Origin of the sequence: Pseudolysinimonas sp., from assembly GCF_049651805.1 — a bacterium.
Lineage (GTDB): Bacteria > Actinomycetota > Actinomycetes > Actinomycetales > Microbacteriaceae > Pseudolysinimonas_A.
Map to the genome: position 1 here is coordinate 1 of NZ_JBASCU010000019.1, position 94,370 is coordinate 94,370.

Consider the following 94,370-nt stretch of genomic DNA (forward strand, 5'->3'; position numbering starts at 1 on the left):
CCGCGCGGCACTGCGGTGGTCTACGCGGTGCTGCCGCTGTTCCACGCCTACGGGCTCACCCTGTGCCTCACCTTCGCGATGAGCATGGGCGCACGCCTGGTGATGTTCCCGCGATTCGACCCCGACCTCGTGCTGCCCGTGGTCAAGAAGCGGCCTGCGACGTTCCTGCCCGCGGTGCCGCCGATCATCGAGCGCCTCACCATCGCAGCTAAGGAGAAGGGCGTCAGCCTCGACGGCATCCAGATCTCCATCTCGGGCGCGATGCCGCTCTCGGCGAAGGTCGTCGAGCCGTGGGAGGCCGAGACGCACGGCTATCTCGTCGAGGGCTACGGACTCTCGGAGACGAGCCCGGTGCTCATGGCCAACCCGGTCGCGCCGACCCGCAAGGCCGGCACCGTCGGGCTGCCGCTGCCGAACACTGAGGTGCGGGTCGTCGATCCCGAGACGGGGAAGGATGCCGCGACGGGCGAGCCGGGCGAGCTCTGGGTGCGCGGTCCGCAGGTGATGAGCGGCTACTGGAAGAAGCCCGACGAGACGGCGGACGTGTTCGACGGCGACTGGTTCAAGACGGGCGACATCGTGCAGATCGACGCCGACGGGTTCGTGAAGATCGTCGACCGCATCAAGGAGATGATCATCGTCGGCGGCTTCAAGGTCGCACCGAGCGAGGTCGAAGACATCCTGCGCGACTACGACGGTGTGGCGGATCTCGCGATCGTCGGCATCCCCGACGGCGACGGCGAGGAAGAGGTCGTCGCCGCGATCGTCGCCGACGCCGGGGTGACGATCGACGAGGCGGCGTTCCGTGCCTACGCGCGCGAGCGCCTCACGCCCTACAAGGTGCCGAAGCGCATCGTCACCCTCGACGAGCTGCCCAAGTCGCTGATCGGCAAGGTCCTCCGCAAGCGCGTTCGCGACGCCCTCATCGCGGGGCTATGACATCCCCGGTGGTTGAGCAGCGCCGAAGGCGCGTGTCGAAACCGCCTCCCGAATGAACCGCACCCTCTACGTCACCGACCTCGACGGCACTCTTCTCGGACCCGACGGATCGCTGAGCGAAACCTCCGCGGTCCTCCTCTCGGACGCCATCGGGCGCGGCATGCTCGTCACCTGTGCCACCGCCCGCTCATGGACGACGACGCAGCGGGTCCTCGGTGACTTCCGGTTCGAGCTGCCGTTGGTGCTCTACAACGGCACATTCACCTACGACGCCGCGCGCGATGTCATGCTCGACCGGAACGAGTTCGACGCCGGTACGACTGAAGCGATCCTGACCCTCCTCGAGGATGCTGGAGTGCCGCCCCTGGTCTACGGCCTCGATGGGCGGGACGAACGCGTGTCGTGGATCAGAGGGCTCCAGAACGAGGCGACCCAGCGGTTCTGGATGGATCGCCCGAACGACCCGCGGAACGCGCCGCGCGACGGTTGGCCGGAGCTCCCGAGCGAGGGCGTTTTCAACATCGCGGCCATCGGGACCCCCGAGGAGATGGAACCGCTGGCACTCGCCCTCCGCACCCTCATCGGGTCGGCGGGCGAGGTCAACGTGCAACGTGATACGTACCACCCCCAGGACGTCTGGATTGATGTAGCACCGGCAGGCGCTACCAAAGGATCCGCGGTTACCGCACTGGCCGAGCGGCTCGGCGCCGACCGGGTCGTCGCGTTCGGCGACAATTTCAATGACTTGCCGCTGTTCGAGGTCGCCCACGAGTCGTACGCGATGACCCACGCGCCGGCAGCGGTGCGCGCTCGCGCGACGGCGACGCTGGCTGACCAGTCCGACGCCGTCGCACGCTGGCTCACCGAGCGGGGTACCTCTATGGCCGCAGCAGCACCTTGATCGCGCGGCGCTCGTCCATCGCTGCGTAGGCCTCCGCGACCTCCGCGAGCGGTAGCTCCAGGTCGAACACCGCACCCGGCCGCAGTCGCCCGTCGAGCACCTCGGGCAGCAGCTCGGGGATGTAGTTGCGCACCGGCGCGACACCACCGCGCAGGCCGACGTTGGAGCTGAACACCGGCCGCAACTTGAGTTCCGGGTTGAGGTTGGGCACGCCGACGAAGCCGACCTGCCCGCCCGGACGGGTGCTGCCGAAAGCCTGCCGCATCGACTCCTCCGTGCCGACGCACTCCAGCACGCGGTCGGCGCCGACGCCGTCGAACAGCTCGCGGACCACGCGGATGCCGTCTTCCCCCCGCTCCTCGACGATGTCGGTCGCGCCGAACTCGCGGGCGAGCGCCTGCCGGGAGGGATGCCGCGACATCGCGACGATGCGGCCGGCGCCGAGTCGGGAGGCAGCGAGCACGGCGCACAGGCCGACGGCGCCGTCGCCGACGACCACGACGGTGTCGCCCGTCTGCACCCCTGCCGAGACCGCGGCGTGGTGACCGGTGCCCAGGACGTCGGACAGGGTCAGCAGGTGCGGCACGAGCGCGTCGTCCACCGGACCGGGAACGACCACGAGCGTGCCGTCCGCGAGCGGCACCCGGATCAGCTCGCCCTGCCCGCCGTCCGCGAGATGCCCGGCGCGATCTTCGCCGCCCCACCAGCTGCCCTGCAGGCACGACGTCGAGAACCCGTTGCGGCAGTTGACGCAGGTCATGTCGCAGACGTAGAACGGCGCGATCACGAAATCGCCGGGCTTGACCTGCGAGACGGCTGCGCCGACCTGCTCGACGATGCCGACGAACTCGTGCCCGATCCGGCCGCTCGTTCTGGTCACACCGCGGAAGGGCCAGAGGTCCGAGCCGCACACGCACGCCGCGACAACCCGCACGATCGCGTCGTCGCCGGTCAGCAGAACCGGGTCGGGTACCTCTTCGAAGCGGATGTCGTGGTCACCGTAGAGGAGCGTCGCGTGCATCTCTCGACGCTACTGCTGAAGGCTGACCCGCCCCGACGATTCGGCACCGGATGCCAGGCACGCGCGCCAGCTTCGCGTCGGCCGTCACGAGTCGACAGTTCAATTCCTCGGCGAGCGCGAGGTACGCCGCGTCGTAGCTCGTCGCGTTCGCCGCGAGCTGCACCACGCGGGGCAGGAGTGCGGCGGTCGGCCAGACATCGAACTCGAACTCGGCGAGAACGGTGACTGCTGACCCGAACTCCTCCTGGCTGAGATGCCCGCCCAGCCATCGGCCCCGAAGGCCGTTCACCGTCTCGAGCACAAAGTGCTCGGGAACGACCCAGTGCGGATCGCCTGCGATGCCTTCGACGACCGCGTCGCGCAGACGCGCGTCGGTCGGCACGAGGTACTCGATCGCAGCCGAAGCGTCTATGGCGATCGTCACGCGGTCGACCCGCTCACCGCGTCGAGGATCTGCTGCGTGCGCTCGTCGCGCTGCCGCCTGATGAGGTCGGCGGAACTCTCTTCAGCGGCGATGCGAGCGATCGGGTTGTCTCGCGTGCGCTTCAGCCAGGCACGGTTGCGGGCCAATCTCGCCTCCCGCTCCAGCACGTCAGAGAGGAAGACCTGCAACGACTGCCCGCGCGAGTCGGCCTCCGCCGCAAGCGCCTCGCGCACGGCATCCGGAACATCTCGAATCTGGATGGCCACCATGCGGTCATTTTAGCATGCACTTCTGCTTGCACGTCAGGCAAGTAACTTCGAGGCATGAGATTCGGCATCTTCGTTCCGCAGGGCTGGCGCTTCGACCTGGTGGGCATCCCGCCGGAGCAGCACTGGGCGACGATGAAGGGTCTCGCCCTCGCCGCCGAGGCCGGTCCGTGGGAGTCGCTGTGGGTCTACGACCACTTCCACACCACACCGGTGGCCAGCGAGGAGGCGACGCATGAGGCGTGGACGCTCATGGCGGCGTTCGCGGCGGTGACCGACCGCATCCGTCTCGGCCAGATGTGCACCTGCGTGGCGTACCGCAACCCCGCCTACCTCGCGAAGGTCGCGGCGACCGTCGACCACATCTCGGGCGGCCGGCTCGAGATGGGCATCGGCGCCGGCTGGTACGAGCACGAGTGGCGCGCCTACGGCTACGGGTTCCCCGAGGCGCCGGAGCGGTTGAGGATGCTCGACCAGGGTGTGCAGATCATGCGGCAGGCATGGGAGACCGGCACCGCGACCCACAAGGGCGAGCACTACGAGGTGTCGGGCGCGATCGTACGGCCGCTGCCGCTGCAGGAGGGCGGCATCCCGCTGTGGATCGCTGGCGGTGGCGAGAAGGTGACCCTGCGCATCGCGGCGCAGCACGCGAAGTACACGAACTTCAACGGTGGGGCCGAAGAGTTCGCCCGCAAGAGCGAGCTGCTGCGCGGCCACTGCGAGAAGCACGGCACCGACTTCGCCGCGATCACCCGGTCGAGCAACTTCAACACCATCGTCGGCGCGACCGAGGCCGAGGTGAGCGAGCGGATCGCCACCGTCGAGGCCCGCCTGGTGCCGCACCTCGGCGCGAAGCGTGCTGCCGACCTGGTCGCGCAGTACCGCGAGGAAGGTCCGGCCCAAGCCGTCGCGGGTACTCCGGAGCAAGTCGTCGACGTCCTACGCGAACGCCGCGAGCTGGGGCTCGGCTACTCCATCCACTACTTCCCGGAGTCGGCGTACGACCGCTCAGGCGTCGAGCTGTTCGAGCGCGAGGTCATCCCCGCCCTCTCGGTGGTCGAGTAGCGCCCGGAGGGCGCGTGTCGAGACCAGCTCACGAGGTCTCGACACGCCGCTCCGCGGCTACTCGACCACCGAACCCGCACGCCGCTCCGCGGCTACTCGACCACCGAGTCGATCTCCATCCGCGAGACGGTGAGTTCGTCGCCGTCGATGTCGACCTTCACGGTGTCGCCGTCACGGATCTCGCCGCCAAGCAGCGCCCGGGCGAGCCGGTCATCGATCTCGTGCTGCATGAGCCGACGCAGCGGGCGGGCACCGTAGATCGGATCGAAGCCGCGCTCGGCGAGCCACGACCGCGCTTCGGGGGTGACGGCGAGCTGCAGCCGCCGTTCCGCGAGTCGCTTCTCGAGCCGGTCGACGTTGAGCGACACGATCTGACCCAGGTCTTCGGTCGACAGTGGCGAGAACACGACGATGTCGTCGAGACGGTTCACGAACTCCGGCTTGAATGCCTGACGCACCAGCTCGTGCACCGCCTGCGCGCGCTGCTCCCACGGCAGCGTCGTGTCGACGAGGATCTGCGAGCCGAGGTTCGACGTCAGCACCAGGATCGTGTTGCGGAAGTCGACCGTGCGGCCCTGCCCGTCGGTCAGCCGCCCGTCGTCGAGCACCTGCAGCAGCACGTCGAACACTTCGGGATGCGCCTTCTCGACCTCGTCGAGCAGGATCACCGAGTAGGGGCGGCGGCGCACCGACTCCGTGAGTTGCCCGCCCTGTTCGTAGCCGACGTACCCGGGAGGAGCGCCGACGAGCCGGGACACCGCGAACTTCTCGCCGTACTCCGACATGTCGATGCGCACGAGCGCCTTCTCGTCGTCGAACAGGTACTCGGCGAGCGCCTTCGCGAGTTCGGTCTTGCCGACACCGGTCGGGCCGAGGAACAGGAACGATCCCGTCGGCCGGTCGGGGTCGGAGATCCCCGCGCGGGTACGCCGCACCGCCTCGGAGACCGCGCGGACGGCATCCTTCTGCCCGATCAGGCGCTTGCCCAGCTCGGCCTCGAGGTTCAGCAGCTTCTCGGTCTCGCCCTGCTTGAGCTTGTCGACCGGGATGCCGGTCCACGCCGCGACGACGGAGGCGATGTCTTCGTCGGTGACCTGGTCGTTGACCATCCGCGGCCCGGTCTGCTCGGCCTCCTCGGCCTGCTGCAAGCGCGACTCGATGCTCGGGATCGTCTCGTAGTTGAGTTTCGACGCCTTCTGGTAGTCGCCCTCGCGCATCGCGCGGTCGAGTTCGATGCGGGCGTCGTTGAGCTGCGTCTTCAGGTCGCCCACGGAGTGCAGCGACGCCTTCTCGGCGAGCCAACGCGTCTGCAGGTGCCCGAGCTGCGACTCGCGCTCCGCCATGTCGGCGCGCAGCTTCTCGAGCCGCGCCTTGGAGGCGGCATCCTTCTCCTTCTTCAGCGCCAGCTCTTCGATCTTGAGCCGGTCGACGGCGCGTTTGAGCTCGTCGATCTCGACCGGGTTGCTGTCGATCTCCATCTTCAAGCGCGACGCGGCCTCGTCGATCAGGTCGATCGCCTTGTCGGGAAGCTGGCGGCTGGTGATGTAGCGGTTGGAGAGGGATGCCGCGGCGACGAGAGCGCTGTCGGCGATGGTCACCTTGTGGTGGGCTTCGTACCGCTCCTTCAGTCCGCGCAGGATGGCGACGGTGTCTTCCACCGACGGCTCGCCCACGTAGACCTGCTGGAAGCGGCGCTCGAGCGCGGCATCCTTCTCGATGTACTCGCGGTACTCGTTGAGTGTCGTGGCGCCGATCATGCGCAGCTCGCCGCGGGCCAGCATCGGCTTGAGCATGTTCGCCGCCGCGACGGAGCCTTCGCCACCGCCCGCGCCCATGAGGGTGTGCAGCTCGTCGATGAAGGTGATGATCTGACCCTCGGAGTCGTTGATCTCCTTGAGCACGGCCTTCAGTCGTTCCTCGAACTCGCCGCGATACTTCGCGCCCGCCACGAGCGCCGCCAGGTCGAGCGACACGAGCTGCTTGTCTTTCAGCGAGTCGGCGACGTCGCCGGCGACGATGCGCTGGGCGAGCCCCTCCACGACGGCCGTCTTGCCGACGCCGGGCTCGCCGATCAGCACCGGGTTGTTCTTGGTGCGCCGGGTCAGCACCTGACTGATGCGGCGGATCTCGGCATCCCGCCCGATCACCGGGTCGAGCTTGCCGCTCTTGGCGATCTCGGTGAGGTTGATGCCGTACTGCTCGAGGGCGGTCTTCTGCTCCTCTTGCTGCCCCGAGGTCGGGGCACCCTGCATGTTGGCCAAGGGCCGTTCCTTTCAAACCTGAGTAGGACCGACTCAACTTTAGCGCGGAAGTGGCCACCGCGTCTGGTCAAGTTGGCGAGCCGCCTCCCTCACATGCCGGCCAGTCGGCGAGCTCTCCACCGACGAGGCGCTCGTCTCCCGGCATCTGACCGAAAAGACCAGAGTGGAATCCGAAACGACCAGAGTGGAATCCTATCGGGCCATATCAAAGGATTGCCGATACATGCTGATAAAGTCCGAGATCGTGTACCCGGAGATCAACCCCTACAGTCCGGGCTCCGGCTTGCGCCCACCTGAGCTAGCTGGCCGCCAGGCCGAGATCGACGCCTTCGATCTGACGATCGCGCGCACTCTGAAGTCGGCCCCCAGCCGATCAATGGTCCTTCACGGCCTCCGCGGGGTCGGCAAGACCGTGCTCCTCAATCGCTTTCGCGAGATGGCAACCCGCGCTGGGTGGTTCACGGTCGAACTCGAGGGCGCACCTACAGACGGTGGACGGGCCGCCAGTCGACAACGTCTCGCCCGCGGGTTGCTGGTCGCCGCGAGACGCCTGAACCGACTTGGTGCAGCTGGAGACGCCGTGAAGGCCGCGCTCGGCAGCATCGCCTCGTTCGGACTTTCGGTCGGTGGCGCCTCAATCAGTATCGGCGTCAACCCGACCGCTGGTCGCGCCGACTCGGGCGAGATCGACGTCGACCTGCTTGAACTTGTCGAAGACCTCGCCCCCGCGCTGCGCTCACAAAACATTGCTTTCGGGCTGTTCGTTGATGAAATGCAAGATCTCGACGACGAACTACTGACGGCACTCCTCGGGGCACAGCACCGATCCGGGCAGGAGGGTTTCCCGTTCTTTGTCGTGGGCGCTGGCCTTCCCTCGCTCCCGGCGCTGCTTAGCACTGCGCGCTCGTACGCCGAGCGACTATTCGACTATCGATCGATTGGCTCTCTCGACGAAGGGATGGCACGCGAGGCGCTTGTCACGCCCGCAACCCGCCTGGGGATGACCTACTCGCCGGGGGCGGCCCAGGCGATCCTCGACGCTTCAGAGGGCTATCCGTACTTCATCCAGACGTTCGGCGCGCGCACCTGGGACCTCGCTCAAGGAAAGGTGATCTCCCACGATGAGGCGCTCGCTGGACTCGACGTTGGTCGAGCTGCCCTCGACGCCGGCTTCTACCCGGCGCGGTGGGATCGCGCGACCCCCGCCGAGCGTCGCTATCTTCGCGCGATGGCCGAACTCGGCGGTGATTCCGTCTCGACGTCCGCGGTCGCCACGAGGCTCGGCGTAACACTGAATAGGCTCAGCGCATCCCGCCAGTCCCTCATCGAGAAGGGCGTCGTCTTCGCGCCGGAGCGTGGCCTTCTCGCTTTCACCGTTCCGGGAATGGGGGCGTTCCTGCTGCGCCAGAGCCGCGACGATTGATGAGCCTCAGCCCGTCGCCGGAGCGGTTGCCGGACGACGACTAACGTCAATCTCTTGATGCCCCTGTGCGCGCTCTCAGCCGAGAGAACGGGAACCCTCACGCCGTGGCGGCCTGCAAAATCTCGACGACTCGGTCCGCCGCTCCGGTGGGTGAATCAATCCGACAGTGGACCTCGCCGACGACCAGGTCGCGTGGCTCTCGTGAGATCTCGGGGGGACCGACCACGATCGCGTGAAGCTCCGCGAAGGCGGATCGCAGGTGGTGGGCGTAGTAGTGAGCTTGCGCGACACCGCCTGCTACATATGCCGGGTCACCCGAATCGTAAGGGAACTTGCACTCGAGAATGATCGCTGTAGAACCAGGTCGCGTTATGACGATGTCGGGCCGCTGAGCTCGGCGAGGGAACGGATCGCCGTGTTGACTCGTCAGCCCGCCTAGAAGTTCGCGGTGATCCGGACCGCCGAGGAACTGACCCCAAATCGAGCCGGATTCGCACCAGACTTCCCACGTCTCTCCCGACCCACGATCAATCTCAAACACGGGGCCGGCTCCCAACCGTTCCAACGGCCTAAGTGAGGTCACCGAGAACCCTGCATTCGCGCAAGCGCGGAGAATCTCGCCGAGCGACGCGAGATGGAAAACCCGATCGGGTAGGCCCTCCGGCTGGATGAGTGTCTTGGCGAGCCGATCTAGCCCGCTCGGCCTTTCGATCGCGGTCAAGAGTCGCGCGATGGCCGATACAGATCGCCACGGAGCCCCCATCCCGTCGAGATCGAGGAGGTCGTCGGGTGTCGGGTGTCGGGACGAGTCCCCCGCGAAGCCCCGAGCGAGAGCGATTGCGGAATAGACGGCCAGCGAGTCTTTGCTCTCTGATAGCCCGAGAGTCAATCGATTCGTCACCCAGGCAAGTACCGTGCGAGGAACGTCGACCTCGACTCGCGCCCTCCGGCTCGTCGCGACTTGCTGCGGTGGCCATCCGCGCATGGCGGTCTTCGCCCAGTCCACCCGCCCACTCACCGAACTCGACCATGCTCGTTGCCTTTCGCGAGTCACGGGAGTGTGCGACTCCCAAGCGCTCCTCGTCCTGGGCCAGCTCGAAATCTGCCGCCGGTATTCGAGTAGCACGACTCGCATCGCACGTGCGCGCACTTCGCGAACGGTCCACTCGAGTCCTAGTTCGACGTCCTCCATTGCCGCAATTGTGCGAACAAGGTCACCTGGCCCCGCCCAGATCGAACTCAGCCATTCCAGGCCCGCCCGCGAGTAGCTGAGGTCAGCCACGCATGGCGCCGAGCTGACGGATGACCCATAGCCAAGAGTCGGCCGGAATTCCTCCCTGATCGGCCATCGCGGCGCTCAACTCCGAGAGGACCTCCTCATCAACCCGCGCGAGTAGTGCTCCGATCGACACGACGTATCCCTCGGCAATCAGCTCCTCGAAGTCAGCGCTTTGGTTCTCCAGGCCCAAAACCACGTAATCCGGAATGTCAAGGAAAAGCGCTGGCCCCAGCGCGACGTCGGCTACGGACAGATGCGCACGGTAGATGCCATCGAGGCGGACGAGAATCTCGTCGCGTCGTGGCGCGTCCTCCGCCACACGGCCTCCCACAACGCTGTTGAACTCCTCCGCCGAGATCGGGGGCACCGGGACCTGCTTGAACCGTCGGCTCAACGCCTGACCCATGCGAAACACGCGCTGCGCATCAACGGCGTTGTATGTACCCAGCAGGCGCCAATCTGTGCCGGCCCGATATTCCACCCGGTTCGGGGTCTCGTCGACAACCTCTGACTCTGGCTGGTCGCCCCAACCGAGGTACACGGGCACGTCGATGCCCGCCGTCTCCGGGGATCTCCAGTTTCCGATCTGGACTCGCTGACCTGATAGCCACGTCAGGACACCACCCAGGACACGATCCATGTCGGCGCGGTTGGTTTCATCGAGGACGAGCCACTCGTCGTTCCGAATCGCCGCTAATAGCACGCCCTCGGCGCTCCGGATCTCCCCATCGACGACGGTCTCCCCGAGCACAACCCGGTCGAATGTCCATTCTTCTTCCGGGGTGGTCCAGCGCGCCCCAATCTCACGAGTAAACCCGAGCGCTTTCCCGTCTTTCGCCATCCGCTGAAGAATCTGGCGAAGGATGTGCGTCTTTCCAGTTCCCGGCGGACCGACTAGCAGGGTCGCCTTGGACGCTCGGATTGAGAGTTCGGCCATGCGGGTCAGGCGAGCAGACACCTCAATCTCCCCGAGACCTGCATCCTCGGCGACGAAAGCCAGGCGGCGAAGGTACGCCGCAAAGCGCTCCGCTCCCAGGAACGCGGCGGATCGCGCTTCCTGGAACGTGTCGAGTGACGAGAAGGGGTTCATGCGGTCGACCCCAACAGCCCGCGGGCTAGTCGGTGGAGTTCGCCCAGTGGTACCACTGAGTCGTCATCAGTCGGGCGGGTCGATGCGCCTCTGATGAAGAAGAAGCTGGACAGTTCCTTCTTCACCGTGGTGTTGCGCGCCATGCGTAGTTCGGCGCCGTCACCTTTGTCGTCTGCGAACCCAGAGACATCCAACGTGCCCACGGCGTTGTGGATGTCTGTCATCAACAACCTCCGATCCCAATGCTCCGCCGTGGCCGAGAGATACTGCGCTGCAATATCTACCGCATCAGCGTCGGCGTCAAGCACGTTGAGCGCCGCCGAGCGAAGGAGGGCAGAGACCTTGCTCACGTTTTTTTGGCTTTGCGAACCTGCGTAGCTGTGGCAGAGGCCAAACGCAATGAGGCTCAGGGCTGGGTAGCCGACAATGCGGATCCTCCACCCCTCGTTGGAGCGATACTTATCCGGAAAGAGCAGCCGTGGCCAGATCTCGACAGATTGATATTGCATGTCCGGAATCGCGGCGACGTATTGGTCCAGACCGACACCGGCGTCAGCGAGCCATCGTTTGAAGGCCCCGGAGATCTCGTTCTTGAACAAGCCAGCTTTGCTCTCGGCCGCAAACGGGTTCTCATCGAATCGAATGCCCCAGGCGGTTTCCGCGAACTCGAGCTGGAGGACCTGTTCGGCCGCAGTTAGGTCGCTAGCGCTCAACGCCTGGGGGGCAAGCAAGGCATCCAGTAGGGCGCGCGCCATCTAGTCGCCCGCTTCGGCCAGCGTCGCAGCCATCGCCATCCCAACGGCCTCGGCGAAATGTGGTGGCACCGCATTGCCGACCTGCGAGCACCGCGCGACGTCGAAGCGCCGTCGCGGTCCGTTGATCGTGTAGCGCCCCTTGAACTCGAAGTCATCGGGGAACGATTGAAGTCGTGCCATTTCGCGAACCGTCACGTTGCGAGCCTCCGCATAGTGGATGAATTCGTCAGGGTGAGTCGTGATCGTGGATACCGGCTGGGTTTCGTCGATCAGGACCTTCTTGTCCTTCTTCGTGCCGTTCGACAGGAGGAACTCCTTGCTCAGGCGACCCTTGGGCTGCGTGGCATGTGCCAGGTCGTAGAGCGCCTGGACCCGCTCCCCGTGCTTCGAGTAGCGGTGGGAGTCGGGGACCGAACGCGAACTACCCCGACGCATTAGGCGGGCGTAGGTGGAGCGCGGGGCCAGGTACGGCGAGGACTCGAACTTGGGCGAGTCCGGACTTGGCACTCTTTCGTCTGTGGTGAGGTCTGAAAGCGCCTCCCCAGCCGTGACGGGCCGCTCAGGGTCCAACCCAAGCTGTTCGAGCAGACGGGGTCGCGCGGCTTCGAGATTGTCAAAAAATCGATCGGCCGTGACTCCGAGGTCTCGACGGATGCCGACGATTAGCGCTCGTCGCCGCACCTGGGGAACTCCGAACCGCGACGTGTCCGCAACACCGAACTTTGCGTCATACCCGAGGCGATCAAGTTCTAAGACGACCTGATGGGCCACCGACTTGGCGCCCTCCTCACCGGGGCGGGAGCGGAAGGCGCGAGCGATGCCCTCGACGTTCTCGACAATCACCGCTCGCGGGCGCACCAGCTCGACGAACTCGAGTTGACGCTGAACCATCTCGTTTCGCTCGTCGAGGCCGTTCCGACTGCCGCCCACCGAAAAGCCTTGGCATGGCGGCCCACCAGCGATGAGGTCAACTTGGTCCCGAAGTCCCATCAGTCGCGCACGGATCTCCGGGTCGCCGAGCACCTCGTCGACGTCGAGCGGCTTCTGATCGAGCCACTCGGGCCAATGCTCGTAGGCGCGATACGGAGCCTCCGGGCCGACCAAGTTTGCCTTGAGCGTCTCGAAAGCCATCGGGTCGCGTTCGACCGCGAAGACGCCCCTCCACCCCGCCCGATGGAAACCCAGCGACAGACCTCCGCACCCGGCGAAGAGGTCAATGCTGGTGAGCGGAGCTGCGGAGTTATTACCCATGGGAGAGCCTTCGAGAACATAAGAGGAGCGCGGCTGTTGCCTCACGATATCGAGCGCATCCGACGGGCGGGGTATTCCGCGCCGGGGCGACTCGCGACTACTCTCTCGGCCCGAACGGTCGCCACACGACGACCGACGTCGACTTCTTGGTGCGGGTGCCCGCCCGCAGCGGGATGACATCGCCCTCCGAACCTGCGGCGAAGACGCGGCGGCCGGGACGGTTCAGCAACTCGTCGGCCAGCGCGCGCTCGAGTTCGCGCACGCGCCCGGTGAGCGCCGACACCTGATTCTCGAGTTCGAGGATGCGGCGGATGCCTTCGAGGTTGAGCCCCTCGGCCGAGAGCCGCGCGATCTCGCGCAGTTGCACGACATCCCGCATCGAGTACCGGCGTGACTGGCCGGCCGTGCGGCGCGGGCTGACCAGCCCGAGCTTGTCGTACTGGCGCAGCGTCTGCGGATGCATGCCGCTGAGTTCGGCGGCGACCGCGATCGCAAACAGCGGGCTGTTCTCGTCGAGCGCGCTCACCGTCGTCACCTCCCCGCGCGGGCCCGGGCGAGCAGCTCGTCCCGTGGATTCTCGGGCATCGCCTTCGCGAGCTCTTCGACAGCGGCGGCGGCCGGCGGCGACAGGTTGCTCGGCACGGCGATGACGACTTCGGCCAGCAGGTCACCGGTGCCCTTCGGGGTGGTGACCCCGCGGCCCTTGACCCGCAGCACGCGGCCCGACGGGGTGCCCGCACCGACCTTGAGCCGCACGGTGTCGCCTTCGAGCGTCGGTACCTCGATCGTGGCGCCGAGCGCTGCTTCGGCGAAGGTGACGGGAACGTCGACGCGCAGGTTGAGCCCGTCGCGCTCGAACACCGGATGCGGCCGCACCGCGACCGTGATGACGAGGTCGCCCGCCTCGCCGCCGTCGATGCTCGGCTGGCCCTTGCCCTTCAGGCGGATCTTCTGCCCATCGGCGACCCCCGCCGGGATCTTCACCTTGACCTCGCGGCCGTCCTGCATCTTCAGCCCGACGGTGTCGCCACGGATGGCGGTCAGAAAGTCGAGCGTCGTGTTGGCGGTGATGTCGCCGCCCTTGCTCGGCCCGCCGAAGCCCCCGAAACCGCCCGTCGGCTGACCGAACCGGCCCCCGCCGCCGAAGAGTCCGCCGAGGATGTCGTCGAAGTCGCTCTGGTTGCGTTGCGCCCCGCGACCGAAGCCGCGGAAGATGTCGTCGAAACCCTGCGCGCCGGCGCCCCCCGCGGTGAAGCGCGCTCCGGAACCCATCGCCCGCATCTGGTCGTACTCGGCGCGCAGGCTGGCATCCGAGAGCACCGAGTAGGCCTCGCTGATCTCCTTGAAGCGCGCCTCGGCCTGCGCGTCCCCGGCGTTCGAGTCGGGGTGATGCTGTCGCGCAAGCTTCCGGTAGGTCTTCTTCAGGTCGGCATCCGACACGTCTTTGCTCACGCCGAGAACGGCGTAGAAGTCCTTGTCGAACCAGTCTTGACTGGCCATGCGCTCTCCCTGCTACTCGGGCGAGGAGACGGCGACCTTGGCGGCGCGGATGAGGCGCTCGCCGAGCAGGTAGCCGGGCTCGATGACATCTGCGACGGTGTCGAATTCGACGTCCGCGCTCGGGAGGCGCACGAGGGCTTCGTGCCGCTTCGGGTCGAAGCGTTCGCCCTTCTCACCCACCCGCTCGAGGCCGTACTTGTCGAACGCGGCGCGGATCTTCTGCGCGACGATCGCCAGCGGGCTGCCCTCGACGAGGTCGCCATGCGCGTCCGCGCGGTCGAGATCGTCGATCGCGGGAAGCAGCGAGCGGATCACCTCGGCGATCACGATCTCGCGGTTCGCCTGCCGATCGCGCTCGACGCGGGTGCGGAAGTTCTTCAACTCCGCCTCCGCCCGTGCGGCCCGGTCGCGATACTCCGCGACCAGGTCGCGCTCCGCCTCGGCGAGCAGCTCGAGGTCTTCGTCGGTGAACTCGACGTCGGTGCCTTCGGTGTCGATCAGCTGGATGTCGTCGCCCCCGGGTTCCTCGTCAACCGCGGGCTCGTCGGAGTCGGCGGCGGCCTCCTCAGCCGGTTCGTCGCCGGGCTTCTTCCGGAATCCATCGCCGACCGCCTCCGTCACGCGCGGCTCGCCCGTTTCGGGGTCGATCTTGCGCTTGTCGTTGATCTTCGGCGCGTCGTCGTCGCCCTGGGGCGTCTTGTCTTTCGCGTCGTCGGTCATGCCTACTTCTTCGGCTCCTCGGCCGGTGCTTCGTCGGTCTTGGCGTCGTCGGCCTTCGGATCTTCGTCGTCGACGATCTCGGCATCCACGATGTCTTCGTCGGTGCCGGCCGCCGGCTCTTCGGCCGCCGCGTCGGGCTCGGTCACCGGCGACGAGTAGATCGCCTCGCCCAGCTTCGTCTGGCTGAGGACGAGCTTGTCGAACGCCGACTTCACGGCTTCGTCGTCTTCACCCTGCAACGCGGTCTTGAGCGCATCGAGATCGCCCTGCACCTCGGTCTTGACGTCGTCGGGAAGCTTGTCCTCGTTCTCCTTGATCAGCTTCTCGATCGAGTAGGCGAGCTGCTCGGCGCTGTTGCGGGTCTCGGCCGACTCGCGTCGCGCCTTGTCTTCGGCGGCGTGCTCTTCGGCTTCGCGCACCATGCGCTCGATGTCTTCCTTCGGCAGCGACGAGCCGCCGGTGATGGTCATCGACTGTTCCTTGCCGGTGCCCTTGTCCTTCGCCGAGACGTGCACGATGCCGTTGGCGTCGAGGTCGAAGGTGACCTCGATCTGCGGCACGCCGCGCGGCGCCGGCGCGATGCCGGTGAGCTCGAAGGTGCCCAGCGGCTTGTTGTCGCGGGTGAACTCGCGCTCGCCCTGGAAGACCTGGATGGCAACCGACGGCTGGTTGTCGTCGGCAGTCGTGAAGGTCTCACTGCGCTTGGTCGGGATGGCGGTGTTGCGCTCGATCAGCTTCGTCATGATGCCGCCCTTGGTCTCGATGCCGAGACTCAGGGGGGTGACGTCGATGAGCAGAACGTCTTTGCGCTCACCCTTCAGCACGCCGGCCTGGAGGGCGGCGCCGACGGCGACCACCTCATCCGGGTTGACGGTCTTGTTGGGCTCCTTGCCGCCGGTGAGCTTCTTCACCAGGTCGGTCACGGCCGGCATACGGGTCGATCCGCCGACGAGCACGACGTGGTCGATGTCGGCGACCTTGATGCCCGCCTCCTTGATGACGTCCTGGAACGGCTTCTTCGTGCGGTCGAGCAGGTCGGAAGTCATCTGCTCGAACTGCGCGCGGGTGATCGACTCGTCGAGGTTGGCCGGGCCGTTCTCGGTGAGCGACAGGTAGGGAAGCTGGATGCTGGCGCTCGTCGAGGAGGAGAGTTCCTTCTTCGCCTGCTCGGCAGCCTCCTTGAGGCGCTGGAGCGCGATCTTGTCTTTGCTGACGTCGACACCGGTGGTGTCCTTGAACTTCTTGATGAGGTGCTCGACGACCCGCTGGTCCCAGTCGTCACCACCGAGACGGTTGTCACCGGCGGTCGCCCGCACCTGAATGGTCGAGAAGTCGTCGTCCTTGCCCACCTCGAGCAGGCTCACGTCGAACGTTCCGCCGCCGAGGTCGAAGACGAGGATGAGCTCGTCTTCCTTGCCCTTGTCGAGGCCGTAGGCGAGCGCGGCCGCGGTGGGCTCGTTGATGATGCGCAACACGTTGAGGCCCGCGATCTCACCGGCCTCCTTGGTGGCCTGACGCTCGGCGTCGTTGAAGTACGCCGGAACGGTGATGACGGCATCCGTCACGTCTTCGCCGAGGTACTGCTCGGCGTCGCGCTTGAGCTTGCCGAGGATGCGCGCCGAGATCTCCTGCGGCGTGTACTTCTTGGCGTCGACGTCCGTCTTCCAGTCGGTGCCCATGTGGCGCTTGACCGAGGCGATGGTGCGATCGACGTTGGTGACGGCCTGGCGCTTGGCGGTCTCGCCGACCAGCACCTCCGAGTCTTTGGTGAAGGCCACGACCGACGGGGTCGTGCGGAAACCTTCGGCGTTCGCGATGACGGTGGGTTCTCCACCTTCGAGTACGGCGACCACCGAGTTGGTGGTTCCGAGGTCGATTCCGACTGCGCGGGCCATGTGCGTATGTACTCCTTGTTCGGTGGATGCGACCCGGTTGCTGAGTAGCCGGTGGAGCCGGCGTGTCGAAGCATGAGTCGCGCAGGCTCAAGTTTGCAACCTGTGGATAACTTTGTCAACCCGACTTGAGTCACTGCGGCTCAACTCCCAGATTCGGCCCGCGCTCGGCATGCAGGCGGTAGGTTGCACGTGACCCGGAATCAGTGCCGATACCGGGCGTTCACCTCACGGAAGTAGCGTGCCGCCATGACCGACCCTCGCCCCGACGTGCTCCCCGCCACCGCCAACACCGGCGCCATCGGCATCATGGGATTGGACCTCCAAGAGGGGAAGGTCGTTCCGCGCAAGCAGGTGTGGTCGTGGGCACTGTGGGATTGGGCCACACAGCCGTTCAACACCGTCATCCTCACCTTCGTCTTCTCGGTGTATCTCACGAGCGACCTCTTCCTTCCGGACGGAACGGCGGCGGATGCCAGCGGCGAGAACGCCGTACTGACGTCGGGCCTCGGGCTGGCGATCGGCGTGGCCGGCATCCTCATCGCGCTGCTCGCCCCCGTGCTCGGGCAGCGCGCCGATGCGAGCGGCCGCCGCAAGCTGACCCTCGGAATCGCCACCGGGCTGTTGGTTCTCACCACGGCGCTGCTGTTCTTCGTCGAAGCCGACTACGCGTTCTTCTGGGTCGGCGCCGGTCTCATCGCCATCGGGTCGGTGTTCAGCGAGATCGCCGGCGTCAACTACAACGCGATGCTCGTGCAGGTCTCCACCCCGAAGACCGTCGGGCGCATCAGCGGGCTCGGCTGGGGCTTCGGCTACCTCGGCGGCATCGTGGCGCTTGTCATCGTCGTCGTGATGCAGCAGAACGGATGGTTCGGCATCCCGACCGAGGGCGGGCTCAACATCCGCATCGTCGCGCTCGGGTGTGCCGTCTGGACGGTGCTGTTCTGCATCCCGATCTTCTTGAACGTGCCCGAGGCGCCCCCGGCGGCCGGGCGGGAGCGCGTGAGCTTCTTCCGCAGCTACGTCGTGCTGGTGAAGGACATCGCGCGCATCTTCCGCGAGACGCGGCCGACGTTCTGGTTCCTGCTGGCCAGCGCGGTCTTCCGCGACGGTCTCGCCGGCGTCTTCACCTTCGGCGCGATCATCGCCGCGACCGTCTTCGGGTTCAGCCAGATCGAGGTCATCCTGTTCGGAGTCGCCGCGAACATCGTCGCCGGCGTCAGCACGATCGTGGCGGGTCGCTTCGACGACCGGTTCGGGGCACGCGCCGTGATCATCACCGCGCTGACCGGTCTCGTGGTCGCCGGTCTCGTCGTGTTCTTCGCCCGGGATCTCGGCACGGTCGTGTTCTGGGTGTTCGGGCTGCTGCTGACGGTCTTCGTCGGACCGGCGCAAGCGGCCAGCCGATCCTTCCTGGCCCGGGTAACCCCCGCCGGGCGCGAGGGCGAGATCTTCGGCCTCTACGCGACCACCGGGCGCGCCGCGAGCTTCCTGTCGCCCCTGGCGTGGGCCGGCGCGATCGCCCTCTTCGGATCGACGGCGTGGGGGGTGCTCGGCATCGTGCTCATCCTGCTCGTCGGCCTGGTGCTGATGCTGTTCGTGCGGATCCCCGGCCCGCCGCGCGGTCAGGCGGCGCGCAGCGCGTAGGCGATCACCAGCATCGTGACGCCGAATCCGGTCGCGAAGTTGAGCCACAAGAAGCGGCGCCAACCGCGGTTCGCCGTCGGCGCCGTCTCATCGGTCACCCGCCACCATGGCAGCTGATTGACGGCGTACGGCAACGCGAACAGAGCGGCGATGGGCCCTGGCCACTCGGTGGCGAGCAACAGGATGCCGGCCAGCAGATAGAGCACCACCGAGAGTCGCACCGTGCGCCGCGCGCCGATCACTGTCGCGATCGAGCCGATGCCGCCCTCTCGGTCGGCCACGACATCCTGCACCGCCCCGAACGCGTGCGACGCCGCGCCCCAGAGGAAGAACGCCACGAGAAGCGCGAACAGCGCGGGGGTGAAGGTCGCACCGGCGAGTAGCAGGCCGTAGACCGCGGGGGAGACGAAGTGCGTGCTTGAGGTGAGCGAGTCGAGCACCGGGCGCTCCTTGAAGCGCAGGCCCGCGGCCGAGTACGCGACGACCGCGAAGAGGCTCACGGCGAGCGCCACCCAACTCGCCGGGTTGCCGACGACCACGAGGTAGGCGACGAACGGCAGCGCGAGGATGCCCGAGAGCCACAGCACCAGCCGGTGCCAGCGGGGGTCGAGCAGCGCCCCCTCGACGCCGCCCTTGCGCGGGTTGCGCAGATCGGACTGGTAGTCGAAGACGTCGTTGATGCCGTACATCGCGAAGTTGTACGGCACGAGAAAGAACAGGGTTCCCACGATCAGCGTCACATCGACCCGCTGCGTCGTCACGACGTACGCGGCGGCGAACGGGAACGCCGTGTTCACCCACGACAGCGGCCGACTCGTCAGGAACAGCGCCCGAATCACGGGGTTCCTTCGGTGGTCGAGTAGCCGCCGAAGGCGGCGTGTCGAGACCCTAGCAGCGACCACAGCGACGGCAGCAGCACGAGGGCGGCGACCGTGTACGCGAAGTCTTCGAGAGGGGCGAACCCGATCTTCGCGCCCGAGATCAGCGCTTCGTCGTACCCCACGATGCCGGTGCCGACGAGGATGTTGTCGAAGATCGCCGTGAGGATCAGCATCGGGATGGCGGCGAGGCCGATCGTCCGCCATGACGGGGAGCGGCGAGAGGCCAGCGCAGCGATGGCGACCAGTGCGACGACGCCGAGGAAGACGGCGTTCAGTGACCAGTAGGTCATGAGCCTGCGCTCCCGGTCTCGACACGCGTCCGGCTCCGCCGGGCGCTACTCGACCACCGAAAGAGGTTCATCGTCGTGTAGCAGAGGAGCACCAGGAAGAAGACCTCCTCAATCGGCAGCTCGGGTGCCAGGAGCACCCCGGTGAGCAGGTCGGGGTTGCCGCGGAAGAAGATGCCGAGGGTGATGCCGGCGACATCCCAGGCGAGGAAGAACGCCACCCCGACGACCAGCACGATCGCGGCGCGCAGCGGGGCGGCGGCGAAGAACAGCTTGAAGCGCAGGTCGAGCACGATCATCCCGGCGATCGAGACGATCAGAGCCGCCAGGTAGAGGTAGTTCACCCGAGCGCTCGCCCGGCGAGGGTGGTCGTGACGGTCTTGAGCGGCTCGGGCAGCGGGCCGGCTGTGGTGTCGCCGCGCAGCCGCTTGACGAGCACCTCGGCCGAGATCAGGCACATCGGCAGCCCGATACCCGGGATCGTCGACGACCCAACGTAGTAGAGCCCGGCCACCTTCTTCGACATGTTGCCCGGGCGGAAGAAGGCGCTCTGCTTGAGCACATGCGCGGGCCCGAGGGCGGTGCCCTTCCACGCGTTGAGGTCGTCGGCGAAGTCGGCGGGTCCGACCGTGCGACGCAGCACGATGCGCGTCGCGAGATCGGGGATGCCGGCCCACTCGGCCAGCAAGGCGATCACCTGGTCGGCGAGCGCCTCGATCAGCTCGTCACCCGCGCCGTCGAGACCGCCGTGGCCGAGGCCGGGGTCGGCGGGCAGCGGAACGAGCACGAAGACGTTCTCGGTGCCGTCGGGCGCCACCGACGGGTCGACGCCGCTCGGCTTGCAAACATAGAACGACGGCGTCTCGGGCACCCGCGGGGTCGAGCCGAAGATCGCCTCGAAGTTGTCGGCCCACGCCTGCGCGAAGAACAGGGTGTGGTGTTCCAGCGCGGGCAGCTCGCCCTCGACCCCCAGGTAGATCAGCAGCGCGCTCGGCCCGGCGACGGCATCCTGCCAGTACTCCTCGGGGTAGCTGCGCGACTCGGGCGCGGTGAGCAGCACCGTCTCGGTGTGGTGCAGGTCAGCCGCCGAGACGACGATGTCGGCTTCCAGCACCGACCCGTCGGCGAGCTCCACGCCCGTTGCTGTCCCATCGGTCACGACGATGCGACGTACTGCGGCTCCAGATCGCAGATCGGCACCGGCGGCGCGAGCCAGTCGCTCGATGCTGCCGATCACCTCGGTGAACCCACCCTCGGGATAGAACACTCCGTCGACGAGGTCGAGGTGGCTCATGAGCGAATACATGCTCGGGGCGAGCGCGGGCGCCGAGCCGAGGAACACCGCGGGGTAGCCGAGCACCTGGCGCAGCCGGATGTCGCGCACCGTGCGATTCACGAGCCGGTCGAGCGGCTCGAGCAGCAGACGCGCCAGCCGCGGCCCGCTCGCGAGCACCTCGCCCCGGAACACGGGGCCGAGCTTCACGAACGTCGAGTACAGGAAACGCTGCTTGGCGAGTTCGTAGATCTCACGAGCCCGATCGAGGTACTTGGCGACGCGCAGAGCCGATCCGCGTTCCAGGCGCTCGAAGGTCTCGAGGGTCTCGTGCACGTCGGCAGAGACATCCACCGGCTCCGTCTCGCCCTCGGCGTAGACGCGGTAGCCGGGATCGAGCTGCACGAGTTGCAGTTCGTGGTCGGCGCTCGTGCCGAGCAGCTTGTAGAAGTGGTCGAACACCTCGGGCATGAGGTACCACGACGGTCCGGTGTCGAAGCGGAAGCCATCCTTCTCCCACGAGCCGGCGCGGCCGCCGAACGCCGCCTGCTGTTCGAGCAGCACCACGTCGTGACCTTCGCGGGCGAGCAGCGCCGCTGAGGCGAGTCCGCCGATGCCGCCGCCGATGATGATGACGCGGCTCACGACCTGCCCCCGAACGTTGCGGCGGCGAGCGCGATGCGCAGCTTCACCGGGTCGGGAACGCGCACCCGGGTGCGCAACAGAGCGGATGCCGGAGTGCGCCGCAGCCGCCGCGACAGTTCGGCGAACAGCCGCTGGGCGAGTGCCACCGCCCTACGGGAGCTGGGGGGCAGCAGCGGCAGGGTCGCCGCCGCGCGGGCGAGGTCGGCGTCGATGTCGTCGAGCACAGTGTTCTTCTCGTCTTCGGTCAGTCGGGTCACGTCGATGCCCGGAAAGTAGCTGCGTCCCAGCTTGTCGTGGTCGGCGGCGAGGTCGCGCAGAAAGTTGACCTTCTGAAACGCGGCGCCCAGGGCGCGCGCTCCGGTCTCGAGGGTGTCGAGTTCGTCGGCGCGATAGGGGCGCGGCGCATCCTTCACGAACACCCGCAGGCACATCAGCCCGACCACCTCGGCCGAGCCGTAGACGTAGGCGGCGAAGCTCGCGGCGTCGTGCTCGGTCTCGTGTAGGTCGGCGCGCATCGACGCGAAGAACGGTTTCGTGAGCTCCGTGCCAAACCCGGCGCCTCGCGCGGTGCGGGCGAAGGCGTGCACGACGAGGTCGGCGCTGTACCCGTGCGCGAGTGCCCGCTCGGTCTCGGCTTCGTAAGCGTCCAGCATCCGCTCGGCCTGGATGCGATCGAGCCCGGCATCCTCGGCGCCGCCGTCGACGATCTCGTCGGCGACCCGCACGAGGGCGTAGATGTTCGCCACCGACTGCCGGATGCCGACCCCGAGAAGCCGCGACGCCATCCCGAACGACGTGGAGTAGCGGCGGATGACGAGGCTCGCGGTCTGATCGGCGAGCCTGTCGTAGAGGCTCGTCCCGGGTGCGGGAGTCACTTGGCGCGGCCGAGTACGGCGTCGGCGACGGGATGCAGTTCGCTCCGCAGCGCGGCCGGGATGTGCGGCTCGACCAGCCGCGCCAACGCTCGGTTCACGTAGTAGCGGGCGAGCCCCTCGGCGAACCCGCGGGCGCCCGACGCGACGAGGTGGGCACGCAGCGTCGCCGCCCCCTCATCGCTGAGCGCGGGGTCGCCGAAGAGGTCGGCGTACCCGTCCCAGCCGGGGGCGCTCGCGGCATAGGCGATGAGCACCGTGCGCTTGCCTTCGCGCAGGTCGCCGACCGTCGTCTTGCCGGTCTCGTCCTCGGTGCCGAACACCCCGAGCACGTCGTCGACGAGTTGGTAGGCGATGCCGATCTCGCGGCCGAACTCGCCGAGCGTCGCCACGGTCTCGTCCGAGGCTCCGGCGAGGATCGCCCCCGCCTGCAACGGTCCCTCGAAGGAGTACACGGCGGTCTTCAACCGCTCCATGCTGAGGATGTCATCGACATGCGGCACCGCGGGACGCAGGGTGAAGTCGATGTCGATGAGCTCGCCGGCGGCGCTCGCGAACAGCGCCTCGTCCATGACTTCGAGCAGCCTCGCCCGCACCTCACCCGTCACGCCGCTGCGGTCGATCAGCCGGTAGGCGTTGAACAGGGCGAGGTCACCGGCGATGACGGCGGCGCTCACCCCGTGGTGTTCGGCGGTCGTCGCGTCGGCCCCCGCGGCCAGCGCGCGGTCGCGGAAGGCTCCCGCGACGTTCGGGGCACCCCGTCGAGTGAAGTCACGGTCGATGACGTCGTCGTGCAGGCACAGCGAGGTGTGCAGCAGCTCGAAGGCGGCGCCCACATACGCGGCGGCGTCGAAGTCATCGCCGCCGAGCGCGGAGTACGCGGCGAACACCATCCGAGGCCGGAAGCGCTTGCCACCGGTGGTCGAGGCCTCGATGCGGTCCCACAGCTCGACGTATGCCGACCCCAGGGGCTCGGCGCGCTTGCGGGCTAGGCTGAACAGACGCGCCAGAACGGCGTCCACCTGCGACTGCCGTGCCGCCGCGGTCGCCAGTGCCGCATCCATTCCGGCAGACTACCCCGCCCATGTCGCACCCCACAGGCCCATCGTTCCGCGAGCAGGTCGTGCTGCTCTCGGAGGCTGGTGACCCGATCGGCGTCGCCGACAAGGCGTCGGTGCACGGCGACGACACCCCGCTGCATCTGGCGTTCTCCTGCCACGTCTTCGACGCCCGCGGCCGGGTGCTCGTCACCCGCCGCGCGGTGACGAAACTGACCTTCCCGGGCGTGTGGACCAACGCCTTCTGCGGACATCCCGGCCCCGACGAGAACATCGAGGATGCCGTGCGCCGCCGGGGCCTGCGGGAACTGGCGCTGCCGATCGGCGAACTCGACCTCGTGCTGCCCGACTTCCGCTACCGGGCGGTGGATGCGGCCGGCGTCGTCGAGAACGAGGTCTGCCCCGTCTACCGGACGCTCGTGCGCGACGACCCGATGCCCCGGCCCGACGAGGTCGACGACTGGGCCTGGGTGGTGCCGGCCGACCTGGTGAAGGCCGCGACCGCGACGCCGTTCGCCTTCAGCCCCTGGCTCGTGCTGCAACTCAAGCAGTGGAAGCCCACGCCCCCATCTTCGGTGGTCGAGTAGCCGCCGAAGGCGGCGTGTCGAGACCTAACCCCCCGTCGACCCCGCGTCGGTCGTGGTGACGTCGGTGCGATGGAAGTTCTGGAACGACCGGGACGCCGTCGGCCCCCGCTGCCCCTGATACCGGTTGCCGTACGGCCCCGACCCGTAGGGGTTGTCCACCGCCGATGACGTGCGGATGAAGCAGAGCTGCCCGATCTTCATCCCGGGCCACAACTTGATCGGCAGGGTGGCGACGTTGCTCAGCTCGAGTGTCACGTGCCCCGAGAAACCCGGGTCGACGAAGCCGGCCGTCGAGTGTGTCAGCAATCCGAGGCGGCCGAGCGATGACTTGCCTTCGAGCCGCGCGGCCACGTCGTCGGGAAGCGTGACGAGCTCGAACGTCGACCCGAGAACGAACTCCCCCGGGTGCAGGATGAACGGCTCGTCGGGCTTCGTCTCGATCAGCCGGGTCAGCTCGGGCTGGTCTTCGGCCGGGTCGATGAAGGGGTACTTGTGGTTGTCGAACAGCCGGAAGAAGCGGTCGAGCCGCACGTCGATGCTCGACGGCTGGATCATCTCCCGGTCGAGCGGCTCCAGCCCGATGCGCCCCGCGTCGAGTTCGAGTCGGATGTCGCGGTCGCTCAGCAGCATAGGAACGAGGGTATCGGGGTTGGCTACACTGGGTCAGTCGGAGCTTGCTCCAGCGCGCGGATGTAGTTCAATGGCAGAACTTCAGCTTCCCAAGCTGATAGCGCGGGTTCGATTCCCGTCATCCGCTCCAACGAAATGTGCATCGTCAAGGATCACGTCGTGGGACCTCTGACTTGCGAGCGAACGCCTCTATCTACTCTAAGCGAAGTGTGTTACGTTTCTTGCGTTTACAGGAGATCGACCATGACCACTTCAGCCCTTCTTGCCCCAGAGACCTACGAGGCCAGCGACGACGCGGCGATCGCGCGCGTCCACGACTTCCTCGAAGCCCATGCAGCTATGGGCCGGGAACGCCCTGCTGCGCGCTATCTTCTCGCCGGCGCGACGGCTGGAGATCAAGTCGAGCTTCCCGAGGAGATCTACCTCGTTCTTCGACAGGCCGTCGAAGCCATGCAGCGCGGCCTGTCTGTGACGATTTCGCCCCAGTCCCGCACGCTCACCACCCAGCAAGCAGCGGATCTGCTGAATGTGAGCCGCCCGACAGTCATCAAGATTCTCGATGAGGGCAAGCTCCCCTTCGAAAGAGTGGGAACCCACCGCAAGATCCGACTGGCTGATCTGTTGGCATTCCGCGAACAACGCCGTCAGGACCAGTACGCGGCACTCGACGCAATGTCCGCGGACCTAGACGAGGAAACTCCGCTCGACGAGGTACTCGAGAACCTACGAGACGCCCGCCGCGCGGTCGCCGCGCAAAGGCGTCGATAGCCAGACCGGTCGTGGCATCCTGAGCGGATGTTCGTTGCCCTACTCGATACCAGCGTGCTCTGGCCGAGCCTTCAGCGAGATTTCCTGCTGTCGTTGGCAATCGAACGTGTCTACCGCCCAGTGTGGAGCGAGGCGATCTTGTCAGAACTCGAGTTCCACGAGGCGCTGAAGCTCCAAAAGCGCAGGACTGAGGCGAGTGAGGCACAAGCCAGGGCTGCTCATCTTGTCGGTCAGATGCGCAAGACATTCAGTGATGCTGTGGTCACCGGATGGGAGCCGCTCGAGGGCAGCTACGGGCTTCCGGACCCGGATGACGAGCACGTTGTCGCAGCTGCCCAGATCGCGGGGGCCGGCGTGATCGTTACAGCGAACCTCAAGGACTTCCCCCTGACGCTCCTGCCGGACGGCATCGAGGCGATTCCCGTCGCAGAGTTCGCGCGCGATGCCGTCAGCCTCAGTCCGACGCGCTCGTTGGATGCGATCACCCAGATGGCAATCCGCACGGGAAGGACTGGGCCACAACTCACGGAACTCGACATCGTCGAGGTGCTCGAGCAGAGGTACGCAATGACCGACGCGATGGCAATGATCCGCGCCGAGCTCGCGTCATAGCCACTCCCCTAGGGTTGCGGCGCCGAGTCTCGCTGACACTGTCGGCGCCTGGGCTTACGCTCCAACCGCCGCAGTTGCGGCCGATTGGAGAGGAGGGGATGTGCATGGCGAAGCCGTCCAAGTCCCAACTGTCCAAGGCGGGAAGCACTCTCGCGTCATCGAGTTCTTCTTCGCCGGCCAAGTCCAAGGCGGGCTCCACGCTCGGTAAGGGCTGACTGTCACGGTGCGTGACGCTGACGCTGCGGCACGCACCACCCTCGCCCAAGGGCTCAAGCAGCGTCGCCGCGACCGTGCTTCTCGTAGACGTCGCGGGCGAGTAGAGCGAGGATCGCTTTCTGGATCTTCGTGCTGCCGAGCACTTGTTCGCTCATATTGCGGGAGTTGGTGTCGGAGTCGATGACGGCATCCATGAACGCTGTGCCGAGGTCGGGGCTGGCCAGGAACTGCTCCAGCGTGTTGGCTGCGGCCTGTTCGCGCAGCTTGGTGCTCTCATCGAACTTGCCGCCGACGTAGCCGGTGAAGCCGACCATGTCGGCTTCGGTGAGATCGTCGCCCTCGAAGAGGGTGTTCATCTTCTCGATGATCTCGCGCAGCCGCACATACTCGGGGTCGAGGGCGGAGCCCGAGCCAACTGCGCTGAAGGGTGCGAGGGGGTCGCCCTCCCCCGAGAGTTGAAGGTCTTCCGCTTCCTCGGGCCGCAGGCTGTAGTGCGTGAGTTTGACGGCGCTGAGGTCGATCGAGCGGTCGCGGGTTTCGTCGCTGATCAGCGGCGTGAGCAGCCGGTAGAAGATCGACCGCTTCTCCAGACCGGTGTCGTGGTAGTTGATGATCTGCGAGAGAAAGTCGTAGGCGCGGAAGAAGGAGTTCACGTCGCTGCGGAAGAGGTCCAACTCCTCGAGACGCGACCCATCCCGGCTTCTCGGGCGGCCTTGTACTGACCGGCGAAGCGCTCCTTGGCGGGAGTGAGCCATTCCGGTCTGGAACTTGTTGGCGACGATCACCTGGTAATCGTCGGAGGCGAATGCCTGCGGCAAGCTGCGCTTCTTCAACCCCAGGTTCATCGTGGTCTAGGCATCCGGTCCCGACTCGAGGTCGGCGACCTCTCCCGAGAATGCGACGAGCGCGTGCATCCCCGTGTACTTGCGCTCGGCCAAGTACTTGTCGAACGCGAGCTTGTAGCGCGCGGCGGCACGTACTTGTAGAAGTGCCGAGTGAAAGGGATCTCGTAGCCGACCTTCGTCTGGACTCGTCGACCCAAGCGTCGGGCACGTGCGGCAGCACTTCGCGGGCGAAGTACTCGTGGATGTCTTCGCCGAGTGGAACATTCTCGGAGTCGCGATAATCGGTGCCGGGGAGCGGGTTTCCCTTTGCGTCGGTGATGACCGGAGCGCGCAGGACGAGCCACGAGGCTCTTGTCTCAGCAGCCGGGTTAACGTGGACGACATGACACTCTTCTCCGCCGGGGTCGTCGAATGAGTCGTCACGGGTCGGGTCGTTTCGTGCGCTTCTGGCTCGCGCCGCTGGTGCTGCTCGTCGCCGCCGCCGCGATGGCCGGCATCCTCTTCTCGTTCAACAACTCGTGGTGGGTCGACCCCACGCGCGCCCCGTCGAGCGACCAGCGTGCGGCCGACGGCACGACCGTGTTCACGTCGGCGGGAATCGAGTACGCCACGGCGACGGGGCTGCTGATCATCCGGGTCAGCGACGACGCACTGGATGCGGCGGCGCTGGGGCTCGACGACGACGCGGTGCGCACGGTCGATCCCGAGGTGCCGGTGGAGGTGCGCATCCTGGGGGCTGACGGTGCGCTCGTTCTGGAGCTCGTCGACGCTGTATCGGTGACGACCGTCGACGGTGCCATCGCGCGCGTCGAGCTCGCGCCGTGGGGGTCGGGACAGTACCGCGAGTACAGCGCGCTGCTCGAGAGTCGCGCCGAGACGATCGGCTGGACCGCCGACGACCTGTCGAAGCTGGAGTCCGACCTGAGCGCCGCGCAGCGCGTCAGCGACGACGGCACCTACTCGGCGCAACTTCCACCCAGCCGCAAGATCGGGGCGGAGGTCACTGCGCTGCTGAGTGTCGACCTCGGCTCGGCGCAAACGTCGCTCGTGATCATCGTCGAGATGCTCCCCGTGGGCTGACTAGGATCACAGTGTCAGCCTGGAGTTCGTAAGCGAGAGTCCGGAGAATGTCGAACGTCGCCGAGTCACTGAAACGCCTTCTCGAACTGGCGGGCGCGCGGTCCGCGGCCCTCGTCGACAGCAATTCCGGAATGGTCCTGAGTCATGCAGGGTCGGATCCGCACCTCGAGATCACGGCGGCCGCCAACACCGAGGTGGTTCGAGCCCAACTGAAGTCGATCGCAACGCTCGGGTCCGACGACGCGATCGACGACATCCTCATCACCTTGAGCACGCAGTACGACATCGTTCGGCCGCTGGCCGCAAACCCGGCGATCTTCCTCTACCTCGCCATGGACAAGAACAAGTCGAACCTGGCCATGGCGCGCTACAAGGTGGCCGAGTGTGAAGGGCAGCTCGAGCTCTAGACTCCGGCCGTTGCCCACAAGTGGGGGTTTCTGCCGCGCCCGTCGATCGAAACGATGGAGTCCTCAACCCTGATCGATGAGGAAGCCGTCCGATGAGCCTTGAATCCCGACTGACCTCGGGCCTCCGCCGCTCCAAGAAGGAGAAGGAACCGGAGCGTCCGGACTACTCCGAGCCCGACTTCGGGGGGTGGGCCCAGAAGCTCGACAACTTCATCCCGCCTTCGCAGGCCGCCAAGAAGCCGGACCCGAAACCGGCGGACGTGGCAATGCCCGTCGCGGCGCCGGAACCCGTCGCGGCGCCCGTCGTCGAAGCCGTCGATGACCGTCCGAGCCTCGAAACGGTTCTCGAGCGGCTCCTGACGTTCGACGGCGCGATGTGCGTCGCGCTCGTCGACAGTGAGACCGGGATGATCCTCGGCAAAGCCGGTTCCGGTATCGACATCGACCTGGCGGCCGCCGGCGCCTCGGTGACCCTTCGTGCGCGACTTGCGAGCGTCAAGGCTCTCGGCGGTGATGAGCACATCGAAGACGTGCTCATCTCACTGACGAGCCAGGTGCAGATCATCCACCCGTTGCCCCGCAATCCTTCGATTTTCACCTACATCATCGGGGACAAGGCAAGGTCGAGCCTCGCCATGGCGAGGTTCAAGGCCGCCGAAGCGGATCTTCAGATTCAGCTCTAGGGCTGGCAGTACCCACGAGGCAAGGAAGCAGTATGACAACCGAGGTTCAACGCGTTGCCGCGCAGGCGCCACCGCAGCCGGGGGAGTTTCCGGTGACCGTCGGATGGACTCCGGCAGCGATGGCGGTGCAGGCGGTCTTGTCGCTGCGCACCCCCGTGCACCTGAAGATGAGGATCGAGTCGCACGAGCCGTTGCTCATCGACTTCCGTCACCATGCCTTCAGTTGGTCGACCCCGCTCGAACAATTCCCGGTCGACGCCGTTCACACCGGGCTGCAAACCGTGCCGACCAGTCCGACAGATCCGCCGTTCTTCGACCTGCCCGGCCAAGACCTCGACGGGCTCCTGTGGATGATGGGGCTCAACGCCTTCGACGGCGGCGCGGCGTTCTGGCTCTCGCCCGACGACCGCTACCGACTCACCCGCTGGCCGAACCTGACGCGGCACTCGCACAACCTCAGCCACGTGCGAATGATCGCCGTGCTGGGCAACGCCTACGCCAGTGCATCCGAGCTGGCCGCCTTCGCCGACGTCGACGTGTCCGAGGCCCAGCGGATGATCAACGCGCTCAGCCTGATGCGCATTCTCGTCCCGTCAGCGGCGGCGCCTGCCGCGACGATGGCGCCGCAGACCGCCGAGGCCAAGCGCGAGAGCCTCTTCTCCCGCCTCCGTAAGCGGCTGGGCCGCTGACGCCATGGCCGAGCACGTCATCCTCTTCACGGGCCCGATGGGAGCCGGAAAGACCACCGCGATCCAGAGTCTGAGCGAGATCGAGGTCGTTCGCACCGAGGCGAACAACTCCGAACGACACGTCGTCGACAAGGCCACCACGACGGTGGCCCTCGACTACGGGGAGATTCTCGTCGGAGCCCAGGAGAAGGTTCGGCTCTACGGCATTCCCGGCCAGCGGCGGTTCAACTTCATGTGGGCCATCCTCAAGAGGCGCGCCAAGGGCATGATCCTGCTCGTCAACAGCGATGCCCCCGACCCGATCGCGGAATTGCTCTTCTATCTCGACGAGTTCCGCGAACTGTACGACCGCGGCGGCGTGGTCGTGGGAGTGACCCGCTCCGACGTGGGATCCGGGCCGGCCCTCACCGACTACTCCGACGCTCTGGAACGAACGAATCCGGGACTGGTCATCCCCGTGTTCACGGTCGACCCGCGCGAGCGCAACCAGATGCAGAACATCCTGCTCACCCTCGTGATCAATATCGAGATGCGCGCCGCGTTCGGTAGCGTCTCTGGGGTGAGATCACTATGAGCACCGGACTTCACATGAAGCCCGACGTGGTGGAGGCCGCATCGAGTCTCCTCACGGAGATGAGCGCCGCAACGAGTTCTCTCACCTACGCCGCACTGCTGACCGACGACGGCTTCGACGTCGCCCGGTTCCCGGTCAAGACCGACGGTGAGAGGTTTGCCGGGATGGCGAGCTCGATGCAAGCGCTCGGCGACGCCGTGACCCATGAGCTGAACATCGGCGCCAGCGAGTACATCATCATCGCGTCGGGCAAGGGTCACGTCGTGCAACTGCGGGTGCCGGGACAGGAACTCGTGCTCTCTGCGCTCTTCGACAACGATGCGACGGTCGGACACGCTCTGGCCGTCGCGCGATCGTTCGCGCAGAAGACCGCCGACCTGCTCGCCTAGGTGGATCGCCGACCGCGGCGCTGGGGAAAAAGCTAACGTGGACGGCATGGCTGTTTTCTCCCCCGAGGTCGTCTCCGCGGTGCTGCACCACATGAACGACGACCACATCGAGGACAACGTGCTCATCGTGCGGGCCTTCGCCGATCGTGAGGTGCGCGACGCGTCGATGCACGACCTCGACGAGCACGGCGGCACGTGGCACTACGAGTTCGAGGGCGAGCGGGCAGAGCTGCGCATCCCCTGGCCCGGCGCCCCCCTGAGCGAGCGCGCCGACATCCGCCGCGACATCGTCGCCCTCTACGACGCGGCCTGCGAGAAGCTGGGCGTCGCGGCTCGGCCGCACTGAGTGACCCGGCCGTGCGCTCGCTGCTCCGTTCACCCAACCGCATCGTCGCGCTCGCTCTCGGTGTCGCGTTCGCCGGGTATGCCGTCTTCGCTGCGCTCACCGCCCGCCCGCTTCTGTTCGCGCTCTTCGCCATTGCGGCCACCGCGCTGGTCGTGGCCGCGCTGCTCGGCATCGCGGCGGCGCGGATCGCCAACATCGTCGCCGGAACGGCGTGGCTCGTGCTCGGGTACGCGGGGTTGTTCCTCGTCGGCACCGAATTCAACGTGCTGCGACTCGGAGCAATCGGCGAGGTCGTGCTCTTCGCGGCCGCGACCGTGCATCTGGCGGTCGGGCTCGGGGCTCGGCGGGATGTCGCCGCCCTTCCACGGCCCGAGGCCTGAACCCGCGGCTGCCTGCCACGTTCGGCGTCATCTGTCGACCCCCTGGCCCGCCCGACTTCGTCGGCGCAGGCTGGAATCTCAGAACGATCCACGAAGGAGGGTCAACCATGGGACTGGATGACAAGGCCCGCAACGCCGCGCAGGACCTCGGCGGCAAGGCCAAGGAAGCCGTCGGCGACGCGACCGACAACGAGCGGCTCGAAGCCGAGGGCAACGCCGACCAGGCCGGCGCGAACATCAAGCAGGCGGGCGAGAACGTCAAGGACGCCTTCCGCTGATTCCTCGACGCGAAAGCGCCCGCCATCCTTCCGGGGATGACGGGCGCTTTCGCTGTGGTCAGCCGATCACGGCTGGTACTGGAGGATGTACAGCCCGCTGTCGCGGTCGGAGGCCAGCACATACTGCTGACCGTCGGGGTGCTGGTACACCTCGACGCCCCAGAAGTTGTTGCCACCCTCGTCGATGAAGTGACCGACTTCCTCCAGGCCATCCGGTCCGTAGCTCACGACCCGGAACCCGGCCGCGTAGTACGAGAGGTACGCGAGGTTCTGCGTCGGGTCGGTCGCCACCTCGTGCACGGAGAGGTCGCCGAAACCGTCCGCGTAGGCGGGGTCTTGGCTCTCCGGCACGAAGTACTGGTCGATGTCGGTCATCGTCTCGGCGTCGTACAGGTGCACGTAGCCCCAGCCGTCGAAGACGGCCTTGACGTCGACATCCTGACCGGTCGCCCCGACTGCCGTGGGGATCGCGGTTCCGCCGGCGTCATCGCAGGCGTAGTCGCCCGGGAGTCCGCCCGTGAGAATCCGGAACCCGTCGGTGCGCGACACGAACACGGCGGGGATGTCGGCGGTCACGAGCATCGTCAGCAACGCCTCGCAGCCGTCGACGCCGGTGCGGTTGAAGACGATCGCGCCCTCGTATCCGGCGGCCTGGGCGTTCTGCACCTTCACGACGAAGTCGCACACGCCGCGCTCGATGACGGCGACGGATGCCGTGGCATCCGCGGGCGGGATCGCCGCGGCGTCACACCCCAGGCCCAGGAATCGGGTGCCGCCGGTAAGGCTCGAGTCGGCGTCGATGGCCGGCACGTCGGAGGCCTGCACGGCGGTGAACTCGGTGCCGTCCTCCATCGTCGCCATCACGCGGTACGGATCGAAGTCCTCATCGGTGGCGATGAAGTACTCGTCGTCGTTGGTGAACTCCGCCTGATGCCCGTTGCCTTCGGGCGTGATCGTCTCGCCGAACGACGCCCGCACGGGGTCGGCGGCGGCGAAGTCGGTGTCCGAGACGAAGACCGGGTTGGCCGGGTCGTCGACGTCGAGCTTGGCGTAGCCGCCATCCCAATACGAGACCAGCATCGTCTGAACCCCGCCGATCTCCTTGACCACCATGTCGTGCAGGAACGTCGAGTCGCCCTGTACCTCGCCGAGCGGCTGTGCCGTCTGCTCATCGAGCGAGGTCTCGGAGATCAGCACCGGCTTCGACGGGTTGGTGATGTCGAGGATGTCGATGTCGGTCTCTTCGATGTCGTCCACCAGAGCGGCATAGGCCTTGGCGCCGTCTGTCCACATGTACACGGAGTGGGCTTCGTTCGACTTCGTCTGCGCCTTACCCGCGACGCTGAAGTCGCCGAATCCTTCGACCAGCTTCTTCGGCTTGGTCGGGTCGGTGACGTCGATGAGCGTCACACCACCGACGCCCTTCGTCTCACCAGGGCAGATCTCGTTCTGATAGGCGAGCACTTCGCCGGTGAACGACGGGGTCTCGATGTGGATCACCTGCGAACCCTCGCCGCTGAACGTTCCCCGATGGCTCGGGATGAGGGTCACCAGCTCGGGTGCGGTCGGATCGGAGATGTCAACGACATAGACACCGCCGCGATCGCACTCCGGTTCCCAGTACGCCGTGAGGTAGGCGTAGTTGCCGTACGCCGAGACGTCGGCGATGCGTCCCGGCTCCTCTTCTCCTTCGAAGAGATCCAGCCTGCCGATCTCGACGACGTTCTCGCTCGACGCGGGGAGGTGGCCCTCGTCTCCGCCGTTCTGAGCGTCGTCTTGACGCGTCTCCTTGCCGGAGTCCATGACTCCGTCGTCGACGGGTTCGATGCCATCGCGCGCGAACGCGGGCGCGACGCCCAGCGTCAATGCCACCCCGACGGCTAGAGCGAGTACTCCGGATTTCCTGGCGATCATCACGATCGTGCTCCCCTCTCAACTGATCCGGCAGGCCGGATCGGCCGATTCGGGCCGGAAGCGGCATTCAAACAGAGCACGGCGGCAAACGCCAGATTCGACGACCGAGACGCAAGAATCGTGCGTGACACGCTCAATTCGGCCCTTGTTCGGGGGACAGGGAGAAAGAATTCCGCCCGTCGGGCGGGGGTGCCTGTGAGACGATGAGGGTCGCCTGACCCCGAGGAGAACCGTGTCCGTCATCCCCTTCTCCCAGGCCCTCCGGGAGCGCACGTGGACCGGCCACGGCGAGAGCGAGGGCGCCGGCTTCATGCACGACCTCATGACCGGCAAGGGCACGCGGGAGGATTACGTCGCCCTCGTCGTGCAGCACTATTTCGTCTACGAGGCGCTCGAGTCGGCTGCGAACACGTTCGTCGCGGATGCCGAGGCGCGTCCATTCCTCAGCGACCAGCTCACGCGCATGCCCGCCCTCGAAGCCGACCTTGCCTTCCTGCTCGGCGAGGACTGGCGCGACCAGATCTCGCCGCTGCCCACAACGGAGCGTTACGTCGCCCGCATCCGCGAGATCGAAGCCGACGGCTGGGTCGGCGGTTTCGTCGCCCATCACTACACCCGCTACCTCGGCGACCTTTCGGGCGGGCAGGCGATCGGCCGCCTCATGAAGCGCCATTTCGGGTTCGAGACCAACGGCATCCTGTTCTACCTCTTCGACCAGATCGCCGACCCGAAGGCGTTCAAGGAGACCTACCGCGACCGACTGGATGCCGCGGGCTGGGATGCCGAGGAACGCGAGCGGGTGATCGACGAGGTGCTCCTGGCCTACCGGTTCAACGCCGAGATGTTCGAAGACCTCAGCGCCGCCAAAGCTGCCGCCTAGCCTCGCCTCGGTGGTCGAGTAGCCCGCGAAGCGGGCGTGTCGAGACCCGGCCAGCGTCACACCCTTGTGTGTGGTCTCGACACGCGGCTTTGCCGCTACTCGACCACCGAGTCGGTCAGGCCTGGATGCCGGGGATGGGTTGCGCGGTGGACATGAACCGTTGCACGGCGGGGTCGACGATGATGTCGCTCGGGCGCAGCGGACGGGTGAGGTAGAGGCCTTCGAGTTCGGTGATGCGCGACAGCGCGACGTAGGTCTGCCCGGGCGCGAACGAGCGCGGGCCGAGGTCGATGATCGCGCGATCGTAGGTCTTGCCCTGCGACTTGTGGATGGTGACCGCCCACGCCAGCCGCAGCGGGAACTGCGTGAACTCGGCCACGACATCCTTGCGCAGCGTCTTGGTGACGGGGGAGTAGGAGTACTTGTAGCGCTCCCAGACCGCGGGTTGCACCTCGTGGCGTTCGCCGTCGACCTCGACGGTGACGGTGTCGCCGATCTTCACCACCTCGCCGATCGTGCCGTTGACCCAGCGCCGGTCGTTGCCGACGTCGTTGCGCAGGAACATCACCTGCGCCCCGACTTTGAGTTCGAGTTTCTCGTCGGCCGGGTAGGCGCGGTTGCCGAACTCGCCCGTGACCTCGGCGACCGCCGACAGCGAACGGCCGGGTAGCCGCCCGAGGCCCTGCGCATTGATGCGGTTCACCGCCGCGTTGGTCGTGGCGAGGGTGATCGCGCCATCCGTGGGTGCGGGGCGGGCGCCCACCTCGTTGAGTCGGCCCGCCATCTCGGCGGTCACCTGCCCGTGCCGCACCGCGGTGAGCAGCTGCTTGAACTCCAACTCGTGCTGTCGGTGGATGGTCGTCAGTTCGAAGATGCGCAGGTCGGCTTCGCTCCACACCTTCGCGTCGAAGAACCACATCGAGCGGTAGGTGTCGGCGAAGTACGCACGCTCGTCGTTCTCACCCGGAACGGGGGCCAACTGGTACGGGTCACCGAAGAGGATGATCTGCACTCCGCCGAACGCCTCGTGCGGGCGCTGCCGGGCCTGGCGCAGCGAACGGTCCATGGCATCCAGCAGGTCGGCGTTCACCATCGACACCTCGTCGACGACCAGGGTGTCGATCGCGCTGAGCAGCTTACGGAGCTCCGGTGGCTGATCGATGTCGTGGTCGGCGATCACCCCGATCGGCAACCGGAAGAGCGAATGGATGGTCTGCCCGCCGACGTTGAGCGCCGCCACCCCGGTCGGGGCGCAGATCGCGAGGGTGTGGGATGAATGCCACGAGAGGTACTCCAGCAGCGTCGACTTGCCCGTTCCGGCCCGACCGGTGACGAAGATGTGATCCCGCGTGTTCTCGATCGCCGCGACCACCGCCTCCTGCTCGGGCGACAGTTCGGGAAGATCCACCGGGCAACTCTAATCCGCGCGAGCCGAGCGACCCGGGCGACTTCGTAGGATGCAGGAATGCGACGCGTGGTGGTGGCCTGGGTGGTCGCGATCGCAATTCTCGTCGGGGCGGGGGCCGGGGCGGTACTCGTGCTCAACGCCACGGCATTCGGCGCGGCGGGGTTTGTGCGGGTGTACCTCGAGGCGATCGCCCGAGGGGATGCCGAGGGGGCGCTGCAGCTGCCCGGGGTCACGATCGACCCGGGCCTGCGCGACGACTTTCTCGTCGACGAGGCCCTCGCCGGCATCACGGGCCTACGCGAGATCTCGACGATCCGCACCGACGACGGCACCGAAGTCGTGACCTTCGCGTGGACGGTCGGCGCCACCGAATCGCAGTCGAGCTTCACGGTCGAACGCACCGGGTCTCGGCTGGGCCTCTTTCCGGAGTGGGCCTTCGCCGACCCCCCGATCGCCGCCCTCGAGCTCACCGTCGCGAACGACGCGCGCTTCGATCTCAACGGGGTGGCGGCATCCTCGGGCGTCGCCGCCGCCGAAGCGGTCGCGTACGCGGTGCTGGTACCGGGTGTCTACCGCGTCGACCACACCTCCACGTACCTGCGGGCCCGCGCGGTCGACCCGGTCGCCGACACCCCCGGCTCGTCGGTCGCCGCGACCCTCGAGGTGTTACCGACGGAAGCGTTCCGCGAGCAGATCACCGCGCAGGTGCACGAGCATCTCACCGAGTGCGCGACCCAGGGGGTGCTCTTTCCGACCGCGTGCCCGTTCGGCCGACCGATTCCGAACCGCGTCGTGTCGACGCCCGGGTGGTCCATCGTCGAACTCCCCGACCTCACCGTAGAACCCGGGGCCGCGTTCGGCACCTGGCTCGTGCCCCCCGCCGACGGCGTCGCGCACCTCACCGTCGACGTGCAGTCGCTGTTCGACGGCAGCATCTCGACCCTCGACGAAGACGTGCCCTTCGCGGCCAGCTACCTCGTCACGATCGGCGCTGACGACACCACGTTGTTGATCCAGCCGCAGCTCTAGCCGCGCTTCGAGCGCTGGGCGAGGCTGGACCGCCGGGAAAGCATGGCGTTGTACGCGGCGAGCTCGGCATCCCCGTCGCGGTCGGCAGCCCGATCGGAACGCTTCGCCTCGCGGGTGTCGCTGCGGTTCCACAGAATCGCCACGAGAACCGCGAGCACGACCGTCGGGATCTCGCCCACACTCCACGCGATGCCCCCCGCCGCCTGTTGATCTTCGAGCGGTGGCAACCCCCAGGTGCGGCCCATCGCGCCGTACCAGTCGGCGAGCAGCAGCCCGTGGCTCTCGACGAGCGACAGGCCGAAGAACGCGTGCAACGCCATCGTCGCCAACAGCAGGATGAGGCGTAGCGGATACGGCGGGCGCCCCGCAACCGGGTCGATGCCGACGACGGCCTGCGCGAACAGGTAGCCGGTGAGCAGGAAGTGCACGATCATCCAGGTGTGCCCGACATGCTCCTCGGTCGCCCAGCGGAAGATCGGCGTGTAGTAGAAGACCCAGAGGGATGCCGCGAAGAGCCCCCCGGCGACGAGCGGATGCGTGAGCACCGCCGCGTACCGGGAGTGCACGAGCAACAGAATCCATTCGCGTGGCCCGCGGCTCTCGTCATCCCGTTTGCGGATGGCACGTAGCGCGAGCGTGAGCGGCGCGCTCAGCACGAGCAGCACGGGGATCGCCATGCCGAGCAGCATGTGCCCGAGCATGTGCGCGCTGAACAGGTATTGCTCGTACACGTTGAGCGGGCCGCTCGTCACCCAGAGCAACGTGAGCATGCCGGTCACCCACAGCACGGTGCGCAGGACGGGCCAGCGGTCGCCGCGGCGGTGCAGCCGCCACACGCCGGCGAGGTAGAAGAAGATGCCGAACCCCACCACGAGCAGCCACAACAGGTCGAGATCCCACGCGGTGAGCCAGCGGTCCGCGGTGAACTCGGGAGGCAGCGGCTTGCCGGTGAGGATCTCCGCGGCGGTCAGGGCCGTCGGCGGCGGCGGCTCCGCAGGAACCGGGGTGGCCGTGCGGGCGAGGGCTGCCGCGACACCCGACGCGCCACCCATCACGGCGAGTTCCGACGCGACGAGCAGCCAGAACCAGCGCGGGGCAGCACCCGCGGCGATCTTCCCGACGAGAACCCGCCGCTGGAGCGCACCGAGCACGCCGAGCAGCAGGAGCGCCGCCACCTTCGCGATCACCAGGGCGCCGTACGGGGAGAGCAGGCTCGGCAGGTCGCCGATTCTGATGCTCGCGCTCACGTAGCCCGACGCCGCGACGACGACGAAACAGACGACCGCGACCGCCGAGTATCGCGGCAGCACGGCGGCGAGCCGACCGGGCGTGAGTTGAGAGCGCAAGAGCACGAGGGTGATCAGCCCGCCGAGCCAGATCGCGGCGAAGACGGTGTGCAGCCAGATCGCGGTCACCGCCGCATCGTGGGTCTCGGTGCCGGCGGCGTGACCGCCGTCTTCGGCGAGCGGTACGAGCCCCAGCACGGCCGCGACGGTGACGAACGCCAGCACGACGCGGTTGCGCACAACGAAACAGATGACCGTCAGCACGGCACCGACGAGTACCAGGATGAGCCACGCCCGACCCAGCGGTAACTGCGTCAGGAAGGTGGCGAGGGCCGGGCCGTACCCCTCGTCGAACGACAACCCGTCGCCCTGGTAGATGCTCGAGAAGGTGAGGTAGGTCGTGATCGCGCCGCCTACCGCCCAGACCCCGGCCCCGGCTGCGGCGACGTCGAGTGCCCGACCGAACTCGTCGGCCGACGGGCTCAGCGCGAACAGGGCGAGCAGCAGCGCCCCGAGCGTCGTCGCGATGCCCAGGTTCGTGACCAGCTTCGCGATCGGAAGCCCCCACAGCACGGCGGGATCGCCCCCGAGAACTCCCGGCTCGGCGCCGCCGCCCACCGCGAGCGCGGCGCTGACCGCCGCAAACGCTGCGATCAGCAGCGCGGCCGGCCCCGCGACCCAGGCGATTCGTGACACTCCCCGAGCCTACGGCGCCATCACGTTGCGCGAACGACGAAGGGCGCCGACTGCACAGTCGGCTCCCTTCGTGTGAAGCGTCGTTACTTGACGGAGGCCTTCAGCTTGCTGCCGGCGGAGATCTTGACGCCGGTGCTCGCGGCGATGTGGATCGACTCGCCGGTCGCGGGGTTGCGGCCCATGCGCGCGGCGCGCTGGGTCGGCTCGACGCTCATCCATCCGGGGATGCTGACCTTCTTGCCGTCCTTGAGAGACGACGCCAGCACGGCGAACAGTGAGTCGACGACGGTGGAGACCGCGACCTGGCTCTGGCCCGAGTCCGCGGCGATAGCGGCGACGAGGTCCGCCTTGTTGATCGAATCTGCCATTGTGTCCTCCTCGGACCTTGTGTGTTTCAGGTGGCGGCCGGAGAGAACGCCCCCGGAACCGCCTTGAAACTAACAGCAAACGTCAGCATTTCCGGGGATATCGGCGCCCGTGGCGCACATCCGCAGGAAACGCGAAGAACCCCGATCCTGGGAAGGACCGGGGTCTCGACACGCGGGCTAGGCCCGCTACTCGACCAACGAGGGGTCGGGTGTTACCAGCTCGACTTGGTGATGCCGGGCAGTTCGCCGCGGTGCGCCATGTCGCGGAACCGCACGCGGGAGATGCCGTACCGGCTGAGGACACCGCGCGGGCGGCCGTCGATGGAGTCACGGTTGCGCAGACGCACCGGCGACGCGTCGCGCGGCAGCTTCTGCAGGCCGAGGCGGGCAGCCTCGCGGCTCTCCTCGGTTCCGTTCGGGTCGACGAGCGCCTTCTTGAGTTCGAGCCGCTTGGCGGCCCACCGCTCGACGATGACGCGACGCTGGTCGTTCTTGGCGATCTTGCTCTTCTTGGCCATGGGTTACCGCTCCTCACGGAATTCGACGTGCTTGCGGATGACCGGGTCGTACTTCTTGAGCACGATGCGGTCGGGGTTGTTGCGGCGGTTCTTGCGCGTCACATAGGTGTACCCGGTGCCGGCGGTCGAACGGAGCTTGATGATGGGGCGAACGTCTTGCTGCTTGGCCATCAGATCTTCTCCCCACGGGCCAGGAGGTCCTGGACGACCGACTCGATGCCGCGTGCGTCGATCACCTTGATGCCCTTGGCGGACAACGTGAGGGTGATGGTGCGCTTGAGCGACGGCACGTAGTACTTCTTCTTCTGCACGTTCGGGTCGAAGCGGCGCTTCGTACGGCGGTGCGAGTGCGAAATGTTGTGTCCGAAACCGGGAACGGCTCCGGTCACCTGGCAGACGGCTGCCATGGTTCCTCCAAATCTGGGCAGCCACATCCGAAGACGCGATCCACCGAGCTACCGTGAAGCGATCGCTTCACCCAAGGTCACTTGTCGGCATGCCGATTCCCGATCGCTCGGGCGGCACACAAGAAGCCCCGTCTCCGGGACAACTTGTCGATACTACGTGACGGATGCCGTGCTCGGCAACGTGAGAAGCGGTCGCCGGCGTCAGGCGCAGCTTCCGATGAAGCCCAGCAGGTGCGGAGCTGCGAGAAAGTCCAACGTGCCACCGGTGAAGTTGGCGTACACCCCGATGCGGTCGTATACCCCGGCCTCCGGGTTCAGCACATCGATGCCGACCTGCGGGTGGGGCGGCTCGTAGAGCGGCATGACCTCGCCGACGGCTGCCTCGAAGGTCGCACGAGATGCGCCGATCTGCTGCGCGGCGATCGTCTCGATCCCGACCCCCGCCGTTGTCGTCGTGCCGGTGACGATCGCCTCGAAGGCGCCCACCGACCCGAGCGACCCGGGCGACCGCAACTCCAGCCCGCCGAATTCGTAGCTCGTCGCCGGCGGGCAGGGGCTGTCGACATCTCCGGGGACGGGCGTGACGACGGGCTCCTCGTCGAGCGCGCCGGCGATCTGCGCGACGGCGGCAGCGCCATCCATCTCGTAGTTCACCGACGCGAGCGTCGAGCCGTCGGTGCCGAACACGGAGAGGGCGGATGCCGTCATGACGACGACAGCGGCCGTGACCTCGACCTCCTCGGGGTCTGACGGTGACGCGCTCGAGGTCGCCGTCGGCGTCGGCGTCGTGCCCGACGAGGTTGTCGGGGCAGGCGTGGGTGTCGTCGGAACGCAAGCGGTCAACCCGACGAGGAGCATGCCCGCGATGACCGTGGCCGGGGAGAGTTTCATCGCGTTTCCCTTCAGCAATCCGCGTAGAGCAGGTAGGGGGTGTTGAAACTCACGAGGGTGCCGGAGTCGAAGCGCGCGAGCGTTCCGACCCAGTCGAATTCGGAGACCTCCGGGTTGAGGATGTCGAAGCCGAGCCAGGCGCTCGGCGGGTAGTCGCCGACGAGCACCTCGTCGCCGACCGCCGCCTCGAAAGCCGCCCGGCTCGCGCCCACCTGCTGGCCGCCGACCGTGGAGATGGGAACGCCGCTCGAGGTGGCCGCCGCGGTGACCACGATTTCCCACGGCCCGACGGTGCCGATGAAGCCTGGCGACCGCACGAGGAGACCGCTGTAGTCGTACATCGTCTGGTCGGCGTCGCATCCCGTGCCTTCGGCCTCGGTCGTGGTGATGACCGGGTCGCCCAACAGTTCGGTGAGAACCTCGATCATCGGTTCGACCTCGCCCGCATAGAGCGTGCCGAAGAGCTGGAGGCCGTCGGCGGCGTAGACCGCGACGCTTTCGCTGGTCACGACGACTCCCGCCGCGCGGATGTCGGCTTCGTCGTCGACATCCTGCTGTTGCGTCGGCGTCGCACTCGGGGTCGCGGGGTCGGCGGGACTCGGCGCGACGGTCGACGGCCCCGACGGTTGCGGGGTGGGAAGTCCTCCGGCGCCGCAGGCGGTGAGCGCGAGCAGCGCGAGGGCGGCGACGGCGGATGCAGCGGGGCGAAGGATCCTCATGTGATCACGACGCCTGAACCGGTCAGACGGGTTGACAGCGCGATGCGGTCAGTTTGTGGTGCGTGAACACCTCGGACAAAAGCCGAACACGTCGACGATGTGCTGGGGGCGGGTAAACCCGTGTTGGGCTGCCACGGACTGCGCCCAGGCCTCCACCTCATCCGCCGCGATCTCGACGGTCGTACCGCACGACCGGCAGATCAGATGGTGGTGATGGATGCCGGGAGTGCACGCGCGGTACAGGCTCTCGCCATCTTGTTGGAGGGAGTCGGCCTCGCCTTCGGTGGCGAGGTCGGCGAGTGCGCGGTAAACGGTCGCGAGCCCGACGGTCGAGCCGCCGCCCTTCAACGAGGCGTGCAGCGCCTGGGCGCTGACGAACCCCTCGGATTCGCCGAGCGCTTCGCGTACGGCCTCGCGCTGCCAGGTGTTGCGCTTCATCTCGCCCCTACCGTAGCCGCGCGTCGGGCGGTTGCGCCCCGACGCGCACCGCCGACGATCCTGCAGACCAGGTAGATCGCGAACGAGATCGTCGTGATGTACGGGCTGATCGGCAGCGATCCGCCGAGGGCGAGCAGGATGCCGCCGACGGCCGACACGAGTCCGAACGTCATGCTGAGCAGCGGCACCACGAGCGGCGACGACGACACGCGCAACGCGGCGGCGGCGGGGGTGACCAGCAGAGCGAGTACCAGCAGCGCGCCGATGATCTGCACCGACACGGCGACGGTGAGACCCAGCAGCAGCATGAACGCCAGCGAGAGCGTGCGGGTGGGCACGCCGCGGGCCCGGGCGACTTCGGGGTCGACGCTGTCGAACGCGAGCGGCCGCCAGATGATCAGCAGCACGGCGAGCACCAGCACCGAGATCCCGATCAACAGCCCGAGCTGCTCGAAGTCGACGGCGATGATCTGCCCGGTCAGCAGTCCGAACTTGTTGCCGCTGCGCCCCGGGTAGAGCGCCAGAAAGAGGATGCCGAGGCCGAGGCCGAACGGCATCAGCACGCCGATGATCGAGTTGCGATCCCGCGCGCGGGCCCCGAGCAGCCCGATCAGCGCGGCCGCGATGATCGACCCGACGAGCGAGCCCGCGACGACGTTCGCGCCGATCAGCAGAGCGCCGGCCGCACCGGCGAAGGAGAGCTCGCTGATGCCGTGCACGGCGAACGCCATATCGCGTTGCATGACGAACACGCCGATGAGCCCGCCGACGATGCCGAGGATGGCTGCCGCGATGATCGAGTTCTGCACGAGAGCGAGAAGCCGGCCGTAGTTCTCGAACGCGAACATCTGGTCCCACAGGTCATCGAAGGGGGTCATGAGTCGACCTCCTCGTGGTGGGCGTGGTCGAGCCCGCCGACGACGATGACACGGCCGCCGGAACGGATCACCTCGACCGGGGTTCCGTAGAGCTCGCTCAGCACGTCGCTGCGCAACACCTCATCGGGGGTCCCCTCACGGAACTGCCCGTTCGCGAGGTACAGCACCCGGTCGACGAGGCCGAGCACCGGGTTGACGTCGTGGGTCACGAAGACGACGGCGGTGTCGTGGTCGCGGCGGCGACGGTCGATCAGTTCGGCCACGCCGCGCTGATTCTGCAGGTCGAGGCTCAACAGCGGTTCGTCGCACAGCAGCAGAACCGGGTCGGCCGCGAGCGCCTGGGCGACTCGGAGCCGCTGCTGCTCACCACCGGAGAGCTGCCCGACGGCTCGGTCGGCGTAGCCCTCGGCGCCGACCGCCGCGATGAGTTCGTCGACCCGCACCCGGTCGACGGCCCTGCTCACCGGCAAGCCGAACCGGTGCCCGTCGACGCCCAGGGCGACGAGATCGCGGCCGCGCAGCGGCGTGCCGGCGGGCAGGATCTTCTGCTGTGGCACGTAGCCGATGCGTCGATCCCCGCCCCGGATCGGTTCGCCGAGCAGGCGGGCGCTGCCGGCATCCAGCTGTTGCATTCCGAGAATCGTGCGCAACAGGCTGGTCTTGCCCGACCCGTTCGGCCCGAGCACCGCGAGAAACTCACCGGGCGAGACCCTCAGGCCGAGGTCACGCCAGAGCGTCCGCTCGCCGAAACGGAGGGCGCCGCCCTCGATCTCGAGGACGGGACGGGCGGGCGGGGCAGACGTCACGTCAGGGCGCTGGCGACGGCCTCGAGGTTGTCCGTCATCCACGACAGGTAGTCTGCGCCATCCGGGAGCGTCTCGGTGAACGAGACCACGGGGATGCCGGCGGCTTCCGCTGCGGCGCGCACCCGTTCGGTCTCGGGGCCGGCGGTCTGCTCGTTGTAGGCGACCAGGGCCACGGCGCCGTCGGCGATGAGCTGGAGCGTGTCGTCGAGTGCCAGCGGCGGCACATCGGTGCCCTCCTCGATGGCCTCCGAGAACTCGTCCGGGGTCAGGTCGTCGAGGCCGAGCTCCGCGAGGAGGTACGCGGGCACCGGCTCGGTGACGGCGACCCCGATGCCATCCAAGTCCTCGTGAAGCTCGTGGGCCCGCGCTTCGAGAGCTTCGAGACCCGCCGCGAACTTCTGGTAGTTGGTCTCGTAGGTCGCAGCGTTGGCGGCGTCGAGTTCACCGAGGTGCTCGGCGATCTGCTGCGCGAGCGCCTCCATGGAGTGGAGCGAGTACCAGACGTGCTCATTGAAACCTTCGATGTGGTCGTGGGCGCCCTCGCCTTCCTCATCGGCGTGGTCGTCATCCTCCTCCGGGGCGGGGCCCGCGACCTCGACGGCGTCGAGCACCTCAAGGTCGTCGTTGCCCGACGCGTCGAGAAGGGTGTCGACGAACGGGTCGTAGCCCCCGCCGTTGTAGATGACGAGGTCGGCGTCGGCGATCGCGAGCTGGTCCTGCGCAGACGCCTCGTAGCTGTGCGGATCCTGCCCGGCGCTGGTGATGATGCTGGTGACATCGGCTGCGTCGCCCGCGATCTGCGTCGCGATGTCGCCGTAGACGTTTGTCGAGGCGACGATCGAGAGGCGCCCGTCGTCATCGGGGGTCGGCGTCGCGGCACAACCGACGAGGCCGACCGCGGCGAGAACGGATGCGGTGGCGAGCGCAGGCAGAGAGAGTCGGGGCACGGCGCTACGGTAGCCGCTGTTGATAACCGTTGTCAAAACGGTTCTCAATAACGGTCAGTCGAGCAGCAGCGCCGGTTCTTCGATGACCGACGCGAGGTCGGCGGTGAAGCGGCTCGCGACATCCCCGTCGACCACGCGGTGATCGAACGCGGCGGAAACCGTCGTGACCCAGGCCGGGCGCACCTCGCCGTCGATGACCCAGGGCTTCTGCTTGATCGCGCCGAGCGCGACGATGCCGACCTCGCCGGGGTTGAGGATCGGCGTGCCGGTGTCCATGCCGAACGACCCGAGGTTGGTGATCGTGATCGTGCCGCCCGCCATGTCGGCCGGGGTCGACTTGCCGTCGCGGGCGGTGATCGTGAGCTGCTCCAACCCCTGTGCCAACTCGCGCAGGCTGAGGTTCTGCGCGTCCTTCACGTTCGGCACGATGAGCCCGCGCGGGGTGGCCGCGGCGATCCCGAGGTTGACGTAATGGTGCACGATGATCTCTTTGTCGGTCCACGAGGAGTTGACCGTCGGGTTGCGGCGCACCGCCCAGATGACGGCCTTCGCCATCACCAGCAGTGGCGACACCCGGATACCGGCGAAGTCGGTCGAGTCCTTGAGCCGCTTCACGAACTCCATCGTGCGCGTCGCGTTCACGTCGGTGAACACGCTCACGTGCGGAGCGGTGAACGCGCTCGACACCATCGCCGAGGCGATCGCCTTGCGCACGCCCTTCACCGGGATGCGCTCCTCGCGCTCCTGCGGCCAGGCGGGGGTCTCGAAGTTGCGGAAGACGCTCGCCTGCTGCGCCTGCCGCACGACATCTTCGCGCACGATCTCGCCGCCGAGGCCCGTGCCGGTGACGGTCGAGATGTCGACGTCGAGGTCTTTCGCGAGCTTGCGGATCGGGGGCTTGGCGATGATCGGCATGGGCGAGCCCGTTGTGGTGGGGCGGCGGGCCGACGCCTTCGCCCCGTCGGCGGTCGCGCCCTCGACGGTCGGGGTGACCACGCCGGGTCGGCGGCGGCGCGTCGTCGCGTGCCCGCCCTTCGAGCCGTAGCCGACGAGAACGGCGCCGGGCTTCTCGGCCTCTTCGGCTTCTTCGGCCTCGGCCGACGCTTTCGGATCGGCCACCTCGCCCACGACGTCACCGTCGCTCGGAGCCTGGAGTTCGATCGTGCCCCCCGAGGAGGCGACCCGGATGATCGGCGCGCCGACCTCGACGGTCGCACCCTCCTCGAACAGCAGCTCGGTGACGGTGCCGGCGAACGGCGACGGCAGTTCGACCAGCGACTTCGCCGTCTCGATCTCGACCAGCACCTGGTTGACCGTGACGGTGTCGCCCGGCTTGACCTTCCACGAGACGATCTCGGCCTCGGTCAGGCCCTCGCCGACATCAGGGAGCGGGAATTCTTGCGCCATCGTCACTCCTAGTAGGCCAGAGCCCGGTCGACAGCTTCGAGCACGCGGTCGGCGTCGGGCAGGTAGAGGGTCTCGAGCTTCGCGGGCGGGAACGGGGTGTCGAACCCGCTGACTCGCAGCACCGGCGACTGCAACGAGTAGAACGCGCGTTCGGCGATCGTCGCGGCGATCTCGGAGCCGACGCTCACATGCCCGGGCGCCTCCTGAGCCACGACCAGTCGCCCGGTCTTCTGCACCGAGGTGAGAATCGGGTCGTAGTCGATCGGCGAGAGCGACCGCAGGTCGATGACCTCGAGGCTCGTGCCCTCCTCGGCGGCGATCTCGGCGGCTTGGAGCAACACCGCGACCATCGCGCCGTGGCCGACGAGGGTCGCGTCGGTTCCGGTACGAACGAGTCGGCTCGCGTGCAACGGCATCTCGGATGCCGCCCGGTCGACGTCGCCCTTGGGCCAGTAGCGGCTCTTCGGTTCGAAGAACAACACCGGGTCGTCGCTGTCGATCGCCTGCTGGATCATCCAATAGGCGTCGTGCGGGGTAGCCGGGCTGACGACGCGTAAGCCGGGCGTGTGGGCGAAATACGCTTCAGGGCTCTCCTGGTGGTGCTCGACGGCGCCGATGTGCCCGCCGTAGGGCACGCGGATGACGACCGGGAAGCGCTGGTTGCCCTCGTTGCGGGCCGTCAGCTTCGCGAGCTGCGACGTGATCTGGTCGAAGCCCGGGTAGATGAACCCGTCGAACTGGATCTCGCACACCGGCCGGAAGCCGCGCAGCGCGAGGCCGATCGCGGTGCCGATGATCCCCGACTCGGCGAGCGGGGTGTCGAGCACGCGGTTCTCGCCGAACTCCTCCTTGAGGCCCTCCGTGACCCGGAACACGCCGCCGAGCGTGCCGATGTCTTCGCCCATCAGCAGCACCTTGTGGTTCGCGGCGAGCGCGGCGCGCAGCCCGTCGTTGAGCGCCTTCGCCATGGTGAGCGTCTCAGCCATGATCGGTCACCTCATCCAGCGACGCCTCGTAGGCGGCAAGCCACGCGCGCTGCTCGTCCATCAGCGGATGCGGATCCGAGTACACGGCGAACATCTTGTCGGTCGGCGGCACCCCGAGCGTCTGAGTGCGAGCGCGGATGTCGGCCGCCAGGTCTTCGGCTTCGGTCGCGACCTCGGCGAAGAACTCCTCGCTCTCGCCCTTCGCCCGCAGGAACGTCTCGAAGCGCGCGATCGGGTCGCGCTCGCTCCAGAACTGCACATCGTCGTGCTCGCGGTACTTCGTCGGGTCGTCGCTCGTGGTGTGCGCACCCATGCGGTAGGTGAGCGCCTCGATGAACTGCGGGCCGCCGCCGGCCCGGGCCGCGTCGAGCATCGTCGCGCTCACCGCATACGACGCGAGCACGTCGTTGCCGTCGATCTGCACCGACGGGATGCCGAAGCCGGTACCGCGCAGATAGAGCGGCGTGCGCGACTGGCGCTCCACGGGCACCGAGATCGCCCAGTGATTGTTCTGCAGGAAGAACAGGATGGGCGCCTGGTAGCTCGCGGCGAAGACGAACGCTTCGCTCACGTCGCCCTGGCTGGTCGCTCCGTCGCCGAAGTACGCGACGACCGCGGCATCCTTATCGGGGTCGCCGGTGGCGGTCCCGCCGTCGAGGGTGAGGCCCATCGCGTACCCGGTCGCGTGCAGCGACTGCGAGCCGATCACGAGGGTGTAGAGGTGGAAGTTGCCGGTCTGCGCCGGGTCCCAGCCGCCATGGCTGAGCCCGCGCAACAGTTCGATGATGCGCATCGGGTCCAGGCCACGGATGCGTCCGACCGCGTGCTCCCGGTAAGCCGGGAAGATGTGGTCCTGCGCGCGGGCGGCGTATCCCGAGCCGACCTGGGCGCCCTCCTGCCCGAGGCTCGGAATCCAGAGCGCGAGCTGCCCCTGACGCTGCAGGTTGCCCGCCTCGATGTCGAAGCGACGGGTGACCACCATCTGGCGATGGAAGTCGCGCAACTGCGCTTCGCTCAGCGCGGCGACGGTGGGCAGGTAGGGAGCCGTGGCATCCGACTCGACCAGAGAGCCGTCCGGCGAGAGCAACTGGATCGTCGCCTCGGTGTAGGACATGGTGCCTACCCTAACCGGGCGTTTTCGACGGCTCCCGGGAGGGTCTGCACAACCCGCGCCGCCGAAGCTAGGAGCCTGTCGACAGAGGCTTCTTCGCCGATCGAGATGCGGATTCCCTCGCCTGCGAAGACCCGGCCGATGATGCCGTCCTCTTCGAGCAGCGCCGCGACCGCCGCCGTGTCGTCGCCCGCGGCGAACCAGACGAAGTTGCCGTGCGGTTCGGGAACCGTCCAGCCGGCGGCGGTGAGGCCCTCGAACACCCGAGCGCGTCGCTCGATGAGCTCGTCGACGCCCTCGCGTAGCTCGGCTTCGACCTCGAGTGCGGCCAGGGCGGCCCGCTGAGCCGGTTCGGTGACCGCGAGCGGAATGGCGGCGCTGCGTGCGGCATCCAGAATGTAGGCGGGGCCGACCGCCCAGCCGATGCGCAGCCCCGCGAGCCCGAACGCCTTCGAGAACGTGCGCAGCACCACGAGGTTCGCGTAGTTCTGCAGCTCGGTGAATCCGTTGACCGCGTGCGGGTCGGTGACGAACTCGAAGTACGCCTCGTCGAGGACCACGAGCACCGTGGGGGGCACCTTGGCCATGAACGCCGCGAACTCGGCGGCGGTGACGAGCGTGCTCGTCGGGTTGTTGGGCGTGCAGACGAGGATGACCCGGGTGCGGTCGGTGATCGCCGCCGCCATCGCACCGAGATCGTGCCGACCGCCCGGCAGGTTGGGAACCTGAACGCTCGTCGCACCCGCGACGGTGACGAGAAGCGGATACGCCTCGAACGACCGCCACGGATAGACGACCTCGTCGCCGGGGCCCGCCGCGGCCTGAACGAGCTGAGCGAGGATCGACACGGATCCGGCCCCTGCGTGCACCTCATCGACCGGCACCCCGGCGCGCTCGGCGAGTCGGGTGCGTAGCGCCGTCGCCGCCCCGTCGGGGTAGCGGTTGAGGCTCGACTCGGCGATCGCGGCAAGGATCGCCGGGTGCGGCGGGCGTGGATTCTCGTTGCTCGACAGCTTGAACGCCTCGGCGGCGGCGGCCCGACCTTGACGGTAGGGCGGGAGCGCGGCGATCTCCGCGCGGAGGGTCACAGCCATGCGCACCAGCCTAGGGTCGCGGCGCCCGCCTCTCATGCATGAGGATGGGGGCATGGGTCGTCTCATCCTCCGCCTTCTCATCAACGCCCTCGCCCTGTGGCTGACGGTGCTCATCCTCAGCCCCAACGTCGCGGTGCGGCCGTACAACGACCCCGAGCCGGGCGCGAGCGTCGAGCTGGTGGTGACCTACCTGCTCGTCGCGCTCATCTTCGGTCTCGTGAACGGCATCATCGGCGGCATCATCCGCGTCGTCGCGTTCCCCCTCTACGTGCTCACCCTGGGCCTCATCTCGCTGATCGTGAACGGCCTGCTCTTTCTGCTCGTCGCGTGGATCAGCGGCCTGCTCGGGTTCGGCCTCGAGGTGCCCGGCGGCTTCTGGTGGGGGGTGCTCGGTGCGATCGTGCTCGGCGTCATCAGCTGGCTGATCGGAATCATCCTGCGCCCGTTCGTGAAGACGCAGACCCGCCGCCGCTAACCCGACTCCGAATCCGGGCGACTCACTCCCGGGTGGCACGGAAGGTCATCACGGTGGCCTGCCCGCCGGGACGGTCGAGGTAGTCGGTTGCGAAGGTGTCGAGGGCGTCGATCTGTTCGCGGATCGCGCCGGACTCGGCGTCGTCGATGGCTGCGGCCGTCGCCTCGTAGCCGCTGCGTTGGTGCGCCGGGGCCGCCTCGATCGTGGGGATGTCGACGCCCTCCCGAAATGCCCGGCGCTCGACTTGCATCAGATCGTGTTCAAGCTGCGGGCCGGCGAGCGCCGGCACGAGATCGTCGGTGTTGCGAATCGCCATGCCCGCAATGCCCGTCGGCAACGGGATGTTGCCGGCCGGCGCCCCGTGCGTCTCGAGGCCGACGACGTTCCAGTCGCCGGAAGCCGCCACCATCGTCGCCACGAGGCCGCCCTGCGAGAAACCCGTGAGCACCACCTCGTCGCCCGGTCGGATGCCCGCTTCAGCCATCGCGAGTTCGACGGCCCGGAACGATCCCGCCTGAAGCCCGGCGACCCCGTAGGTGTTGCTCGTCAGGTCCCACGGCTCGCCGTCGGTGTAGGGCGAGAAGGTCTCGGTCGGCCCGACGTAGACCGTGAAGCGCGGCGGCATCCCGTCGGCCTCGTACTTCTCGATGCGCACCTGGTTCACCTCGGGGATGCGGTCGAACCGCTCACGCACCCCCGTCGGTGCGTCCGTCACGGGGTGGGTCGACACCCGGTCGACCGCGACGGATGTCTCGCGGAACATGCCGAGCATCGCCCCGAGCGCGGCGACCGTCATGGCGCCCGCCGCGACTCCGCCGTCGCGCCCCAGGTCGAAGCCCGGCAGCGCGACGAGCCACGGCGGCACCCCCATTCCGCCGAGTACCGCGTCATCGATGCTCGTGGCGACGAGCGAGACGAAGCGCACGAACTCGGGGCTCGTGATCAGTTCGGGATGGGCGATCATGAAGTCGCGCACGGTGCCGAGCTTGCCGTCCGGTCCATCGGGAATCGCCGCCCAGCCGATGAGCGCCCCCGCGATGAGCACGTGCGGCTGGAACAGGATCATGCGCATCAGGTATCCGAACGCGGCGGGACCGACGACCGCCGCGATCATCGCCGCGAGGTCGCGCTGGGCCTGTTCGATCGCGGACTCGAGCCGGGTGTAATTCTCGGCCATGCGGCCGAACGCGTCCCGGGCGCGCTCGCAGCGGTCCCGCAACCGCTCCAGGCGGGGGGTGATCCCGGTGATCGGCAGCCCGTCGGCGATCGCGTCGGCCGCGATCACCCGCCGGATGTCGATGAGCAGCGCGGCCTCGAGCGCCCGCAGCCGATCGACCGAGGCGAGCATCGCATCCGTCGACACCACCACCGTGCCCGCCGGCGTGATGAGCAACTGACCGCCGAGGTCGTCGGGCTCGCTCATGACAGCGTGGCGATATTGAAACGCAGCGTGCGCACGACGTCGTCGGCCTCTTCGGCGGCCGCGCGCAGCCCGGTACGCAGGTCGACCAGGAAGGCGGCCGCCGCCTCGGCCGCCGGTCCGCGCCATTCGTCGGAGACCAGCGGGTTCGCATCGGTGGCGGTCGTCTGCAGGTGCTCGACGACGGGGGTGAGCAACGCGAGTTGCCGCTCCAGGCCGACTCGGATCGCGACGGGGTCGACGGGGACGGGACTCATGCCGCCATCCTCGGTCGGCCTCGGGCGTGGCCCGACCGAACGGCCGCGGCATCCGCACACCGCTTTTCGTGAGGGGCTGTGGAGGACGCCCCGGAGCGGGGATGATGGGCGCATGGCACGTGTCCCCGCCGACCCGGGGCCGGTCTTCCGCATCTGCTTCGTCTGCACCGGCAACATCTGCCGGTCGCCGATGGCCGAGGCGGTCTTCCGGCGGCTCATTGCGGCGGGCGGATACGAGTCGCGGCTCGAGGTGAGCTCCGCGGCGACGGGCGACTGGCACGTCGGCGAACGCGCCGATGCCCGCACGATCACCGCCCTCGCCTCGCGCGGCTACGACGCCACCGGTCACCGGGCACGCCAGTTCGACCCCGCCTGGTTCGCAGCGCTCGATCTCGTGATCGTCTTCGACCGCGGCCAGGAACGCACTCTGCGAGAATGGGCAGGCGACGAGCATTCCGGCGCGAAAGTGCAGATGTTGCTGTCGTTCGACGAGTCGAGCGCGGGAGCGGATGTGCCCGATCCGTACTATTCCGACGCCGCGCTCTTCGACTCCGTGCTCGCCACCATCGAACGCGCGAGCGTCGCGCTGTTCCGCCAGCTAGAACCGGTCCTCCGACAGGGAGTCTCATGAGCCCGCTGCCTCCGCAACCGTTGAGCCCCCTCGACGGTCGCTACCGCACGATCGTCGAAGAACTCGGCGAGCACCTCTCCGAGGCGGGGCTCAACCGCGCCCGGGTGCGGGTCGAGGTGGAGTGGCTGATCTTCTTGGCCGAGCGCGAGATGTTCGGCGCCGCGCCCCTTGAGGCGGAACACGTGCGCGCGCTGCGGCTCTTCGCCTCCGAGTTCGGCGCCGACGAGATCGACGAGCTGGCCCGACTCGAGGCCACCACCCGGCACGACGTCAAGGCCGTCGAGTATCTGGTGCGCCGCCGTCTCAGCGACCTCGGGCTGAACCAGGTCGCCGAACTCGTGCACTTCGCCTGCACGAGCGAAGACGTCAACAACCTCTCCTACGCCCTCACCGTGCGCGCGGCGGTGACCGGGGTCTGGCTGCCGAAGCTGCGGGATGTCGTGGCCCGGTTGCGTGACTTCGCGGTCGCCGAGCGCGCCACTCCGATGCTCGCCCGCACCCACGGTCAGCCGGCGACGCCGACCACCTTCGGCAAGGAGATCGCCGTCTTCGTGCATCGCCTGGAGCGGCAGATCGCCCGCATCGAAGGCACCGAGTACCTCGCGAAGTTCAGCGGCGCCACCGGCACGTTCTCGGCGCACCTTGCCGCCGACCCCGGCGCCGATTGGCCGGCGCTGTCGCGGGAGTTCGTCACCTCGCTCGGCCTCGAGTGGAACCCGCTCACCACGCAGATCGAATCCCACGACTGGCAAGCCGAGCTGTACACCGCGATCGCGCACGCCGGTCGCATCCTGCACAACCTCTGCACTGACGTCTGGACCTACATCTCGATCGGCTATCTCGCGCAGATCCCGCAGGCGGGGGCGACGGGGTCGTCGACGATGCCGCACAAGGTCAACCCCATCCGCTTCGAGAACGCCGAGGCGAATCTCGAGCTGTCGGCGGCGCTGCTCGACTCGTTGGCGTCGACCCTGGTGACAAGCCGCCTGCAGCGCGACCTCACCGACTCGACGACGCAGCGCAACATCGGCGTCGCGCTCGGCCACTCGCTGCTCGCGCTCGACAACATTCGCCGCGGCCTCGACGAGGTGTCGGTCGCGCACGGCGTGCTCGCCGCCGACCTCGACACCAACTGGGAGGTGCTCGCGGAAGCCATCCAGACGGTGATCCGCGCCGAGGTCAGCGCGGGACGCTCCTCGATCGCCGACCCGTACGCCCTGCTCAAGGAGCTCACTCGCGGGCGTCGCGTGACGGGAGACGACCTGCGCGCCTTCGTCGAGACGCTCGACATCGGTGCCGACGCGAAGTCACGGCTCTTAGCGCTCACCCCCGCGGGCTACACCGGCCTGGCCGACGACCTCGTCGACGGCATCTCTCCGGCCTGACGCGGCGAGCTCCGTCCATCCGCGATTTTTCGTCGGGGTGAACGCGCGATCCGCGCGAAAAGTCGCGGATGGACTTTCCCTAGGTTCGCGAGCGCCAGTTTGCACACGGCATCGGTTCGCGACGCCGATTGGCGTTCGCTAGGCGCGGTGCTCAGCCACAGCGTCGCATGCTGGCGTCAGCACACCCGGCGTCAGCACACCCGGCGTCAGCACACCCGGCGTCAGTGCGCCGAGGGCCGGTCGTCGGGGGGCTGGGGCTTCGAGATCGCAAGCAGCAGCGTCGCGCAGATGACCACGGATACGACGAACGCCGCCCCGAAGAACACGACTGCGGTCATCACATCGCGGGTCGACATCAGCACCCCGACCCCCACGAAGGCCGCGAGCACGGCGGCGAGGCCCAGCACCTCTGCCGGTCGGGCCCGCTCGCGGAACGTCGGCCGCCGGCCGGTCGGCTCGGTCACGACGCCACCACCCGGTCAGCTCGGGCACCCGACCGCACGGAACGCACGGTGACAGCCGAGATCGTCTGCAGTACCCCGACGAGAACCGCCCACGCCCCGATCACCCCGATCAGGATGACCGAGGAGGTCAGCGTGCCCGTCGCCCCCTTCTCGCCGACGAGCGCCTGCTCGAAGTCGGCGGGAAGCAGCAACGCGACCGCGCCGAGAGCCAGGGTGAGCACGCCGGCGATGATCCAGTCGCGGGCCAGAGGCGAGAGCTTGCGGGCCAGGAGGCCACTCGCACCTTCGAGCAATCCTGCGACCAACGCCCACGCACCGACGAGGATCGCCAGGAACGCGACCCCTCCGCCCGGCACGGCGAGCGCCACGATTCCCGCGGCGAGAGTCGCGACGCCCTGCGCGAGGAATCCCGCCCGCATGCGACCGGCGTAGGCGCCGAAGAACGTCGCCCCGAGCAGCACCACACCGGCGAGTACTGCGAAGGCGCCGAAGGTCACCAGTCCGAAGACCGGCGTGTGCTCGAGAGTCAGGGTGATGGTGAGCCCGAGTGCGAGGGCGAGGATGCCGCGCGTGAGTTGAGCGATCCAGGCGGCTACCACGCGGATCAGTCTACGTGCGTGGGCACGGCGCGCGCCCACCGGGCGACCGGCCGCGAGTGATCTACTGCTTCCGCTCCTCCGAATGCAGTGGATGGGGCTTCCGCCGACCCCTTCGCACGGGTGTTGCCTGGCACATTGCGACAGCGTTGCGGAGGAGCGCCCGACCAACAATCTTCCGGAAGGACCAGGCTTCGCAGCCAGGAGGGATCTCGACACGCCCGCGTCGCGGACTACTCGACCACCGAGGTCTTCTAGACGCGCGGCATGTCGGCGAAGCGCGAGTACATCCCCTGGAAAGCGACGGCGATCTCGTCGGTGGCGCCGTTGCGGTGCTTCGCGACGATCAGGTCGGCCTCACCCGCGCGCGGATGGTCGCGATCGTAGGCGGCTTCGCGATGCAACAGGATGACGATGTCGGCGTCCTGCTCGAGCGACCCCGACTCCCGCAGGTCGGAGAGCGCGGGCTTCTTGTCGGCCCGCTGCTCGGGTCCACGGTTGAGCTGCGCGAGCGCGACGATCGGCACCCCGAGCTCTTTGGCGAGCAACTTCAACGCCCGCGAGAACTCGCTCACCTCCTGCTGCCGCGACTCGACCTTCTTGCCCGACGTCATCAGCTGCAGGTAGTCGACGACGACCATCTTGAGTCCGACCCGCTGGCTGAGCTTGCGACACTTGGCGCGGATCTCGACGAGTGTCATGTTGGGGCTGTCGTCGATGAACAGCGGGGCGTCGCCGATGTCACCGCGCACGCTCGCGAGTCGGGTCCAGTCGCGCTCATCCATGTTGCCCTTGCGCAGCACATGCATCGGGATGCCGGACTCGGCCGAGAGCAGACGCGTCGCGATCTCGGAGCGGCCCATTTCGAGCGAGAAGAAGATCGTAGGGAGTTTGTGGTGCACCGCCGCGGTGCGGGCGAAGTCGAGCGCGAGGGTCGACTTGCCCATCGCGGGGCGGGCGCCGACGATGATCAGTTGGCCGCCGTGCAGCCCGTTGGTGAGCGAGTCGAGTTCGCTGAACCCGGTGGGGACGCCGGCGAGCTGCCCGTCGCGGCCGCGAGCGAGTTCGATTTCGCCGACCGCGGTGTCGATCGCCTCGACGAGCGGAATGTAGTCGTCGCCCTCGAGGCCACCGGTGACGCCGTAGATCTCGGCCTGGGCGTTGTTGACGAGGTCGGTGACCTCGCCCTCGCTCGCATACCCCATCTGCACGATGCGGGTGCCCGCCTCGACGAGTCGGCGCAGCACCGCCTTCTCGGCGACGATCGACGCGTAGTAGCCGGCGTTCGCCGCGGTCGGAACGAGCGCGGTGAGGGTGTGCAGGTACTCGGCACCACCCGCGCGCCCGAGCAGGCCGGTCTTGGTCAGCTCGTCGGTGACGGCGATGACATCGGTGGGCTCGCCGTGCGAGTAGAGCGACAGGATCGCGTCGAACACGACCTCGTGCTTGGGCATGTAGAAGTCGAGCCCGCGCACGACCTCGGTGACGTCGGCGACCGCGTCGTTGCTCAGCATCATGCCGCCGAGCGCGCTCTGCTCCGCGAGCAGGTCGTGGGGAGGGGTGCGTTCGCCCTGCCAGCCACCCCGTTCACCCGCGCCGGGTGCGTCGGCGAGTCCCAGGTGCGCGATGGACATGAGGTGACCTCCTGCGGTCAGGGTAAGCGGGCGCGCCGACATCGCCAGGCGACACTCTGGTCGACCGGCGACCGAGGTTCCCCGAACCTCGCGACGGGTGCTCGCTCAGGCTAGGAGTGCGCCGACGGGGGGACAACCTTGCCTGTGGACAACGCTGTGGGAAATCGGCGGGAAACGCCGACGGCGGTGTGAACAAGTTGTGGACAGAGCTGTGGGAAACTCGCCGGGGTTGCGCTGCAACCCGACGTTGATCAGGGATTTTGGTTTTCACACCCTGTGTGTGAAAACAGGCTTGCAGTGCCACTTGAGAGTTCGGGGGTTGACACATCCCCTGTGGACGGATGGCGGAGCCGCTCACGCAAAACATGAGGGGGGTGTCCCCCGGTTAACGACGGATGGCGCACCCCCGTCGAGGGTGCGCCATCCGGCCGAAACGACTACTTGGCGGCGACCACGTCGAGCGTGAGAGCCGCGAGCACGTCGGTGCGCAGACGCACCGTCGCCTCGTGCCGACCGACGCTCTTGACCGGTGCCGAGATCTCGATCGACCGCTTGTCGATGTCGCCGAGGCCCGCGGCCTTCACCGCGTCCGCGACATCCGCGGTCTTGACCGAGCCGAACAGCCGACCCTCGCGACCCGCCTTCACGGTGAGCTTCACGGGACCCGCCTCGAGCTTGGCCTTCAACACCTGAGCGTCCTCGAGGGTGGCGAGCTCCTTCGCGGCGCGCGACGCCTTGATCGAGTCGACCTGCTTCTCGGCGCCCTTCGACCAGGCGATCGCGAAGCCCTGCGGGACGAGGTAGTTGCGGGCGTAGCCGTTCTTGACGTCGACGACGTCGCCGGGCGAACCGAGGCCGGTGACCTCGGAAGTGAGGATGAGTTTCGACATGTCTCTACCGCCCCGAGCCCGCGTAGGGGAGGAGGGCCATCTCGCGCGCGTTCTTGACCGCGCGGGCGATGAGCCGCTGCTCCTGCACCGAGACGCCGGTGATGCGCCGGGCACGGATCTTTCCGCGCTCGGAGATGAACTTGCGAAGCGTCGCGACATCCTTGTAGTCGATGATGCCGACGCGGATGCTCTTCGCCGGAGCGGCGGTCTTGCCGCCCTTCGGCACGCGCTTGCGGCGATCGCCGCTACTGCTCTTGCCAGCCATTGCTGTCTTCCTTCTGGGTCTTCAGCGTTCTAGGAGCCCGACGGCTCAGAACGGGGTCTCGTCGTTGTAGGAGCCGGGGGTGTTCCAGACGTCGTCTGCCCCACCGGCGGGACCGCTCGCGGCCCACGGCTCTTCGGCACCACCGGCACCACCGGCTGCGACCGCGCCGCGGCCGCCTCCACCCGTGCTGCCACCCGACGCTCGCGTCACCTGGGCGGTGGCGTAACGCAGGCTGGGGCCGATCTCGTCGACCTCCAATTCGATGGCGGTGCGCTTGTTGCCCTCGCGGTCGTCGTAGGAGCGCTGCTTCAGGCGGCCGGTCGCGATGACGCGGCTTCCCTTGGTCAACGAACCAGCCACATGCTCGGCGAACTCACGCCAGCACGACGCGCGCAGGAACAGCGCCTCGCCGTCTTTCCAGTCGTTCGCCTGACGGTCGAACGTGCGCGGGGTCGACGCGATGGTGAAGTTGGCGACGGCCAGCCCGCTCTGCGTGTAGCGCAGTTCGGGGTCAGCGGTGAGGTTTCCCACCACCGTGATGATCGTCTCGCCGGCCATGACTACTCCGCCTCGACGGCAGCGGGCTCGGCGGCAGGCTCAGCAGCCGCAACAACGGGCTCAGCAGCCGCAACAACGGGCGCAGCAGCGGCAACCGGCGCGGCCGGCTTCTTGGCGATCGCGGCCGCCTTGCGCTCGGCCTTCGCCGCCTCTTCCGCGGTGTGCGCGACCACACGGGCAACGGCCTCTTCGGCCCGCAGCACCTTGGTGCGCAGCACGGCCTCGGACAGCTTCAGCTGGCGATCGAGTTCGACTGACGTCTCCGAGGTCGCGGTGTAGTTGACGACGGCGTAGATGCCTTCGCTCTTCTTCTTGATCTCGTAGGCCAGCCGACGACGGCCCCAGATGTCGACGTTCTCGATCGTGCCGCCATCGTTGCGGATCACGCCCAGGAACTTGTCCAGGCTGGGTGCGACGGTGCGCTCATCGATCTCGGGATCGAGGATCACCATCAGCTCATACTGGTGCGTCATTAACCCACCTCCTCTGGTCTCAGCGGCTACAGAAGTTCTGCAGCAGGAGGGTTGTGACGTGCCGCCCCCCGATCCGATGGATGCGGGAGGGCAACCTGTCGATCATAGGTCAGTTGCGCTCGGCCCACCAGCCCAGCAGCCGACGCTCGGCCTCCTCGGGGCCCAAGGGGCCGGAATCGAGTCGCGCCTCCATCAGGAAGCGGTACGCCTCGCCGACCTCGCGCCCGGGCTTCAGCCCGAGGATGCGCATGATCGCTTCGCCGTCGAGGTCGGGCCGCAACCGGCTCAGCTCCTCTTCTTCGGCGAGCCCCGCGATCCGCGCCTCGAGGTCGTCGTACGCGTGGGCGAGCCGGTCGGCCTTGCGCTTGTTGCGCGTCGTCACGTCGGCGCGCGACAGGATGTGCAGGCGCTCGAGCTGGTCGCCGGCATCCCGCACGTAACGGCGCACCGCGGAGTCGGTCCACGTACCCTCGGCGTAGCCGAAGAAGCGCAGGTGCAGTCGGATGAGGTCGGCAACCGCCTCGATGGTCGACTTGTCGAAGCGCAGCGCCTTCAACCGCTTGGTGGCGAGTCGCGCGCCGAGCACGTCGTGGTGATGGAAGGTCACCCCGCCGCCCGGCTCGATCGCGCGGGTGGCGGGCTTGCCGATGTCGTGCAGCAGCACCGCGAGTCGCAACACCAGGTCGGGCTCGTGCCCGCGGGCGCGCTCCAGCTCGAGCGCCCGGTCGAGGGCGGTCAGGCTGTGCTCGTAGACATCCTTGTGTCGCGCGTGCTCGTCGATCTCCAGTCGCAGGGCGGGCACTTCGGGCAGCACCTGCTCAGCGAGCCCGGTGTCGACGAGCACCCGGATGCCGGCGGACGGCTCGGGGGCGAGCAGCAGTTTCGCGAGTTCCTGCTGCACCCGCTCGGCGGCGACGATCTCCAGTGACGGCGCCATCCGCCTGGCTGCCTCGGCGGCCTCCGGATCGAGGTCGAACCCGAGCTGGGCGCGGAACCGGGCGCCCCGCAGCATCCGCAGCGGGTCGTCGCCGAAGGAGATCTCGGGGCCGCCCGGCGTGCGCAGCCGACCGGCCAGCAGGTCGTCGAAACCTCCGGTCGGGTCGACCAGCTTGAGCTCGGGTACCTGCAGAGCCATGGCGTTCACCGTGAAGTCACGCCGACTCAGGTCGGCCTCGAGGCTGTCGCCGAACTCCACCTCGGGCTTGCGGGTCGTGCCGTCGTAGGAGTCGCTGCGATACGTCGTGATCTCGCACAGGTAGCCGCCGAGACGCACCCCGATCGTGCCGAAGCGGCGACCGGCATCCCACAGGGTCTTGCCGAGTGGGGCCAGCACGGCTTCGGTCTGGTCGGGGGTGGCGTTCGTCGTGAAGTCGAGATCGATGTCGTCGCCGGTGAGGCCCCGACCGAGGAAGGCGTCGCGCACGGTGCCGCCGACGATCGCCAGCTCGAACCCGGCCTGCTGGAAAAGCCGGGCCAGCTGCGACACGGCCGGACGCTCCGCGAGTTCGCGGAGGCGGGCCATGGCATCCGCGACGCTGTCCATTCCCCCATTCTCCCCGTCAGCCCGGGTCGGGACGCACGGCGGTCACAGACGCTGCGCTTAAGCTCGGGGCATGGCGGCCTCGCGGGATCCCGGCGACACGTCGAGCGCGAAGATTCGCAGGGGTGCCGGCACCCTCGCCGCGGTGGGCGCGCTCCTCGTCTCGATGCTCGCCGCGCCCCTCGCGACTGCCGCGCCGCGTGCCCCCGGGGATGGCCTGGTTATCAGCGTGGTGGCCCCCCTCACCGCCCCGTGGGGAGAGGCCGGCATCCTCGACGCCGAGACCCTCGCCACGGCGACAGCCCCCACCGGCGTCTTGACCCGTGAACTCGACGAGATACTCGCGACGACAGCAACGGTCGGGCTCGACCCGATGATCCCCGCATCGATCCGTCTGCTCGGCTCCACCGCGCCGGAAAGCGCCGTGGAATGGCTTGACCGACTCGAGGCCGCGTCGAACGAGGTGTTCCTGCTCGCCTACGCCGACGCCGACCTGACCGCTTTGGCGCGCGCCGAGTCGATCGACCTCGCCATGCCCCTCGATCTGGAGTTCGCGCTCGACCCCGCCGCGTTCGGCCCGGCCGAGACCGGGACTCCCACGCCCGACCCGAGCGGCACTGCGCAGCCCGACGACGAACCGCCCCCGCTTCCGAGCACCGACGAGCTGCTCGCCTGGCCCGACGCGATCGGCGCGATCGCCTGGCCGGCGGAGGGCTCCGCGTCGGCCGCCGACCTCCCGGCCTACGCGGCTGCCCAGTACGCGGCGACCCTGCTCAGTTCCGCCAACCTCTCCCCGGTTTCGACCGCCCTCGTCGACATCGACGGCGCGACCGGTCTCGTCGCCGACGCCGGCGCATCCGCTCTCATCCGGGAAGCCTCCGCCGCGATCGATGCGACGGTGCGGCAGGATGCCGTGCGCCGGCTCGGTCTCGAACTCGACCGTCTCGCGACTGCCGACCCGGGGCGAAGCGTCGTGCTCACCCTCGATCGCACCCCGACGTTTGCGATCCCCGGGCTCGCCGAAGTCCTCGGCGCCATCGCCGCGCGCGAGTCGACCCGGGTCACCGGTCTGTCGGCCCTGCTCGCCGGCGCAGCCGTGCCGGCGACCGTCGTCGAGGGCGAGCCGAATCCCGCGACCGAACTCGCGCCGACCCTGACCGACGCGCTGCGCGCCGAACAGCGGTTCGCCACGATCCTCGCCGATCCGGCGCCGTTGGTCGTCCCGCGCCAGTTGGCGCTGCTGAGGCTGCTGACGGTGCAAGAGCTCGACGCCGACGGATGGCGGTCCGACGCCGACGCGTACCTCGCGCGGTCGACCGAGATCCGCGGGTCGGTCACCATCGTCGATACCGGCGACGTTCTGGTGACGAGCAGCAACACGTCGATGCCCGTGAGCATCGCCAACGCGCTCGACTTCGCGGTCACGGTGAGCGTCGACGCCCGACCGCAGCGGCCCCTGCTGCGCATCGACGGTCCGACCGAGGTCACCGTCGAGCCGGCGTCGTCGACCGTCGTGAACCTCGGCGCCCAGGCGATCACGAACGGCGAAGTCGTCGTCGAGGTGAGCATCTCGAGCCCCGCGACAGGAGAACAGATCGGTCCGACGCATCGGGTCAACGCCGACCTGCAGGCTCAGTGGGAGACCGTCGGCATCATCCTCGGCATCGTCGTGGCGTTGATCTTCGCGGCCGGCCTCATCCGCAACGTCGTGCTTCGCCGTCGGGAAGCCGCGCGCGACAGCGGCGACGAGACGGCGACCGAGTGACCGGCACGGTTCGACGGGCGAGCGCGGCCCTCGCGTCCGGCACGATCGTCTCGCGGCTGCTCGGGTTCGTGAGCGCATCCGTTCTGGTCGCGACCATCGGCCAGTTCGGCGCAGGCCCGAACGCCTTCGCGCTCGCCAACCAGCTCCCCACCTACCTCTACGCGATCGTCGCCGGGGGTCTGCTCTCCGCCATCCTCGTGCCGCACATCGTGAAGGCGGCAACCCAGCCGGACGGTGGGCAGGCGTTCGTGAATCGGCTCGTGACCCTGGGCGTGATCTCCTTCCTCGTTCTGACCGCCCTCGCGACGATCGCGGCGCCGCTCATCGTGCGGCTCTACGCGATGGGGGGCCGCGACGGCGCGCTCCCCGGCGGCGGGCTCGAGCTAGCGGTCGCCCTGGCCTACTGGTGTCTGCCGCAGATCTTCTTCTACGCCCTGTACAGCCTGGTCAGCGAGGTGCTCAACGCCCGCGGGATCTTCGGGCCGTCCGCCTGGGCGCCGGCGGTCAACAACGTGGTGATGATCGGCGTTCTGGTGCTGTTCGGGGCGCTTTTCGGCGTCGAGCCCGCCCACAACGCCGCGTCGAGCTGGGATGCCGGGAAGATCGCGGTGCTCGGCGCGGGGGCAACGCTCGGGGTCGCGCTCCAGGCGATCGTGCTGGTCTTCTTCTGGCGGCGCACCGGCTTGCGCTTCCGTCCCGACCTGCGCTGGCGCGGAACCGGGCTTGGCGCGCCCGCGCGCGCGGCGGGGTGGGTCTTCGGCATGGTGCTCGTCATCCAGCTCGCCAACCTCGTGCAGAACAACGTCGCCGTGACCGCTGACGAAGACGACGCGTCACTCGCCGTGCTGCGCACCACGTGGCTGATCTTCATGCTGTCGCACTCGATCGTGGCGATCTCGATCGCGACGCCCTACTTCACCCGGATGGCGACCGCGGTTCGCGACGACGACACACCTGCCCTGCGTGCCGACCTCTCGGCGTCGCTGCGCACCATCGGCATGCTCGTCGCGGCTGCCGGCGCAGCACTCGTCGCGGCCGCCCTGCCGTTCGCGAGGTTCTTCTCGGGAAGCCCGGATGAAGCCCGCGCGATCTCACTCGTACTGCTCGGCTTCCTTGTCGGGCTCGTTCCCTTCAGCACGCTCTACGTCGTGCAGCGCGCGTTCTACGCGCTCGGCGACACCCGCACGCCGTTCCTGCTGCAGGTTCTGCAGGTCGTGCTGTTCGTCATCGGGGCACTCGCGCTCCTGGCCGCACCCTCGGCGTGGATCGCCGCGGGAATCGCGCTCGCCACCTCGATCTCGGTGATCGTGCAGGCGGTCGTCGGCGCCGTCATCCTGAGACGCCGGCTCGGCGGAGGTGGCGGCGCGATCGTGCGTCGCTTCGGGGTCTTCGCTCTCACCACGATCCCCGCCGCGGGAGTCGGCGTCGGCATCCTCGCTCTCTTGGGCGGCTTCGCGCCGGAGGGCTTCGCCACCGCGGGCCGATTCGAAGGGGTCGTATCCACTGCGATCGTCGGCGCTGGCTCCATCCTCGTGTTCTTCGGCGTGCTCGCCGCGACGCGCGCACCCGAGCTGCGCGGCGTGCTGGCTTCCATCCGACGAAACTGAGCGGTCACGGGCTCCGAAATATCCGCTACCTAGGATGTGTTGCATCAGTTGATAGCGGAGCGCGGGCTCCAGAAGGCAGGAATCGCAATGCGCCAGATCGTGATCATCGGCTCGGGACCGGCGGGCTACACCGCCGCGATCTACGCCGCGCGCGCGAACCTGAAACCGCTGGTGATCGCCTCGAGCGTCGAGTTCGGGGGCGAGCTGATGAAGACCACCGAGGTCGAGAACTTCCCCGGATTCCCCGAGGGCATCATGGGCCCCGACCTGATGATGAAGATGCAGGAGCAGGCGGAGCGCTTCGGCGCCGAGATCGTCTACGACGACGTCACGAAGCTCGAGCTCGCCGGCGAGGTGAAGCGGATCCATCGCGGAGACGGCACCGTCGAGGAGGCCCTCACGGTGATCTACGCGACCGGCTCGGAGTACCGCAAACTCGGGCTCGCCGACGAGACCCGCCTCTCGGGCTACGGCGTCTCGTGGTGCGCCACGTGCGACGGGGCGTTCTTCAAGCAGAAGAAGGTCGCCGTGATCGGCGGGGGCGACTCGGCGCTGGAAGAGGCCACCTTCCTGACCCGATTCGCCGACGTCGTCTACCTCGTGCACCGACGCGACGCGTTTCGCGCTTCCGCGGCGATGCAGGACCGGGCGTTCGCCGACCCGAAGATCCAGATTCTCTGGAACCTGGAAGTCGCCCACATCTACGGCGACGAAAAGGTCACCGGCATCGGGCTGACCAGCACCGTCGACGACACCGAGACGACCCTCGATGTGCAGGGCGTGTTCGTCGCGATCGGCGCGGATCCCCGTACGCACCTCGTGCACGGGCAGCTCGACCTCACCGCCGAAGGCACGATCGCCGTCGACGGCCGGTCGTCGCGCACCAACATTCCGGGAGTCTTCGCGGCCGGCGATGTCGTCGACCCGACGTACAAGCAGGCCGTCACGGCCGCGGGTTCCGGCACGGTCGCCGCCCTCGACGCCGAGCACTTCCTCGCCGCGTTACCGAACGAGGTGCTCGTGCGTGCCGGGGGAGATCCCCGTGAGCCCGGTGCGCCGGTTCCCGCCGCCGCGACCGTTTAGTGGAATGCCCGGCCGCGCAGCGCGGTTGTGCTCACCAGACCTGAAGAAGGAAGAAGGAAAAAGATGTCCAGCGCCAAGGATGTGACCGACGCCTCGTTCGAGGCCGACGTGCTCAACTCCGACAAGCCGATCATGGTCGACTTCTGGGCCGAGTGGTGCGGCCCGTGTCGCGCCGTTTCGCCCATTCTCGACAAGATCGCCGAAGAGCACGCCGACAAGCTCTCGATCGTGAAGCTCAACGTTGACGACAACCCGGCCACGGCCGAGAAGTACGGCATCACGTCGATCCCGGCGATGTACGTCTTCAAGAACGGCGAGGTCGTGAAGCGCGTCATCGGCGCGAAGCCGAAGCCGGCGCTCGAGGCCGACCTGGCGGAGTTCTTGGCCTAACCGCGCTCTGATCAGGCTTTTTCAAGGGCTCGTCTCCGGTAGGAGGCGAGCCCTTCGCCATCCATCCGTGACTTTTCGCGCGGATTGACGTCGGGTCCGCGCGAAAAGTCGCGGATGGAGCAGCCACCCTCTCCCGTTTGGCGGCGGGGTGCGGCGCCGATCCACGGGTACCCTCGATGGTTATGCAGACGCAGGGCAACAACATGGATCCGTGGTACGGGCTGTATGCCGCCCGTACGGCCGGCCTGTCGGCCTCCGAGGTCCGTGCCCTGTTCGCCGTCGCCAGCCGCCCGGAGGTGGTCTCGCTGGCCGGCGGGATGCCGTTCGTGTCCGCCATCCCGCAAGACCTGCTGACCGGCGCTGTCGAGCGCACGGTGCGCGACCGCGGTGCGACCGCGCTGCAGTACGGCTCGGGCCAGGGGATGCCGGCGCTGCGTGAGCAGATCCTCGACGTCATGGCGCTCGAAGGCATCCATGCCGGCGTCGACGACATCGTCGTCACGACCGGGTCGCAGCACGCGCTCGAGCTGGTCGCGAAGCTGTTCCTCGACGCGGGCGACGTCGTGCTCGCCGAGGGCCCGTCGTACGTGACGGCGATCACGGTGTTCAAGTCGTTCCAGGCCGAGGTCGTACACGCGCCGATGGATGACCAGGGCCTTCAGCCCGAGGCTCTCCGCGAAGCGATCACCCGGGTGCGCGCGGCCGGCAAGACCATCAAGTTCCTGTATACGATCCCGTCGTTCCACAACCCGATGGGCGTGACCCTGCCGTGGGAGCGCCGCATGGAGATCCTCGAGATCGCGCGGCAGAACGACATCCTCGTGCTGGAGGACAACCCCTACGGGCTGCTCTACTTCGACCAGCCGCCGCCCCACGCGATGCGATCGGTCGAAGAAGACGGGGTGATCTACCTCGGCACCTTCTCGAAGACCCTCGCGCCGGGCTTCCGAGTCGGTTGGGCCGTCGCCCCCCACGCGATCCGAGAGAAACTCATTCTCGCCAACGAGGCTGCGGTACTCTCGCCCTCGTCGTTCTCGCAGACCGTCATCTCGGAGTACCTCGGGTCGGCCGATTGGAAAGGCCAGATCGACACCTTCCGCGACGTCTACCGCGAACGCCGGGATGCGATGCTCTCGGCCCTCGCCGACCAGTTGCCGACGCTGTCGTGGACGGTGCCCTCCGGCGGCTTCTACGTCTGGTTGCGCCTGCCCGATCACCTCGACTCGAAGGCGATGCTGCCCCGCGCCGTCAAAGAGCTCGTCGCCTACACACCCGGAACGGCGTTCTACGCCGACGGGTCGGGTCGCAACGCGATGAGGTTGTCGTTCTGCTACCCGACGCCCGACTTCATCCGCGAAGGCATCCGGCGGCTCGCGATCGTCATCAACGGCGAGCTCGCTCTGCTCAACGAGTTCCAGCAGACCGGTCCGCTGAGCACACTTCCCTCCGAGCCCGAGGGCGTTCTGCCCCCGTTCGCCGGGTGAGTGCCCCGTGACCGCACTGAAGCGCGTCGTCGTTCTGGCCGGCGGCATCTCCCACGAACGCGACGTATCGCTGCGCAGCGGCCGACGTGTCGCCGACAGCCTGCTCGAACACGGGCTCGAGGTCGAACTGCGCGACCCCGACGCCACACTGCTCGCCTACCTGCGCGACAACCGCCCGGATGCGGTGTGGCCGGCCCTGCACGGAGCGAGCGGCGAAGACGGCGCCCTGCGGGGCCTCCTGGAGTTCCTCGGCGTTCCCTTCGTCGGGTCGTCGTCGTCCGCCGCCCGGCTCGCGTGGGACAAGCCCACCGCAAAGATCATCGTCGAACGGGCGGGTGTCTCGACTCCGCGTTCGATCACCCTCGGGCGCGACGCCTTCCGTGAACTCGGCGCCGACGCGATCTTCGCCGCGATCGATGACGAGCTGCCGGTGCCGCTGGTCGTGAAGCCGGCACAGGGCGGTTCAGCTCAGGGCGTCACGATCGTCACCGATCATGAGGCGATGCCCCGTGCGATGGTCGAGGCGTACACCTACGGGGATGTCGCGCTCGTCGAGCAACAGATCACCGGCACCGAGATCGCGGTCGGGGTGATCGACACCGGCGACGGACCCGTCGCCTTGCCCGCCGTCGAGATCGAGCCACTGTCGGGCGTCTACTCCTTCGAGGCGCGCTACAACGCCGGCGAAACGCGGTTCTACACGCCGGCCCGACTCTCCGACGAGGTCGCCGCACGTGCCGCCGAGGCCGCCGTCAACGCCCACGTCGCCCTCGGAATGCGGCACCTGTCTCGCGTCGACCTGATCATCGACGGGGCCGGCACTCCGTGGTTCCTCGAAGCGAATGTGTTGCCCGGGCTTACCGAGACCTCGCTGCTGCCGCAGGCGCTCGAAGCCGCCGGCCACGACCTCGGCTGGATCTACACCCGCCTCGCAGAAGCCTCACTGACCGCTTCTCGGTGATCGAGTAGCGCCGCAGGCGCGTGTCGAGATCGCGCGGCTTGGTTTCGACACGCCGCTTCGCGGCTACTCAACCACCGAAGTCGGTCACCCAACGGAGGAGTCGACCCCGAGCTCGTCGAAGATGCGACGTAGGTCGGCGACGGTGGCGAAGTCGATCGTGATCGTGCCCTTCGAGGCGCCGAGCGCGATCTTCACGCGCGTGTCGAGCTTGTCGCCCAGGCGTTCGGCGAGTTCACCCAGGTGCTGCTGACGCTTGCCGGCGACCGGTTTGCCCACCTTCGGCTTCGGCGGGGAGATCACGCCGGCCGCCGCTTCGGCGGCGCGCACCGAGAGGTCTTCGTTGATGATCTTGTCGGCGAGCTTCCGCATCGCATCCTCGTCACCCACCGAGAGGATCGCCCGGGCATGGCCGGCCGAGAGCACCCCCGCGGCGACCTTCGACTGAATGCCTTGCGGCAGCCGCAGCAGCCGGATGGTGTTGGTGATCTGCGGGCGCGACCGACCGATGCGGTCGGCGAGCTGCTCCTGCGTGATGCCGAAGTCTTCGAGCAGCTGCTTGTACGCCGACGCCTCTTCCAACGGGTTGAGCTGAGCGCGGTGGATGTTCTCCAGCAGGGCGTCGCGCAACATCGCCTCGTCGGCGGTGTCTTTGACGACAGCCGGGATGCGATCGAGGCCGGCGGCCTTCGACGCCCGAAAGCGGCGCTCGCCCATGATGAGCTCGTACTGCGGCTCCCCGGCGGCGGCTCCCGCCCGCGGTCGCACGACGATCGGCTGGAGCACGCCGAACTCGCGGATCGACACGACGAGTTCCTGCAGCGCGTCGGCGTCGAACTCCACGCGGGGCTGCTGCGCGTTCGGCACGATGTCGCTGAGCTCGAGGTCGGCGAGCCGTGCGCCGGGTACGGCGACGAGGTCGGAGTCAGACCCGAAGAAGACGTCGACGGGGCGATCATGTTCGGTTGCCTCGTCAGGGCCGGTCGGGATGAGGGCGCCGATTCCGCGGCCCAGGCCGGTGCGCTTCGGGGGGGCCATCAGACGACACTCCGGTGTGCGATCTCCGACGCAGCCTCGCGGTACGACAGCGAACCGGGGGAGTTGCCGTCGTAGGTGATGACGCTCTGCCCGTAGCTCGGCGCCTCCGAGATGCGCACGGAGCGGGGGATGAGGGTGGTCAGGGTCTCCGCCGGGAAGTGCTCGCGCACCTCGTCGACCACCTGATTCGCGAGGTTGGTACGGGCGTCGTACATGGTCAGCAGGATCGTCGACATCGCGAGCTTCGGGTTGAGGTGCCGCTGGATGAGCTTGATGTTGTCGAGCAGCTGGCTCAGCCCTTCGAGGGCGTAATACTCGCACTGGATCGGGATGAGCACCTCTTGCGCCGCGACGAAGGCGTTGATGGTGAGCAGCCCGAGCGAGGGCGGACAGTCGATGAACACGTAGTGGTACATCTCGTCGACCTCGCCCAGGTAGGCGTCGAGGGCGGTGCGCAGTCGCTGCTCGCGCGCGACGAGGGAGACCAGCTCGATCTCGGCGCCCGCGAGATGAATCGTCGCCGGCAGGCACCAGAGGCCGGGGAACTCCGGGCTCTGCTGCACGGCGTCACGCACGGGAGCGTCGCCGACGATGACGTCGTACACGCTCTCGACTTCGGCGCGGTGCTCGACCCCGAGGGCGGTCGAGGCGTTGCCCTGTGGGTCCAGGTCCACGACCAGTACCCGGGCGCCGCCCTGCGCCAGCGCCGCGGCCAGGTTGACGGTCGTCGTGGTCTTGCCGACCCCGCCCTTCTGGTTGGCGACCGTGATGATGCGGGTCTTGGCCGGAACGGGAAGCTGGGCGTCGGCGAGCGCGAGCCTGCGGCGGGTGAGCTCGGCGACCTCCTGGGCGAGAGGGGTCGTGGGGTCGAAACTGCTCACTGGTGGGACTGGCCTTTCGTTGTTTCACGTGAAACATCGCGTCGGGAGACTCGGAAGATCAGTGACCCACCCTAGCCCGAAAGACTCGGGTCACCTCGGGCACGATCCCCTCGCCGAGCACGAGCACCTCGAGGTCGCGGACGCGGGCCTTGCGGAACGCCTTCTCGGCCGCGGTGATCTCGTCCTGCACTCGGGCGCCCTTCATGAAGAGCAGCTCGCCGCCCGGCTTCACGAGGGGCGCGCAGAGCGGAACGAGCTTGCTCAGAGCCGACACCGCGCGGGCCGTGACCTGATCGAGGAAGGGATCCGGATGGATGTCCTCCGCCCGGCCGCGCAGCACGGTGACATTCTCCAAGCCGAGACGATCGGCCTCCGCGGAAAGCCAGTCCGTGCGACGCTCCATCGGCTCGATGAGCACCAACTCGACGTCGGGTCGGGCGATCGCGAGTACGAGTCCCGGCAGGCCGGCACCGCTGCCGACGTCTCCGACGAGGCCGGGACGTAGGAGCGGGGCGACAAGCGCGCAGTTGACGACGTGCCGCGACCAGAGGCGCTCGACCTCGAGCGGGCCGATCAGCCCGAGCGGTTCGCCGTACTCGGCGAGGTCGGCCGTGAACGCGCGCGCCACGTCGATGTGGTCGCCGAAGAGCGCCGCAGCGTACGGAGGCTCTTCTTCGACCGTCAATGTTTCACGTGAAACAGTGGCGTCACTTCGCGCGGATGACCGTGTGGCGATCGCGACCTTCGCCCTCGGACTCCGAGGTAAAGCCGCGCTCGGCCACCAGGTCGTGCACCAGCTTGCGCTCGTAGCTCGACATCGGAGGCAGGGAGGCTGTCGCGGCCCCACCCTCGAGGCGGGTGATCGCGTGCTCGACCAAGGCAGCGAGTTCGTCGGCGCGTGCATCTCGCGACCCGCCGATGTCGAGGATCAACCGGGAGAACCGGCCGGTGCGGTTCTGCACCGCGAGGCGGGTGAGTTCCTGGAGCGCGGTGACAGTGTCGGGCTTCGAGAGCAGCCGCAGGTTGGAGTCGGCCGTCGCCGAGACGGACAGGTAGGCCCGGCCCCCCCGTGCGTCGATGTCGATGTCGCCGTCGATGTCGGCGATGTCGAGCAGTTCCTCGATGTAATCGGCAGCCGCGTCGCCCTCGTCGATGACGTCCTGCTCCGTCGGCTCTGCCTGATCGGCGTGCCCGTCAACCTCCGACGGATTCTCTTCGACGGTGGGGGATTCTGTCGTGTCGCTCATCGGCGGCCGCCCTGCTTCTTCGATCGGTTCTTACCCACCGGCTGCTGCCGCTGGACCTTCTTGGGTTCTTCGACGATCTCCTCCAGCATCGCGGCATCCTCGGTCATGCTCGCGCGACGCTTCTTCGCCAGGCGCGCTTCGCGAGCGAGAGCCGCCTCGCTGCCGGGCGTCGGCATGTTCCGAATGACGATGAACTGCTGGATCATCGTCCAGAAGTTCGAGGTGAGCCAGTAGAACATGACGCCGATGGGGAAGGCGAAGCCCGAGAACGCGAACACCAGCGGCAGCAAGTACAGCAGGATGCGCTGCTGCCGGTACATCGGGCTGGCCTTCATCTCGGGCGACTGGTTCTTCGACATGATCTGCAGCTGCGTGATGAACTGCGACGCCGTCATGAGGATGACCATGACGACCGCGATGACGATGACGACGACCTCGACCGGGTCTTGCGCGGCGGCGCTCTGGATGCTGTCGTGGAGCGGCGCGACACCGAACAGCGACGCCTTGCCGAACTCCGTCGCCAGCTGCTGGTTGAGCAGCCCGACTCCGGCGCGACCCTGGTTGGCCTCGTTGAGCACGGTGAAGAGCCCGAAGAAGATCGGCATCTGGATGAGCAGCGGCAGGCACGAGGCGAAGGGGTTGGTGCCGGCCTTCTTGTAGAGATCCATCGTCTCGCGCTGCATCGCCTCGCGCGAGAACTGGTCGCGCTTGCCGCGGTACTTGTCCTGGATTTTCTTGAGCTGCGGGGCGACCTCGAGCATCTTGCGCTGGCTCTTGATCTGCCGCACGAAGATCGGGATGAGGGCCGCGCGCACGACGAGAACGAGTCCGACGATGGACAGCACCCAGGTGAGCCCGGCACCCGAGTCCATCCCGAGGGCGGTCAGCAGCGTGTGGAAGCCGACGAGGATCGCTTCGATGGCCTGCTTGATCGGCCACAGCAGGGTATTGAAGAAGGCGAAGATGTCCACTGAGGTGTCAGACCTTTCCGTAGCCCGTCGGGAGGACGAAGCCGAATTCGGTGATGCGGTAGCGGGGAACACGGCGTGGCCGGACGTCGTCGACGCCGCCCCTCGCCCACGGGTGGCAGCGCACGAGGCGCCAGGAGCCGAGGGCCACGCCCTTGATCACGCCGTGCTGCTGAATCGAACCCAGAGCGTAGGCGGAACAGCTGGGGTAGTAGCGGCAGACGTCACCATAGAGGGGCGAGATGACGGCACGATACGCGCGCAGGATGAGCACGCAGATGTTGCGTGGAAGCAGCCAGAGGAAAGTGAGCACAGCCATCAGGTCATCGCGGGGGAGTCGAGCACGTCGTGCATGTCGGCCCAGAGACTATCCCAGGAGCGCTGCGCGGTTCCGGGGAGCACTCGGATGACGACATCCTCACCGTGGCCGCCGGAGTCGACGACCTGGCGTCCCAGCGCTCGGAGGCGCCGCTTCACCCGGTTGCGATCCACCGCGTTGCCGACCGCCTTCGACACGATGACCCCGAAGCGCATCGGCGCTGCGGGGTCTGTGGGAAGGCGGTAGTACACGGCAGTCGACGTCGCGGCTCGACGCCCGCGACGCACCGCGGCGCGGAAGTCCGCAGGGAGGACCACCCGGTTCGCCCTGGCGAGCACGGGCTCTTACGCGGAGAGCTCGGTGCGCCCCTTGCGACGTCGGGCGGCCAGGATGGCACGGCCGGCGCGCGTGTGCATGCGCAGACGGAAGCCGTGCACCTTGGCGCGGCGCCGGTTGTTGGGCTGGAAGGTTCGCTTGGTCATGATTGGTCTCCACGCCCGACGGCCGTGACGAAACGGAGGTCGGGAAGATCAGGGTAGTCCCGCGCGGCACGCGGGTGAACTGATTAAAGATACGGGCAGCTCAGCCCCTGTGCAAACGTGCGACGTGCCTCACGAAAAATGCCCGCGAAGGGTTCCCCGTGCCTCAGATGAAATTGCCCGCGAACGGCGGGCACGATCCGAGGTATGGGAAGCAGGTTGTCGATGGCTGCGAGAGCGGAGATCACGGCGAAGTACGCCAGGGCGTATGCGAGGGCGTCGAAGAAGGACAAGGGCCGGCTGTTGGGCGAGGTGATCGCGGTCACGGGCTGGTCGCGTGACAACGCGCGTCGTCGGCTTGCTAAGGCCGCCGCAGCACGTCCGCGGGCAGTGAAGGCGGCGGCCCGCAAACCGAGGGAGCGGAAGTACTCCTACGACGCGACGAAGACGCTGCAGCGGGTGTGGGCGTTCGCGGGGTTCGAGTGCGGGAAGTACCTGGCCGTGGCGATGCCGGTGCTGCTGGACGCGCTGGAGCGCCACGGGGAGCTCGTGCCTGGCAAGGCCCGCTACTCCACCTCGGTGCGGGCCGAGCTGGAGGCGATGAGCCCGGCGACGATCGACCGCTACCTCGCCCCCGCGAGATCGAAAGACCCGCTCCGGGGCATCTCGACGACGCGCCCGTCGCCGCTGCTGCGCTCCTCGATCACGATCCGCAAAGCCGGCGACGAGGTCGAAGACTCCCCGGGGTTCTTCGAGGGCGATACCGTCGCGCACTGCGGGCCGACGCTCAAGGGCGAGTTCTGCCGGACGGTGAACCTCACCGACATGCGCACCGGGTGGGTAACGACCCGCTCCACCCGCAACAACGCCCACCTGAACGTCCTTGCCGCTCTCCAGCACGCGGTCGAGCACGTCCCGTTCGAGGTCACCGGGCTCGACTTCGACAACGGCGGCGAGTTCATCAACCACGACGTGATCGGCTGGGCTGCCGACCGGAAGATCTTCTTCACCCGTTCTCGCCCCTACAAGAAGAACGACCAGGCCACCATCGAGTCGAAGAACAACCACCTCGTGCGCCGCTACGCGTTCTACTGGCGCTACGACACACCCGAGGCGCTGACCCTGCTCAACCAGCTCTGGCCGCTGGTGAACGACCGGCTGAACTACTTCACCCCGACGAAGAAGCCCACCGACTGGTCGACCGACGCCGCCGGGCGACGCAAGCGTCTCTACGACGACCCGAAGACCCCGTTCGACCGTCTCCTGGCCGCCGGAGTCCTCTCTGCGGCGCAGGAGGCCGAGCTGCGCGAACGGCGCGACCGGCTCAACCCCGCCGAGCTCGCCCGCCGCATCCAGTCCCTCCAGGACCGGCTCACCGGCCTCGCCCGCGACCAGACCCTCGCCCTCCAAGCCGAGTCGGCCTCGCCCCTGCCGGACACCTCCAGCGGCGTCCGGCTACGCCCCGCGAGCTGACCCCGGATTCGCGGGCATACTTACGTGAGGCACGGGAACCATTTCGCGGGCATTCCTACGTGAGGCACCTCGACGTGCGGACCGGTTGACGGCGCGCAGCGTGCGAGAACTAAGGTGAACTGCTGTCGTTCGCACCCGTCCCACGGAACGAAGCGCCCGTCGTCCACAGGAATCAGGCCGGTGGATAACCCTGTGCACAACTGTTCCCGCGTTCCAGGATGAAGGCATGAGCGAATCCGATCCGACCCGAGACCTCTGGTCATCAGTGCTCGCGCAGCTCGGCGCCGACGAGAGGATCACGCCGCAACTGCACGGGTTCGTGAACCTCGTCGAGCCGAAGGGCGTTCTGAACGGCGTTCTCTACCTCGAGGTGCCGAACGAGCTCACCCGCGGGATGCTCGAGCAGCGCATCCGGGTTCCGCTAATCGAGGCGATCACCGGGGCGGCGGAGGACGTCGTCAATTTCGCCATCGTCGTCAACCCTGAGATGCAAGCCGCGACGCTCGCCGCCGTCGACGACTTCAGCGACGACCTCCCGGTCGCCGCTCCCGACCCGACCACGACGATCGGCGAGATCAACAGCCGGCGCGGGGATTCGCGCCTGAACCCCAAGTACAACTTCGACAACTTCGTCATCGGCGGATCGAACCGCTTCGCCCACGCGGCCGCGGTCGCGGTCGCCGAGGCACCGGCGAAGGCTTATAACCCGCTGTTCATCTACGGCGACTCCGGTCTGGGAAAGACCCACCTGTTGCACGCCATCGGTCACTACGCCGAGAACCTCTACACCGGCATCCGTGTTCGCTACGTGTCGAGTGAAGAGTTCACGAACGACTTCATCAACTCGATCCAGAACAACCGGGCGTCGGCCTTCCAATCGCGCTACCGCGAGATCGACATCCTGCTCATCGACGACATTCAGTTCCTTCAGCGCGCGGTGGAGACCCAGGAGGCGTTCTTCCACACCTTCAACACCCTGCACGACCACAGCAAGCAGGTCGTCATCACGAGCGACGTGGCACCCAAGTTCCTCACCGGCTTCGAAGACCGCATGCGGTCGCGATTCGAGTGGGGTCTCATCACCGACGTGCAGGCACCCGACCTCGAGACGCGAATCGCGATCCTGAGAAAGAAGGCGCAGAGCGAGAAGCTTCAGGTGCCGGACGAGATCCTGGAGTTCATGGCGACGAAGGTGTCGAGCAACATCCGGGAACTCGAGGGAACGCTCATTCGCGTCACGGCGTTCGCGAGCCTCAACCGCACACCCGTCGATCTCCAACTCGTTCAGACGGTGCTCAAAGACCTCATCACCCTCGACGAGGACAACGTCATCGCTCCGGTCGACATCATCAACCACACCGCCGACTACTTCAAACTGTCGGTCGACGACCTTTACGGCTCGAGTCGCTCGCAGGCCGTCGCGACGGCGCGACAGATCGCGATGTATCTCTGCCGCGAGCTCACCAATTTGTCGCTGCCGAAGATCGGCCAGCTCTTCGGCAACCGCGATCACACGACCGTCATGTATGCCAACAAGAAGATCAGCGAGCTCATGAAGGAACGTCGCTCGATCTACAACCAGGTGACGGAGCTCACGAGTCGCATCAAGCAGAATCAGCGTTTCAACAAGCTCTGACCCCGTTCCGGGACGGAAAGAGTCGTCCCACCCCCGAACGGGGGACTAGACGAATCCGTACAAAAGGTCGTGATTGCACATCCTGTGGACAACCTGTGGATAACTCGCCCGTAGAGCGGGAATGATGTGTGGAAAGCTCCGGGCGGCACTGTGGAGCGGCCGGTCACCTCATCGCGTTGTCCACCGATCGGCCCCCCTTCATCCACAGCTCGTCTTCATCTCACACGCGTGTAGTTCCCTACACCTGACTCGGCTCCGGACGGGTTATCCACATGTGAGCATCGGTTAAGAGGATTAACTCTCTCTTCCCTCTTCTCATGCTCGACAACCTTGCTGCGCCCGCATCCGATCAGAAACCGCTTGCCTCTTCCTGTGCCAGGATCGATGTGAAATCCTGGCCCACCGGGGTGTCGCCCGGGGAACCGAATTAGTCGCCGCCGTGAAACAGCCAGCAGTCTGGACAAGGAGTCCTTCGTGAAGTTCCAGGTCAATCGGGACGTCTTCAGCGAGGCTGTGTCGTTCGCGGTCAAGTTGCTGCCCCAGCGCACGACCCAGCCCATCCTGAGCGGTGTGCTGCTCGAAGCGACCGAGGGCACCCTCGTGCTCTCGTCGTTCGACTACGAGGTGTCGTCGCGTGCCGAGATCGCCGCCGACGTGCAGGATGCCGGCAGTGCGCTGGTCTCGGGACGCCTGCTGGCCGAGATCGCCAGCCGACTGCCCAACGCTCCGGTTCAGTTCTCCACCATCGACGGCAAGATCGCCGTGCAGTGCGGGTCGGCGAAGTTCACGCTGGGCAGCATGCCCGTCGAGGAGTACCCGACGCTGCCGCAGGTGGGGGAGCGCACCGGAGTTCTCCCCGCCGAAGATTTCGCTGCGGCCGTCGCCCAAGTCACCGTGGCGGCCTCGCGCGACGACGTCACCCCCGTCATCACCGGGGTGCAACTCGAGGTCGGCGACAACAGCCTCTCCCTCGTGGCGACCGACCGCTATCGCGTCGCGGTGCGCGAGATCGATTGGGATTCCGGATCGACCACCGCCGAGGGAACCGCAGCGCTCATCCCGGCTCGCACGCTGGCCGAGATCGGCAAGACCTTCGCGCACAGCGGCACGGTCTCGGTGACCATCGCTCGCGGCGACGACCGCGAGCTGATCGCGTTCAGCGCCGACAAGAAGACCGTCACCTCACTGCTCATCAAGGGCAACTTTCCGCCGGTGAAGCGGCTGTTCCCCGAGACGGTCGACAACTACGCGGTCGTCAACACGGCCGAGCTGATCGAGGCCACCCGACGCGTGTCGCTCGTGCTCGAGCGTGAGGCCGCGCTGCGGTTCTCGTTCTCGATCGACGGCGTGACGCTCGAGGCAACCGGCGCCGAGCAGGCTCAGGCGCAGGAGACGATCGAGGCGCACCTGCACGGCGAAGATACGGTCGTATCGTTGAAGCCGGCGTTCCTGCTCGACGGTCTCGGCGCCGTTCACTCCGAGTATGTTCGCATCTCGTTCACCAAGACCGACAACCCGAACAAGCCGGGTCCGGTGCTCATCACGAGTCAATCGTCGAAAGAACAGCCCGGCGCCGACAACTACAAGTACCTTCTGCAGCCGAATCTGCTGCTGCGCTGAATCGAGAGTCGGTCATGGCCACCACGATGCACATCGGCCTCGTCGGGCTCGGAAAAATGGGCGGCAACATGCGCGAGCGCCTTCGGCGCGCGGGCATCGAGGTCACCGGGTACGACCCGAATCCCGAGGTCACCGACGTCGCTGATCTGGTCGCACTCGCCGCGGCACTACCGGCCCCGCGGGTCGTGTGGGTCATGGTTCCGTCGGGCGCGATCACCGATCAGGTGATCACCGATGTCGCCGCCGTTCTCGAGCCCGGCGACCTGGTGATCGACGGCGGCAACTCCCGGTTCACCGACGACGCGGTGCACTCGGCCCAGCTCGCGGAAGCCGGCATCCGGTTCGTCGACTGCGGCGTCTCGGGCGGGGTCTGGGGTCTGACCAACGGGTACGGTCTGATGGCCGGCGGCGAAGCGAACGACATCGAGGAGCTGCTGCCGGTCTTCGACGCCCTGCGACCCGAGGGTCCGCGCGATGAGGGGTTCGTGCACGCCGGCTCGGCCGGCGCCGGGCACTACGCGAAGATGGTGCACAACGGCATCGAGTACGCACTGATGCAGGCCTGGGCCGAGGGGTTCGAGCTCATGGCCGCACGGGATGACCTCATCCATGACGTCCCCGGGGTGTTCAAGGCGTGGCAGCGCGGCACGGTCGTTCGTAGCTGGCTGCTCGAACTGCTCGTGAAAGCGCTCGAGGAAGATCCGGAGCTCGCCGACATCGAAGGCTATGTCGAAGACTCCGGCGAGGGTCGCTGGACCGTGCACGACGCCCTCGACCTCGCCGTTCCGGTTCCGACGATCAGCGCCGCGATCTTCGCACGATTCGTGTCGCGCCAGAAGGATTCCCCGTCGATGAAGGCCGTCGCCGCGCTGCGCAAACAGTTCGGCGGCCACGCGGTCCGCAAGGCGTGATCGTCACCCACCTGTCACTCACCGACTTCCGCAACTACCGCGAAGTCGAGGTCGATCTGGTGGCGGGCCCGAATCTCTTCGTCGGCAGCAACGGGCAGGGCAAGACGAATCTGGTCGAGGCGATCGGTTACCTGAGCACGCTCGGGTCGCATCGGGTGGCCACCGACCAGGCCCTGATCCGGTCGGGGCAGGATGCGGCCATCGTGCGCGCCCGGCTGGATCATGCCGAGCGCTCGGTGCTCGTCGAGGTGCAGCTCAACCGCTCGTCCGCCAACCGGGCGCAGGTCAATCGCGTCGCGACCAAGCCGAGAGAGCTGCCGCGGTACGCCACGAGTGTGCTGTTCGCACCCGAGGATCTCGCGCTGGTGCGCGGCGACCCGGGTGGCCGGCGACGGTACCTCGACCAGCTGCTCGTGCAACTCACACCGCGCCTCGTCGGCGTACTCGCCGACTACGACCGCGTGTTGCGCCAACGCACGACGCTGCTCAAGTCGGTGCGCGCGGCGCGAGTGGCGGAGTCCCAACTCTCGACCCTCGAGGTGTGGAACGACCGGCTCGCTGATCTTGGCTCGCAGATCATCATCGAGCGCTCCGCGCTGATCGACCGCATCCGTCCGCACGCGGCCGACGCCTACCGGCGCATCGCGGGCGACGACCATCGCGCCGACCTGGCGGCACGGCTGAGCATTCTGGGCGACTCTGCTGCCGACGACGGAGACGAGGACGCAGCGGATGCCGCTTCCGCAGCTGCCGCGCTCGCCCCAGCCGAGGTGCGCGAGGCGTTCACCGCAGCGCTGGCCCGAGTGCGTCGTCAGGAGCTGGATCGCGGTCTCACCCTGGTGGGACCCCACCGCGACGATCTGGTCCTGACGCTCAACGGACTCCCCGCGAAGGGTTACGCCAGTCACGGCGAATCCTGGTCGTTCGCGCTCGCGCTGAAGCTCGCGGCGGCGGCGACCCTGCGGGCCGACTCCCCGCTCGGCGATCCGGTGGTGATCCTCGACGACGTGTTCGCGGAGCTCGACGAGATGAGACGCAGCCGTCTCGCCGGCGCGATCGGCGACTACGAGCAGGTGCTCATCACCGCGGCCGTGCTCGACGACGTGCCCGAAGCGCTCCGCGCGCACACCGTGCGCATCCGCGCCGGCCAGATTCTGGAACCTGGGGAGGACTCGTGACGAGCGACGCCCCGGACCCGACCCCCGAGCACATCGCGGTGTATCAGCGACTGCGCCGGATGTTCGGCAACCCCGAGCTGCGCAGCACCGACGGTCGCCGCCGGCGTCGAGCGGCTGACGCCGCTGCGAGCGAGCCCTACGGGCTCGGCCGGGACCCGCGCGGGGTGGGCGATGTGCTCGCCGGCATCGCCGCCGCCCGGGGCTGGGAGTCGCCGCTGGCACGCGCGGAGCTGCTCGCCAGCTGGCCCGAGATCGTGGGCGCCGACACCGCCGCGCACACCTCGCCGGTGGGAATCGACGACGGCATCCTCACGGTTCAATGCGACTCGACGGCGTGGGCGCAACAGCTGCGTCTCATGTCGGCGACGGTACTGAACAGCGTCGCCGAGCGGTTCCCAGCGGCGGGGGTCGAGTCGACACGCTTTCTCGCACCCCACGCCCCCTCGTGGAAACACGGCCCCAAGGCCGTTCCGGGGCGCGGTCCACGCGATACCTACGGCTGAGAAGGCAAATCTGGTCGACGCCTTGCGGAAAACCCCGCAGATCGCGGAATCGCCCGGAATCGACCCGCTTCGCGGGATAGAATCGAGGCACCCTCGCCGCCCGCTTTCCGGTGGCTGAGTTCGACCCCGGCAGGAGCCACCTCCCCATGAGTCCCACCCCTCGTCAGGGCGAGTCCGACGCGAACTACGGCGCCGCCGACATCCAGGTTCTCGAAGGTCTCGAAGCGGTACGTAAGCGTCCCGGTATGTATATCGGATCCACCGGTCCGCGCGGTCTGCACCACCTCGTCTACGAGATCGTCGACAACGCCGTCGACGAGTCGCTGGCCGGCTACTGCGACACCATCGAGGTGACGATCCTTCCTGACGGCGCGCTCCGCGTCATCGACAACGGCCGTGGCATCCCTGTCGACATGCACCCCGTCGAGAAGCGCTCCACCGTGGAGGTCGTGCTGACGGTGCTGCACGCCGGCGGAAAGTTCGGCGGCAGCGGATACGCGGTGTCCGGAGGGCTGCACGGCGTCGGGTCGAGCGTCGTCAACGCGCTCTCGTCGCGGCTCGAGGTGGAGGTGAGCCGGCAGGGCAACGTGTACCGGCAGACCTACCACGTGGGGGTGCCCGACGCGCCGCTGGCAAAGGAGGAGGCGACGGATGCCACCGGCACGACGATCACCTTCTGGCCGAACGCCGACATCTTCGAGACGGTCGAGTTCGACTACGAGACCCTGCGCACGCGGTTCCAGCAGACGGCGTTCCTCAACAAGGGCCTGACGATCTCGCTCGCCGACGAGCGCCCGCTCGAAGAGGGCGAAGAGTCGAAGCGCGCCGACACCTTCCTCTACGAGCGCGGCCTCGTCGACTACGTCGAGTACCTCAACGCCACCAAGAAGGCCGAGGTCATCCACGACGAGGTCATCTCGTTCGAGACCGAAGACACCGAGCGGCACATGGCGCTCGAGATCGCGATGCAGTGGACCACCTCCTATTCCGAGAGCGTGCACACCTACGCGAACGTCATCAACACCCACGAAGGCGGAACCCACGAAGAGGGTTTCCGGGCGGCGCTCACCACCCTCGTCAACAAGTACGCGCGCGAGAAGGGGATTCTCAAGGAAAAAGAGGAGAACCTCACCGGCGACGACGTGCGCGAGGGTCTCACCGCGGTCATCTCGATCAAGCTCTCCGAGCCGCAGTTCGAGGGCCAGACCAAGACCAAGCTCGGCAACACCGAGGCGAAGTCGTTCGTGCAGCGCGTCGTCGGCGACCAGCTCACCGACTGGTTCGAGCGCAACCCGAACCAGGCGCGGGATGTCATCCGCAAGGCGATCCAGGCGGCGACCGCTCGACTCGCGGCGCGCAAGGCGCGAGAGCAGACCCGGCGCAAGGGGCTGCTCGAGGGCGGCGGGATGCCGGGCAAGCTGTCGGACTGCTCCAGCAAGGACCCGTCCGAAAGCGAGATCTTCCTCGTCGAGGGCGACTCGGCCGGCGGCTCGGCGAAGACCGGCCGCGACCCGCGCACGCAGGCGATCCTGCCGCTGCGCGGCAAGATCCTCAACGTCGAGAAGGCGCGCCTCGACCGCGCGCTCGGCAACGCCGAGATCCAGGCGATGATCACCGCGTTCGGCACCGGCATCGGCGAAGACTTCGACGGCGAGAAGGCCCGGTACCACAAGGTCGTGCTGATGGCGGATGCCGACGTCGACGGCCAGCACATCACGACGCTGCTGCTCACCCTGCTGTTCCGCTACATGCGGCCGCTCATCGAACTCGGCTACGTATATCTCGCCGCGCCCCCGCTGTACCGCATCAAGTGGACGAACTCCGAACATGACTACGTGTACTCCGACAACGAGCGCGACGCTCTCATCGAGCTCGGCAAGGCGAACGGCAAGCGCCTACCGAAGGAGTCAGCCGTGCAGCGTTACAAGGGTCTCGGCGAGATGAACCACCAAGAGCTGTGGGACACGACGATGAACCCCGCGACGCGCACGCTGCGGCAGATCACCCTCGACGACGCCGCGATCGCCGACGGGGTCTTCGCGACGCTGATGGGCGACGATGTCGAGCTGCGCCGCAACTTCATCCAACAGAACGCCAAAGACGTTAGGTTCCTCGACATTTGATTTCGACACGCCCGCGGAACGGGCTACTCAATCCGAGGATCTCGACACGCGGCTGCGCCGCTACTCGATCACCGAAAGTGACACATGACTGACACCACGGGACTCGACCCCGACCGGCACGACAAGATCGAGCCCGTCGACCTCCAGTTGGAGATGCAGCGGTCGTACCTCGACTATGCGATGAGCGTCATCGTCGGGCGCGCCCTGCCCGACGTGCGCGACGGGCTCAAGCCCGTGCACCGCCGCGTGATCTACACGATGTACGACGGCGGCTACCGGCCCGACCGAGCGTTCAGCAAGTGCACCCGAGTCATCGGCGACGTGATGGGGCAGTTCCACCCGCACGGCGACTCGTCGGTGTACGACGCGCTCGTGCGACTCGTGCAGCCGTGGTCGCTGCGATACCCGCTCGCGCTCGGCCAGGGCAACTTCGGCTCTCCCGGCAACGACGGCGCCGCGGCCCACCGGTACACCGAGACCAAGATGGCTCCGCTCGCCATGGAGCTCGTGCGTGACATCGACGAGAACACCGTCGACATGCAGGAGAACTACGACGGCCGCACGCAGGAGCCCTCCGTGCTCCCCGCCCGGTTCCCGAACCTGCTCGTCAACGGCAGCGTCGGCATCGCGGTCGGCATGGCGACGAACATCCCGCCGCACAATCTGCGGGAGGTGTCCGAGGCCGCTCTCTGGGCGCTCGAGCACCCCGAGGCCACTCGCGAGGAGCTGCTCGAGGCCGCCATCCAGCGCGTCAAAGGCCCCGATTTCCCGACCGGAGCGCAGATTCTCGGCGTGCGCGGCATCCAGGATGCCTACCGCACCGGCCGCGGATCGATCACGATGCGAGCCGTCGTCGAAGTCGAAGAGCTGCAGGGTCGCACCTGCCTCGTCGTCACCGAGCTGCCGTACCAGGTCAACCCCGACAACCTCGCGATCAAGATCGCCGACCTCGTCAAGGAAGGCAAGCTCGCGGGCATCGCCGACATCCGCGACGAGTCGTCGGGCCGCACCGGCCAGCGTCTGGTGATCGTGCTCAAGCGCGACGCCGTCGCCCGCGTCGTGCTCAACAATCTCTACAAGCACACGTCGCTGCAAGAGAACTTCGGCGCGAACATGCTCGCGATCGTCGACGGGGTGCCGCGCACCCTCGCCCTCGACGGGTTCATCACGCACTGGATCACGCACCAGATCGAAGTGATCGTGCGACGTACCCAGTTCCGGCTCGACAAGGCCGAAGCGGATGCCCACATCCAGCGCGGGTACGCGAAAGCCCTCGACGCCCTCGACGAGGTCATCGCCCTCATCCGCCGGTCCGCCGACGTCGATGCAGCGCGCGTCGGGCTCATCAAGCTCCTGAAGATCGACGAGCTGCAGGCCGACGCCATCCTCGCCCTCCAGCTACGACGGCTTGCCGCGCTCGAGCGCCAGAAGATCCTCGACCGCCTCGCCGAGCTCGAGAAGGAAATCGCCGAGTACAAGGCGATCCTCGCGAGCGAGTCGCGGCAGCGCGAGATCGTCACCGAAGAGCTCACCGAGATCGTCGCGAAGTTCGGCGACGATCGGCGCACCGAGATCCTCATGGGCTTCGACGGCGACATGAAGGTCGAAGACCTCATCCCCGAAGAGGAGATGGTCATCACCATCACCCGCGGTGGATACGTGAAGCGCACCCGCAGTGACAACTATCGGTCGCAGCACCGCGGCGGTCGCGGGGTCAAGGGCGCGCAACTCCGAGCGGATGACGTCGTCGAGCACTTCTTCGTGACGACCACCCACCACTGGTTGCTGTTCTTCACCGACAAGGGCCGTGTCTACCGGGCGAAGGCCTACGAGGTGCAGGAGGCCGGTCGCGACGCGAAGGGTCAGCACGTCGCCAACCTGCTCGCCCTGCAGCCCGACGAGCAGATCGCGCAGGTGCTCGACATCCGCGACTACTCGGTGGCCACCTACCTGGTGCTCGCCACCCGCGGCGGTCTGGTGAAGAAGACCCGGCTCACCGAGTACGACACCAACCGCACCGGCGGCATCATCGCGATCAACCTGCGCGAAGGCGACGAGGTGGTGTCGGCGCTGCTCGTCGAAGACGGCACCGACGTGTTGCTGGTGTCGCGCCACGGCATGTCGATCCGGTTCACCGCATCGGATGCCGCGATGCGACCGATGGGACGGTCGACCTCCGGCGTGATCGGCATGCACTTCCGTGACGACGACGCGCTGCTGTCGGCATCCGTCGTCCCTTCGACAGGCTCAGGACAAGCGGCAGATTCGTACGTCTTCGTCGTCACCGAGGGCGGCTACGCCAAGCGCACCGCGGTCGACCAGTACCGGTTGCAGGGCCGCGGCGGCCTCGGCATCAAGGTCGCGAAACTCAGCGAGACCCGCGGCGATCTCGCCGGCGGCCTGATCGTCGAAGAAGACGACGAGGTGCTCGTCGTGCTCGCGAGCGGCAAGGTCGTACGTTCAGCAGTTGCCGAGGTTCCTGCCAAGGGGCGGGATACGATGGGCGTCGTCTTCGCGCGTTTCGACGACGACGACAAGATCATCGCGATCGCCAAGAACAGCGAACGCAACATCGAGATCGCGGCAGACCCCGACGTCGCACCGGCAGACGATGCCGAGGCGGCTGAAGACAGCACCGACGCTGCCGCCGCGCCCGACGGAGAGAACCAGGAGTAGCGATGAGTGTCGCCGAGAAGCTGCAGCGCAAAGAGATGCGCCAGACGACCAGTCGCCAGGTGCGCCTGAAGCTCGTCTACATCGACATCTGGTCGCTCGTGAAGCTGTCGTTCCTGGTGTGGCTGTGCCTCGGCATCGTGCTCATCGTCGCGAGCGTGCTCATCTGGGTGGTGCTCTTCTCGACCGGCATCTTCGACACCCTCGACGAGACCCTGCGCGACATCCTGGCGCAGCCGGAGTTCTCGATTGCGGCGAGCTTCGGCCTCGGCACTGTCGTGTTCTTCACCTTCGTGATCGCGCTGCTCAACACCATCGTCGGTACCGCGCTCGGTGCCGTCGGCGGCTTCCTCTACAACCTCAGCGTGCGTCTCACCGGCGGACTTCTGGTCGGATTCCAGAACTCCTAGAGGCTGATACTCTTGCTCTCGGCCCGGATCCAGCTTCAGATCCAAGCCACTCGGGGATATAGCTCAGGCGGTTAGAGCGCTTCGCTGATAACGAAGAGGTCCGAGGTTCAAGTCCTCGTATCCCCACTCCATCTCGTTGGTCGAGTAGCGACCGAAGGTCGCGTGTCGAGACCACCGACGTGGCACCGGGGCCTTAGCTCAATTGGTAGAGCGCCTGCTTTGCAAGCAGGAGGTCAGGGGTTCGATTCCCCTAGGCTCCACTAAAGGGTGCGAGGCTACCTCAAGCTACCTAGCGAGCGGACAGCGGATGACTTCAAGCAATCGTGGTTTGCCAGTTACGCGCATCCGTGCCGAGAACTTCAGGTCGTTTCGGGATGTTGACGTAGAGCTTCGGCCGCTGACCGTTCTTGTAGGCCCGAACGGCTCAGGGAAGTCCAACCTCTTGAAGGTGCTCCAGTTCCTATCCGCGGCCACCCGCTTTGATATCGGGGTTGCGCTGGACCAATGGGGAGGGTTCGAGAGGGTTCAACGTCAGTCACCCAAGACGGGACAAGTCGCGCTTGCGATCGAAGGTTCGGTCACACAGCACTCAAGTGCGGGCGCACCCGACAGCTATCAGCTGAAGTTCAATCGAGCCGCGAGCGGCATTACTCGGCGGGAGATCTTCGAGTTTAAGCGCGTCCCCGGAAAAGGCAGACGGATCCAAGTGACCGGGAGCCAGGTCACGATCCAAGGCGACGGTGACGACTCGCGACGCCAGCTCGCGAGCGGGCAAACCTCCGGTCTTGGGACCCTGGCGAGGCTTTCCGACACCGATGTGGGCCCGGGACCAGCCTCCTATGCAGAGTTCCTGAGTTCAATTCGCGTGCTTGAGCCGAACGTTGAGGAGGCGAGGCGGCCGTCGAGAGTCGTCGCCGGGCCGTTGGCGGACGATGCGCACAACCTGTCGGCTGCACTGATGAATCTTCGGCAGTCGTCGCCGGACGCGTTCTCGTCGCTGGTCTTTGATCTTCGCCGCTGTCTCCCGGGTCTAGAAAACCTCCAGCTGATGCCAGTTGGCGGCACGACCTCATCGGTGGTGGTGCAACTAGTTGAGCGAGGCGTCACCAGACCGATCGATCTCGCCGACGCGTCGTTCGGTACTGTGCGGCTCCTTGCGCTCTTGGTGGCACTGCACGAACCCAAGCCACCCAAGTTCACCGCAATCGAAGAGGTCGATCACGGCCTCCACCCTTACGCGCTGGAGGTTCTCATCGAGAGAATGCGGGATGCCACCACGCGCACCCAAATCCTTGCGGCAACTCACTCACCCACCCTTGTGAATCGCCTCGAACCGACCGAGATTCTTGTCTGTGATCGTGACCCGGTGACCGGCGAATCACTCATGCCCGCGCGCTCGGCTGAAGAGATCCAAAGGGCCGTTGACGCTTCTGATTTCGGGCCCGGTGAACTCTGGTTCGCTGGGGCCATCGGTGGAGTGCCGGCCTAATGGCTCGCCCGAGCGTCGGGCGCCAGCGAGCTTCCGTGGTTCTCGTCTTTGGAGAGAACCTTAACGATTCCGAGAGCATCAGACATCTTGTAGAGAAAGCAGCCCCACGACTCTCGGGGCGGGTCCGAGCTCGCCCGAGGCCAGTGTCTCTAACGCGATCCGCAGGGGTGACCGTGGTCCGAAACTGGGTGAATGAACTCTCTTCCGTCATCGCATCAGTGGAAGCCGCTGGTCAACCGGTCTTGGCCGTGATCGTTCACCGTGACGCCGATCGCATCGACCCCAATGGCGAGGAGGAATCCGCGCTCGCGCAGCAACTCGCCCACCTACGCGTTGCCTTTCCAACGGTGCCGGTCGTATGCACCGAAGCCTGGTGGTTTCAGTACCCAGATTCAGTCGAGTCCGTCAAACCGATTGCGTGGCGGAACGCACTGCCTCGCTCCAACAGGAATGTAGAAGCCATCACCGACCCGAAGAGCGAGCTCAGGCGGCTGACGCGACGCGGTGGCGCGAGTGAGTACTCCGAAGCCGACTCTCCTCGGATAGCCGAGCACATCCGTACCCAGTCGCCCACCCGGTACGGAACCAGCAGTTCGCTCGATCGGCTATTCGCTACCGCTACCGCTATCGCCGGTCGGCTCCCCTAGACGCGAGGCTGTAGACCGTCGGTGTGCCGCGCTGATCGCCTCGGATGATCTACCCAAGGGGCCTCGCGCTCGCGGCCAACCTGTTTCGCACATGCCTCCAAGCTCTAGCTCAGGCTGGCCCCACCCTTCTTTCTCGGCCCGCATCCCGAGCCAACGGGCAAGCGCAGCGACCTCGGCATCCACCGCTTCCCGCATCTCGGGGGTGAACGGCGCATCTTCGTGGATGCGGGTCACACGCAGAGCCGCGGCCTTGCGGTCGGCGGTCGCGTCGAGCTTTCCGACGAGCCGGTCGCCGCAGGATCGGTAGCGCGAAGTAGCCCCAGCGGCGCTTCGACTTCGGCTTGAACAACGAGCCGGTCGAAGGGCGAGAGCAGGGCGGTGCGCCCCTCGAAATCTTCATCGAGCCACGGCAGCACATCGGGATGGATGCGCCAGGCGACATCCGAGCCCTCGATCGTCGCCGGCAACCCGGCCGGACCGACGTCGATCGGCTCGAGCGGCTGCTTCGGGCCCTTCGCGGGCGCGACTCCGAGCGACCGCAGACGCCGGTCGTTGCGGATCGCGAACGCCTCCTCGAACGGGGTGACCGGCAACCCCTCGGGGTAGACGCGCTCGGCGAGATCCCACGTACGGGCGCCGTCCTGCTGCCCGGCGATTGCGACCTCGCCGCGCATCATCAAGCACTCGAGCATCTGCGTCACGTTGCGGTTGTTCGTCCACCCCGACGAGGGCCACGGGTAGCGCGCCGTGTCGGGCAGCTCGCGGGCGAGCACCGGTCCGCGGTCGTAGAGCTCCTGGAGCAGATCGGCGCGGAACTCGTGATTGAGCTCGAGCCACTCGCGGGTCTTCGCGTAGGCGGGGGGCCGGGCGAACTGAGCCAGGAACAGCGCCAAATCCTCCATCGGCCGGATCATCCCGTCGAGTTCCAGCAGCGAGCGGTCGACCTCGAGCGCGCGTTGCAGGTCGTCGGGTTCATACCGGGAACCGAGACGGCTCCACAGCACGAGGTCGGCGCTCGGCGCGATATCGGCGTACGGGTAGCGCTGGATGACGGTCAGCGCGCGCACCACCTCGACCAGGCTCACCGGGCGGTGCGCATCCAGCAGTTGTGCACGCACCGCGATGCGACGGGCTTGCGCCCGCGTCAGCTCAACCGGGGGGTCGCTCAGAAATCGTCGTCGTCGATGTCGGCGCTTCCGGGGTCGCCGAGGTCTTCGATCCACAGGTCGTCGTCGGCGCGGAGCGTCTGCCACGCGGCGTAGGCGATTCCGGCGAACGCGACGACGCCGAGGCCGATGAGGATGTAGTGGCCCGGGCCGTTCGATTTGGGCGGCGTGACGACGCGGGCCTTCTGCCCCGCCTTCGAGATGCGGCGCACGACATCGCGCACCGCGGGGTTCTTGGCGGCTTCCAGAACGGCAAGGGCCGACCCGATCGTTCCCGAGATCGCGGGGAGCACATCGTCGGTGAAGCGTTCGCGGGCGGTCGAGGCGGCGTCGCGGGCGGCACCGAGCCCGTCCCGGGCGGCGCCGACACCCTCGCGCACGCGCGGGCGCACCTCTTCGCGGGCGAAGTTGGCGGCCTGGCGGCGAGCATCCTTCAGAACGAGGGTGGCGTGCTCGATCGCTTCGCGCTGCTCATCCCAAAGGCGCTCGGCATCCCGCTTGAGGCGATTCAGTTCCCGCTGGCGCTTGCGTGACAGTGCCATAGTGATCCTCCGGTCGTCAAAAACGAGGTGACCCAACACATCCTGCCATGCGCGGCGGATCGCACCGTAGGGCTTGCCAACTGCAGCGACATGCGAGAATGGCGCAATGCCTGCGCACACTCACGTCGCCACCGTCCACACCACGCTCGGTGACATCCGCATCAACCTGTTCGGCTTCCACGCCCCCGTCACCGTCGACAACTTCGTCGGCTTGGCGATGGGCACGAAAGAGTGGCAGGACCCGGCCACGGGTGAGACCAAGAACACGCCCCTTTACGACGGGGTGATCTTCCACCGCATCATCAAGCAGTTCATGTTGCAGGGCGGCGATCCGCTCGGCAAGGGCATCGGCGGCCCCGGCTACAACTTCGACGACGAGATCCACCCGGAGCTGCACTTCACCGAGCCGTACCTGCTCGCGATGGCCAACGCCGGCATCCAGGGCGGCCGCGGCACCAACGGTTCGCAGTTCTTCATCTCGACGGTGCCCACCCCGTGGCTCAACGGCAAACACACCATCTTCGGCGAGGTCGCCGACGACGACTCCAAGCGGGTCGTCGATGCGATCGAGGCGGTCGACACCGACGGCCGAGACAAGCCACTTCAGGATGTCGTGATCACCTCGATCTCGGTCGACGCGGTCTGACCGGCACTGCTTCATGGCCGAGACTTCGCCGGATGTCTGTTACCGGCATCCGAAGCGAGAGAGCTGGGTGCTCTGCCAGCGCTGCGGCCGCACGATCTGCCCCGAGTGCCAGATCTTGGCGCCGGGCGGCGTGCACTGCCCGGAGTGCGTTCAGGAACTCGGCGGCTCGGTGACCTGGCGGGGCGCCGGGGAGGCTCGTCGTCCGGCAGCCAAGGCGCGCCCGGCGCGTACCGCCCGATCCCGCCCCGAACGCTCGTCGTCGCCCGTGTCGGGGGCGCTCGGTCAGATGCTGCGCCCCGGGGGCGAGGCGCCCGTGGTCACCTGGGGAATCGTCGCCACGACCGTCGTCCTGTGGCTCGGCGGACTGTTCACCGGCGGCCTGCCCTACCTGTTCCTCGCGGCCGCCCCCCCGGTGAGCCTGCAGGTGTGGCGCTATGTCACAGCCGCCGTCGTCTACCCGCCGGAGATCAGCTACGTGATCTCCATTCTGCTCAGCGGCTTCTTCCTGCTGCTGATCGCGCCATCCGTGGAGAAGAACCTCGGACGTCGCCGCTTCCTTGTGCTCGCCCTCGCAGCGACAGGGGTCGGCAGCGCGGCGATGGTGTTGGCGGGAAGTGCTGCGTTCGGCCTGTCTGGTGTGCTGTTCGGGATGTTCGGCGCGTACCTGATCTTCGTCTGGTCGTATCCACCGGCCCGCATGCAGGCGCTCATCATCATCGGAATCAACCTGCTCATCAGCATCGCGTTCGGCGGATTCACGCTGCCGCAGATCGTGGGCGGACTGATCGCCGGAGCCGGAGCGACCTACCTGTTCCAGCGCTACGACGACAGGCCGGGGGCGAAGACCCGCACCCCGTACCTCATCATCGGGGCCGTCGTCGGGGGGCTCATCCTGCTGGCGATCCTGCGCACCGCCCTCTGACCCGAGGAGTTGTCCACAGGGCTATCCACAGTGTGGAGAGAATGACAACGGTGTGATTTCGACACGCGTCCGCTCACGCGGGCGCTACTCAATCCGAGGATTTCGACACGCGTCCGCTACTCAATCCGAGGATTCTCAGCGCCACCGGGTGGTCATGAAGAAGCCGATGATCAGAAGGCCGAACCCGATCGCGATGTTCGCTTCGTTGATGCCGGGGATGGGCCACGAGCCCTGGCTCAGGTAGTAGACGATGATCCACGCCAGACCCAGCAGCATGAAGCCGAACATGATCGGCTTGAACCAGACCGGGTTGGGGAGGCTCTCACGACGATCGGCGTCGCCGGAGCTGGACTTCTGCTCGGAGGACGAAGGGTTGGAGCGGGCCATGCCGAGCAGTCTAACGGAGGCGATTGTCTGCGATCCGTGCGGAGGCCGCGCGACGTAGAATCGGGGCATGACCGACCTGGCTCCGCTGCGTCGCCCGCGCCGTCGGGTCTCGGTGGTCGGTGTGCTCGGAGAACTCCTGATCACGGCCGGTGTGCTCGTGCTTGCGTTCCTCGGCTATCAGGTGTGGCTCGGCGACGTCATAGTCGGGGGCCAGCTCAACGGCGAGGCCATCGAGCTGGCCGAGGAGTGGAGCGCTGGCTACGAAGAGGTGCCTCCGGTGGAAGTGGGCGATCCCGTCGTGTCGGAGGATCCGCCCATCGCGGCAGCGCCCGCTGACACGGAGCGGTTCGCGACGCTGATCATCCCGCGCTTCGGGGGCACCTACTACCGGCCCATTGCCGAAGGCGTCGGTACCGCCGCCGTGCTCAACAAGGGCAACATCGGCCACTATCCGACGACGCAGTTGCCGGGAGAGCCGGGCAACTTCGCGTTGGCCGCGCACCGCTCCAGCGGGGGCGGCAACTTCCGCGACGTTCATCAGCTACAGGTGGGCGATCACATCTACGTCGAAACGATCGACGGTTGGTATCAGTACACCTTCCGCAACCTGGAGTACGTGCGCCCGAGCGGAGTCGGGGTGCTCAATCCCGTGCCCCAGGCCGAGGGGATCGGGGCGGCTGAGCGTTTCATCACGCTCACGACCTGCAACCCCTTCTTCTCCACGGCCGAGCGCATCATCGCCTACGGCGTCTACGACCAGTTCTATCCACGATCGGGCGGCGTACCCGCCGAGATCGCATCCAACGTGACGGGGGCGGGCTGATGTACGGGGCGCTGTGGCGGATTCTGCCGGGCCCGTGGTGGGTGCGGCTGTTCATCCTGTTGGTCGCGGCGGCGGTGATCCTGACGGCGCTCGTGTACTGGGTGTTCCCGGTCGTCGATCAGATGGTGGCCCCGCAAGACGTGACGGTCGACGAATGACCCGGGTCCTCGTTCTCGACAACTACGACTCCTTCGTCTACACACTCGACGGATACCTGCAGCAACTCGGCGCCACGACCGACGTCGTTCGCAACGACTCCTTCCCGGCCGACGAGGCGGCGTCGCACATCGCCGAATACGACGCGGTGCTCATCTCGCCCGGACCGGGCACTCCGGCGGCCGCAGGGGTGTCGATCCCGGTCGTCCACGCGGCGCTCGCCGCTGACATCCCCTTGCTCGGGGTTTGCCTCGGCCACCAGGCGATCGCCGAAGCTCTCGGCGCGACGGTGACGCACGCCGACGAGCTGATGCACGGCAAGACCTCGCTCATCCGGCACGACGACAGCCCCTTCTACGCGGGCGTGCCCCAACCGTTCCGGGCGACCCGGTACCACTCGCTCGCGGTGGTCGACGGAACGGTGCCCGCCGAGCTCGAGGTGACGGCGCGCACCGAGGGCGGCGTCATCATGGGGGTGCGGCACCGTTCGGCACCGGTCGTCGGAGTGCAGTTCCACCCGGAGTCGGTGCTGACCGAAGGCGGCTACCGGATGCTGGGCAACTGGCTCGCCGACGCCGGGCTTCCCGAGGCGGCCGAGCGCGCGACGCATCTGAGTCCGCTCGTCAAACTCGGCTGACCGCCGCCGCTCATCATCCCGAGCAGTAGGTGAGGGTGACCGACGACTTCTGGGCCACCTCGCCGATGACCGACTGGCTCACCACGGCCTGGCCGGTGCACGAGTTGTCGAGCACCAGCTTCACCGTGAGCTGCAGGCTGCCTCCGGTGAGCGTCGACCGAGCCGTCGTGACTGCCTGACCCTTCACGTCGGGTACCACAACGAGCCCGTTCGAGACGACGAGATCGATCGTCGAGCCGGCCTCGACCTGAGTCGAGGTGGTCAGCACGTCGGGGCTCCCCTCGACGATGATGCCCATGACCACGCCGTTCGGAACGTTGGGTGAGTAGGTGACCGTCGTCGTGCCGTAGACGAGGTCGAGTTCGGCGAGCCGGGCTTTCGCCGCCTCTTGGTCTTGGAAGACGAGGCTCTCGACGGTGACGAGCGGCGCTCCTGATGAGACGAGAAGCTCGATCTCTTGGCCGGGCGTGACCCGGGTTCCGACCCCGGGCGTCTGCTCCATGACTTCGCCTTCGGGCACGTCCTCGCTCGGCCGAGTGGTGGGGGCCACCTGGAGCCCCTGCTCTTCCAAGAGTTGCGTCGCCTCGTCGACGTTCATGCCGACGACGTCGGGAACTTCGACGGCGGCACCCGGTCCGACCAGGTTCTGCGCCTGCAGCGAGAAGACGAACCAGGTCGCGGCGACGAGGATGACGACGAACATCGCGATGCCGCCCCAGATCCAGGCGACCGGCGGACGGCTCTGCGTGCGGGTGATGCGGTCGTCACCGTCATCCGCCGCCAGGCGACGCAGTGCGGCCTCCGAGGCAGCGCCGGTGCTCGGATTCACCCCGAACAGGGTCGAGCTGAAGTCGTCGACGGGAACGAGCTGACGGTCGGGCAGCTTGCCGGCGAACGCGGCGTCGAGGTCGCGCTTGAAGTCACCGGCACTCTGGAAGCGCTCGAACCGATCCTTCGCGAGGGCGTGCATGACCACGGCGTCGAGCGCGGGCGTCACCGCCGGGTTCAGTCGGCTGGGCGGCACCGGGGCTTCACTGACGTGCTGGTATGCCGTCGCGACCGCCGTCTCACCGTGGAACGGCGGCTTGCCGGTCAGGAGTTCGTAGAGCAGTACACCGGTCGAGTACAGGTCGGTGCGGGCGTCCACCGCTTCGCCGCGGGCCTGTTCCGGCGAGAAGTATTGGGCCGTGCCGAGAATCGCGCTGGTCTGAGCGATCGTCGCCGACGAGTCGGAGATCGCGCGCGCGATGCCGAAGTCCATGACCTTCACCTGACCGGTGGAGGTGACCATGACATTGCCGGGCTTGATGTCGCGATGCACGACGCCGGCGCGGTGTGAGTACTCGAGCGCGGTGAGGATGCCGTCCGCGATGTGCACGGCCTGTTCGGCCGACATCGGCCCCTGGGCGACCAGGTCTTTGAGAAGGTGGCCCTCGACGTGCTCCATGACGATGAACGGCACCTGCAGCTCGCGACCGGACGAGTCGCGCGCGATCTCCTCGCCGGCGTCGTACACCCGCACGATGGTCGGGTGCGCCATGCGCGCCGCCGCTTGGGCCTCCTGGCGGAAGCGGGTGCGGAACGCCGGATCGTTGGCGAGCGACGGCTTCAACAACTTGATCGCGACCTTGCGACCGAGGCGAGCGTCGAGACCCAGATGCACGTCGGCCATGCCGCCGCGGCCGAGGAGCTCGCCGATCTGGTAGCGGCCCGCGAGCATGCGGGGTCCCGCGGTGGTGTCGGTCACGCCAGTCAGTGTAACTTCCCCCGCTGGGCTCCTAGTGTCGCGTGTCGTTAGTTCCTAAATGGTTGGCGTGTTGGGAGAATTGCTTATGGCGAATTCTCCTGCTGCGGCGTTGGTGCTTCGTGAGGGTGATCGGGACGAGTTGATGTCGTGGACTCGG

The 94,370-nt window shown here is 67.4% G+C and carries 100 protein-coding genes, 3 tRNA genes and 1 pseudogene; 46 read left to right on the forward strand and 58 right to left on the reverse strand.

Annotated features, from left to right (window positions below):
• Both WBL06_RS04055 and WBL06_RS04060 read left to right on the forward strand, forming a co-directional pair.
• On the forward strand, window positions 1–939 hold a 939-nt coding region (locus tag WBL06_RS04055), incomplete at its 5' end, for an AMP-binding protein (protein ID WP_424454695.1).
• A 52-nt stretch (window positions 940–991) separates the two neighbouring features.
• Window positions 992–1,840, forward strand: coding sequence for an HAD hydrolase family protein (locus WBL06_RS04060; RefSeq protein ID WP_424454696.1), 849 nt, complete (start codon window positions 992–994; stop codon window positions 1,838–1,840).
• Here the strand turns inward: WBL06_RS04060 and WBL06_RS04065 are convergent.
• The 3 genes from WBL06_RS04065 to WBL06_RS04075 are packed head-to-tail and all read right to left on the reverse strand — an operon-like array spanning window position 1,818 to window position 3,554.
• Complete coding sequence (locus WBL06_RS04065; protein WP_424454697.1) at window positions 1,818–2,861, reverse strand: zinc-dependent alcohol dehydrogenase family protein; 1,044 nt, start codon at window positions 2,859–2,861, stop codon at window positions 1,818–1,820. The two genes, WBL06_RS04060 and WBL06_RS04065, sit on opposite strands and share 23 nt — an antisense overlap.
• On the reverse strand, window positions 2,836–3,285 hold the full coding sequence (locus WBL06_RS04070; RefSeq protein WP_424454698.1) for a type II toxin-antitoxin system VapC family toxin: 450 nt from the start codon (window positions 3,283–3,285) through the stop codon (window positions 2,836–2,838). Before WBL06_RS04070 ends, WBL06_RS04065 begins: the two co-directional genes overlap by 26 nt.
• On the reverse strand, window positions 3,282–3,554 hold the full coding sequence (locus WBL06_RS04075; protein WP_424454699.1) for a FitA-like ribbon-helix-helix domain-containing protein: 273 nt from the start codon (window positions 3,552–3,554) through the stop codon (window positions 3,282–3,284). Before WBL06_RS04075 ends, WBL06_RS04070 begins: the two co-directional genes overlap by 4 nt.
• A gap of 54 nt (window positions 3,555–3,608) precedes the next feature.
• On the opposite strand from WBL06_RS04075, the gene WBL06_RS04080 reads away from it, so the two are divergent.
• Entirely contained in the window at window positions 3,609–4,616 is a 1,008-nt protein-coding gene (locus WBL06_RS04080; protein ID WP_424454700.1) for an LLM class F420-dependent oxidoreductase, read from the forward strand.
• A 92-nt stretch (window positions 4,617–4,708) separates the two neighbouring features.
• Here the strand turns inward: WBL06_RS04080 and WBL06_RS04085 are convergent, their stop codons facing one another.
• Window positions 4,709–6,877: an ATP-dependent Clp protease ATP-binding subunit gene (locus tag WBL06_RS04085; RefSeq protein ID WP_424454701.1), complete on the reverse strand. Its 2,169-nt coding sequence runs from the start codon at window positions 6,875–6,877 to the stop codon at window positions 4,709–4,711.
• A gap of 163 nt (window positions 6,878–7,040) precedes the next feature.
• Here WBL06_RS04085 and WBL06_RS04090 point away from each other — a divergent pair, with 163 nt between their 5' ends.
• Window positions 7,041–8,300 (forward strand): ATP-binding protein, encoded by a 1,260-nt coding sequence (locus WBL06_RS04090; protein ID WP_424454702.1) that lies wholly within the window; start codon window positions 7,041–7,043, stop codon window positions 8,298–8,300.
• A 1,274-nt stretch (window positions 8,301–9,574) separates the two neighbouring features.
• On the opposite strand, the gene WBL06_RS04095 is transcribed toward WBL06_RS04090, so the two are convergent.
• From WBL06_RS04095 to dnaK, 7 genes are read right to left on the reverse strand one after another with little or no spacing between them, the layout of a single operon-like run.
• Complete coding sequence (locus WBL06_RS04095) at window positions 9,575–10,669, reverse strand: AAA family ATPase (protein WP_424454703.1); 1,095 nt, start codon at window positions 10,667–10,669, stop codon at window positions 9,575–9,577.
• Complete coding sequence (locus tag WBL06_RS04100) at window positions 10,666–11,424, reverse strand: hypothetical protein (RefSeq protein WP_424454704.1); 759 nt, start codon at window positions 11,422–11,424, stop codon at window positions 10,666–10,668. Before WBL06_RS04100 ends, WBL06_RS04095 begins: the two co-directional genes overlap by 4 nt.
• On the reverse strand, window positions 11,425–12,855 hold the full coding sequence (locus WBL06_RS04105; protein ID WP_424454705.1) for a DNA cytosine methyltransferase: 1,431 nt from the start codon (window positions 12,853–12,855) through the stop codon (window positions 11,425–11,427). It lies immediately after the preceding gene.
• Window positions 12,773–13,201, reverse strand: a complete 429-nt coding sequence (locus tag WBL06_RS04110; RefSeq protein ID WP_424454706.1) for a heat shock protein transcriptional repressor HspR — start codon at window positions 13,199–13,201, stop codon at window positions 12,773–12,775. The genes WBL06_RS04105 and WBL06_RS04110 overlap by 83 nt, the downstream gene beginning before the upstream one ends.
• A 5-nt stretch (window positions 13,202–13,206) precedes the next feature.
• A complete protein-coding gene (locus WBL06_RS04115; protein WP_424454707.1) occupies window positions 13,207–14,175 on the reverse strand; it encodes a DnaJ C-terminal domain-containing protein in 969 nt (322 codons plus the stop codon).
• Window positions 14,176–14,187: 12 nt separating this feature from the next.
• Entirely contained in the window at window positions 14,188–14,895 is a 708-nt protein-coding gene (gene grpE / locus WBL06_RS04120) for a nucleotide exchange factor GrpE (protein ID WP_424454708.1), read from the reverse strand.
• A gap of 2 nt (window positions 14,896–14,897) precedes the next feature.
• Window positions 14,898–16,790 carry a molecular chaperone DnaK gene (dnaK, locus tag WBL06_RS04125; protein WP_424454709.1) on the reverse strand — a complete coding sequence of 631 codons (1,893 nt, stop codon included), beginning with the start codon at window positions 16,788–16,790 and terminating at the stop codon, window positions 14,898–14,900.
• A 246-nt stretch (window positions 16,791–17,036) separates the two neighbouring features.
• On the opposite strand from dnaK, the gene WBL06_RS04130 reads away from it, so the two are divergent.
• Window positions 17,037–18,434, forward strand: coding sequence for an MFS transporter (locus WBL06_RS04130; protein WP_424454710.1), 1,398 nt, complete (start codon window positions 17,037–17,039; stop codon window positions 18,432–18,434).
• Here WBL06_RS04130 and WBL06_RS04135 read toward each other — a convergent pair.
• The 6 genes from WBL06_RS04135 to WBL06_RS04160 are packed head-to-tail and all read right to left on the reverse strand — an operon-like array spanning window position 18,413 to window position 23,456.
• Entirely contained in the window at window positions 18,413–19,273 is an 861-nt protein-coding gene (locus WBL06_RS04135) for a prenyltransferase (RefSeq protein WP_424454711.1), read from the reverse strand. The two genes, WBL06_RS04130 and WBL06_RS04135, sit on opposite strands and share 22 nt — an antisense overlap.
• Window positions 19,270–19,605 (reverse strand): lycopene cyclase domain-containing protein, encoded by a 336-nt coding sequence (locus WBL06_RS04140; RefSeq protein ID WP_424454712.1) that lies wholly within the window; start codon window positions 19,603–19,605, stop codon window positions 19,270–19,272. The genes WBL06_RS04135 and WBL06_RS04140 overlap by 4 nt, the downstream gene beginning before the upstream one ends.
• Window positions 19,602–19,946, reverse strand: coding sequence for a lycopene cyclase domain-containing protein (locus tag WBL06_RS04145; protein WP_424454713.1), 345 nt, complete (start codon window positions 19,944–19,946; stop codon window positions 19,602–19,604). The genes WBL06_RS04140 and WBL06_RS04145 overlap by 4 nt, the downstream gene beginning before the upstream one ends.
• Window positions 19,943–21,520, reverse strand: a complete 1,578-nt coding sequence (gene crtI / locus WBL06_RS04150) for a phytoene desaturase family protein (RefSeq protein WP_424454714.1) — start codon at window positions 21,518–21,520, stop codon at window positions 19,943–19,945. The genes WBL06_RS04145 and crtI overlap by 4 nt, the downstream gene beginning before the upstream one ends.
• Complete coding sequence (locus tag WBL06_RS04155) at window positions 21,517–22,395, reverse strand: phytoene/squalene synthase family protein (RefSeq protein ID WP_424454715.1); 879 nt, start codon at window positions 22,393–22,395, stop codon at window positions 21,517–21,519. The genes crtI and WBL06_RS04155 overlap by 4 nt, the downstream gene beginning before the upstream one ends.
• Complete coding sequence (locus tag WBL06_RS04160) at window positions 22,392–23,456, reverse strand: polyprenyl synthetase family protein (RefSeq protein WP_424454716.1); 1,065 nt, start codon at window positions 23,454–23,456, stop codon at window positions 22,392–22,394. The genes WBL06_RS04155 and WBL06_RS04160 overlap by 4 nt, the downstream gene beginning before the upstream one ends.
• Before the next feature lie 20 nt (window positions 23,457–23,476).
• Between WBL06_RS04160 and idi the strand changes: the two genes are divergently transcribed.
• The gene (idi, locus tag WBL06_RS04165; protein WP_424454717.1) at window positions 23,477–24,037 is read left to right on the forward strand and encodes an isopentenyl-diphosphate Delta-isomerase; all 561 of its coding nucleotides are present in this window, start codon (window positions 23,477–23,479) and stop codon (window positions 24,035–24,037) included.
• 24 nt (window positions 24,038–24,061) lie between these two features.
• On the opposite strand, the gene dcd is transcribed toward idi, so the two are convergent.
• Window positions 24,062–24,667, reverse strand: a complete 606-nt coding sequence (dcd, locus tag WBL06_RS04170; RefSeq protein WP_424454718.1) for a dCTP deaminase — start codon at window positions 24,665–24,667, stop codon at window positions 24,062–24,064.
• A gap of 56 nt (window positions 24,668–24,723) precedes the next feature.
• Between dcd and WBL06_RS04175 the strand changes: the two genes are divergently transcribed.
• The 3 genes from WBL06_RS04175 (at window position 24,724) to WBL06_RS04185 (ending at window position 26,047) form a co-directional block, all read left to right on the forward strand.
• Window positions 24,724–24,797 (forward strand) — tRNA-Gly (locus WBL06_RS04175).
• Between the two features lie 113 nt (window positions 24,798–24,910).
• Window positions 24,911–25,435, forward strand: coding sequence for a helix-turn-helix domain-containing protein (locus WBL06_RS04180; protein ID WP_424454719.1), 525 nt, complete (start codon window positions 24,911–24,913; stop codon window positions 25,433–25,435).
• 27 nt (window positions 25,436–25,462) lie between these two features.
• A complete protein-coding gene (locus tag WBL06_RS04185) occupies window positions 25,463–26,047 on the forward strand; it encodes a PIN domain-containing protein (protein ID WP_424454720.1) in 585 nt (194 codons plus the stop codon).
• A 269-nt stretch (window positions 26,048–26,316) separates the two neighbouring features.
• Here WBL06_RS04185 and WBL06_RS04190 read toward each other — a convergent pair whose 3' ends face one another.
• Entirely contained in the window at window positions 26,317–27,081 is a 765-nt protein-coding gene (locus WBL06_RS04190; protein WP_424454721.1) for a hypothetical protein, read from the reverse strand.
• Between the two features lie 438 nt (window positions 27,082–27,519).
• Here WBL06_RS04190 and WBL06_RS04195 point away from each other — a divergent pair, with 438 nt between their 5' ends.
• The 9 genes from WBL06_RS04195 (at window position 27,520) to WBL06_RS04235 (ending at window position 31,934) form a co-directional block, all read left to right on the forward strand.
• The gene (locus WBL06_RS04195; protein WP_424454722.1) at window positions 27,520–28,188 is read left to right on the forward strand and encodes a hypothetical protein; all 669 of its coding nucleotides are present in this window, start codon (window positions 27,520–27,522) and stop codon (window positions 28,186–28,188) included.
• 47 nt (window positions 28,189–28,235) lie between these two features.
• Window positions 28,236–28,595 (forward strand): hypothetical protein, encoded by a 360-nt coding sequence (locus WBL06_RS04200; RefSeq protein WP_424454723.1) that lies wholly within the window; start codon window positions 28,236–28,238, stop codon window positions 28,593–28,595.
• Window positions 28,596–28,687: 92 nt separating this feature from the next.
• Entirely contained in the window at window positions 28,688–29,278 is a 591-nt protein-coding gene (locus WBL06_RS04205; protein ID WP_424454724.1) for a hypothetical protein, read from the forward strand.
• Between the two features lie 32 nt (window positions 29,279–29,310).
• Window positions 29,311–29,967, forward strand: a complete 657-nt coding sequence (locus tag WBL06_RS04210; RefSeq protein WP_424454725.1) for a hypothetical protein — start codon at window positions 29,311–29,313, stop codon at window positions 29,965–29,967.
• Window positions 29,968–29,971: 4 nt separating this feature from the next.
• Window positions 29,972–30,541, forward strand: a complete 570-nt coding sequence (locus WBL06_RS04215; RefSeq protein WP_424454726.1) for a GTP-binding protein — start codon at window positions 29,972–29,974, stop codon at window positions 30,539–30,541.
• A 59-nt stretch (window positions 30,542–30,600) separates the two neighbouring features.
• On the forward strand, window positions 30,601–30,930 hold the full coding sequence (locus tag WBL06_RS04220) for a roadblock/LC7 domain-containing protein (protein ID WP_424454727.1): 330 nt from the start codon (window positions 30,601–30,603) through the stop codon (window positions 30,928–30,930).
• A gap of 46 nt (window positions 30,931–30,976) precedes the next feature.
• Window positions 30,977–31,276, forward strand: coding sequence for a DUF2470 domain-containing protein (locus tag WBL06_RS04225; protein ID WP_424454728.1), 300 nt, complete (start codon window positions 30,977–30,979; stop codon window positions 31,274–31,276).
• 11 nt (window positions 31,277–31,287) lie between these two features.
• Window positions 31,288–31,656 carry a DUF4383 domain-containing protein gene (locus WBL06_RS04230; RefSeq protein WP_424454729.1) on the forward strand — a complete coding sequence of 123 codons (369 nt, stop codon included), beginning with the start codon at window positions 31,288–31,290 and terminating at the stop codon, window positions 31,654–31,656.
• Between the two features lie 107 nt (window positions 31,657–31,763).
• Complete coding sequence (locus tag WBL06_RS04235; RefSeq protein WP_424454730.1) at window positions 31,764–31,934, forward strand: CsbD family protein; 171 nt, start codon at window positions 31,764–31,766, stop codon at window positions 31,932–31,934.
• A gap of 66 nt (window positions 31,935–32,000) precedes the next feature.
• Here WBL06_RS04235 and WBL06_RS04240 read toward each other — a convergent pair whose 3' ends face one another.
• A complete protein-coding gene (locus WBL06_RS04240) occupies window positions 32,001–33,806 on the reverse strand; it encodes a PA domain-containing protein (protein WP_424454731.1) in 1,806 nt (601 codons plus the stop codon).
• 274 nt (window positions 33,807–34,080) lie between these two features.
• On the opposite strand from WBL06_RS04240, the gene WBL06_RS04245 reads away from it, so the two are divergent.
• Window positions 34,081–34,728 carry a heme oxygenase (biliverdin-producing) gene (locus tag WBL06_RS04245; RefSeq protein ID WP_424454732.1) on the forward strand — a complete coding sequence of 216 codons (648 nt, stop codon included), beginning with the start codon at window positions 34,081–34,083 and terminating at the stop codon, window positions 34,726–34,728.
• A gap of 115 nt (window positions 34,729–34,843) precedes the next feature.
• On the opposite strand, the gene WBL06_RS04250 is transcribed toward WBL06_RS04245, so the two are convergent.
• Entirely contained in the window at window positions 34,844–36,136 is a 1,293-nt protein-coding gene (locus tag WBL06_RS04250; protein ID WP_424454733.1) for an ATP-dependent DNA helicase, read from the reverse strand.
• Between the two features lie 57 nt (window positions 36,137–36,193).
• Between WBL06_RS04250 and WBL06_RS04255 the strand changes: the two genes are divergently transcribed.
• Window positions 36,194–37,165 carry a hypothetical protein gene (locus WBL06_RS04255; protein ID WP_424454734.1) on the forward strand — a complete coding sequence of 324 codons (972 nt, stop codon included), beginning with the start codon at window positions 36,194–36,196 and terminating at the stop codon, window positions 37,163–37,165.
• On the opposite strand, the gene WBL06_RS04260 is transcribed toward WBL06_RS04255, so the two are convergent.
• The 15 genes from WBL06_RS04260 to WBL06_RS04330 all read right to left on the reverse strand — a co-directional run bounded on the left by WBL06_RS04260 (window position 37,162) and on the right by WBL06_RS04330 (window position 49,717).
• Complete coding sequence (locus WBL06_RS04260; RefSeq protein WP_424454735.1) at window positions 37,162–39,147, reverse strand: cytochrome c oxidase assembly protein; 1,986 nt, start codon at window positions 39,145–39,147, stop codon at window positions 37,162–37,164. The two genes, WBL06_RS04255 and WBL06_RS04260, sit on opposite strands and share 4 nt — an antisense overlap.
• A gap of 83 nt (window positions 39,148–39,230) precedes the next feature.
• The gene (locus WBL06_RS04265; protein WP_424454736.1) at window positions 39,231–39,515 is read right to left on the reverse strand and encodes an HU family DNA-binding protein; all 285 of its coding nucleotides are present in this window, start codon (window positions 39,513–39,515) and stop codon (window positions 39,231–39,233) included.
• A 212-nt stretch (window positions 39,516–39,727) separates the two neighbouring features.
• Window positions 39,728–40,033, reverse strand: a complete 306-nt coding sequence (rpsN, locus tag WBL06_RS04270; RefSeq protein WP_309711748.1) for a 30S ribosomal protein S14 — start codon at window positions 40,031–40,033, stop codon at window positions 39,728–39,730.
• 3 nt (window positions 40,034–40,036) lie between these two features.
• Window positions 40,037–40,204, reverse strand: coding sequence for a 50S ribosomal protein L33 (gene rpmG / locus WBL06_RS04275; protein WP_210479966.1), 168 nt, complete (start codon window positions 40,202–40,204; stop codon window positions 40,037–40,039).
• Window positions 40,204–40,440, reverse strand: a complete 237-nt coding sequence (gene rpmB / locus WBL06_RS04280; RefSeq protein ID WP_424454737.1) for a 50S ribosomal protein L28 — start codon at window positions 40,438–40,440, stop codon at window positions 40,204–40,206. Before rpmB ends, rpmG begins: the two co-directional genes overlap by 1 nt.
• A 201-nt stretch (window positions 40,441–40,641) precedes the next feature.
• Entirely contained in the window at window positions 40,642–41,331 is a 690-nt protein-coding gene (locus WBL06_RS04285) for a hypothetical protein (protein ID WP_424454738.1), read from the reverse strand.
• Window positions 41,332–41,342: 11 nt separating this feature from the next.
• The gene (locus WBL06_RS04290) at window positions 41,343–42,050 is read right to left on the reverse strand and encodes a hypothetical protein (RefSeq protein ID WP_424454739.1); all 708 of its coding nucleotides are present in this window, start codon (window positions 42,048–42,050) and stop codon (window positions 41,343–41,345) included.
• Window positions 42,051–42,098: 48 nt separating this feature from the next.
• Window positions 42,099–42,488, reverse strand: coding sequence for a Fur family transcriptional regulator (locus tag WBL06_RS04295; RefSeq protein ID WP_424454740.1), 390 nt, complete (start codon window positions 42,486–42,488; stop codon window positions 42,099–42,101).
• Complete coding sequence (locus WBL06_RS04300) at window positions 42,485–43,366, reverse strand: metal ABC transporter permease (protein ID WP_424454741.1); 882 nt, start codon at window positions 43,364–43,366, stop codon at window positions 42,485–42,487. Before WBL06_RS04300 ends, WBL06_RS04295 begins: the two co-directional genes overlap by 4 nt.
• Window positions 43,363–44,172, reverse strand: coding sequence for a metal ABC transporter ATP-binding protein (locus WBL06_RS04305; protein WP_424454742.1), 810 nt, complete (start codon window positions 44,170–44,172; stop codon window positions 43,363–43,365). Before WBL06_RS04305 ends, WBL06_RS04300 begins: the two co-directional genes overlap by 4 nt.
• Window positions 44,169–45,119 carry a metal ABC transporter substrate-binding protein gene (locus WBL06_RS04310; protein ID WP_424454743.1) on the reverse strand — a complete coding sequence of 317 codons (951 nt, stop codon included), beginning with the start codon at window positions 45,117–45,119 and terminating at the stop codon, window positions 44,169–44,171. The genes WBL06_RS04305 and WBL06_RS04310 overlap by 4 nt, the downstream gene beginning before the upstream one ends.
• 54 nt (window positions 45,120–45,173) lie before the next feature.
• Window positions 45,174–46,526 carry a dihydrolipoamide acetyltransferase family protein gene (locus WBL06_RS04315; protein WP_424454744.1) on the reverse strand — a complete coding sequence of 451 codons (1,353 nt, stop codon included), beginning with the start codon at window positions 46,524–46,526 and terminating at the stop codon, window positions 45,174–45,176.
• A gap of 8 nt (window positions 46,527–46,534) precedes the next feature.
• A complete protein-coding gene (locus tag WBL06_RS04320; protein WP_424454745.1) occupies window positions 46,535–47,512 on the reverse strand; it encodes an alpha-ketoacid dehydrogenase subunit beta in 978 nt (325 codons plus the stop codon).
• Complete coding sequence (locus tag WBL06_RS04325) at window positions 47,505–48,626, reverse strand: thiamine pyrophosphate-dependent dehydrogenase E1 component subunit alpha (RefSeq protein ID WP_424454746.1); 1,122 nt, start codon at window positions 48,624–48,626, stop codon at window positions 47,505–47,507. Before WBL06_RS04325 ends, WBL06_RS04320 begins: the two co-directional genes overlap by 8 nt.
• A gap of 5 nt (window positions 48,627–48,631) precedes the next feature.
• A complete protein-coding gene (locus WBL06_RS04330; protein ID WP_424454747.1) occupies window positions 48,632–49,717 on the reverse strand; it encodes a histidinol-phosphate transaminase in 1,086 nt (361 codons plus the stop codon).
• A 52-nt stretch (window positions 49,718–49,769) separates the two neighbouring features.
• On the opposite strand from WBL06_RS04330, the gene WBL06_RS04335 reads away from it, so the two are divergent.
• Entirely contained in the window at window positions 49,770–50,192 is a 423-nt protein-coding gene (locus tag WBL06_RS04335) for a phage holin family protein (protein ID WP_424454748.1), read from the forward strand.
• A 22-nt stretch (window positions 50,193–50,214) separates the two neighbouring features.
• On the opposite strand, the gene WBL06_RS04340 is transcribed toward WBL06_RS04335, so the two are convergent.
• Window positions 50,215–51,615 (reverse strand): hypothetical protein, encoded by a 1,401-nt coding sequence (locus WBL06_RS04340; RefSeq protein WP_424454749.1) that lies wholly within the window; start codon window positions 51,613–51,615, stop codon window positions 50,215–50,217.
• A complete protein-coding gene (locus WBL06_RS04345) occupies window positions 51,612–51,869 on the reverse strand; it encodes a hypothetical protein (RefSeq protein ID WP_424454750.1) in 258 nt (85 codons plus the stop codon). The genes WBL06_RS04340 and WBL06_RS04345 overlap by 4 nt, the downstream gene beginning before the upstream one ends.
• Window positions 51,870–51,981: 112 nt before the next feature.
• On the opposite strand from WBL06_RS04345, the gene WBL06_RS04350 reads away from it, so the two are divergent.
• Entirely contained in the window at window positions 51,982–52,500 is a 519-nt protein-coding gene (locus WBL06_RS04350) for a low molecular weight protein-tyrosine-phosphatase (protein WP_424454751.1), read from the forward strand.
• Window positions 52,497–53,885, forward strand: a complete 1,389-nt coding sequence (gene purB, locus WBL06_RS04355; RefSeq protein ID WP_424454752.1) for an adenylosuccinate lyase — start codon at window positions 52,497–52,499, stop codon at window positions 53,883–53,885. The genes WBL06_RS04350 and purB overlap by 4 nt, the downstream gene beginning before the upstream one ends.
• A gap of 221 nt (window positions 53,886–54,106) precedes the next feature.
• Here purB and WBL06_RS04360 read toward each other — a convergent pair whose 3' ends face one another.
• The 8 genes and pseudogenes from WBL06_RS04360 to WBL06_RS04395 all read right to left on the reverse strand — a co-directional run bounded on the left by WBL06_RS04360 (window position 54,107) and on the right by WBL06_RS04395 (window position 60,308).
• The gene (locus WBL06_RS04360; RefSeq protein ID WP_424454753.1) at window positions 54,107–54,349 is read right to left on the reverse strand and encodes a hypothetical protein; all 243 of its coding nucleotides are present in this window, start codon (window positions 54,347–54,349) and stop codon (window positions 54,107–54,109) included.
• Window positions 54,346–54,948, reverse strand: a complete 603-nt coding sequence (locus WBL06_RS04365) for a DUF308 domain-containing protein (protein ID WP_424454754.1) — start codon at window positions 54,946–54,948, stop codon at window positions 54,346–54,348. Before WBL06_RS04365 ends, WBL06_RS04360 begins: the two co-directional genes overlap by 4 nt.
• A gap of 251 nt (window positions 54,949–55,199) precedes the next feature.
• Complete coding sequence (gene dnaB / locus WBL06_RS04370; RefSeq protein WP_424454755.1) at window positions 55,200–56,579, reverse strand: replicative DNA helicase; 1,380 nt, start codon at window positions 56,577–56,579, stop codon at window positions 55,200–55,202.
• A 437-nt stretch (window positions 56,580–57,016) separates the two neighbouring features.
• Window positions 57,017–57,469 carry a 50S ribosomal protein L9 gene (gene rplI / locus WBL06_RS04375; RefSeq protein ID WP_424454756.1) on the reverse strand — a complete coding sequence of 151 codons (453 nt, stop codon included), beginning with the start codon at window positions 57,467–57,469 and terminating at the stop codon, window positions 57,017–57,019.
• A 4-nt stretch (window positions 57,470–57,473) separates the two neighbouring features.
• Window positions 57,474–57,734 carry a 30S ribosomal protein S18 gene (gene rpsR / locus WBL06_RS04380; protein ID WP_424454757.1) on the reverse strand — a complete coding sequence of 87 codons (261 nt, stop codon included), beginning with the start codon at window positions 57,732–57,734 and terminating at the stop codon, window positions 57,474–57,476.
• 45 nt (window positions 57,735–57,779) lie between these two features.
• On the reverse strand, window positions 57,780–58,292 hold the full coding sequence (locus WBL06_RS04385; protein WP_424454758.1) for a single-stranded DNA-binding protein: 513 nt from the start codon (window positions 58,290–58,292) through the stop codon (window positions 57,780–57,782).
• 110 nt (window positions 58,293–58,402) lie between these two features.
• Window positions 58,403–58,765 (reverse strand): annotated as a pseudogene (rpsF, locus tag WBL06_RS04390) (30S ribosomal protein S6); the annotation flags it as partial.
• A 109-nt stretch (window positions 58,766–58,874) separates the two neighbouring features.
• Window positions 58,875–60,308, reverse strand: coding sequence for a CCA tRNA nucleotidyltransferase (locus tag WBL06_RS04395; protein ID WP_424454759.1), 1,434 nt, complete (start codon window positions 60,306–60,308; stop codon window positions 58,875–58,877).
• A 70-nt stretch (window positions 60,309–60,378) separates the two neighbouring features.
• On the opposite strand from WBL06_RS04395, the gene WBL06_RS04400 reads away from it, so the two are divergent.
• The 6 genes from WBL06_RS04400 (at window position 60,379) to WBL06_RS04425 (ending at window position 67,595) form a co-directional block, all read left to right on the forward strand.
• A complete protein-coding gene (locus WBL06_RS04400; protein WP_424454760.1) occupies window positions 60,379–62,070 on the forward strand; it encodes a DUF6049 family protein in 1,692 nt (563 codons plus the stop codon).
• The gene (gene murJ, locus WBL06_RS04405; RefSeq protein WP_424454761.1) at window positions 62,067–63,677 is read left to right on the forward strand and encodes a murein biosynthesis integral membrane protein MurJ; all 1,611 of its coding nucleotides are present in this window, start codon (window positions 62,067–62,069) and stop codon (window positions 63,675–63,677) included. The genes WBL06_RS04400 and murJ overlap by 4 nt, the downstream gene beginning before the upstream one ends.
• Window positions 63,678–63,764: 87 nt before the next feature.
• Window positions 63,765–64,760: a thioredoxin-disulfide reductase gene (gene trxB / locus WBL06_RS04410; RefSeq protein WP_424454762.1), complete on the forward strand. Its 996-nt coding sequence runs from the start codon at window positions 63,765–63,767 to the stop codon at window positions 64,758–64,760.
• Between the two features lie 63 nt (window positions 64,761–64,823).
• The gene (gene trxA / locus WBL06_RS04415; protein ID WP_424454763.1) at window positions 64,824–65,150 is read left to right on the forward strand and encodes a thioredoxin; all 327 of its coding nucleotides are present in this window, start codon (window positions 64,824–64,826) and stop codon (window positions 65,148–65,150) included.
• Between the two features lie 182 nt (window positions 65,151–65,332).
• Window positions 65,333–66,634, forward strand: coding sequence for a PLP-dependent aminotransferase family protein (locus WBL06_RS04420; RefSeq protein ID WP_424454764.1), 1,302 nt, complete (start codon window positions 65,333–65,335; stop codon window positions 66,632–66,634).
• A gap of 7 nt (window positions 66,635–66,641) precedes the next feature.
• A complete protein-coding gene (locus tag WBL06_RS04425; protein ID WP_424454765.1) occupies window positions 66,642–67,595 on the forward strand; it encodes a D-alanine--D-alanine ligase family protein in 954 nt (317 codons plus the stop codon).
• Window positions 67,596–67,679: 84 nt separating this feature from the next.
• Here the strand turns inward: WBL06_RS04425 and WBL06_RS04430 are convergent, their stop codons facing one another.
• From WBL06_RS04430 to rpmH, 8 genes are read right to left on the reverse strand one after another with little or no spacing between them, the layout of a single operon-like run.
• A complete protein-coding gene (locus WBL06_RS04430) occupies window positions 67,680–68,630 on the reverse strand; it encodes a ParB/RepB/Spo0J family partition protein (protein WP_424454766.1) in 951 nt (316 codons plus the stop codon).
• Window positions 68,630–69,511: a ParA family protein gene (locus tag WBL06_RS04435; RefSeq protein ID WP_424454767.1), complete on the reverse strand. Its 882-nt coding sequence runs from the start codon at window positions 69,509–69,511 to the stop codon at window positions 68,630–68,632. The genes WBL06_RS04430 and WBL06_RS04435 overlap by 1 nt, the downstream gene beginning before the upstream one ends.
• Window positions 69,512–69,569: 58 nt before the next feature.
• Window positions 69,570–70,196 carry a 16S rRNA (guanine(527)-N(7))-methyltransferase RsmG gene (rsmG, locus tag WBL06_RS04440; RefSeq protein WP_424454768.1) on the reverse strand — a complete coding sequence of 209 codons (627 nt, stop codon included), beginning with the start codon at window positions 70,194–70,196 and terminating at the stop codon, window positions 69,570–69,572.
• A gap of 22 nt (window positions 70,197–70,218) precedes the next feature.
• Window positions 70,219–70,758, reverse strand: coding sequence for a protein jag (locus WBL06_RS04445; protein WP_424454769.1), 540 nt, complete (start codon window positions 70,756–70,758; stop codon window positions 70,219–70,221).
• Window positions 70,755–71,729 (reverse strand): membrane protein insertase YidC, encoded by a 975-nt coding sequence (gene yidC / locus WBL06_RS04450; RefSeq protein ID WP_424454770.1) that lies wholly within the window; start codon window positions 71,727–71,729, stop codon window positions 70,755–70,757. Before yidC ends, WBL06_RS04445 begins: the two co-directional genes overlap by 4 nt.
• Before the next feature lie 7 nt (window positions 71,730–71,736).
• Window positions 71,737–72,045 carry a membrane protein insertion efficiency factor YidD gene (gene yidD / locus WBL06_RS04455; RefSeq protein WP_424454771.1) on the reverse strand — a complete coding sequence of 103 codons (309 nt, stop codon included), beginning with the start codon at window positions 72,043–72,045 and terminating at the stop codon, window positions 71,737–71,739.
• Window positions 72,045–72,362: a ribonuclease P protein component gene (gene rnpA / locus WBL06_RS04460; RefSeq protein WP_424454772.1), complete on the reverse strand. Its 318-nt coding sequence runs from the start codon at window positions 72,360–72,362 to the stop codon at window positions 72,045–72,047. Before rnpA ends, yidD begins: the two co-directional genes overlap by 1 nt.
• A gap of 27 nt (window positions 72,363–72,389) precedes the next feature.
• Entirely contained in the window at window positions 72,390–72,527 is a 138-nt protein-coding gene (rpmH, locus tag WBL06_RS04465; RefSeq protein ID WP_191283652.1) for a 50S ribosomal protein L34, read from the reverse strand.
• 222 nt (window positions 72,528–72,749) lie between these two features.
• On the opposite strand from rpmH, the gene WBL06_RS04470 reads away from it, so the two are divergent.
• From WBL06_RS04470 to WBL06_RS04525, 12 genes are all read left to right on the forward strand, one after another.
• On the forward strand, window positions 72,750–73,997 hold the full coding sequence (locus WBL06_RS04470) for an integrase catalytic domain-containing protein (RefSeq protein ID WP_424454773.1): 1,248 nt from the start codon (window positions 72,750–72,752) through the stop codon (window positions 73,995–73,997).
• 226 nt (window positions 73,998–74,223) lie between these two features.
• A complete protein-coding gene (gene dnaA / locus WBL06_RS04475) occupies window positions 74,224–75,633 on the forward strand; it encodes a chromosomal replication initiator protein DnaA (RefSeq protein ID WP_424454774.1) in 1,410 nt (469 codons plus the stop codon).
• Window positions 75,634–76,107: 474 nt separating this feature from the next.
• Window positions 76,108–77,253 carry a DNA polymerase III subunit beta gene (dnaN, locus tag WBL06_RS04480; protein ID WP_424454775.1) on the forward strand — a complete coding sequence of 382 codons (1,146 nt, stop codon included), beginning with the start codon at window positions 76,108–76,110 and terminating at the stop codon, window positions 77,251–77,253.
• Between the two features lie 26 nt (window positions 77,254–77,279).
• Window positions 77,280–78,164: a phosphogluconate dehydrogenase (NAD(+)-dependent, decarboxylating) gene (gnd, locus tag WBL06_RS04485; protein ID WP_424454792.1), complete on the forward strand. Its 885-nt coding sequence runs from the start codon at window positions 77,280–77,282 to the stop codon at window positions 78,162–78,164.
• Window positions 78,161–79,342: a DNA replication/repair protein RecF gene (gene recF, locus WBL06_RS04490; RefSeq protein ID WP_424454776.1), complete on the forward strand. Its 1,182-nt coding sequence runs from the start codon at window positions 78,161–78,163 to the stop codon at window positions 79,340–79,342. Before gnd ends, recF begins: the two co-directional genes overlap by 4 nt.
• Window positions 79,339–79,845 (forward strand): DUF721 domain-containing protein, encoded by a 507-nt coding sequence (locus WBL06_RS04495; protein ID WP_424454777.1) that lies wholly within the window; start codon window positions 79,339–79,341, stop codon window positions 79,843–79,845. The genes recF and WBL06_RS04495 overlap by 4 nt, the downstream gene beginning before the upstream one ends.
• Before the next feature lie 146 nt (window positions 79,846–79,991).
• A complete protein-coding gene (gene gyrB / locus WBL06_RS04500) occupies window positions 79,992–81,968 on the forward strand; it encodes a DNA topoisomerase (ATP-hydrolyzing) subunit B (protein ID WP_424454778.1) in 1,977 nt (658 codons plus the stop codon).
• Window positions 81,969–82,052: 84 nt separating this feature from the next.
• On the forward strand, window positions 82,053–84,644 hold the full coding sequence (gene gyrA / locus WBL06_RS04505) for a DNA gyrase subunit A (RefSeq protein ID WP_424454779.1): 2,592 nt from the start codon (window positions 82,053–82,055) through the stop codon (window positions 84,642–84,644).
• Between the two features lie 2 nt (window positions 84,645–84,646).
• The gene (locus WBL06_RS04510; RefSeq protein WP_424454781.1) at window positions 84,647–85,051 is read left to right on the forward strand and encodes a DUF3566 domain-containing protein; all 405 of its coding nucleotides are present in this window, start codon (window positions 84,647–84,649) and stop codon (window positions 85,049–85,051) included.
• Between the two features lie 52 nt (window positions 85,052–85,103).
• Window positions 85,104–85,177 (forward strand) — tRNA-Ile (locus tag WBL06_RS04515).
• 61 nt (window positions 85,178–85,238) lie between these two features.
• Window positions 85,239–85,311: transfer RNA gene (locus tag WBL06_RS04520), tRNA-Ala, on the forward strand.
• A 47-nt stretch (window positions 85,312–85,358) separates the two neighbouring features.
• Complete coding sequence (locus tag WBL06_RS04525; protein WP_424454782.1) at window positions 85,359–86,540, forward strand: AAA family ATPase; 1,182 nt, start codon at window positions 85,359–85,361, stop codon at window positions 86,538–86,540.
• A gap of 877 nt (window positions 86,541–87,417) precedes the next feature.
• Here the strand turns inward: WBL06_RS04525 and WBL06_RS04530 are convergent.
• On the reverse strand, window positions 87,418–88,305 hold the full coding sequence (locus WBL06_RS04530) for a winged helix-turn-helix domain-containing protein (RefSeq protein ID WP_424454783.1): 888 nt from the start codon (window positions 88,303–88,305) through the stop codon (window positions 87,418–87,420).
• A 47-nt stretch (window positions 88,306–88,352) separates the two neighbouring features.
• The gene (locus WBL06_RS04535; protein ID WP_424454784.1) at window positions 88,353–88,895 is read right to left on the reverse strand and encodes a hypothetical protein; all 543 of its coding nucleotides are present in this window, start codon (window positions 88,893–88,895) and stop codon (window positions 88,353–88,355) included.
• A gap of 106 nt (window positions 88,896–89,001) precedes the next feature.
• On the opposite strand from WBL06_RS04535, the gene WBL06_RS04540 reads away from it, so the two are divergent.
• Both WBL06_RS04540 and WBL06_RS04545 read left to right on the forward strand, forming a co-directional pair.
• Window positions 89,002–89,541: a peptidylprolyl isomerase gene (locus WBL06_RS04540; RefSeq protein WP_424454785.1), complete on the forward strand. Its 540-nt coding sequence runs from the start codon at window positions 89,002–89,004 to the stop codon at window positions 89,539–89,541.
• Window positions 89,542–89,554: 13 nt separating this feature from the next.
• The gene (locus WBL06_RS04545) at window positions 89,555–90,463 is read left to right on the forward strand and encodes a rhomboid family intramembrane serine protease (protein ID WP_424454786.1); all 909 of its coding nucleotides are present in this window, start codon (window positions 89,555–89,557) and stop codon (window positions 90,461–90,463) included.
• Window positions 90,464–90,598: 135 nt separating this feature from the next.
• Here the strand turns inward: WBL06_RS04545 and WBL06_RS04550 are convergent, their stop codons facing one another.
• Window positions 90,599–90,850 (reverse strand): cell division protein CrgA, encoded by a 252-nt coding sequence (locus tag WBL06_RS04550; protein WP_424454787.1) that lies wholly within the window; start codon window positions 90,848–90,850, stop codon window positions 90,599–90,601.
• A gap of 67 nt (window positions 90,851–90,917) precedes the next feature.
• Between WBL06_RS04550 and WBL06_RS04555 the strand changes: the two genes are divergently transcribed.
• From WBL06_RS04555 to WBL06_RS04565, 3 genes are read left to right on the forward strand one after another with little or no spacing between them, the layout of a single operon-like run.
• Entirely contained in the window at window positions 90,918–91,673 is a 756-nt protein-coding gene (locus WBL06_RS04555) for a class E sortase (RefSeq protein WP_424454788.1), read from the forward strand.
• A complete protein-coding gene (locus WBL06_RS04560) occupies window positions 91,673–91,831 on the forward strand; it encodes a hypothetical protein (protein ID WP_424454789.1) in 159 nt (52 codons plus the stop codon). Before WBL06_RS04555 ends, WBL06_RS04560 begins: the two co-directional genes overlap by 1 nt.
• A complete protein-coding gene (locus WBL06_RS04565) occupies window positions 91,828–92,466 on the forward strand; it encodes an anthranilate synthase component II (protein ID WP_424454790.1) in 639 nt (212 codons plus the stop codon). Before WBL06_RS04560 ends, WBL06_RS04565 begins: the two co-directional genes overlap by 4 nt.
• 13 nt (window positions 92,467–92,479) lie before the next feature.
• Here the strand turns inward: WBL06_RS04565 and pknB are convergent, their stop codons facing one another.
• A complete protein-coding gene (gene pknB, locus WBL06_RS04570; protein WP_424454791.1) occupies window positions 92,480–94,213 on the reverse strand; it encodes a Stk1 family PASTA domain-containing Ser/Thr kinase in 1,734 nt (577 codons plus the stop codon).
• Window positions 94,214–94,370: the final 157 nt, after the last annotated feature.

Excerpts from the sequence above, each read along its gene's own strand:
- WBL06_RS04060 (WP_424454696.1), top strand. The coding sequence starts at position 992 with ATGAACCGCACCCTCTACGTCACCGACCTCGACGGCACTCTTCTCGGA.
- WBL06_RS04065 (WP_424454697.1), bottom strand. The coding sequence starts at position 2,861 with ATGCACGCGACGCTCCTCTACGGTGACCACGACATCCGCTTCGAAGAG.
- WBL06_RS04075 (WP_424454699.1), bottom strand. The coding sequence starts at position 3,554 with ATGGTGGCCATCCAGATTCGAGATGTTCCGGATGCCGTGCGCGAGGCG.
- WBL06_RS04080 (WP_424454700.1), top strand. The coding sequence starts at position 3,609 with ATGAGATTCGGCATCTTCGTTCCGCAGGGCTGGCGCTTCGACCTGGTG.
- WBL06_RS04095 (WP_424454703.1), bottom strand. The coding sequence starts at position 10,669 with ATGAACCCCTTCTCGTCACTCGACACGTTCCAGGAAGCGCGATCCGCC.
- WBL06_RS04100 (WP_424454704.1), bottom strand. The coding sequence starts at position 11,424 with ATGGCGCGCGCCCTACTGGATGCCTTGCTTGCCCCCCAGGCGTTGAGC.
- WBL06_RS04105 (WP_424454705.1), bottom strand. The coding sequence starts at position 12,855 with ATGTCATCCCGCTGCGGGCGGGCACCCGCACCAAGAAGTCGACGTCGG.
- WBL06_RS04115 (WP_424454707.1), bottom strand. The coding sequence starts at position 14,175 with ATGGCCAGTCAAGACTGGTTCGACAAGGACTTCTACGCCGTTCTCGGC.
- grpE (WP_424454708.1), bottom strand. The coding sequence starts at position 14,895 with ATGACCGACGACGCGAAAGACAAGACGCCCCAGGGCGACGACGACGCG.
- dnaK (WP_424454709.1), bottom strand. The coding sequence starts at position 16,790 with ATGGCCCGCGCAGTCGGAATCGACCTCGGAACCACCAACTCGGTGGTC.
- WBL06_RS04130 (WP_424454710.1), top strand. The coding sequence starts at position 17,037 with ATGACCGACCCTCGCCCCGACGTGCTCCCCGCCACCGCCAACACCGGC.
- WBL06_RS04140 (WP_424454712.1), bottom strand. The coding sequence starts at position 19,605 with ATGACCTACTGGTCACTGAACGCCGTCTTCCTCGGCGTCGTCGCACTG.
- WBL06_RS04160 (WP_424454716.1), bottom strand. The coding sequence starts at position 23,456 with ATGGATGCGGCACTGGCGACCGCGGCGGCACGGCAGTCGCAGGTGGAC.
- idi (WP_424454717.1), top strand. The coding sequence starts at position 23,477 with ATGTCGCACCCCACAGGCCCATCGTTCCGCGAGCAGGTCGTGCTGCTC.
- dcd (WP_424454718.1), bottom strand. The coding sequence starts at position 24,667 with ATGCTGCTGAGCGACCGCGACATCCGACTCGAACTCGACGCGGGGCGC.
- WBL06_RS04180 (WP_424454719.1), top strand. The coding sequence starts at position 24,911 with ATGACCACTTCAGCCCTTCTTGCCCCAGAGACCTACGAGGCCAGCGAC.
- WBL06_RS04185 (WP_424454720.1), top strand. The coding sequence starts at position 25,463 with ATGTTCGTTGCCCTACTCGATACCAGCGTGCTCTGGCCGAGCCTTCAG.
- WBL06_RS04195 (WP_424454722.1), top strand. The coding sequence starts at position 27,520 with ATGAGTCGTCACGGGTCGGGTCGTTTCGTGCGCTTCTGGCTCGCGCCG.
- WBL06_RS04200 (WP_424454723.1), top strand. The coding sequence starts at position 28,236 with ATGTCGAACGTCGCCGAGTCACTGAAACGCCTTCTCGAACTGGCGGGC.
- WBL06_RS04205 (WP_424454724.1), top strand. The coding sequence starts at position 28,688 with ATGAGCCTTGAATCCCGACTGACCTCGGGCCTCCGCCGCTCCAAGAAG.
- WBL06_RS04210 (WP_424454725.1), top strand. The coding sequence starts at position 29,311 with ATGACAACCGAGGTTCAACGCGTTGCCGCGCAGGCGCCACCGCAGCCG.
- WBL06_RS04215 (WP_424454726.1), top strand. The coding sequence starts at position 29,972 with ATGGCCGAGCACGTCATCCTCTTCACGGGCCCGATGGGAGCCGGAAAG.
- WBL06_RS04220 (WP_424454727.1), top strand. The coding sequence starts at position 30,601 with ATGAGCGCCGCAACGAGTTCTCTCACCTACGCCGCACTGCTGACCGAC.
- WBL06_RS04225 (WP_424454728.1), top strand. The coding sequence starts at position 30,977 with ATGGCTGTTTTCTCCCCCGAGGTCGTCTCCGCGGTGCTGCACCACATG.
- WBL06_RS04235 (WP_424454730.1), top strand. The coding sequence starts at position 31,764 with ATGGGACTGGATGACAAGGCCCGCAACGCCGCGCAGGACCTCGGCGGC.
- WBL06_RS04255 (WP_424454734.1), top strand. The coding sequence starts at position 36,194 with ATGCGACGCGTGGTGGTGGCCTGGGTGGTCGCGATCGCAATTCTCGTC.
- WBL06_RS04265 (WP_424454736.1), bottom strand. The coding sequence starts at position 39,515 with ATGGCAGATTCGATCAACAAGGCGGACCTCGTCGCCGCTATCGCCGCG.
- rpsN (WP_309711748.1), bottom strand. The coding sequence starts at position 40,033 with ATGGCCAAGAAGAGCAAGATCGCCAAGAACGACCAGCGTCGCGTCATC.
- rpmG (WP_210479966.1), bottom strand. The coding sequence starts at position 40,204 with ATGGCCAAGCAGCAAGACGTTCGCCCCATCATCAAGCTCCGTTCGACC.
- rpmB (WP_424454737.1), bottom strand. The coding sequence starts at position 40,440 with ATGGCAGCCGTCTGCCAGGTGACCGGAGCCGTTCCCGGTTTCGGACAC.
- WBL06_RS04285 (WP_424454738.1), bottom strand. The coding sequence starts at position 41,331 with ATGAAACTCTCCCCGGCCACGGTCATCGCGGGCATGCTCCTCGTCGGG.
- WBL06_RS04290 (WP_424454739.1), bottom strand. The coding sequence starts at position 42,050 with ATGAGGATCCTTCGCCCCGCTGCATCCGCCGTCGCCGCCCTCGCGCTG.
- WBL06_RS04295 (WP_424454740.1), bottom strand. The coding sequence starts at position 42,488 with ATGAAGCGCAACACCTGGCAGCGCGAGGCCGTACGCGAAGCGCTCGGC.
- WBL06_RS04300 (WP_424454741.1), bottom strand. The coding sequence starts at position 43,366 with ATGACCCCCTTCGATGACCTGTGGGACCAGATGTTCGCGTTCGAGAAC.
- WBL06_RS04315 (WP_424454744.1), bottom strand. The coding sequence starts at position 46,526 with ATGGCGCAAGAATTCCCGCTCCCTGATGTCGGCGAGGGCCTGACCGAG.
- WBL06_RS04320 (WP_424454745.1), bottom strand. The coding sequence starts at position 47,512 with ATGGCTGAGACGCTCACCATGGCGAAGGCGCTCAACGACGGGCTGCGC.
- WBL06_RS04325 (WP_424454746.1), bottom strand. The coding sequence starts at position 48,626 with ATGTCCTACACCGAGGCGACGATCCAGTTGCTCTCGCCGGACGGCTCT.
- WBL06_RS04330 (WP_424454747.1), bottom strand. The coding sequence starts at position 49,717 with ATGGCTGTGACCCTCCGCGCGGAGATCGCCGCGCTCCCGCCCTACCGT.
- WBL06_RS04335 (WP_424454748.1), top strand. The coding sequence starts at position 49,770 with ATGGGTCGTCTCATCCTCCGCCTTCTCATCAACGCCCTCGCCCTGTGG.
- WBL06_RS04340 (WP_424454749.1), bottom strand. The coding sequence starts at position 51,615 with ATGAGCGAGCCCGACGACCTCGGCGGTCAGTTGCTCATCACGCCGGCG.
- WBL06_RS04345 (WP_424454750.1), bottom strand. The coding sequence starts at position 51,869 with ATGAGTCCCGTCCCCGTCGACCCCGTCGCGATCCGAGTCGGCCTGGAG.
- WBL06_RS04350 (WP_424454751.1), top strand. The coding sequence starts at position 51,982 with ATGGCACGTGTCCCCGCCGACCCGGGGCCGGTCTTCCGCATCTGCTTC.
- purB (WP_424454752.1), top strand. The coding sequence starts at position 52,497 with ATGAGCCCGCTGCCTCCGCAACCGTTGAGCCCCCTCGACGGTCGCTAC.
- dnaB (WP_424454755.1), bottom strand. The coding sequence starts at position 56,579 with ATGTCCATCGCGCACCTGGGACTCGCCGACGCACCCGGCGCGGGTGAA.
- rplI (WP_424454756.1), bottom strand. The coding sequence starts at position 57,469 with ATGTCGAAACTCATCCTCACTTCCGAGGTCACCGGCCTCGGTTCGCCC.
- rpsR (WP_424454757.1), bottom strand. The coding sequence starts at position 57,734 with ATGGCTGGCAAGAGCAGTAGCGGCGATCGCCGCAAGCGCGTGCCGAAG.
- WBL06_RS04385 (WP_424454758.1), bottom strand. The coding sequence starts at position 58,292 with ATGGCCGGCGAGACGATCATCACGGTGGTGGGAAACCTCACCGCTGAC.
- WBL06_RS04395 (WP_424454759.1), bottom strand. The coding sequence starts at position 60,308 with ATGGACAGCGTCGCGGATGCCATGGCCCGCCTCCGCGAACTCGCGGAG.
- WBL06_RS04400 (WP_424454760.1), top strand. The coding sequence starts at position 60,379 with ATGGCGGCCTCGCGGGATCCCGGCGACACGTCGAGCGCGAAGATTCGC.
- trxB (WP_424454762.1), top strand. The coding sequence starts at position 63,765 with ATGCGCCAGATCGTGATCATCGGCTCGGGACCGGCGGGCTACACCGCC.
- trxA (WP_424454763.1), top strand. The coding sequence starts at position 64,824 with ATGTCCAGCGCCAAGGATGTGACCGACGCCTCGTTCGAGGCCGACGTG.
- WBL06_RS04420 (WP_424454764.1), top strand. The coding sequence starts at position 65,333 with ATGCAGACGCAGGGCAACAACATGGATCCGTGGTACGGGCTGTATGCC.
- WBL06_RS04430 (WP_424454766.1), bottom strand. The coding sequence starts at position 68,630 with ATGGCCCCCCCGAAGCGCACCGGCCTGGGCCGCGGAATCGGCGCCCTC.
- WBL06_RS04445 (WP_424454769.1), bottom strand. The coding sequence starts at position 70,758 with ATGAGCGACACGACAGAATCCCCCACCGTCGAAGAGAATCCGTCGGAG.
- yidD (WP_424454771.1), bottom strand. The coding sequence starts at position 72,045 with ATGGCTGTGCTCACTTTCCTCTGGCTGCTTCCACGCAACATCTGCGTG.
- rpmH (WP_191283652.1), bottom strand. The coding sequence starts at position 72,527 with ATGACCAAGCGAACCTTCCAGCCCAACAACCGGCGCCGCGCCAAGGTG.
- WBL06_RS04470 (WP_424454773.1), top strand. The coding sequence starts at position 72,750 with ATGGCTGCGAGAGCGGAGATCACGGCGAAGTACGCCAGGGCGTATGCG.
- dnaA (WP_424454774.1), top strand. The coding sequence starts at position 74,224 with ATGAGCGAATCCGATCCGACCCGAGACCTCTGGTCATCAGTGCTCGCG.
- gnd (WP_424454792.1), top strand. The coding sequence starts at position 77,280 with ATGCACATCGGCCTCGTCGGGCTCGGAAAAATGGGCGGCAACATGCGC.
- gyrB (WP_424454778.1), top strand. The coding sequence starts at position 79,992 with ATGAGTCCCACCCCTCGTCAGGGCGAGTCCGACGCGAACTACGGCGCC.
- gyrA (WP_424454779.1), top strand. The coding sequence starts at position 82,053 with ATGACTGACACCACGGGACTCGACCCCGACCGGCACGACAAGATCGAG.
- WBL06_RS04510 (WP_424454781.1), top strand. The coding sequence starts at position 84,647 with ATGAGTGTCGCCGAGAAGCTGCAGCGCAAAGAGATGCGCCAGACGACC.
- WBL06_RS04525 (WP_424454782.1), top strand. The coding sequence starts at position 85,359 with ATGACTTCAAGCAATCGTGGTTTGCCAGTTACGCGCATCCGTGCCGAG.
- WBL06_RS04535 (WP_424454784.1), bottom strand. The coding sequence starts at position 88,895 with ATGGCACTGTCACGCAAGCGCCAGCGGGAACTGAATCGCCTCAAGCGG.
- WBL06_RS04540 (WP_424454785.1), top strand. The coding sequence starts at position 89,002 with ATGCCTGCGCACACTCACGTCGCCACCGTCCACACCACGCTCGGTGAC.
- WBL06_RS04545 (WP_424454786.1), top strand. The coding sequence starts at position 89,555 with ATGGCCGAGACTTCGCCGGATGTCTGTTACCGGCATCCGAAGCGAGAG.
- WBL06_RS04550 (WP_424454787.1), bottom strand. The coding sequence starts at position 90,850 with ATGGCCCGCTCCAACCCTTCGTCCTCCGAGCAGAAGTCCAGCTCCGGC.
- WBL06_RS04555 (WP_424454788.1), top strand. The coding sequence starts at position 90,918 with ATGACCGACCTGGCTCCGCTGCGTCGCCCGCGCCGTCGGGTCTCGGTG.
- WBL06_RS04560 (WP_424454789.1), top strand. The coding sequence starts at position 91,673 with ATGTACGGGGCGCTGTGGCGGATTCTGCCGGGCCCGTGGTGGGTGCGG.
- WBL06_RS04565 (WP_424454790.1), top strand. The coding sequence starts at position 91,828 with ATGACCCGGGTCCTCGTTCTCGACAACTACGACTCCTTCGTCTACACA.